85 protein-coding genes and 3 pseudogenes (1 of these 88 cut by a window edge) are annotated in these 115,343 nt (G+C 40.7%); 30 read left to right on the plus strand and 58 right to left on the minus strand.

Annotation, left to right across the window (positions count from 1 at the left end):
- Positions 1-236 precede the first annotated feature (236 nt).
- The gene (locus tag G7074_RS25545; protein ID WP_124559765.1) at positions 237-509 is read left to right on the plus strand and encodes a DUF4242 domain-containing protein; all 273 of its coding nucleotides are present in this window, start codon (positions 237-239) and stop codon (positions 507-509) included.
- A 241-nt stretch (positions 510-750) separates the two neighbouring features.
- Here G7074_RS25545 and G7074_RS25550 read toward each other — a convergent pair whose 3' ends face one another.
- The 4 genes and pseudogenes from G7074_RS25550 to G7074_RS25565 form a co-directional block, all read right to left on the minus strand.
- The gene (locus G7074_RS25550) at positions 751-3,072 is read right to left on the minus strand and encodes an FdhF/YdeP family oxidoreductase (RefSeq protein WP_166212064.1); all 2,322 of its coding nucleotides are present in this window, start codon (positions 3,070-3,072) and stop codon (positions 751-753) included.
- Complete coding sequence (locus G7074_RS25555) at positions 3,069-3,425, minus strand: hypothetical protein (RefSeq protein WP_166212067.1); 357 nt, start codon at positions 3,423-3,425, stop codon at positions 3,069-3,071. Before G7074_RS25555 ends, G7074_RS25550 begins: the two co-directional genes overlap by 4 nt.
- A 7-nt stretch (positions 3,426-3,432) precedes the next feature.
- Positions 3,433-4,307 (minus strand): annotated as a pseudogene (gene fdhD, locus G7074_RS25560) (formate dehydrogenase accessory sulfurtransferase FdhD).
- 261 nt (positions 4,308-4,568) lie between these two features.
- The gene (locus G7074_RS25565; RefSeq protein ID WP_166212069.1) at positions 4,569-4,994 is read right to left on the minus strand and encodes a DUF1801 domain-containing protein; all 426 of its coding nucleotides are present in this window, start codon (positions 4,992-4,994) and stop codon (positions 4,569-4,571) included.
- A gap of 548 nt (positions 4,995-5,542) precedes the next feature.
- Here G7074_RS25565 and G7074_RS25570 point away from each other — a divergent pair.
- The 3 genes from G7074_RS25570 to G7074_RS25580 all read left to right on the plus strand — a co-directional run bounded on the left by G7074_RS25570 (position 5,543) and on the right by G7074_RS25580 (position 9,609).
- Positions 5,543-6,730: an FAD-dependent oxidoreductase gene (locus G7074_RS25570; protein ID WP_124559760.1), complete on the plus strand. Its 1,188-nt coding sequence runs from the start codon at positions 5,543-5,545 to the stop codon at positions 6,728-6,730.
- 12 nt (positions 6,731-6,742) lie between these two features.
- Positions 6,743-8,506 (plus strand): FAD-dependent oxidoreductase, encoded by a 1,764-nt coding sequence (locus tag G7074_RS25575; RefSeq protein WP_124559759.1) that lies wholly within the window; start codon positions 6,743-6,745, stop codon positions 8,504-8,506.
- A gap of 602 nt (positions 8,507-9,108) precedes the next feature.
- On the plus strand, positions 9,109-9,609 hold the full coding sequence (locus G7074_RS25580; RefSeq protein ID WP_124559758.1) for a CinA family protein: 501 nt from the start codon (positions 9,109-9,111) through the stop codon (positions 9,607-9,609).
- A 222-nt stretch (positions 9,610-9,831) separates the two neighbouring features.
- Here the strand turns inward: G7074_RS25580 and G7074_RS25585 are convergent, their stop codons facing one another.
- The 4 genes from G7074_RS25585 to G7074_RS25600 form a co-directional block, all read right to left on the minus strand.
- Positions 9,832-10,818: an arginase gene (locus G7074_RS25585; RefSeq protein WP_166212072.1), complete on the minus strand. Its 987-nt coding sequence runs from the start codon at positions 10,816-10,818 to the stop codon at positions 9,832-9,834.
- 279 nt (positions 10,819-11,097) lie between these two features.
- The gene (locus tag G7074_RS25590; protein ID WP_124559756.1) at positions 11,098-11,601 is read right to left on the minus strand and encodes a GNAT family N-acetyltransferase; all 504 of its coding nucleotides are present in this window, start codon (positions 11,599-11,601) and stop codon (positions 11,098-11,100) included.
- Between the two features lies 1 nt (position 11,602).
- Positions 11,603-12,517, minus strand: a complete 915-nt coding sequence (locus tag G7074_RS25595) for a DMT family transporter (protein ID WP_124559755.1) — start codon at positions 12,515-12,517, stop codon at positions 11,603-11,605.
- A 2-nt stretch (positions 12,518-12,519) separates the two neighbouring features.
- The gene (locus tag G7074_RS25600; protein WP_124559754.1) at positions 12,520-13,038 is read right to left on the minus strand and encodes an N-acetyltransferase; all 519 of its coding nucleotides are present in this window, start codon (positions 13,036-13,038) and stop codon (positions 12,520-12,522) included.
- A gap of 108 nt (positions 13,039-13,146) precedes the next feature.
- Here G7074_RS25600 and G7074_RS25605 point away from each other — a divergent pair, with 108 nt between their 5' ends.
- Positions 13,147-14,034, plus strand: coding sequence for a LysR family transcriptional regulator (locus tag G7074_RS25605; protein WP_124559753.1), 888 nt, complete (start codon positions 13,147-13,149; stop codon positions 14,032-14,034).
- Between the two features lie 513 nt (positions 14,035-14,547).
- Here G7074_RS25605 and G7074_RS25610 read toward each other — a convergent pair.
- The 11 genes from G7074_RS25610 to G7074_RS25660 form a co-directional block, all read right to left on the minus strand.
- Positions 14,548-15,060, minus strand: coding sequence for a hypothetical protein (locus G7074_RS25610; RefSeq protein ID WP_124559752.1), 513 nt, complete (start codon positions 15,058-15,060; stop codon positions 14,548-14,550).
- 57 nt (positions 15,061-15,117) lie between these two features.
- On the minus strand, positions 15,118-16,005 hold the full coding sequence (locus G7074_RS25615; RefSeq protein ID WP_124559751.1) for a PorP/SprF family type IX secretion system membrane protein: 888 nt from the start codon (positions 16,003-16,005) through the stop codon (positions 15,118-15,120).
- Between the two features lie 57 nt (positions 16,006-16,062).
- Positions 16,063-24,189, minus strand: a complete 8,127-nt coding sequence (locus G7074_RS25620; RefSeq protein ID WP_166212075.1) for a YDG domain-containing protein — start codon at positions 24,187-24,189, stop codon at positions 16,063-16,065.
- Positions 24,190-24,554: 365 nt separating this feature from the next.
- Entirely contained in the window at positions 24,555-25,658 is a 1,104-nt protein-coding gene (locus G7074_RS25625; protein ID WP_166212078.1) for a fibronectin type III domain-containing protein, read from the minus strand.
- A gap of 40 nt (positions 25,659-25,698) precedes the next feature.
- Positions 25,699-26,628: a methionyl-tRNA formyltransferase gene (locus tag G7074_RS25630; protein WP_205944124.1), complete on the minus strand. Its 930-nt coding sequence runs from the start codon at positions 26,626-26,628 to the stop codon at positions 25,699-25,701.
- Between the two features lie 136 nt (positions 26,629-26,764).
- The gene (locus G7074_RS25635; RefSeq protein ID WP_205944125.1) at positions 26,765-27,778 is read right to left on the minus strand and encodes an ABC transporter substrate-binding protein; all 1,014 of its coding nucleotides are present in this window, start codon (positions 27,776-27,778) and stop codon (positions 26,765-26,767) included.
- A 58-nt stretch (positions 27,779-27,836) separates the two neighbouring features.
- Positions 27,837-28,394: a phage tail protein gene (locus G7074_RS25640; protein ID WP_124558467.1), complete on the minus strand. Its 558-nt coding sequence runs from the start codon at positions 28,392-28,394 to the stop codon at positions 27,837-27,839.
- A 939-nt stretch (positions 28,395-29,333) separates the two neighbouring features.
- Positions 29,334-30,284, minus strand: a complete 951-nt coding sequence (locus G7074_RS25645; protein WP_166212081.1) for a hypothetical protein — start codon at positions 30,282-30,284, stop codon at positions 29,334-29,336.
- Between the two features lie 392 nt (positions 30,285-30,676).
- A complete protein-coding gene (locus tag G7074_RS25650; RefSeq protein ID WP_166212084.1) occupies positions 30,677-31,627 on the minus strand; it encodes a sulfotransferase in 951 nt (316 codons plus the stop codon).
- Entirely contained in the window at positions 31,624-32,028 is a 405-nt protein-coding gene (locus G7074_RS25655) for an aspartyl/asparaginyl beta-hydroxylase domain-containing protein (protein WP_166212665.1), read from the minus strand. The genes G7074_RS25650 and G7074_RS25655 overlap by 4 nt, the downstream gene beginning before the upstream one ends.
- Positions 32,007-32,312: a hypothetical protein gene (locus tag G7074_RS25660; RefSeq protein ID WP_166212087.1), complete on the minus strand. Its 306-nt coding sequence runs from the start codon at positions 32,310-32,312 to the stop codon at positions 32,007-32,009. Before G7074_RS25660 ends, G7074_RS25655 begins: the two co-directional genes overlap by 22 nt.
- 160 nt (positions 32,313-32,472) lie before the next feature.
- Between G7074_RS25660 and G7074_RS25665 the strand changes: the two genes are divergently transcribed.
- Both G7074_RS25665 and arr read left to right on the plus strand, forming a co-directional pair.
- A complete protein-coding gene (locus tag G7074_RS25665) occupies positions 32,473-33,435 on the plus strand; it encodes a phytanoyl-CoA dioxygenase family protein (RefSeq protein WP_124558471.1) in 963 nt (320 codons plus the stop codon).
- Positions 33,436-33,643: 208 nt separating this feature from the next.
- Entirely contained in the window at positions 33,644-34,087 is a 444-nt protein-coding gene (gene arr, locus G7074_RS25670; protein WP_124558472.1) for an NAD(+)--rifampin ADP-ribosyltransferase, read from the plus strand.
- Positions 34,088-34,474: 387 nt separating this feature from the next.
- Here the strand turns inward: arr and G7074_RS25675 are convergent, their stop codons facing one another.
- From G7074_RS25675 to G7074_RS25725, 11 genes are all read right to left on the minus strand, one after another.
- Positions 34,475-35,611, minus strand: a complete 1,137-nt coding sequence (locus G7074_RS25675; RefSeq protein ID WP_166212090.1) for a thioredoxin family protein — start codon at positions 35,609-35,611, stop codon at positions 34,475-34,477.
- A 3-nt stretch (positions 35,612-35,614) separates the two neighbouring features.
- Positions 35,615-36,793: an aspartyl protease family protein gene (locus G7074_RS25680; RefSeq protein ID WP_166212093.1), complete on the minus strand. Its 1,179-nt coding sequence runs from the start codon at positions 36,791-36,793 to the stop codon at positions 35,615-35,617.
- Between the two features lie 10 nt (positions 36,794-36,803).
- Entirely contained in the window at positions 36,804-37,991 is a 1,188-nt protein-coding gene (locus G7074_RS25685; protein WP_166212096.1) for a TlpA disulfide reductase family protein, read from the minus strand.
- 57 nt (positions 37,992-38,048) lie between these two features.
- Positions 38,049-39,431 carry a TlpA disulfide reductase family protein gene (locus G7074_RS25690; RefSeq protein WP_124558476.1) on the minus strand — a complete coding sequence of 461 codons (1,383 nt, stop codon included), beginning with the start codon at positions 39,429-39,431 and terminating at the stop codon, positions 38,049-38,051.
- Positions 39,432-39,512: 81 nt separating this feature from the next.
- Positions 39,513-41,063, minus strand: a complete 1,551-nt coding sequence (locus G7074_RS25695; protein WP_124558477.1) for a PKD-like family lipoprotein — start codon at positions 41,061-41,063, stop codon at positions 39,513-39,515.
- Positions 41,064-41,080: 17 nt separating this feature from the next.
- Entirely contained in the window at positions 41,081-41,854 is a 774-nt protein-coding gene (locus tag G7074_RS25700; protein WP_124558478.1) for a DUF4843 domain-containing protein, read from the minus strand.
- A 9-nt stretch (positions 41,855-41,863) separates the two neighbouring features.
- Complete coding sequence (locus G7074_RS25705) at positions 41,864-43,321, minus strand: RagB/SusD family nutrient uptake outer membrane protein (protein ID WP_166212099.1); 1,458 nt, start codon at positions 43,319-43,321, stop codon at positions 41,864-41,866.
- A 10-nt stretch (positions 43,322-43,331) separates the two neighbouring features.
- A complete protein-coding gene (locus tag G7074_RS25710) occupies positions 43,332-46,703 on the minus strand; it encodes a SusC/RagA family TonB-linked outer membrane protein (RefSeq protein ID WP_166212102.1) in 3,372 nt (1,123 codons plus the stop codon).
- A 143-nt stretch (positions 46,704-46,846) separates the two neighbouring features.
- Positions 46,847-47,956 carry a FecR family protein gene (locus tag G7074_RS25715; protein WP_124558481.1) on the minus strand — a complete coding sequence of 370 codons (1,110 nt, stop codon included), beginning with the start codon at positions 47,954-47,956 and terminating at the stop codon, positions 46,847-46,849.
- A gap of 71 nt (positions 47,957-48,027) precedes the next feature.
- Positions 48,028-48,594 (minus strand): RNA polymerase sigma-70 factor, encoded by a 567-nt coding sequence (locus G7074_RS25720; protein WP_124558482.1) that lies wholly within the window; start codon positions 48,592-48,594, stop codon positions 48,028-48,030.
- 280 nt (positions 48,595-48,874) lie between these two features.
- Complete coding sequence (locus G7074_RS25725; RefSeq protein WP_124558483.1) at positions 48,875-49,573, minus strand: DUF1826 domain-containing protein; 699 nt, start codon at positions 49,571-49,573, stop codon at positions 48,875-48,877.
- A gap of 220 nt (positions 49,574-49,793) precedes the next feature.
- Between G7074_RS25725 and G7074_RS25730 the strand changes: the two genes are divergently transcribed.
- A complete protein-coding gene (locus tag G7074_RS25730; protein ID WP_124558484.1) occupies positions 49,794-50,534 on the plus strand; it encodes an ankyrin repeat domain-containing protein in 741 nt (246 codons plus the stop codon).
- A 502-nt stretch (positions 50,535-51,036) separates the two neighbouring features.
- Here G7074_RS25730 and G7074_RS25735 read toward each other — a convergent pair.
- Positions 51,037-52,101 carry a serine hydrolase gene (locus tag G7074_RS25735; RefSeq protein WP_124558485.1) on the minus strand — a complete coding sequence of 355 codons (1,065 nt, stop codon included), beginning with the start codon at positions 52,099-52,101 and terminating at the stop codon, positions 51,037-51,039.
- A gap of 489 nt (positions 52,102-52,590) precedes the next feature.
- Here G7074_RS25735 and G7074_RS25740 point away from each other — a divergent pair, with 489 nt between their 5' ends.
- The gene (locus tag G7074_RS25740) at positions 52,591-54,405 is read left to right on the plus strand and encodes a phospholipase D-like domain-containing protein (protein WP_124558486.1); all 1,815 of its coding nucleotides are present in this window, start codon (positions 52,591-52,593) and stop codon (positions 54,403-54,405) included.
- Positions 54,406-55,269: 864 nt separating this feature from the next.
- Here the strand turns inward: G7074_RS25740 and G7074_RS25745 are convergent.
- The 13 genes from G7074_RS25745 to G7074_RS25805 all read right to left on the minus strand — a co-directional run bounded on the left by G7074_RS25745 (position 55,270) and on the right by G7074_RS25805 (position 74,726).
- The gene (locus G7074_RS25745) at positions 55,270-55,602 is read right to left on the minus strand and encodes a DUF5990 family protein (protein ID WP_124558487.1); all 333 of its coding nucleotides are present in this window, start codon (positions 55,600-55,602) and stop codon (positions 55,270-55,272) included.
- Between the two features lie 54 nt (positions 55,603-55,656).
- On the minus strand, positions 55,657-56,433 hold the full coding sequence (locus G7074_RS25750; protein ID WP_166212105.1) for a hypothetical protein: 777 nt from the start codon (positions 56,431-56,433) through the stop codon (positions 55,657-55,659).
- Entirely contained in the window at positions 56,430-57,197 is a 768-nt protein-coding gene (locus G7074_RS25755) for a hypothetical protein (RefSeq protein ID WP_166212108.1), read from the minus strand. The genes G7074_RS25750 and G7074_RS25755 overlap by 4 nt, the downstream gene beginning before the upstream one ends.
- Before the next feature lie 158 nt (positions 57,198-57,355).
- Positions 57,356-57,685, minus strand: coding sequence for a hypothetical protein (locus G7074_RS25760; RefSeq protein WP_166212111.1), 330 nt, complete (start codon positions 57,683-57,685; stop codon positions 57,356-57,358).
- 632 nt (positions 57,686-58,317) lie between these two features.
- Entirely contained in the window at positions 58,318-60,297 is a 1,980-nt protein-coding gene (locus G7074_RS25765) for a TlpA disulfide reductase family protein (RefSeq protein WP_166212114.1), read from the minus strand.
- Positions 60,298-60,778: 481 nt separating this feature from the next.
- A complete protein-coding gene (locus tag G7074_RS25770; RefSeq protein ID WP_124558490.1) occupies positions 60,779-61,321 on the minus strand; it encodes a hypothetical protein in 543 nt (180 codons plus the stop codon).
- 1,535 nt (positions 61,322-62,856) lie between these two features.
- Complete coding sequence (locus G7074_RS25775) at positions 62,857-64,077, minus strand: hypothetical protein (RefSeq protein WP_166212117.1); 1,221 nt, start codon at positions 64,075-64,077, stop codon at positions 62,857-62,859.
- Positions 64,074-64,574, minus strand: a complete 501-nt coding sequence (locus G7074_RS25780) for a hypothetical protein (RefSeq protein ID WP_166212120.1) — start codon at positions 64,572-64,574, stop codon at positions 64,074-64,076. The genes G7074_RS25775 and G7074_RS25780 overlap by 4 nt, the downstream gene beginning before the upstream one ends.
- Positions 64,575-64,579: 5 nt before the next feature.
- Entirely contained in the window at positions 64,580-66,127 is a 1,548-nt protein-coding gene (locus G7074_RS25785) for a trypsin-like peptidase domain-containing protein (protein WP_166212123.1), read from the minus strand.
- Between the two features lie 580 nt (positions 66,128-66,707).
- Entirely contained in the window at positions 66,708-67,589 is an 882-nt protein-coding gene (locus G7074_RS25790) for a hypothetical protein (protein ID WP_166212126.1), read from the minus strand.
- Positions 67,590-67,741: 152 nt separating this feature from the next.
- Positions 67,742-72,505, minus strand: coding sequence for a hypothetical protein (locus tag G7074_RS25795; RefSeq protein WP_166212129.1), 4,764 nt, complete (start codon positions 72,503-72,505; stop codon positions 67,742-67,744).
- A 68-nt stretch (positions 72,506-72,573) separates the two neighbouring features.
- Positions 72,574-73,374 carry a hypothetical protein gene (locus G7074_RS25800; RefSeq protein ID WP_166212132.1) on the minus strand — a complete coding sequence of 267 codons (801 nt, stop codon included), beginning with the start codon at positions 73,372-73,374 and terminating at the stop codon, positions 72,574-72,576.
- 683 nt (positions 73,375-74,057) lie between these two features.
- On the minus strand, positions 74,058-74,726 hold the full coding sequence (locus tag G7074_RS25805) for a hypothetical protein (protein ID WP_166212134.1): 669 nt from the start codon (positions 74,724-74,726) through the stop codon (positions 74,058-74,060).
- Between the two features lie 250 nt (positions 74,727-74,976).
- On the opposite strand from G7074_RS25805, the gene G7074_RS25810 reads away from it, so the two are divergent.
- The 3 genes from G7074_RS25810 (at position 74,977) to G7074_RS25820 (ending at position 79,049) form a co-directional block, all read left to right on the plus strand.
- Positions 74,977-75,609, plus strand: coding sequence for a hypothetical protein (locus tag G7074_RS25810; RefSeq protein ID WP_166212137.1), 633 nt, complete (start codon positions 74,977-74,979; stop codon positions 75,607-75,609).
- Positions 75,610-75,639: 30 nt separating this feature from the next.
- Positions 75,640-76,215: a hypothetical protein gene (locus G7074_RS25815; protein WP_166212140.1), complete on the plus strand. Its 576-nt coding sequence runs from the start codon at positions 75,640-75,642 to the stop codon at positions 76,213-76,215.
- Between the two features lie 272 nt (positions 76,216-76,487).
- Positions 76,488-79,049 (plus strand): SIR2 family protein, encoded by a 2,562-nt coding sequence (locus G7074_RS25820; RefSeq protein ID WP_166212143.1) that lies wholly within the window; start codon positions 76,488-76,490, stop codon positions 79,047-79,049.
- Positions 79,050-79,347: 298 nt separating this feature from the next.
- Here G7074_RS25820 and G7074_RS25825 read toward each other — a convergent pair whose 3' ends face one another.
- The 7 genes from G7074_RS25825 to G7074_RS25855 all read right to left on the minus strand — a co-directional run bounded on the left by G7074_RS25825 (position 79,348) and on the right by G7074_RS25855 (position 88,223).
- On the minus strand, positions 79,348-79,827 hold the full coding sequence (locus G7074_RS25825) for a macro domain-containing protein (protein WP_166212146.1): 480 nt from the start codon (positions 79,825-79,827) through the stop codon (positions 79,348-79,350).
- Position 79,828: 1 nt separating this feature from the next.
- Positions 79,829-84,982, minus strand: coding sequence for a DarT ssDNA thymidine ADP-ribosyltransferase family protein (locus G7074_RS25830; protein WP_166212149.1), 5,154 nt, complete (start codon positions 84,980-84,982; stop codon positions 79,829-79,831).
- Between the two features lie 168 nt (positions 84,983-85,150).
- On the minus strand, positions 85,151-86,176 hold the full coding sequence (locus tag G7074_RS25835; protein WP_166212152.1) for a hypothetical protein: 1,026 nt from the start codon (positions 86,174-86,176) through the stop codon (positions 85,151-85,153).
- 144 nt (positions 86,177-86,320) lie between these two features.
- Positions 86,321-86,497 carry a histone H1 gene (locus tag G7074_RS25840; RefSeq protein WP_166212155.1) on the minus strand — a complete coding sequence of 59 codons (177 nt, stop codon included), beginning with the start codon at positions 86,495-86,497 and terminating at the stop codon, positions 86,321-86,323.
- A 56-nt stretch (positions 86,498-86,553) separates the two neighbouring features.
- Positions 86,554-86,925 (minus strand): recombinase family protein, encoded by a 372-nt coding sequence (locus G7074_RS25845; protein ID WP_166212158.1) that lies wholly within the window; start codon positions 86,923-86,925, stop codon positions 86,554-86,556.
- Positions 86,926-86,981: 56 nt separating this feature from the next.
- Positions 86,982-87,644, minus strand: coding sequence for a hypothetical protein (locus tag G7074_RS25850; protein ID WP_166212161.1), 663 nt, complete (start codon positions 87,642-87,644; stop codon positions 86,982-86,984).
- A 231-nt stretch (positions 87,645-87,875) separates the two neighbouring features.
- Positions 87,876-88,223, minus strand: coding sequence for a hypothetical protein (locus G7074_RS25855; protein WP_166212164.1), 348 nt, complete (start codon positions 88,221-88,223; stop codon positions 87,876-87,878).
- A 178-nt stretch (positions 88,224-88,401) separates the two neighbouring features.
- On the opposite strand from G7074_RS25855, the gene G7074_RS25860 reads away from it, so the two are divergent.
- Entirely contained in the window at positions 88,402-89,538 is a 1,137-nt protein-coding gene (locus G7074_RS25860) for a hypothetical protein (RefSeq protein ID WP_166212167.1), read from the plus strand.
- Positions 89,539-89,564: 26 nt separating this feature from the next.
- Here G7074_RS25860 and G7074_RS25865 read toward each other — a convergent pair whose 3' ends face one another.
- Together G7074_RS25865 and G7074_RS25870 are read right to left on the minus strand one after the other, a co-directional pair.
- Complete coding sequence (locus tag G7074_RS25865; protein ID WP_166212169.1) at positions 89,565-90,386, minus strand: hypothetical protein; 822 nt, start codon at positions 90,384-90,386, stop codon at positions 89,565-89,567.
- 17 nt (positions 90,387-90,403) lie between these two features.
- Positions 90,404-90,811 carry a hypothetical protein gene (locus G7074_RS25870; RefSeq protein WP_166212172.1) on the minus strand — a complete coding sequence of 136 codons (408 nt, stop codon included), beginning with the start codon at positions 90,809-90,811 and terminating at the stop codon, positions 90,404-90,406.
- 418 nt (positions 90,812-91,229) lie between these two features.
- Between G7074_RS25870 and G7074_RS25875 the strand changes: the two genes are divergently transcribed.
- From G7074_RS25875 to G7074_RS25895, 5 genes are all read left to right on the plus strand, one after another.
- The gene (locus G7074_RS25875) at positions 91,230-92,276 is read left to right on the plus strand and encodes a kinase (RefSeq protein WP_166212175.1); all 1,047 of its coding nucleotides are present in this window, start codon (positions 91,230-91,232) and stop codon (positions 92,274-92,276) included.
- A gap of 38 nt (positions 92,277-92,314) precedes the next feature.
- Entirely contained in the window at positions 92,315-93,277 is a 963-nt protein-coding gene (locus G7074_RS25880; RefSeq protein ID WP_166212178.1) for a DUF4238 domain-containing protein, read from the plus strand.
- A gap of 3 nt (positions 93,278-93,280) precedes the next feature.
- The gene (locus G7074_RS25885) at positions 93,281-93,691 is read left to right on the plus strand and encodes a hypothetical protein (RefSeq protein WP_166212181.1); all 411 of its coding nucleotides are present in this window, start codon (positions 93,281-93,283) and stop codon (positions 93,689-93,691) included.
- Positions 93,692-93,920: 229 nt separating this feature from the next.
- On the plus strand, positions 93,921-95,555 hold the full coding sequence (locus tag G7074_RS25890) for an ATP-dependent endonuclease (protein ID WP_166212184.1): 1,635 nt from the start codon (positions 93,921-93,923) through the stop codon (positions 95,553-95,555).
- Positions 95,556-95,793: 238 nt separating this feature from the next.
- Positions 95,794-96,141 carry a helix-turn-helix domain-containing protein gene (locus G7074_RS25895; protein WP_166212187.1) on the plus strand — a complete coding sequence of 116 codons (348 nt, stop codon included), beginning with the start codon at positions 95,794-95,796 and terminating at the stop codon, positions 96,139-96,141.
- A gap of 160 nt (positions 96,142-96,301) precedes the next feature.
- On the opposite strand, the gene G7074_RS25900 is transcribed toward G7074_RS25895, so the two are convergent.
- From G7074_RS25900 to mnmE, 3 genes and pseudogenes are all read right to left on the minus strand, one after another.
- On the minus strand, positions 96,302-97,336 hold the full coding sequence (locus G7074_RS25900) for a site-specific integrase (protein ID WP_166212190.1): 1,035 nt from the start codon (positions 97,334-97,336) through the stop codon (positions 96,302-96,304).
- 5 nt (positions 97,337-97,341) lie between these two features.
- On the minus strand, positions 97,342-97,902 hold the full coding sequence (locus G7074_RS25905) for a helix-turn-helix domain-containing protein (RefSeq protein WP_166212193.1): 561 nt from the start codon (positions 97,900-97,902) through the stop codon (positions 97,342-97,344).
- A 321-nt stretch (positions 97,903-98,223) separates the two neighbouring features.
- Positions 98,224-99,581 (minus strand): annotated as a pseudogene (mnmE, locus tag G7074_RS25910) (tRNA uridine-5-carboxymethylaminomethyl(34) synthesis GTPase MnmE).
- Positions 99,582-99,953: 372 nt separating this feature from the next.
- On the opposite strand from mnmE, the gene G7074_RS25915 reads away from it, so the two are divergent.
- Positions 99,954-101,078 (plus strand): AI-2E family transporter, encoded by a 1,125-nt coding sequence (locus G7074_RS25915; protein WP_166212196.1) that lies wholly within the window; start codon positions 99,954-99,956, stop codon positions 101,076-101,078.
- Positions 101,079-101,231: 153 nt separating this feature from the next.
- Here G7074_RS25915 and argS read toward each other — a convergent pair.
- Positions 101,232-103,003, minus strand: a pseudogene (gene argS, locus G7074_RS25920) (arginine--tRNA ligase).
- Positions 103,004-103,187: 184 nt separating this feature from the next.
- Between argS and G7074_RS25925 the strand changes: the two are divergent.
- The 6 genes from G7074_RS25925 to G7074_RS25950 all read left to right on the plus strand — a co-directional run bounded on the left by G7074_RS25925 (position 103,188) and on the right by G7074_RS25950 (position 109,755).
- Positions 103,188-104,639 carry an arginine deiminase family protein gene (locus tag G7074_RS25925; RefSeq protein ID WP_166212199.1) on the plus strand — a complete coding sequence of 484 codons (1,452 nt, stop codon included), beginning with the start codon at positions 103,188-103,190 and terminating at the stop codon, positions 104,637-104,639.
- Between the two features lie 127 nt (positions 104,640-104,766).
- Positions 104,767-105,678, plus strand: a complete 912-nt coding sequence (gene ctlX / locus G7074_RS25930) for a citrulline utilization hydrolase CtlX (RefSeq protein ID WP_124558496.1) — start codon at positions 104,767-104,769, stop codon at positions 105,676-105,678.
- Between the two features lie 62 nt (positions 105,679-105,740).
- Positions 105,741-106,319 carry a PhnA domain-containing protein gene (locus tag G7074_RS25935; RefSeq protein ID WP_124558497.1) on the plus strand — a complete coding sequence of 193 codons (579 nt, stop codon included), beginning with the start codon at positions 105,741-105,743 and terminating at the stop codon, positions 106,317-106,319.
- A gap of 179 nt (positions 106,320-106,498) precedes the next feature.
- Complete coding sequence (locus G7074_RS25940; protein ID WP_166212202.1) at positions 106,499-107,119, plus strand: hypothetical protein; 621 nt, start codon at positions 106,499-106,501, stop codon at positions 107,117-107,119.
- A gap of 212 nt (positions 107,120-107,331) precedes the next feature.
- Positions 107,332-108,720 (plus strand): arginine decarboxylase, encoded by a 1,389-nt coding sequence (locus tag G7074_RS25945; RefSeq protein WP_090764474.1) that lies wholly within the window; start codon positions 107,332-107,334, stop codon positions 108,718-108,720.
- A 144-nt stretch (positions 108,721-108,864) separates the two neighbouring features.
- Positions 108,865-109,755, plus strand: coding sequence for a DUF72 domain-containing protein (locus G7074_RS25950; protein ID WP_166212205.1), 891 nt, complete (start codon positions 108,865-108,867; stop codon positions 109,753-109,755).
- Between the two features lie 111 nt (positions 109,756-109,866).
- On the opposite strand, the gene G7074_RS25955 is transcribed toward G7074_RS25950, so the two are convergent.
- Positions 109,867-110,364 (minus strand): DUF1579 domain-containing protein, encoded by a 498-nt coding sequence (locus tag G7074_RS25955; RefSeq protein ID WP_124558500.1) that lies wholly within the window; start codon positions 110,362-110,364, stop codon positions 109,867-109,869.
- Positions 110,365-110,442: 78 nt separating this feature from the next.
- On the opposite strand from G7074_RS25955, the gene G7074_RS25960 reads away from it, so the two are divergent.
- From G7074_RS25960 to rnr, 5 genes are all read left to right on the plus strand, one after another.
- The gene (locus G7074_RS25960; RefSeq protein ID WP_124558501.1) at positions 110,443-111,156 is read left to right on the plus strand and encodes a 3'-5' exonuclease; all 714 of its coding nucleotides are present in this window, start codon (positions 110,443-110,445) and stop codon (positions 111,154-111,156) included.
- The gene (locus G7074_RS25965; RefSeq protein ID WP_124558502.1) at positions 111,156-111,416 is read left to right on the plus strand and encodes a hypothetical protein; all 261 of its coding nucleotides are present in this window, start codon (positions 111,156-111,158) and stop codon (positions 111,414-111,416) included. Before G7074_RS25960 ends, G7074_RS25965 begins: the two co-directional genes overlap by 1 nt.
- The gene (locus G7074_RS25970; protein ID WP_166212208.1) at positions 111,416-113,122 is read left to right on the plus strand and encodes an ABC transporter ATP-binding protein; all 1,707 of its coding nucleotides are present in this window, start codon (positions 111,416-111,418) and stop codon (positions 113,120-113,122) included. The genes G7074_RS25965 and G7074_RS25970 overlap by 1 nt, the downstream gene beginning before the upstream one ends.
- Positions 113,123-113,279: 157 nt before the next feature.
- A complete protein-coding gene (locus tag G7074_RS25975; protein WP_205944126.1) occupies positions 113,280-114,155 on the plus strand; it encodes an exo-alpha-sialidase in 876 nt (291 codons plus the stop codon).
- Positions 114,156-114,318: 163 nt separating this feature from the next.
- Positions 114,319-115,343, plus strand: the start of a protein-coding gene (gene rnr, locus G7074_RS25980) for a ribonuclease R (protein ID WP_124558505.1). 1,108 nt of this gene lie beyond the right edge of the window; 1,025 of the gene's 2,133 nt are visible here — the first part of the coding sequence; it begins with the start codon at positions 114,319-114,321; its stop codon lies off the right edge, out of view.

Consider the following 115,343-nt stretch of genomic DNA (forward strand, 5'->3'; position numbering starts at 1 on the left):
GTAAAATGAGCAGTATTGATTGATTGGCAACCAGATATTATTTGTAAATTTAATTAAGCATCAATTGTCAATTCCTCCATTTTCCGCCAATCGGCGAGTTTAAGTGCCAATCAGCACCAGAATACCAGTCAAGATCGTACCACTAAAGCATCTCAAAATTGGAGGCCAGATACCAATAAAAACGGGGCGTTGCCGAAAAGCCAGATGAGTAGGAATAAATTCTAAACTATTTTATTATGCCCAGATATGTAATTGAACGGGAAATTCCCGGCGCAGGAAAATTAACCGCTCAGGAACTGAAAACCATTTCGAAAGCATCGTGCGGCGTGTTAAGCAAAATGGGGCCACAAATCCAGTGGGTAAACAGCTATGTAACCGACGATAAAATTTACTGTGTTTACAATGCACCAAATGAAGAGATGGTACGAGAGCATGCACATTTAGGTGGATTTCCGGCCAATTCGATTAAAAAAGTTGCTGCTGTTATAGATCCGATTACGGCTGAGTAGTTGATATGATTAGCCCAGGCATTAAGACTCCCGCATGCGCGGGAATGACGATCTCCTTAAAAAGAAAACACGGCAGTAATTTACCTCCTTAGACACCTCAGTGCACCTGAGAAAAGGAAAATAAAAGAGAGTTAATTACCTTTAATAGCCAAGCATTAGGATTCCTGCATGCGCGGGAATGACGATTCCTCCGTTAAAAAGAAAACGGATCGTGGGCGCAGCCTTGCCATCCTTCCAATCGCTAAGTCAACTCTGCCTGGTGTAGCCTGATCTGAATGCGAACAAATTTAGAAGCCGGCATATTCGATTCTTTCACCACATTATTGATAGAAATCAGCACATTGGCTTCGGGAAAATAGGTTACAGCATTACCCTGCGGAACGGCATAGGGAACAACCAGAAAAAGCCGGGCTACCCGCTCAATACCATCATCGAAGTTAAAGAGATCAACTTTATCTTCGGCTTTAAATCCCTGCCTGTCCATATCCTGCTGATTCATAAATACTACCCTCCGCTCATTTTTAATGCCCCGGTAACGATCTTCCAGACCGTAAATGGTGGTATTAAACTGATCGTGTGTTCGGGTGGTGGCCATCAGGTATTCATTTTCGGCCAAAATGTTTAATGGAACACCCGAAAGGGTAAATGCGGCCTTATCTCCTGCTATTCCGGTGATAAACTTTCCATCGCGGGCAGCATTGGGTAAATAAAAACCTCCTTTTTGCCTGATGCGTTCGTTATAATTTTCAAAACCGGGTATACACTTTTCAATTACATCGCGAATTTTATCATAATCATCTGCGTAGGCTTTCCAGTCTACCACCGATCTTTCGCCCAACGTTTCCATGGCCATCCTGCAAACAATATGCGTTTCGTTCAATAACTGATCGGAAACAGGCTTTAGTATTCCTTTTGAAGACTGCACAATCCCCATCGAGCTTTCTGTACTGATAAACTGAGCTACCCCGTTAATCATATCAATATCGCTGCGCGAGAGTGTAGGCAGAATCAATGCTTCTTCTCCGTGCACCAAATGACTCCGGTTCAGCTTGGTAGAAACATGTACCGATAGCCTGAGCTTACGCAAAGCCTCGGCTGTAAAAGTGGTGTCGGGCGTAGCCGATAAAAAGTTGCCGCCCATGGCAAAAAGCAATTTAACGTCCTGTTTGTGCATGGCCTTAATGGCACTTACCACATTATAACCGTGGGCTCTGGGTGGTTCGAAACCAAAAACATCCCTGATCCTATCCAGTTGCTGCTGCGTTGGCCTTTCGTTAATGAGCATGGTACGGTTTCCCTGTACGTTGCTGTGTCCCCTTACCGGACATACTCCTGCTCCTGGCTTGCCAATGCTTCCTTTCAGCAGCAGGATGTTTACAATTTCGCGAATCATATCCACACCATTGGGTTGTTGGGTAAGCCCCATGCCCCAGGCAAATATAATCCGTTTTTTATGGGCCAGTATTTCTACTGCTGCTTCAATTTCGGCCACAGATAATCCGGCAGCTGCAGCAAGTTCATCGAGTTGGTAATTTTCAAACTGCGCAAGATAAGCCCCAGCTCCACTGGTTTTCTCATTAATAAATTCATGGTCGAAAACCAGACCGGGTGTAAGCGCTTCTTCGCGTGCCAGCAGCAGGCCTATCGCTTTCAGCAAGGCCATATCGCCATTTATTTTTACAGGCAGGTAAAGATCCGAGTAATGTTCGCCAATGCCCAATATGCCGTTCAGGGCTTGTGGATTACGGAACCCCATCAGCCCGGCCTCTGGCAGCGGGTTAATGGCAATAATTTTTGCACCGTTGTTTTTTCCTTTTTGCAAGGCAGTCATCATACGTGGTGCATTGGTTCCGGGATTATGGCCAATCACCACAATCACCTCTGCCTGATAAAAATCATCGAGTTTTACCGTCCCTTTTCCGATACCAATGGTTGGTAAGAGTGCCGTACCCGAGGTTTCGTGGCACATGTTAGAACAATCGGGCATATTGTTGGTACCAAATTCTTTTGCAAAAAGCTGGTATAGGAATGAGGTTTCATTACTGGTACGTCCGGAGGTGTAAAAAATAGCCTCGTTTGGAGAATCGAGTGCATTTAAATGCGCAGCTATTTTTTTAAAGGCAGCATCCCAGCTAATGGGCTGATAATGTGCGCCTCCTTTTGGTAACAACATGGGCGAAGTAAGCCGTCCCTTTTTCCCTATTTCAAAATCGGTTAACTCTGCCAGGTCTACAACCGAATTTTCGGCAAAGAATGCTTCGGTAACTTTTTTCGAAGTAGCTTCTTCAGCCAGTGCTTTTACGCCGTTTTCGCAATATTCACCAATTGGCGAACGTTCATCATCCGGATCGGGCCATGCACAACTGGGACAATCGAAGCCACCATTCTGGTTCATGCTAAATAAAGCGCGCGTACCGCGAAATGGAATTCCTTCCTCTATCAGGTCGCCGAAAGCAGCCACCACCCCGGGAATTCCCGCAGCCCAGGTTTTGGCCGGCGTATATTTCAGATTCAGTAATTTCTCCGGATTTTCGGGATTGGGCACTACTTTTAGCTTTTTCATTTGTTCTGACTCAAAAGTGGGTTGGGATATTGATCGCGCTGGTCTTCTTCTACATTGTCTAAACAGGTAAAATCTTTCTCGAGCAAAATACTGAGTGCACCTGACGTTCCTTTGTAACCAACCTTATCTGTCGATTTCCATTCGGCGAGCCAGGCTTCCGGAAACCTGAGGTTAATTTCATCACCAATAAAGTTAGCCGAAAGGGCATCATCGGCCGTACAGCTAATGCTATAAATGAGCTTACGGTTACCAAAATCTACGGTTTCAGACAAATTGCTTTGGGCAGAAAGGCCTTCTACTTCGGGGCGCGTTAACCTGTATCTGATAAAATTGCCTTTAATTCGTATTTTCATGTCTGTATTATTTAATGCGCTGGGCGCCTGTATAAATGTTAAAATTTCTGCCCCTAAGGAAACCGATTAGGGTAATATTGCATTCGATGGCCAGCTCAACAGCCAGGCTGGATGGTGCACCAATGGCCGCAATAGTGGCGATGCCTGCCATGGCTGCCTTTTGTACCAATTCAAAGCTTGCCCTGCCGCTAAGCAATAAAATATGCTCCCTAAGCGGTAACAAACCTTCGGTAAAGGCCTTTCCAATCAACTTATCGAGGGCATTATGCCGCCCTACATCTTCTTTTAAATCAAGCAGCTCCCCCGGCTATTAAAAAGGCCGCAGGCATGCAGTCCGCCTGTTGCCGAAAACAAATCTTGCTGACTTTGCATGATAGCGGGCAACTGCAAAAGGATCTCACCATCGATACAGCCCTGGTAAATGGTTGCTGCTGCGAAAGGCTGCCGGGTACGAATGGCTGCAATAGAAGATTTTCCGCAAACACCACAACTGGATGTGGTGTAAAAATTGCGTTCGCTAGCCGATAAATCCGGGATCTCGCCAGATTTTAGTTCCAGTGTTATGATATTCTCACGACCTTCGCCGCATACAAATACTTCCGATTTTTGCAATTCTGCATCGCAGTTTATAATTCCCTCGGTAAACAGGAAACCTTTGGCCAGTTCCTCGTCATTTCCGGGTGTGCGCATGGTTACAGAAATACTGTTTAACACCTGCTGTCCCCCTTTGCTACCTGTAAGCCTGATTTCCAAGGGTTCTTCGATAGCCAGCAGATCGTGATGTTCGTGCCCCACCCCGTCTTGTACCTTTTTAATGGCTACATTTCCGGTATAGGCAGTTTGAGGTGCGCTTTGAAGGGAAACATCAGAAAGTGATTTCATGTTAGCTTAATTTGCGGTAAAAAACTGGCATTAGCTACTGGAAAGCTTTATTTTATGGCTACCATTGCTTTTTACTAAGGTAGATATTCTCCATTGATTTTTCTAAACACCTGGCGGTGTAAGGAGGTTAAAAATAAGGTTTCGTTGTAAATAATTCACCACCTTAGACAGGCTCAGGATGACAACCGTGTTGAGTTGGGAGTGGTGAGTTTGGACTGGCTTAAACTATGGGTTTGGCACTAATGAACCAAAATACTAACCTTAAGCAGGAAATTTTTCCTGTAAACGCGCGATGGTTTCGCTCATCATTTTCTTTAACACTTCGATATCAATATCGGCCAGCTTATTAACGTAAATACAGCCTTTACCCATTTTAAACTTACCTAATTCTTTAAGCAAAGCTTCGTTTACAGGGGTCCCCATGTAAACGTATAGGGAAATGGCTGCTTTCCGTGGCGAAAAACCAACCAGGGGCCAGTCGCCCTCCTGTTTGCTCCGCTCCGATTTGTAATGATAAGTGCCAAAACCAATCATACTGGCGCCCCACATTTTAGCTTCGTAACCTGTATAATCTTCCATAATTTTTAACAGTTCGAAACCATCTTTGCGCCTTTGTTCGGTTTCGGCAAACGTATTGATAAAATCGGTTACACTTGCATCGTTGAGGGTGGTTTTAATAGCAGCCATATACAGTGATTTTTTTTACGAGTATAAACAAAATTATAAGCAATAAGTGGTAATTCAATGACCAATGTTTAATTCCCCCTTTGACTACGCTCAGGGTGACAAGCGCGGTGAGTTGGGAGCGTTGAGTTTGGAGTTGGGACAGGGTTAAACTATGGGTTGGCACTAATGAACAAATGACGAATGAACCAGTGAACCAACTAACAAATTACTTACAATTGAGTATAAAAAATTTGTAGTTTATTATTTAGTTTTGAGATAACCAAACACTTACAGATTTATTTTAGGTCCCCATAAACTAAATTAGCTCAAAATGTCCCACTTCAGTCCCCAACCCTTACTTCCCGTTAGCAGTGCTAGCCGGCACAGTGATCTTGTTCGGATTTCCTGCTCTGCCATAACCAATTTGCCGGCATAAGGAAGCTAACTTTAATTTTTAACGGTTCAATACAAACCAGATCATCCATAGCTGGTTACCGGGATTGAGGCTTAGGCTCTTCATTTTCAATTGCTTTCAAACCTATTCTAAAAAAGAATAAAACATACAACTTATGACTACAGAAAATTACGACGTAATTGTCATCGGTGGTGGGGCTATTGGCCTGGCTACCGCCTACCAGCTAGGTAAACGAAAGGCTAAAACCCTGGTACTCGAGCAGTTTACCTTCGTTAACCAACTTGGAAGCTCAGCAGGCGTATCGCGTCAATTCCGCATTCCCTACCCTGACGAGTACATGGTACAAATGGCTCTAGATGCACAACCCTACTGGGATGAGCTGGAAAGAGAAACGGGCACCTCGCTACTGGATAAGGTAGGCACATTGTGGTTTGGCGACCCGGCAGTACACTCAACCGAAGGTAACATTGCCGAGGCCGAAGAAGCCCTGAAAGCTTTAAACGTTCCGTACACCACTTTAACGGCCAAAGAAATTGAAGAAAAATACTACTTCAAGAACCTGCCCGAAACTTATACAGGACTTTTTCAACCCGATGGCGCGAGCATTAATTTTAAAGCTACTATTGAAACGCTGTTAAGTTTGTGCCAGAAACAGGAAACAGTCGAACTGAAAGAGAACTCTCCTGTACTCAAAATCAATCAGATGGGAAAACTTTTCGAAATTGAAACACCTAACGGCATTTACATTACCGAAAAGCTATCCATTATTCCCGGTCCATACATTAACAGTGTAATTAACCTGCTCGATTTTAAGATCGAAGCTACGTACTGGAATATGTCGTCGGCTTACTTTAAAAAAACCGATCCTACCATACAATACCCTACCTGGTTTGTGTTTCAAAATGCAGATAACCAAAACGGCAACCAGTTTTATGGTTTCCCCTCGGTAGACTGGGATCACCCTGAATATATTCGCGTAGCACCCGATTTCGTAATTACGCCTTTAAATGAACCAAACGAAAGGACTTTAATTCCAAATCAGCAAGAGCTGGGTTATACGGCCGAATGGGTAAAAGATCACATGACAGGCTTAAGCACAGAGCCCGAATATACCTCAACCTGCTTAATTGCGCTGAGTACCATCCCTAACAAAGAACTGTTAATTGATTTTGCACCGAGCTATGTGCCCAATCATAAAAATATTGTGTTATACGCCACAGGTTGGGCCGCAAAGTTTACCCCTTTTCTGGGTAAAATTATGTCTGATCTGGTACTGGACGGATACACCGATTTCGACATTACTCCTTTCCAACTGGGACAAAAATTCTTTAAAGCACTCTAAAACTACCTCATTATGAACAAAAACACACCTTTAAACACGGGCATGCAGCCCGATTTAAAAACTGAAGTCGCCATTATTGGTGCCGGCACATCGGGTTTGTACACAGCTTACCGTTTGGTAACCGATCAAAAATACAATGCCAGCCAGGTTCAGATTTTTGACATGAACGATAAACTGGGCGGCAGACTTGAATCGGTAATTATGCCAGGTATGAATTTCTGGGGCGAGCTTGGTGGTATGCGTTACCTCACTTCGCAGCAAATTGTAACCACTTTAATTGAGGGTTATCCGCTTAGCGAAAAAGATCCGGCCAAACGTACACCTGTACTTAAAGATAAAATGACACCCGTTCCCTTTCCGATGGGCAATCCTTCTGAATTGTTATTCTACCTACGTAAGCAACATTTTAAGCAGGATGCCTGGAATGTGGCGCAACGCTATGGCGAAAAGCTAACTACCCGGTACTACCTCAATGACGATGATTTGGGTTTCAGCTCTGATCAGCTGTTCAATAAAATTATTTACGATGTGCTAATGGCCGATCCATGGGTAGCCAAAACCTATGGCGACAAGATTATTAAAGGTACTGGTATTTATGATTATTCTTTTGAGTTAACAAGTCGCGATTGGGATAACATTAAACCGAAACTGGTGTACAATTTCCCTAACTCACCTTACGATAAACGTTTGGTGAACGATCTGGGTTTCTGGAATTTAATTAAAGATCAGGTTTCGCAAGAGGGTTACGAATTTTTAGCCAATGCAGGCGGTTATTATTCAAATACCATTAACTGGAATTCGGCCGAAGCTTTTCCGTACATGGTTGGAGATTTCTCGGCCGGCACCATTTACAAAACCATCGAAGAGGGTTATGATAGCATTGCATATGCGGTAGCCAATGCCTATACCGATCATGATGGCGCTTGTATATGGGCGAAAAATAAGCTGCTCACTTTTACCAAAACGCATCCGTTCATCCACACGCATAAATACGAGCTTACTTTCTTAAACATCGAAACCAATACCAAATGGAAAGTGTATGCCAACACCCTTGTACTGGCCATGCCCCGGAAATCGCTGGAACTCTTAGATCAGGATAATTTCTTTTTCGATATTAACGAAAATTCGGTACTGAACAACAATATCCGTTCGGTAATTATGGAACCGGCCTTTAAAATATTAATGGGCTTTACTTACCCATGGTGGAAAGACCTTGGCATTGATTCGGGTCACTCGATTACCGATTTACCAATGCGCCAATGCTATTATTTTGGTACCGATCTGCAAACCAATAACTCGATGTTGCTGGGCAGCTATGGCGATATGGAAACGGAAACTTTCTGGAAAGCACTTACCGATGATAAATTGCTTTTCAAAGTAAAACCGGCCAAATCGGCTTCGCTGAAAGAACTGCACCAACTGGATAGTGTGCAGGCTACCAAACTGATGGTTGATGAGTTGATGAGCCAGTTGCGCGAACTGCACGGCGCGCAGGTAACCATTCCCGAGCCTTATGTAACCTATTTCAGAGATTGGACCGACGAGCCTTTTGGCGCAGGCTACCATGCGTGGAAAGCGGGCTACTCGGTTGAAAATGTAATGCCTTATATGCGCAAACCGGTAGCAGATGAGCAGATTCACATTATTGGTGAGGCTTATTCTGATCAGCAAGGCTGGGTTGAGGGTGCTTTCTGTGTAGCCGAGCTGATGTTACAGGATTATTTCGGCCTCAAACGCCCGGTTTGGTTAGATAAGGATTATTATTTGGGTTGGTAATGGAGGGGAATGATCAAGGAGCAATAACCAAGTACCAATAATCAAAAACCAAATACCAATGATCAAAAAACAATAATCAAGTACCAATAATCGAGAAGGTGTTCAGCGTTTGATGTTGAGCGCCTTCTTCTGCTTAACAGCTTTTTTTTTTAATTTCCTTATCCATCTAATTGCTATCCTTTGTCCTACCGATTGATGCGATAACCATCTGATTTGTTTTATAAGTCTGGCAGCCTACAAATAAAAATACAGTAGGCACATAAAATATTTTTTTCTTATTTATATAATTTAATAATGCAAAGCTTATGAAAGCTTTGCATTATTAAATAGGATATGATAAACCTGATGATTAAAAAATATAAAAACCAGGCTTGGTCATGGCTTAAAAATATTTTGTGACAAATTTTCGTGTGCCTAAAAAACTGTCACAAAAATTTTGGGCACAAAAGTGTGTGCAAGATTTAAAAAAAGTAAAAATTGGCCACAATAAAAACGTACACCATGCCGCTTAAAAACTATGGCTTAGTACAAATGAACGAATGACGAATGAACCAACGAGTGAATGAACTAAATAATCAATATCTTAACCAAAATCTAATATTATGATCTCCATACCACGCATTGCCAATTTCAACAACTTATTAAGAGAGAAGGGACTTACCTTAATTTGTGCTGAAAGCATTACCGCAGGCTTATTATCAAGTACTATCGCTTCAGTTTCTGGCGCCTCATCTATATTAAAAGGCAGTATTGTAACTTACGATGCTACGGTAAAAACGAAAGTACTGGGAGTTGATGAACAAATTATAGCAGATCATACAGCCGAATCTGAAGAAACAACTTTTGCCATGTGCGTGGGTTTAAGAAAACTATATCCCGATACCGCTATTGCGGTTGCCGTTACAGGCGTGGCCTCACTACCTACAACCGAATATTTTATAGATAAAGAGGTTGGTCAAATTTATGTTTCTATCTGGTATAAAGCATTTCATCATTTCGAAACGGTAATTAGGGCCAATGAAACTGATGATCAGCGAAATGAAATCCGCGAAAAAGCAGTGGAATTTATTTTAGGAAAAATTGAGGAGATTGTGGGTGTTTAAGGGGCTGGGCAAATTATTCTAACCGCAAAGCACGCAGAGAGGAAGGTGCAGAGGGCGCTAAGTAAGATATAATGAATAATATCAGTACATCTGTGGCTGTTTTAAACCAAATCATAAAGCCAATTCATGATTGATTGATTGATTGATACCATGCTTAATAATCTTAACTTCTCCTATGATAAATAATTAAACCATTAAGCAATTAACTTAAAAGTGATGTGATTAGATAAAGGTATCACTTAAACGACCAGTTACAGCTTCAAGCACTTCGAATGCAGTTTCGGCCATTTTATTGCCTTTGTTATCGAGTAAAGGGTTAACCTCGGCCACTTCTAAACAAGCAACCTTGCCAGAATCGATTATCTGGTTAATAATTTCGATTATCTCGTACTGGTCGAACCCTTTGGCAACGGGTGTACCTGTACCATAAGAAATCAGATCGCAATCCATGCTGTCTACATCAAACGAAATATAAATGAGCTTGCAGGCAGAGAGTTTCGTTAGGGCTTCTTCTACACAGGTAGCCAGGCCACGGTACCGTACTTCTTCTGCCCGGTAATTGCGAATCCCTTCTTGCTGCATTAACCAGTCTTCGGCCTGCTCGGTATCGCGCACTCCGAAATATACCAGATGTTCGGGTTTAAGTTTAGGAGCTGGAGTACCAATGGCTTTCATACGGCCCCAATGAGTTAGGGTTTCGCCGCTTATTTCATTAATGTGCCACGCAGGATTATCGTTAGCCAGGGCAGCAGCAAGTGGCATGCCGTGAATGTTACCCGAAGGCGAAGTGTAGGGCGAATGCAGATCGGCATGTGCATCGATCCATACCACCCCCAGGGTTTGATCGGGGTAAGCAGCTTTTATACCACTTATAGTGCCTAGGGCAGAAGAATGATCGCCTGAAAACACGAGTGGAAAATGGCCATGGGTCAGGGTTTGTGCTACTGTTTCGGCCAGTCGCGTGCATTGCTGCAACACCTGACCAATACGTTTGGCAAAGGCATTACGGTCTTTATCGTAAATAGATTCGTTGTGGGTTTCTACATCAACAAAAGGAAAGCTGTTAAAATAATCGCTACCCTTGTTAATGGCTGCAATTTCGATGGCATCGATCCCCATATCCGAACCGCGTGTGCCGGCACCAATGTCTGACCGGTTTTTAACGAGTTTAATGGTACGTGCTTCGGGGTTAATCAACTTGTTCTCCATTTATGAATATCTGGTTATGGCTGCAAAGTAAGTAAAATGAGTTGGAAAGCGAAGTGAGAATTGGAAGTTAAAATAAGACAGTTGCTTTTTTATTTTAAGTGCAATTTTAACCGTAAAGCACACAGAGAAAAAGCGCCGAGGCACCAAAGCGTATGGTTTATGACAAATCCACTAGTAAAACGATCCGTGTATTCTGAGAATCCGTGGCTATTTTAACTAAGTAAAATATAACTAATAACATCTGTGCATCCGTGGCTATTTGCTAACGAAATTATACTCCTATGCTGTAATTCTTTTGCCCAATATGGTCAGGCTTTTTTCTACGCCATCTAAAACGGCGATATCAGGAAGTTGCCCCCATTGCTCGAAACCAAATTGCTGAAACAGGCGCAGGCTGGGTGTATTGTGCGAGAATATAAAACCAATGAGGGTCTTGATGCCGTAATTGGGCGCCTGGCTTATGCAGTACTCTAAAATCCTTTTACCAAGACCTTTACCCCTGCTTTCAGTATCGATGTAAATGCTGATCTCGACAGTGGCCTGGTAAGCTGGCCTGCCGTAAAAAGATTGAAAGCTTACCCAAGCCAGCGTACAGTTTTGAGTATCTTCTACTACCCATAGCGGCCTGGTGCTATCGTGCTCATTAAACCATTGTTCGCGACTGGCTACCGATACGGGCTCAGTATCTGCAGTTGCCAATCTGGTAGGTACGGTAGTGTTATAAATTTCTACAATTCGGGGCAAATCGTTTCGGGTTGCAGTCCTGAATTTTAATGCGTCCATATTAGTTTTTGTTTAAATGGGTTGTAAGGGTTTTACCTGCCGTCCTAAACATATTTCTAAAAACTTTTAACTTAAGCTCGGAGATGCCCATGCCAGCAAAGATAAACAGTCCGCCAATTAAAAGCTGCCAGGTAATTACTTCGCCAATGAGATAAGCTGCCGCAAGTGCTCCGAATATGGGTTCTAAAAGATAAATTACCGACACCCTTTCGGCACTGATGTATTGCTGTGCCATGTTGGATACGGAATACATGTAAGCAGTTGAAAAAAGCGAACAGAAAATAACGCCAAACCAAAAGGTATTGTCGGCTGGCAACAAGCTTTCTGATGTACTCCAGGCAACCGCCACAAAAGTAAGCAGCGCACAAGTGGCAAACATGGGTACAATGGTAGCCACAATATCTATCCTGGCCGATTCTTCTTCAACCCTGATCAGGTAGTAGGCAAAAGCGATGGCACCGCCAATGGTAAACATATCGCCTGCATTAACTGAAAAACCATTTTTAACAGAAATAATAAACAACCCTACTAACGAAAGGCTTGCAGCAATCCAGATTTTAAGGTTGGGCACCTTTCTATACATGGCCATTTTTAACATGGGTACAATCACCACACAGGTTCCGGCCAAAAATGCAGATTGCGAAGCCGAAGTGAGTTTAATACCCAAAGTTTGCAAGCCAATCCCAAGCATCAGCGGAATGGCCAGTAAGGCTCCTGAAACAATGCTTTTATAATTAAGATGCTTTAACTTTTTGCGAAAAACAATCGACAGGACAAGCGTTGCCCCCACAAAACGATAAAGTAAAAAAAGTTGTGGTGAATGATTGCTAATCGATAATTTAGTTACCGAAAAAGATATACCCCAAAAAGCGGTGCCTATAACGAGTAATACCAGGAAAATATTTTTTTTGCCCATGTCTATAATTGTTTTTTCATCATCAGATCGGTCTGCTCATCGTTGCCTAACCGAAAAACATGTGAGTTAAATACTTCGAAACCCGCTTTGCTGTAAAAACGGAGCGCCCGCTGGTTATTTTCCCACACACCCAGCCAAATGTTTTTACATTGAAGCGCTTCGGCTACCTCGAAGGCTTTATTTAACAGGGCCTGCCCAACCTTTTGACCATGAAAAGCCGACAGCACATATATCCTTTCAATTTCGAGCGCTTCTTCCAGTTCTTGCTCGGTCTGCGCATCACCCGTATTCAGTTTTAAATAACCAACTACATTTCCTTCAGAAAAAGCAAAGTAAAACTGAGAGTTGGGGTGCTCAAGTTCTGCCATCAGTTTATCATACGAAAAACTCGAATCGAGGTAGGCTTTCATATTAGCTTCGCTGGTGGTATCGGCAAAGGCTTCTAAAAAGATTTGCCGGCTAATCGATTGCAATGTTAAAATAGCTGACGGGCCGACCTGTTGTATGGTTAATTGATGCATTTTTATGTTGTTTGCTGGCTTGTAAAGCAGATTGATAATACAAAGATAAGTCGCTTAATAATTCAATAAAATGCTATTTTATCATTTATTAATGCATAAATTGCAATAATGGATCTACAGCAAATCAAATATTTTTTAATCCTAGCCGATGAACTTCATTTCTGGAAAACGGCTGCAAAGATGAACATTACGCAATCGGCATTGAGCCGACAGATACAGGCTTTGGAGCAGGAACTGGATATCCAGCTGTTTATCCGTAATAAGCGCAATGTAAAGCTTACAGCAGCAGGCAAGTTTTTGAAGGAGAAATGGACGAAACAGTTCAACGAGATAAGCCATATCCATAAGTTTGCGAGTCAAATTCAGCTGGGCGAATATGGTACCATCAGGATTGCACACCCCGATTCTATTTCGGGTTCGCTGATCCCACAAATTACTTCGCGGATAAATGAGGAGTTTCCTAAACTGCAGATTGAACTGGTGCAGGTGATGTATGAGAACCAGCATGAATTTTTGGCCAACTATAAGCTCGATGTGGTGATAACCCGTGATAAGAATACAATAGATGGGATTAGCGCAAAAAAAATCTATACCGATCACCTCGCGCTGGTTGTACCGGAAGATCACCCGCTTAAAAGTGTTGATGAGCTGAATCGTGAAATACTGGCTGCTGAAAAATTTATTTTGCCCGTTAAGGATGAGGGTAGCAGCTATAACCACATCATTAAAAATGTGTTTAAATCTTTCGGCATACAGCCCAATGTTTACCTGCACTCTGAATTTGGTTCTACTATTATCGCATTGGTGCGCCGGAAACTGGGTGTAGCTATTTTGCCCGATTCGTATATCCATCATGCCATACCAGGCATCAGGTACATTCAGTTACCCTACCCAACCGATCTTTACCTGAACTGGCGAAGCGATGATGAGAACCCGATTATAGCCAATATTATTAAGCTGTTGTTGGAGATCGAGTTGATGCCGGAGGCGTTTTAACCGCAAGGTATGCGCGTGTTATGCCGTGCATCCGTGGCTGTTTTAACCGCAAAGAACGCTGAGGAAAAGCGCAGAGGGCACTGAGATTACAGTAACCACAAATACAATTGTATCTGAGTTGGGAGTAATAAGTTTGGAGTTAGGACTGGCTAAACCTATGGGTTGGCCTAATGAACCAATACTTAGGGTAAGTGGCATACAGCCCTTCGACTGCGCTAACATTGACAAACCCAATAGAAAATCGTCATTTCGACTGAAGCAGCCGGTTTTTCACCGGTAGCGGAACGGAGAAATCTATAGAGACAGATCTAGCTTCGCTGAGCACTAACGTGGTTCTCGGCTGCGTTGCACTCCGCCCGAATGACAACCCCAGAAGGGCTGTTACTAATATTGATTTTTATGAAATAAATTAATCCTCAGGGTCAAAATCGTGTTTAAGTTGCGCCTAATGAGGTTGAATCGGGAATGGATTAAACTATGGGTTAGCCTAATGACAAATGAACCAGTAAACCTTTAGTTAGGCCTGTTTTCGCATAGCCAGCTTTGCATATAGGGAAAAGGCTGGGTTTGATTTTTTTCGGCTTGTATTTTATCGAAAGTCATGCCGCACCATTGTAATAGCGGTACGCCCATAAAAGAACCTTGTTGAAAATTTTCAATGATATTTCTTCCACCTGATTTATACCCATCGTCATGAAACACCACTATCGGATCGATATTAAGGTGAATACAAGCTGCGTAAGACCAGGCAATAGCCATCATCTCGCCGCCCTGGTGGAGATCTGAAGGTGCTAAATCATCGCTCATCTCCTGCCTGATTGCGGGTGGCATGCAAGCCAGGTGCCCGGCTTCATGCAAAATATCGCCTGGATAAAGCAGTTTATTGGTATCGATAACTAAGGTTCCTTCGCTGAGCTTCAACCCCGGAAGAAAGGTTTGACCGTTAATTTCAGTAAGCTTATAAACCAAACCGATCCTATCTAAAAAAGAAAGGATCGGTGAGATTTCTGATAAAAAGGATTTCATGCTGAAACATTCGACAGATAAGGTTATTTCCCCTACCCTGATTTTGCATTTTAAGTTTTATCTAAAGTTGTATTTCAATCCGAGTTCGAATTCGCCGTTTGCATAATTCTGTATATCCGAAGTGTTGGTGGTATACATGGCCAATATCGATAAGCGGTTTTGGTAAGTAGTACCCACCCCTGTGCTGAAACTATTACTGGTGTGATAAATACCGGTAAACAAAAGTTTATTGCCCCAAAACTGTGCATTTAAACCAAGATCAACAATATCGCGGTAGTTATCAATACCTCTGTAGCTTACTTTTGGCTCGATAACACTCAGCACTTTATCTGGATTAAGAAATTTGTAGCTTACCGATGCAAAATAAGAAGCACGGTCTACCACTGTTCTTTCATCGTCGCGTTTCAAAAAGCGCTTCAGGTTTAATACCGATCCCTGAACGTTGAAATGCTGACTGCGGTAAGCTATACCGAAATCGCCATCAAAATACAGTTTGCGCTGGTTAAAATTAGTTAAAGAAATATCGCTCTGGTTTCCTTTAATCTTTGTCATATCGATCCACTCGTTCATGATGCCTGCTGAGAGACCAAAATCAAGATAATCGGATCCGTTGTTAAGTGGCAGGTGGTAAGCATATGTACCTTTAAAACTGGTACGTTGAATTACACCGATATTCTCATTATAAAATGATGCACCTACACCAACCTTATTGTTATTGGCGCCATAAGCTGCCGTTACCGACTGCATGGCCGGAGCCCCCTCTATTGCTGTCCATTGTGCCTTATAAGCTGCAGCAGCTTCCCAGCCCTTTTCAATACCTGCCATGGCCGGATTGCTAAGGTAAAGGTTTTGGTAATACATACTGCCCATAGGGTTGAGCTGAGCAAAGGCCGGGATGCTGAGACCGAACATCACCAATGTGATAAGCATTTTCCTTGTTTTCATCTTTATACTTTTTTATGCCATAACCAGCGGTTTAAACTGGTTATGGCAGGTTAAATCTTAGTTATTACCTACAATTGTGATGTATCCTTTTCTTACTCCGACACCCGGACCAAAGTCGATGATATAGTAGTAAGCGCCTTCAGGAACCAAAGATCCTTTTAAGGTACCACCCCAACTGTTGTCATACCCTTTCATTTCAAATATCGACTTACCGGCGCGATCGAAAATGCGTACGGTGTTGTTTGGATACATGTCAATATTTTCAACAACCCAGGTATCGTTTTTACCATCACCGTTTGGTGTAAGTACGTTCATGATATTCAACACCTGGTAATCGGCCCTTACCTCGAGGGTAAAGGTTTTGGTGCTGCTACGTCCGTACTGGTTAAAACCGGTAACTGTATAAGTAGTATTTTGAGTAGGCCTAACGGTAAGTAAAGCATTGTTTTGGCCACTAAGGATACCATTGGCATTTGACCACTGATAAGTTAATGCGCCTGTTGCAGTAAGTACGGCAACTTCACCTTTACTAATGCTGTTACCTTTGTTGCTGGTAATGGTAATTACCGGTGGCGGGTTCTCGATTACGGTAAACGACTGCACCACATTGGTTGCTGCCTGGTAATCGGCGTTTCCGGCCTGACTGGCGGTGATGTTAATTACACCTGCTTTCAGGATCTCAACCTGGTTACCATTAATAATCCGCGCTACTGCCGGGTTACTGCTGGTATAAGTTACCGTTAAGCCAGAGCTGGCTGTTGCGGTTAAGGTAAAGGTACCATCGGTATCTAATTTATTGGCTAAAGCTGCAAACGTAATGGTTTGTGCAGTTGGATTAACCGTTAGTGTACCTGCAACATAAGTAATGTTATAGTTTGCTGCTGCTGCACCACTTGCTGTAATAGGATAATTACCTGCTGATGATGTTGTAGTAGCGGTTGTACTTAACACTACCGGACTTGTTAATACCGCTGAAGTTTCGGTACCCACAAAACCACTGTAACTTGCTGTAAGTGCAGGGTTAGCTGCGCCAAAGTTTTTGTTTTTATTATCGGCTGTAATTACCAGCGTTTTTCTGGTGATTTGAAGATTAGCTGGCGTGTAAGTAATACTGTAATTGCTACCTGCGCTAAGTGTATTTTGCGCGATCGCATAAGTACCTACTACTTCACCTGCTGCCCTGCTTAATGCACCTGTAACGTTATCGCCTGTTGCTAATGCACCTGCAGCTAAAGCATAGGTTAATGCAGGGTCTGCTTCGCCATAAACTTTTGTCTTAGCATCGGCAGTAACCGTAATTGGTTTTACATCGATGTTTGCAGTTGTAGTAGCTACACCGGCCAAAGTATAGTTGGCAGCTTTGGTACCCGATAACAGTAAACCTGCACCTGTAACCACTTTTGCTGTACCTACATTTTTATCGGCAAAGGTAGCGCTTCCACCGGTTAAGCTTACATCGGCTACATCTCCGGCCAGTACTCCTGTTAAGGTTCTCGTTAAAATAGTAGCTGTGGTATTACCATCGTAAATCTTGTTGCTGGCAGTAATGCTACCGTTAACGGTTTTCGCAGTAATGGCTGCTGTTGTGGTTGCTACACTGGTTAGGCTATAGTTAGCTGCTTTCGCACCTGTAATTGCCATGCCTGCAGCGGTTACAGTTTTACCATTAGCTACGTTTGCATCGGCAAAACTTGCAGTACCACCTGTTAAGGTTACATCGGCAACATCGGCTGTTAAAACACCTGTTAAGCTTCTGGTTAATACGGTGGCAGTAGTGTTACCATCGTAAACTTTATTACCGGCAGTAAATGATCCGGTGATATTTCTAACTCCAATGTTAGCCGTTGTGGTGGCTACTCCGGTTAGGCTATAGTTAGCAGATTTTGAACCGGCTAAAACCATTCCTGTTGAAGTTACCGTTTTACCTGTACCAATATTGGCATCGGCAAAACTAGCTGTACCACCGGTTAAGGTTACATCGGCCACATCTGCTGTAATTACTCCAGTTAATGTTCTGGTTAAAATGCTAGCCGTGGTGTTACCATCATAAGCTTTATTATCAGCCGTAAATGTACCTGCGATATTTTTTGCTGTAATGTTAGCGCTTGTAGTGCCTACTCCTGTTAAATTGTAGTTGGCAGCTTTGGTTCCAGTTAAAGTTAAACCTGTAGCGGATACCGTTTTGGCTACACCAACATTTGCATTGGCAAAGTTTGCTGTTCCACCGGTTAAAGTAACATCGGCCACATCGCCTGCCAATACACCGGTTAAGGTTCTGGTTAGGATATTTGCAGTAGTATTACCATCGTAGATTTTGCTATCGGCGGTAAAGTTACCGGCAATATCTTTAGTGGTAATATCGGCAGTTGTGGTAGCAACCGAAGCTAAAGTATAGTTAGCAGCTTTGGCACCGGTTATGGTCATGCCTACGGCTGTAACGGTTTTACCTGCACCTTTATTGGCGTCGGCAAAGCTTGCCGTACCACCTGTTAAGGTAACATCAGCGGCATCGGCTACTAATACTCCTGTTAAGGTTCTGGTTAATACTGTGGCGTTGGTATTGCCATCGTACACTTTATTATCCGCAGTAAAGTTACCTGTAATGGTTAAACCAGTAATGTTAGCGGTAGCAGTAGCTACTCCGGTTAGGTTGTAATTACCAGCTTTTGTACCTGATAAATTCATACCCGTTGCGGTTACGGTTTTACCTGTACCAATGTTAGCATTGGCAAAGTTTGCTGTTCCACCGGTTAAAGTAACATCAGCAACATCTCCGGCCAATACTCCCGTTAGGGTTCTGGTTAAGATATTCGCGGTGGTATTGCCATCGTACACTTTGTTACCGGCAGTAAAGTTACCTGCAATGTCTTTTGCAGTAATATCGGCTGTGGTAGTACCTACTGATGCTAAAGTATAGTTAGCTGATTTAGCTCCTGTTAGCGTTAAACCCGTTGCGGTAACCATTTTACCTATGCCTTTGTTGGCATCGGCAAAAGTTGCTATTCCACCTGTTAAGGTTACATCGGCAACATCGGCAGCTAATACGCCTGTTAATGTTCTACCCGAAATAGTAGCAATGTTATTGCCATTGTACACCTTATTATCAGCTGTAATATTACCTGTAATGGCCAGGCCTGTAATATTCGCCGTGGTAGTGGCTACTCCGGTTAGGTTGTAATTACCAGCTCTTGTTCCTGTAATGGTCATGCCTGCAGCAGTAACCGTTTTACCTGTACCTACACTGGCTGTTGCAAAACTTGCGGTGCCACCTGTAAGGTTAACATCAGCAATGTCTGCTACTAATACACCTGTTAATGTTCTGGTTAATACAGTTGCTGTAGTATTACCGTCGTACACTTTGCTGTCGGCTGTAAAATTACCGCTGATATTTTTAGCCGTAATGTTTGCAGTAGTTGCATTTACAGTAGTGATATTGTAATTGCCTCCTTTAGCTCCTGCCAATACTAAACCTGATGCATTTACAGATTTACCAGTACCTACATTTTCGTTATTGAATGTTGCAGTACCTCCGTTAACGGTTACATCTGCTAAATCAGCAGCCAGTACACCTGTTAAGGTTCTGGTTAAAATGTTGGCTGTAGTATTACCATCGTACACTTTACTATCGGCTGTAAAGCTTGCAGTAAGGTCTTTAGTTGTAATATCGGCCGTAGCAGTATTAACTGTACCCAGGGTATAGTTGGCTGCTTTGGTTCCGCCAAGCGTCATTCCGGTTGCGGTAACGGTTTTAGCTGTTCCTTTATCGGCATCGGCAAAAGTTGCTGAGCCACCTGTTAAGGTAACATCGGCTGCATCAGCTGCCAATACACCGGTTAAGGTTCTGGTTAAAATCGTTGCAGTGGTGTTACCATCGTACACTTTATTACCTGCCGTAAAGTTACCCGTTAAGGCCAGGCCGGTAATATTGGCTGTGGTGGTAGCCACTCCGGTTAAATTATAGTTTTCAGCTTTGGTTCCATCAAGGGTCATGCCTGTTGAAGTAACTGTTTTTCCTGCGCCTACAGTTGCTGTAGCGAAGGTAGCTGTACCACCAATTAATGTTACATCAGCAACATCAGCTGGTACTACGCCTATTAAGCTTCTGGTTAAGATACCTGCTGTGGTATTACCATCGTAAGCTTTATTGGCAGCAGTGAAAGTTCCGCTGATATCTTTTGCTGTAATATTCGCTGTAGTAGTATTTACGGCAAATAAAGTATAGTTACCTGCTTTAGCACCTGTTAATACCATGCCGGTTGAGGTAACTGTTTTACCGTTTCCGGTATTGATGCCACCAAAGGTTGCTGTTCCACCTGTTAAGGTTACATCGGCAAGATCGGCTGCTAATACTCCTGTTAAAGATCTGGTAAGGATCGTTGCACTATTGTTACCATCGTACACTTTATTATCGGCTGTAAAACTACCTGTTAAGGCCAAGCCTGTAATGTTAGCAGTAGTTGTTGCAACAGACGATAAGGTATAGTTACCTGCTTTGGTACCACCTAAAGTCATACCCGCTGCAGTAACGGTTTTGCCAGTGCCTACATCGGCTGTACCGAAAGTAGCTGTACCACCTGTTAGGTTAACATCGGCCGCATCGGCTGGTAATACTCCGGTTAAGGTTCTGGTTAATACACTTGCGGTGGTATTGCCATCGTAAGTTTTGTTATCGGCAGTAAATGCACCGGTTAAAGCTAAGCCGGTAATGTTGGCTGTAGTAGTAGCAACACCTGTTAAGTTGTAGTTTGCTGCTTTGGTGCCTGTTAAGGTTAAGCCAGTTGCTGTAACAGTTTTACCTGTACCAGCATTTTCGTTATTGAAAGTAGCAGTTCCGCCTGTAGGCGTTACATCTGCCGCATCGGCCAGTAACACACCTATTAATGTTCTGGTTAAAATGCTTGCGGTATTGTTACCATCATAAGCTTTATTACCCGCAGTAAAATTACCAGTGATATCTTTAACGGTAATGTTAGCTGTTGTGGTATTGATCGTTGATAAAGTATAGTTACCTGCTTTGGTACCACCAAGGGTCATACCTGTTCCGGTAACCGTTTTACCATTGGCAACACTTTCATTGTTAAAAGTTGCTGAACCACCGGTCAATGTAACATCAGCAGCATCTCCTGGAAGTACACCAGTTAAGGTTCTGGTTAATATACTTGCATTGGTAGTACCATCGTAAGTTTTGTTATCGGCAGTAATATTACCGGTAAGTACTAAGCCTGTAATATCGGCAGTGGCCGAGGCTGTGGTATTGCCCAGCGTATAATTGGCTGAAGCGCCACCTGTAATGGCAATGCCAGTTACACTTACCGGTTTGCTAGTACCAACACTTGCAGTTGCAAATGATGCACCTGTATTGCTTAAGGTAAACACATCACCCGCAACACGGTTATCGCTAAGGGTTACTGTAGCCGAAGTATTACCGTCGTAAGCTTTATTGATACCAGCTGCTGTTACCGTTAAGGTTTTGGCAGTAATATCGGCAGTGGCCGAGGCAGTGGTATTGCCCAGCGTATAATTGGCTGAAGCGCCACCTGTAATGGCAATACCAGTTACACTTACCGGTTTGCTAGTACCAACACTCGCAGTTGCAAATGATGCCCCTGTATTGCTTAAAGTAAACACATCACCGGCAACACGGTTATCGCTAAGGGTTACCGTAGCCGAAGTATTACCGTCGTAAGCTTTATTGATACCAGCTGCTGTTACCGTTAAGGTTTTGGCAGTAATATCGGCAGTGGCCGAGGCAGTGGTATTGCCCAGCGTATAATTGGCTGAAGCGCCGCCTGTAATGGCAATGCCAATTACACTTACCGGTTTGCTAGTACCAACACTCGCAGTTGCAAATGATGCACCTGTATTGCTTAAGGTAAACACATCACCGGCAACACGGTTATCGCTAAGGGTTACCGTAGCCGAAGTATTACCGTCGTAAGTTTTATTGATACCAGCTGCTGTTACCGTTAAGGTTTTGGCAGTAATATCGGCAGTGGCCGAGGCTGTGGTATTGCCCAGCGTATAATTGGCTGAAGCGCCACCTGTAATGGCAATGCCAGTTACACTTACCGGTTTGTTGGTACCAACACCTGCACTTGCAAATGATGCACCTGTATTGCTTAAGGTAAACACATCACCGGCAACACGGTTATCGTTAAGGGTTACCGTAGCCGAAGTACTACCATCGTAAGCTTTATTGATACCAGCTGCTGTTACCGTTAAGGTTTTGGCAGTAATATCGGCAGTGGCCGAGGCAGTGGTATTGCCCAGCGTATAATTGGCTGAAGCGCCACCTGTAATGGCAATGCCAGTTACACTTACCGGTTTGCTAGTACCAACACTCGCAGTTGCAAATGATGCACCTGTATTGCTTAAGGTAAACACATCACCGGCAACACGGTTATCGCTAAGGGTTACCGTAGCCGAAGTACTACCATCGTAAGCTTTATTGATACCAGCTGCTGTTACCGTTAAGGTTTTGGCAGTTATATCGGCAGTGGCCGAGGCAGTGGTATTGCCCAGCGTATAATTGGCTGAAGCGCCGCCTGTAATGGCAATGCCAGTTACACTTACCGGTTTGCTAGTACCAACACTCGCAGTTGCAAATGATGCACCTGTATTGCTTAAGGTAAACACATCACCGGCAACACGGTTATCGCTAAGGGTTACCGTAGCCGAAGTATTACCGTCGTAAGCTTTATTGATACCAGCTGCTGTTACCGTTAAGGTTTTGGCAGTAATATCGGCAGTGGCCGAGGCAGTGGTATTGCCCAGCGTATAATTGGCTGAAGCGCCACCTGTAATGGCAATACCAGTTACACTTACCGGTTTGCTAGTACCAACACTCGCAGTTGCAAATGATGCACCTGTATTGCTTAAGGTAAACACATCACCGGCAACACGGTTATCGCTAAGGGTTACCGTAGCCGAAGTACTACCATCGTAAGCTTTATTGATACCAGCTGCTGTTACCGTTAAGGTTTTGGCAGTAATATCGGCAGTGGCCGAGGCAGTGGTATTGCCCAGCGTATAATTGGCTGAAGCGCCGCCTGTAATGGCAATGCCAGTTACACTTACCGGTTTGCTAGTACCAACACTCGCAGTTGCAAATGATGCACCTGTATTGCTTAAGGTAAACACATCACCGGCAACACGGTTATCGCTAAGGGTTACTGTAGCCGAAGTATTACCGTCGTAAGCTTTATTGATACCAGCTGCTGTTACCGTTAAGGTTTTGGCAGTAATATCGGCAGTGGCCGAGGCAGTGGTATTGCCCAGCGTATAATTGGCTGAAGCGCCACCTGTAATGGCAATACCAGTTACACTTACCGGTTTGCTAGTACCAACACTCGCAGTTGCAAATGATGCACCTGTATTGCTTAAGGTAAACACATCACCGGCAACACGGTTATCGCTAAGGGTTACCGTAGCCGAAGTACTACCATCGTAAGCTTTATTGATACCAGCTGCTGTTACCGTTAAGGTTTTGGCAGTAATATCGGCAGTGGCCGAGGCAGTGGTATTGCCCAGCGTATAATTGGCTGAAGCGCCGCCTGTAATGGCAATGCCAGTTACACTTACCGGTTTGCTAGTACCAACACTCGCAGTTGCAAATGATGCACCTGTATTGCTTAAGGTAAACACATCACCGGCAACACGGTTATCGCTAAGGGTTACCGTAGCCGAAGTACTACCATCGTAAGCTTTATTGATACCAGCTGCTGTTACCGTTAAGGTTTTGGCAGTAATTGTTAATGCCGTTGCATTACCTGCTGCCTGTACTAAAGTATAGTTGGCCGCTGTTAAACCTGTACCGTTGATTGCGAACGAACCAACTGAACTACTTGCAGTAGCCGTAGTGGTAAAACTCAGTGTTCCTGTTGTAGCATCGCCAATGGTTTGAGAATTTACAAAACCAGAAACTGTTCCGGTTAATGCCGGAACAACAGCACCATAAATCTTCGATTTTGCATCCGAAGTATATGTTAATACTGCTTTGGCAACAGAACTTGTTGGTATATTAATTACTGGTGTATTGGCACCTGTACTGGTTAAAGTTACGCTACCTGTTATAGCAGCATTTGCAGGAGCCGTAGCTTTTAATCTTACATAAACCGTACCTGATATGTTGCCCGAGGTACCGATGGTCACATTCGGACCGTAAGTAATATCATCGGCACTCACCTCAAAATTAGCTGTTGAAGATGGAGTAGCCGTAATACCTGCCGATAAACCTGTACCCGAAACCGAAATACTGGTTGAAGCCGATGCAACACCATAAGTGGTAGTTAATCCGGCGGGGAATGTACTGCCCGCAGTAATGGTTGATGATGCTGTAGTAAAAGTCTGTTGCGGACCATAATTTGGTCCTCCATCGTTAGTAGCATAGGCCCTTACATAATATAAGGTGGTTGATGCTAATCCACTAACAGTTGCTGAAAAAGTACCCGTACCCGTACCATTAGGAACTTTGGTATTGGCTACAGTTGGATTGGGAGTTAATGAATAAACAATACCACGTTCGGTAACGGCAGAACTACCTGCCGCTGTTACATTCCCCCAAGCACTGCCGAGGTAGTGGTAATACTTGTGGCTGCATCGGTAGTTACTGTTGCTAATGAAAGTGTGGTGAACGAACCTTGTAAACCATTAGTAGTACCCACACCATTTACCCCTTTTGCGCGGTAATAATATGTAGTGCCAGGTGTAAGACTGGTTAAACTTCCTGTAATTGCAGTACTGCCTGTACCTGCAGTAATGGAACTTGGTGTTGCATTTACAGAGGAACCGTAAGCATTGGTTGGTCCCCAATCGAAAGTTGCTGTGGTAGTAGCACTATTATCGTTAATTACACCCGACAAAGCAGCCGAAGTGTATGATGGTGTATTGCCTCCCGTGGTAACCGTTGGCGCTGAGCCAACTGTTTCGAATAAACGGAAGTTATCAACTGCAACTTCCTGAGTAAGGCCACCATTTGTGTGGCAATTCATCCGGATATTCAAAGTTGTCCCAGTTCCTGGAATATCTGCCGAATATTCGGCAAAAGCATAAGTTAAGCTGGCACCATCACCCTGTAAATCGCCGGTGGTTTCCAACTGAAGCGTATTGGCCGATCCGGCATTCGATGGAGCAAGATTTGCATAAAACGCAATTGCCCTTACCCACGGACCACCATCAATCTGGTATTCGAATGCCAAAAAATCCTGTTGTGGCGTTGTTGACCCTGATACAGATTGACTATTCCAGGCAGAACCCTGCCACCCACCCAGATTGTCGGCTGCAAAAAGACCTTTAAATGATAAGCCTGTTTTTCCGGCAATATTGATATTGTTCCAGGTTACCTGCTGGTTTGCAGCAATGGAGTTATTGCTATTGGTTGGACCTTTATCAATATCTTCAGCAGCGAAAATTTTGGTTCCCTGAAACCCACTATATGCGCCATTCTGCAAAGCTAGCTGAGCTGGCGTTGTGCGTATAAAATAAGACGCAAATGGTGAACCATTGGAAAATTCAGGAATAGAGTAAGATCTTACTCCCGTGCTTGGTGCCCCGGCATCCTCAAAGGTGTCGCTCCAAAATTGGGATTGTGCACTTGCCCCAATGCTAAAGAAACAGAGGAGCAGTGCAAAAATTAAAGTAAAGTTTTTTTTCATAATTCCATAGTTTTAATTGAATTACTTTTTTTTAAAAAGGTTAATTTAGAACCCCTGTTTTTTCAGGGTGTAACATGGCATATTGCATAGCAGTCATGATACCGTAATCTGTACTGAGAATTTCAACAGCTAACTGTTGGTCATCTCTACAGGCTATGTATATCCTTTCGCTTAACGATACTATTGTACCGGGCTGATTATCGTGAGACTCGTCCAATATGGAAGCCGTAATTATTTTAACCTGCTCACCTTGTAAGGTAGCATCCGCTCCGCCGTTCCATGGATTGCATGCATTAATCAGTGCAACAATTTCTTCTGCTTCCATCCGGTTCCACTTGATATAAGTATCTGATAGTTCCGGTTTTTCATAATAACAAGACAATGATTCGTCTTGTGGTTGATTTGGAATGCTGCTGGCAAACTGTAACATATTGGCCATGTTAAGTACAACCTGCGCCATCCGGTTACTTAACTTCACGGTAAGTTTGCCGTAGGTATCACCGGTTTTGATAGGTACCGGATCGTTAAAAATGATATTGCCCTCATCAAATTTCGAATTCATAAAATGGGCGCATATTGCGGTTTCCGTTTCCAGATTTTTCAATACCTCAAAAATTGGCATCACTCCCCTGTACTGTGGCAGGGGGCCTGGGTGGAAATTGATAAACTTATCTTTTCCGTACGATAAAACGGCTTCATGAAGCAAGAAAGGAAAGGAAATACAGAAAATATAATCAGGCGCAACAGCATCGATCCATTGCCTCATCTCAGACATACTTCTTTTATCTGCGAAAGATTTAAAGCCGATGTGATTTTCTTCAGCTTCTCTTTCCAGTGCTTCTACAATATTTTCGGCTCCTTTGCCTATACCGATGCCGCAAATAAATTTTTCGAATGCAAGCAACTGCAACGATGGGAAAGCAAACTTTCCGCCACATAGTATCAATATTTTTTTCTGCGTTTCCATCATTAAATACAGGTATAGCTATTGTACCATGCCGACATGGCATTATCCAGTTCGTAAGCAGACATTTCACTAAAATGCTCAGGTACATCATCGGCTATGCGCTCTATATGCACTTCACATTTTCCTTCAGCATTTGCAATTATATTCGCGTGATACAGTGGAGCAATCGAAGTATTGGTTTTAGGATCGAAATAAATCCTCCCCTTGGCCCTTCAAATTCGAATTCGTATAGGCCGTTTACAACTTGTGGGATGCTGTTTTTATATGTCTCAATTAAATCCAGTACTTTTAAAGCAATTGAAGCTCCTTCCCAGCCCAATAATGAGAATAAATTAGGCATTCTACCCGCAGCTGTAATGGTATCCATAAAGGCCTCGTTTTCATCAGACACCAGTTTTTTAGACCATGCAGCAATTCCTTTGATCTTATTACCAGGATATTCGGTGTCAGCCAGCATCATTTCCTCAAAACCAAAAGGAGGCAGATAAACCGGTAGGTTTTGCCCATCGAACGACTTTTTGATTCCTTCGAAATACCATTGCACAAAATCGCCACTGAAAATGCTCAACAAAGCACTATCAGGGTATTGCGCCAAATATTCTTTTAAGGGTTCTACTGTAAATTCTTCGGATCGGAAACCTGTGGCATGATTAAAAGTAATGGCACCACCCTTTTCTTCGAATGCTTTGGAAATACTATAGGTATGGAGGTAGCCACCATCGTAGTATCCGGTTACCATACCGGCCGATTTAAGCCCATCATTAGCAGCCTGTTTAGCGGCCAATGAGGCACCCAAAGCATTATGAAGGGAATGATAAAAGATATTGGGGCAACTGGGCCATTCATTCGGTAAATTAGCGCCTGCATCCAAAACGATCAGCATTTTATTGGCAGCTAAAAAAAGAGGCCTCAGCAGCTGTGCCATGCGGTGCCCGATGTAGGCAATTACCACCGAAACATTTTCTTCGAGCAAAAGCTTTTCTGCGCTACGGTAGCACTGCTGTTTTTCTGCTCCAAAACCGATATTTTCAGTAACTATTCTAACGTCACTTCTCCCCTGGTGTTTTAGGCCAGATCGTAATCCTTCATATAAATCAAAACCAATGGTTTGATAGTATGTTGATCTGGGTAATAAAATCCCTATTGTTTGCATAGTTACACTTATCTAAAAAGAGGGAAGTTTAAAAACTCCCCTCCTCTATGTATTTATATTAGTTTCTGCTTGGGAAAATTCCTTGCGTAGCAATAGAGTAATTGATTACCAGATAAGGGTTCAAAATCGAGAAAGGAAGGCCAGATCCAGCAATATCTGTAGTACCTGAAACCTGTGTACCGCCTGTAAATACGTTAGGTGTTGCACCGTTACCCGAAAATATTGAACTGCTTCCTGTAGCCAGATAGTTTCCATCCGCAGCCGATTCGTCAGCATTTGCAGAAGAAGCTTTTAATTTTACCTGAAGCGCATTAGCCGTGTGCACGTGTGCTGGCATGTTCGATGTTAACAAAGTTACACTTGTTGTACCCGCTGCTTCGCCCATTACGTAGTTAGGTAAGCCTGGCCCTTGCCCCTGACCGATAGGCGCACGCCCCTGTAAGTTAGGCAAAGCAAAAGTAGTTTGTCCGTTACCACCATAAGTAGTACCCAATAATGAAAATAAAGCAGTGTTTTGCGCAATCGACAAAATCTGACCAGCACAGGTCATGTAGCCCCTGGGCGCAAAATAGAATCCCAGGATTTTAATCTCTCCAATGAATGGTTCTGTAGACATAATTTTTATTTATATAGTTTAAAAATTGAATTGGTTAAGGATTTTGTATTATTCTAATTTGGTGCAACAGGGTTAAAATTATTTTCAGAATGGCGAAGTAAGCTGATAACTGTACAATTCCCTGCTTAAGATTTATAGCACAGTTAGTACTATCCGATCTCCTGTTAAATGATTAATTTCAGGTAGTTATTTTATTGAAATTTAGAAATCCTGCGACAGCAAATAATAAAGTAGCGATAGGTCCGTTATTACCCATATGCTGCTTTTGTAAAAAGCTTAAGCTGCCAAATCTTTTTGAGGTGGAATTAAAGCCCCTGTTAATATCGTAGTGATACATGATATTAGCCTGTTTTTGATTTACAGATTGGGGAGAAATAGTACGAATTGCTATAGCAAGCGCTCCTGTTGGGCCTGCCAACAAAAGATTATTGCTTAACAAAACGTTCCTATCCAGAAAAGAGCGTCTGTAGGTGTTCATAAAAAATTCAATATGGGATGATTGTTACTGTAAAGATGGGACAATTTTAGCTATAGTACAAATACTACAAATCTACAATTACTTAAACAAACCCTTTCAGTAGATAAAACATTTAAAATAGTATACAAAATAGCCTTTTTAGTAGTTAACAAGCAATATTATTTATTTATTGACATATGTCAATATTTACAAAAAAACAAATATTTTTTCTCAAACAACCTTAAAAACCAACACTAATGAGTACAATTAATACTACAAAAAACATCATTTTAGCCAATAATTAACATAGTGAATAAGTTGGTTTTTACATTTACTCAGATTAGCTGGGAAAGAATTCACAATTAAGCGAGATTCCAGTCCCTTCTAGAAAGTCATTCATGCTGCCCGTGCGGTAAAATCTAACTTGAATTTCGCTTAGCTCTTACTATGGTAACTTAACCGCTATAAGTGACTCAATTTGATTAAGTATTGTATTTACTATGCTTTGTTTTGATCAGGCTTAAACTTTCGGATACGTGTACAGCTTGACTTGCACCAGGTACGCGTTGTTTCAGATCAACCGAAATTTTTTGTTTAGTACTATCATATACAAAGCTTACTTGTGATACAGATTGTGCAGCATTATAATTCTGTCCTAATAAAACTTCTTCTTTTTCAGCATTTTTGATTGCCAGGAGTAGGCTCCGCCCCATTTTGGTGTTACCCCCAATAACCAAATCTACCTTTGTGCTCGATGCAGCCAGATCATGGTTGTTCTCCTTGCCATTTAAATCAAAACCTAAATGAGATAAGCAAACCACCAAATCACATGCTTCAACTTCTTTTAAATATTTAGCGATATTGTTTAAAGCCTCAACCGGATCAGATACTTTTACACCCGTCATTCTAGTTGTTTCTCCAACCCCGGTAACTCCTACCCTATATTTACCATAAGTAATTACCTGATAACTTTTTACAGCCTTTTGCACCTTTTGATCTTCAAAATGGTAGTTGCAGCTTAATAGATCGAAAGCCATGTGTGGAAGTAAATTGGCAAAAGCATCAATGCCTTGTTTTAAGTCGGCAGCGCTAAGATTAACCGCATGGTAACCTACCTTATTCATCCATTGGATGGTTTCGGTATGGTTATTTCGATTAAAATTTAAAAATCCACCGGCATCCAACAATAAAGTAGAAACCAGTTCGTTATTGATGGTAGTTCTTAAAGACTTTAAGCCACCAAATCCCTGGGAGGTTGAATCAACAGCGCCACAAATATCATTGCTATACATGATATTAACCTGTTTTTGGTTTAAAGATTTGGTATAGATGGTACGGCTTGCTTTAGCGAGTGAATCAATTGGACCAGCCAATAAGAGACTACTGCTCAGCAAGACGTTCCTCTTTAAAAACGAGCGTCTATTGGTATTCATAAAAAGTATAATAAGGATGTTTGTTTCCGTAAAGATGTGACAATTTTACTTATAGTACAATCACTACAGGCTTACATTTATACCAAACCCCACCTTCAGTAGGTAAAACACTCAAAATAGTATATTAAAGTAACTTTTTAGTAGATAAGAGAGAGCATTGACACCTGTCGATATCTATGAAAATTAGAAAAATAAGTCATTTTAAACCACACAAATCAACACAAAAGAGTATTCTTAGTATTACAAAAAGAATGTTTTATAAATAAAGTATGTAATTGGTTTACACTTTTTATTGAGATTAATTGAGTGGTATTTACAATCGAGGGTGGTTTTTATTGTTTTTAGAAAGTATTATTCGGTTCAATTAAACTATAAACTGCTCCTACATTTTTTTAATTCAGCTTTGTTAACTGCTTCGAAAATTTTTCATAGGCCGTAAGGACATCGGAATAACTTACAAGCTTTAGCTTATTATCTCCACTAAACTTTTCGCCCGGGCTTTTACTGTGGTACTTTAACCGCTCAGCCATTTTTTCGTATGCCGATTTATCCCATTGTACTACTTTTAGAAAATGCGACAACAGCAATTCTACTCCCCAACTATAATCAAAAAAGGTATTTTTAGGGTGATTAACCAACATAATATCGGCCAGGGTTTTATAGTAATTTGCAAGCACTTCTGCAGTAAATAAATTAAAGTCCTGATAGTGTTTCTCTTGTACCTCAACCTTTAAAATAGTTGAATTAACCATACCCGGAACAGCATGTAGCCCCCTTCTTTGATGGTGCGATGCAATAACAGCATTAGGTTCTCTTGAAAGGAAAAAGAATGGTGTACTTGGGTACCACTTCCTTAACAAAGGATAAAAATGAATGTGCCAGCTGTCTAGTTTCACGAAGAGTTGTTTATATGCTGGTTTTCTTTTTTGCCCCATTATGGCAATAGTCGATTTAAGCAAAAGCTCCTGCTGTTCTTCTGTTACAGTAGGATCCTGCTCTTTCATTCGCAAAATTTCATCAATTAACCGAGCCTCAGGAAAAACTATGTTTGTTAGAGCGGTGGCCAAAGCCTGCGATAATAAAGTTGACCCGCACCTCGATACATGAAAGATGAAGGCATTTGGTGGTATCGAATCGATTTGTTTTGCCAATTCAACTAAAAAATCTAAACTGCTTGTTGGCAAATATCCTGATCTTTCTTTCATGCGTATCCTGCAAAGCTGAATGGTTTCATCAAAAAAAGGTTCTTGTATATGCCTATCTTCCAGATCCACCCACAAAAGCTGCCAATCATTTTCTTCGTAAACAAGTTGGTAAGGAATCCAGTTTATTAACGTATTCATTCAAGATTTTTTTTCAATTGCGCGACCAAGTCCCCGGCTGCTGGTGTATCCATTCGCTCCAGTTCTTCAATCATTTTTAAGGTTGTATCCCGATCTAAAGCCTGTCCCTGGCTTTCTTCTTCAAATTTATAGCCATAGCTTTCGAATAAACGGTCTGTCCATTCATTCCTTAATGCATCAATAACCAAATGTACCCTAACATTTTCGCCAGCATTAATAATGCTGTGCGTTTGATCAAAATCAATGTACCAGCAGGAGCCTTCTATCAGCCTTAACTGCTCTCCTCCTACTATAAATTTTAGCTGATTATTAGTTTGAATAGGAATGTGTATCCTCAATGCGCCCCCTTCATAATTACAGCCTCGGTCTCTATGCGGTTTTATTTCTGCCCCGGATGTAATGCAAGCAAACGAACCGCTTCTTTAGGGCATTGCCACTCTTCGATGATTGATTTTAAGTAAGGCAATTGATTTAGTAAAGGTGTATCCTGATACTCATCTACCCCGTAGTTGGCTAAAATATCGTTTTCTCGCCCACTGGCTGAACGAAGTGCAATACTTTGCCAATCCCCCTCGTAATCATTCTTGTTGAAATGATCAACCCAATTTTGTTGTAATGCAATGGATAGCTCACTCTTGAGCAACGGAATGTTATATTCCTGGTTAAACTGGATGTATTTTAGCAAGGCCGGGATGTTTTTTTTTGTAATATTAGCTAAGTGTTTCTTATTGAGCAAATATTTAATCTGCTTTTTATCGGTGATGCTTACTTTAGATTAGTTTAAATATTTCTGAAATTGTAATTTTAATCTTAGTATTGGGTGAATTAATTTGCTTCAATCTTTTATGCACGATTCTTCCAGCAGTACTATTGCCTTTCTCGAAATTTACCGGCTGCATCATCACCCCAAACATCCACAGAAACAAATGGATGAATCTTTTATTCAATCAGAGCAGGTTTTCCTGAATACATTTGAACTCGGAATATTTGAAATTTATGATTTCTTATACTCTAAATGCCTGGACACTGATCATTTTAAACAATGGATTATTGACCTTAAAGGAGCAGACTTTTTTAATACAGCTTCGCAGCAATTCTTTAAACTTCAAAGCGGTAATAATAGTCAGCAAAAGGCTGACTTTGCGGACATACTAACTGCCGAACAACATGCTTTCTGGAATACCAATGGTTATCTCAAAATAGAACAAATTATTAACGGGCAAGACTGCGATGCAGTAACTGATCTAATTTGCCAAACCTTAAATATTGATTTAACCAATCCACAAACCTGGTATCCACAACACGAGTTATTACAGGGCTTAATGTTGCAAAAATATCAGGATGAAGCTATTGCCAACATTCGCAACAATATACAAATAAAGGCAGCTTTTAGCAGTTTGTACCAACACAACAACATCTTAGCGAATTGCGAAAAAGTGAGTTATAATCCGCCAGTGAATCGGCATTTTTCTTTTAAGGGAAGTCCGTTGCATTGGGATATCGATTTCCAGAAAGGCCCAAGATACTATATTCAGGGTTTATTGTATCTGAACGATGTTCCTGCCAACAGGGGTGCTTTTACCTTAATTCCGAGCTTTCATCACCAGATTGAGGAGCATCTATCCCGTTTCGATAATCCTGAAATTGCAATTACCGCTTTGCGAAATAAAGGTTTGGAAATTCCGGTTGAGGGTAAAAAAGGCGATTTAATTGTTTGGTTAGAATCGCTTCCTCATGCTGCCAGTCCGAACCATTCTGATTTACCAAGGTTTGTGCAATATGTGAGTTTTAATGAGATAGGTTTTTAACCGCAAAGTACGGAGAGAAAAGGCGCAGAGGCACAAAGCAAAATGTAAATAACCACGAGAGAGTCAGTAAACAATCCGTGTATTCCCAGAATCCGTGGCTACAACCGCAACGGATGCAATTCTATCTTAAAACGAGTTTCCATTATTTTTTTTTAATTTTAAAGGTCTGTCATTACCTCAAACATCTTGAACCAAAAACAACTACACAATGAAAACAACCGATCAGGGACAGGAACAACAATCGCCTATTCAACAAGCTTTTGCCCAAACCTTTTTTCATGGCACCAAAGCCGATTTAAAATCCGGAGATTTTATTGCAACGGGATATCAATCTAATTTTATAGACAAAAAACTGAAACACATTTACCTCTCCGCTACCTTAAATGCAGCAATATGGGGCGCTGAACTGGCTTCGGGCGATGGACCTGAACGTATTTATCTGGTAGAAGCCACAGGACCTCTTGAAGATGATCCAAATGTAACCGACAAGAAATTTCCGGGCAACCCTACTATGTCTTACCGGTCGATACATCCGTTTAAAGTTATTGGAGAGGTTACAGTATGGCAAAGTCATTCGGCCGAGCAGGTTCATGCAATGAAAGAAGGTATTGAAAAGCTTAAACAGCAAGGCATCATGACAATAGAGGAATAAGTATTATTTTATTCTTTTTACCATATAAGGCATTTTAGCACATCTGTTTTTTGTACTTTCTATATGCTCCTAGATGCTTAGAGCTAGTAGATATATGTATTTTTCACCATTTATACGACATTGAGCCTCCCTGTGTATTCCGCGCATCCGTGGCTGTTAAACTTAATCATCCCCCTGCCCCTTCAACAAGGGAGACTAAATCATCTTTAAGGCAATGCTGAACGTAGTTAACTATAAAAATTCTATGGTACTGGGCTCTCTGTGTATTCCGTGCATCCGTGGCTGTTTAAACTTTAATTCATTCTTCTTTTGTCAACAAAAAGCCTATCCATCCGGATAGGCTCTCGATCATTAACTAAACTTATCAATTCCAAACTGATAATATCTTTACCTCGCGGCCATTTCCTGCTCCAGGCTCGTGGTTGGCATCTGGTATTTTTTAGCTCTGGCAATGGCCATCTGCATAAATTTCTTGTAGTTCTGCTCGTTTTTAATGGCTTTATTCAGATTTGCTGCAGTTTTAATTAACTCCAAACTGCTATCCTCATTTATAATGGCATCGGCCCATTTGCCAAACAACTGACCTGTTTCGCCTGTCAATTGTTTTTTCGATAATAACCTGCTGTATAATGCGGAGAAATGATATTGGTACAATACGGGGTGTTGAATAGCGAACTTCAAATAGCCTACTGTATCTTTCTGTATCCCCAAATAGTAACGATCGCTTAGCGTTTGCAGGTTAATTTTCCAGATATTGGCAGGGAACTTGCCTTCGTAGCTTTTTAAAAATTGTGTAAATGCTTCTGCGCCTTTATCGGTTTTTAATTGTTGCTCCATTTTTTGAAGCAAAGCTTTGTCAACCAATGCCTGTACAACTGCCTCGCCATAAAGTGCCTGGTAAGCTTTATAGTCATTTAATATTGCCTCATTCAGTTTGGCTGGACTTATCCTTGAAATTAAAAAGGGCATCAGGGCATTTGTAACCTTCATATCCTTTAAGCTATCCGCATAGGTTGCAATAATCTGCTCGGTTATGCCTTTGCGGGTCTTTGCAAATTCGTGATAAAAGGCTGGGTAATCGCTTTCTTTAAATGTTGCGGAATAGCCTTTTAAACTTTTATTTTGTAGCTGTTTTTGCTTTGCATCAGCTAAGAGTCCGATCAAATCGCCCGGATCTTTGTAACCTGAGTTATTGCTAATCAACTCTCCTTTTGCGTTAAGCACTAAAAAAGTAGGAAACCCATTTAAAATGTGCTGTACTTTTAAAGTATCGCCCAATTTGTCTTTAAAAATATCAACTTTAAGCATTACAAAATCTTTCGCCATTGCCGCTTTCACAGCAGCATTAGGAAACACATCTTCATCCATTTGTGCACAGGGAATACAGCCAGTAAAGTAACAATCTATAAAAATTAGCTTGTTTTCTTCCTTGGCTTGTTTTAGTGCGCTTTGATAAGTTTGTGCCCTGGTACCTAAAGTACAGGCAAACAAACAGGCTAAGAGGTAATATTTTATATTTTTCATGTTTTATTTGGTTAATGTAATATCCTTTTTGGTATCCCCCGCAGTATAGCTAAAAGTTAAGGGGCTGTTGGCCGGCAGTTTTTTCAGCTGTTCCAGTTTCTTAGTATTTTTAAGTAAATCGGCTGTATTGGTTCCGTTAATCTGGGTAATTAAAGTACCTTTTTCGAGCTGTGTTTCATTTGGTGGCAGTTGCCTGATTGAACTGATTATCTCTAACTGTCCGTTTAAGTTAAAACCCAATAAATAACTACCTAATGTAAAACTCTGCGGGTATACGTAGGTGTGATTTGGCATAAAATAGATCTCGTTTTTCTTTCTGTTGATGGTAAAATTATATCTGGAAATAATCCCCATACCTATAGAGCCATCGAAACCCGGACTCCAGTTTTCATTTTGACCGCCGCCAGCCATTAAAGTAACAGGCATTTCTTTTATTACGGGCATATTGGTAAAAGAGAAGCTGCTTGCCTTGCCATTAAAGGTTGGCGAGGCAATGCCCATACTTACAGTACTGGCAGGATATTCTGAGGTAAAGCCACTTACCAATAAACGGTTCTGTTTTACAAAGGGCTTGAAACAAATCAGGTTATACGAAGCTCCGGTATCGAACACAAAGTTACCAGTGCTCGATTTCCCCGCAACAATTTCTACATTGCCAGGTATAATGAATACACCTGAAGGAATAGTAACTGGCACTACAGTCCCTCCTTTTTCGTATTCATATCCTTCAAAATTATAAAGGGAAAGTTCTTTTTTGTTGAAATCGATCTGGGTGATATAACTCCTGGTCATGGTATTGCCAATAATGCCATCTAAATCTTTCCCGGTTTGCGGGAATACAGCAATAGGCTGGTGTTTCAACACAAATCCGTTTTCCATGGTAACATCATTATCACCAGAAATATCAATTTTCATGGAGCCTCCAACTACAGAAGCATTGTTGCTTCGCGTAATTTTAAGCCCAATGCTATCAGCAAGTGTTTTCTCAAGCGCCATGCCATCTGCACCGGTATCGAAAAGGAGTTTAAAAACCCTGTTGTGGTTATTTAGCTTAACTTTTAAAACAATAGAGCCGTGTACCATCTCAAAAGGGATGGTTGTTACGGGTTTATTTTGCTGCGCGTTTACCATCAGGGTAAAACAGCTCATCAGCAAAATAAATAGGGTAAGTTTAAATTTCATTGGAGTTTGCTTAATGTCCGTATATTTTTGCCAAAGCCTGGTCTATATCATCTGTAGCACTTGCCGTAATTCTTAAAAGCACTTTTCCATCTTTGCCAACCAATATCTTGGTCGGGAAAGCCATTACATTATAATCTTTTACCAGGTCTTGCTTTTCAATTCCATCCATATTGAGGATATGAACCCAGTTAATTCCATCCTCGGCTATGGCTTTTGTCCAGGCTGCCTGGGCTTCGGTTAAGCTTTTACCCCTTTCCTGAGCAATGCCTATAATTTCGAATCCATCTTTTTTGTATTGCTCATAAAGCGCTTTCAGGTGTGGGTGACTGGCCCTGCACGGACCGCACCAGCTGCCCCAAAAATCGAGAAGTACGGCTTTCCCTTTATAATCGGCCAGGCGAATCAGTTTTCCTGCTTTATCTTTTCTTTCGAAATTGACAGTTGGTGAGCCAGCCAAAGAGTTACTTACTTTTTTCAGGTAGCTTTTTATTCCTGATGCCATAGGGTGGTCTTTATATTTAGCAGCCAAACCGTTAAAAGCCTGTGTATAACCATCAGCTGTATAAATATTCTGCATTCGGCTCAATAAAAATACAGATGCAAAGGCCTCGGGATGTTGTGCTACAAAGCTTTTCTGCTTGTCTCTGATTTTCTTAAAATTAACACCTGCCTCTTCCTGCAGCATTTCTGTTGTTGCTTCGAGTTTTTCGCCATGGTACTGGGCATTAAACAGATTGTTATAGATCAGGTAAGTTCTACGCTCCTCTGCTCTAACGCTTTGCTTATAACTGTTGAAGATGTTATTTTCCTGATCGCCTTTTACATCGGCAAATTGTACCAACAATGCATCGCCGGTTAAGTTAATATCCTGATTGTAGATAAACAGATCGAGTGGCGGAGCTGGGTTGCCAACACTTTTACCATCAACAATGGCAGAAAGATCTCTTTTTATCCCAACATCCATTCGCGCAACAACAGGAACTTTTTGTTTGGGCACCGTAATGGTAAAAACATCGTTAACGGCAGTAGCTTTAAAAAAAATATTTTGACCGGCATCATCTGCAAAGCTTACCCTTACGCTGTTTTCTTTAAGGCCTTTCAGGCTCCCACTAATGTGGATACTATCCTGTTTTGCATAAAGTGCCTGCGAAACCAAAAGCATGGCAATGCCCGTACACCAATTTTTTAGTGTTTTCATAGTTTAAATGTTTTGATTTAAAGGGTAGCACTGATTAGTCCTACCCTTCGGAACGATTTATTTTGCAGCTTCTGCCAACAAAAGTTCTTTCAATTTAGGATCTGAAGGACGTGCTGAATCGACACTTACAATTTTTCCTTTTTTATCAAACACTAAAAATCTTGGAATGGTATTTACTTTATAATATTTAGAGAATTCGTTATTCTGACCTGCAAACAACTGCATACCTCCTAAATTTTCATCTTTAATCATTTTCAACCATTTCTCTTTGTCTTTATCGGCATCAGTAGAAATGCTTACTACTTGAATAGGCTGTCCCTCGATATCTTTTTCGAGTTGTTTAAGGTGCGGAAATTCAGCTCTACACGGACCACACCAAGTTGCCCAAACATCAACCAATACCACTTTCCCTTTTAAACTTGCAAAAGAAACATCTTTTCCTGTTTTATCAGGATAACTAAACTGTAAAGCATCGGTACCAGGTTTGTAAGAAAGAAGTGGTGTTATTAAAGCATTATTTTTTTCTTTTTGTGCTTTGGTTACAATGTATTTTTCGAAATGATCGGCCACTGCTTTGTACTCGTCGTGGCTTTTATATCTGGCCAGGTTTTCTAACACCAGTTCACCTTTTAAGGTATCGTTTGGCACATAGGTGGTATAAGTTTCTAAACCTTCAATGCCTGGTTTGTATGGCTTTTTATCCTGACGCATATTTACACCAACTAATGCTGATAATACGCGCATGCCATATGGATAGTTGTAAATCTTTTGAGCGCTCTTACCCATTTCATTGGCCTTAAGTGTGCTATAAAAGTCGCTGTATTCTTCTACACCAGGATGTGCAGAACGTGGTGTATTTAAAAAATTAGTAGCGTAGTTGGCCAAATCCAGTTCAATAATATCTTTCATTTGTTTATCGAACTTCGCATTACCGGTAGCTTTTCCGTTTAAAAATGTTTTGGCTTTGGCTACAATGGCTTCCTGCTGAGGAAAATAATCCATAAACGTACTGTTCTTACCCATAAAATTGATGGCTTTCTGATACAACGGATTGGTTAATTCGTTCCATTGTTTCATTACCATATTTTCTTTGGAGTTAAGTTTTCCGTTTAGTGTATAGGTCGTATCCGCAAGTGTAATATCAAGCTGTTCGCCCCCTTTAAAATAGAAAGTATAGTTTTCATTTGGCGACAGTTCATTACCTGTTCCAATTACATAAACTCCTTCATAATCCGGGTAAAAGGTAAAGCCAAACTTTTTACCTTCACTTACGGCAGCATTTGCAATCTCTACAGTTCGGCCATTGGCTACTTTAAAAAGTTTAACATTTGGGCGGTTAGGGCGTTTCAATTCGCCTTTAACCTGAACGGGTTGCTGTGCTAAACCCGCCAACGCAATTGCTACCAGGGCAAGCGTGGTGCTTAAAGTTTTTTTAATCATTTTTTCGATGTTTTGTTTATTTGTGGTTATTTAAATGGCAGTTTAACAGGGTGCCCTGGTTACAGGCACCCATTAAACATTCTACCATTGAATTGTATTTGTAGATTCGGAAACGGATGGCGAGATGTACAATATGTCTTTAGCCGTACCAGTTCCTTCGAGGGTAGCTACCGGATTACCCGAAATACTACCTGAGGCTTTGTTAAACATGCGGATTTTGTAGGTTCCGTTAATTTTAGAACCTAACATAATGTAGTTGTAAGCATACCCGGTTTCTGCTCCTGTTTTGTGGCGGATAAAAGTAATCTGCTCGCCTGCAGGCACAGTATATTCCAGTTTTTCGAAATTGTTACTCAAATTCCGGCTCCATACCTGATTACCACCTACAGAGAAATACATTAAATTCTCCTGACCATACATTAAAGTCATGTTGGCACCGTTGTACAACTGATCGGCAGTAGTTAACGAAGTATTGGTTAACTTCATCGTATAGCCATCGATATCAATATTGGATAAGGTTTTATTTGATGAGTTGCTCTTATCCTGAAATACTGCACACCCGGAAAATACATATCGTAATGCAGGTGATGGCAGATAGGTGCCTGATTTTAGCCCCATATACAATAATTTCTGATTATTATTGCTTGCACTCATCGAAGTACCTGTTACATCGCTAATGCTTGAAAGTGCAGTTCCATAGCCACTGCCAATTCCAAAAAACGTACTTGAAGTTTCGTCGAAAAAGTAGGCATTACTACTCGTGTTAGACATGAAATACTTAGATATGCTGTAAGGCGTATTGCTGGCGTCTTTTAAAAACCTTCCGCCAAACTTGCCAATATTAGCCGAGATATTAACAATGGAGTGTACATTCCCGCCATTGATTAGGTAATAAGCACTACCTCCACCTGGAAAAACCTGGCAAGGCCCTTTAACTGTAGGCGCATCAAAAAGCAAATTATCAAGCGTAAAGATTTTCTTCAGGGTATTTACATTAACCGTGGCCACGTCTTTATCGGTTGATAAAACCAATGTGCGGGTATTACCTAAAGTACCCGTAACCGTTGATTTATAGGCTGAAAGAAAACTAAGCAAATTGGCCTGTCCGGGTAACTTACTACCGTTAATGCTACTGTAAAGATTCTCTCTTTTACCTACGGGCACAATACTGGTTGGGGTTAAAAATAAATCGAGGTCTGATTGTGTACCATCATCTTTGGCCACATACCAACCCCTTGTAAATTCGGTTACCACATTTACCGGCACATTAATGTACTGCGAATAACCGGTAGTTTTATTGGTAACGCGGTAAACCAGGACCCAGCCTTTTGCAGCCTGCTTAATCAGGTAGTTAAGGTCTTTGGTTTTAGCCAGCGTATCCAACACCGGAGCCGATCCCTGAACATTGGTTTCGTATATACCCCATAAATATTCAAATTGTGCATTTGGCTCTGTTGAGCTTACCTCTGGTGTTAAGGTTAAACGATCAAGTTCTGAAATTAAGGTATAACTCGATTCGATGCCTTTAACCGTTATTTTTTCACCCGTTTTATAATCATAATTACTGTGATCTTTTTTGCAGGCAGTCATCATAGCCATTACGACCATAACGTATATCCATAGATTTTTCATCTTTTAATTTTTAATGGTTAAGGAAAAACTACTACTTCGCCAAATTCATCAACCAATGGCGCGCCGGGATGTGCATTGTTATAGTTGATTAATGCGGTTTTCATGGTAATCTGATAATAACTCAGCAAACCGCCTACGGCATAGAGGTTGTTGATAAAATCGTTATCCCATTTCTCGCCTGAGCTATTGATCAGGAAGCTATGTTTTACCACACTGTATTTACCAAAATAATACTGGGTAAAAGATGCTGTCCATTGGGCCGGCTGGCTTAAACGATCGGTAACTTCAATTTTTCGCCAGAGTTTATTTTGTTCACCCAGCTGGAAATCGGCATTGGCCGTAATTTTAAATTTTAACTTGGGTGTGTTTGTTTTTAAACTGGCATCGCGCAAAACAATTACCGGTACACGGGTATGTACCGTACCAGCCTTGATTACATAAAATTTGCTCACCTTCGGATCGTTAAAGGCCACATAATGGGTACCTGCAACCGCGTTTACTGCGTTAGGAATCTGCTCCTGTTCGAGCGTAAAAGCCCTATCGGTTTTGGTGGTTCCACCGATGGCATAAATATCAAAGTAAATGGTATCCTGCAGTACGGTTGCATCTTTGTAATAAAACGTATAAGGCTTTAGTGTATCTACAAGATCGTAAGAGGTGGTATATATCCGGTTCGGCTCAGGCCCAAATTGTACCCTACCTATGTCGTTAAACAAATAATACTGATCTTGTTTGCATGAGCTAACAGCTGCTACAGCTATTAGCAATACCAGGTAAAATAATTTTCTCATGGTGTTATATTAAATAGCTTCAGTTTTTGGGATAGGGATCAAATAATTGACTGTTGCTGCCGAGGGTACAAATAAGAAACTTGCTTTAGGTACATTAAGGCGTTTATAGTTGTAAAAGCCCTGACCTTCTGCATAAAACTCTTTGCGGTACTCTTTAATAATTTCGGTTTGCAATGCCGAAGGGTTAGCAGGCGTAGCCATGGTACCAATGTTGCGGGCAGTTCTGAATGTTTTCAGGTATTCTACCCCTTCTGCATATGGAGCAGCTTCTGCAGCGATTAAATACAATTCACTCAAACGAATCATTGGGATTTGCTTAAAATCTGTTGCAGCTGTTACGGCTGTATTGGCCACTACCTGATATTTTTTGGTGATATAACATTTAGAACCGTTGCCTAAAGTAACCAGTTCCCAAAGGTTACTCTCTCTGATATCGGTACCGGTATTACCGTACAACTGGGTTTTGATGGTTGTTTCTGCAGTACCTTTTTTAAGTATTCCGGCAGCATAGTTGTTGTTATACTTATTAAACATATCGAAATCGTATAAACCGAAAACATGCTCAGCAGTAAGCACAAAGTCCTTATTGGAAAAATCGGTAGCTGCACCCAGTTTAAATTTCGGAGTACCATCGGTATTTTTCACATCAATTACCGCTTTGGCGCACTCGTAAGCTTTTGCTGTTTCATTAAACCACAGGTAAGTTCTGGCTTGCAAAGCTTTCACTGCATAATAATTCATACGCAGGTAACGGTAAGCAAAAAAAGTATCGCTTGGATTAAAACCTGATGTAAGTCCAGGGCTTTTAACCTGGGCAACACTATATTTTGTTAACGGATCGATATCTTTCATTAAGTTTTCTGCATCAGTTAAATCTTTATATAAGGCATTTTGAAATGCGGTATAAGAAATTTTCTCAACCGGGGTGGTCGATACTATTGTAGCATAAGGCATTGATGCTGCACCGGTTGTTGCGGTAGGTATAGGGCCAAACAGGCGAAGCATATCGAAATGCAGATAAGCCCTGATGGCCAAACACTCTCCTTTTACCAATTCGTATAAACCTTGTGTTTTAAACACGTCTTTTCTGGCATCAATTTGCCCCAATATGGCATTAACACTCGCGATGGTTTTGTATTGCTGCCCCCAAATGGCTTCAAAACTAATTTGAACACCTCCATCGGTATAGTTAAACAAGCCTAAACGCTGATCTGTAGCGTTTGAGGTAACATCCCAGCTTGAAACCAGGTTTTCAATCGTTGTTTGGGTTAAAGCCGAACCGTAGGTACTGCTACTTTTCATTTGGATATAAACACCCGTAAGTGCATCCTTAAAGCCACCTTCAGTATCGAAAAGTATATTCTGTGGCATTTGTGTCTTTGGGTTTACCGTAAGGTACTTTTTGCATGATGAGAAAAGTATCCCGGTTAGAAACACAGCGATTAATATGTAATTAATTTTTTTCATTGCTATAAGTTTAGAATGTAGCACTTAGACTCATGGAGAACTGTCTTGAAAAAGGATAATCGGTTCCTCTTTCTCTGCGAATAGTTGACAGGTACATTGGCTCAGAAGCGTTAACGGTTAGGTTTAAGCTTTCCAGTTTCATTTTCTTTAACCACTCTTTGTTGGATAAATTGTACTGAAAATTAATGTTCTGTAATACCAACGTATTTTCATCCTGCACAAACCTAGAAGATTTGTAAGTTGGTGTAGTTACCAGCAAGCCTTTAAAAGCGGCAACATCGCCCGGGTTTTGCCAGCGGCTGTAAAACACCCTGCTATCTACATTATTCTTGTAATTAGTAAGTTCTACCCGGTCAACCAGTGTTCTATTATATTGCTGCCCACCAACGGTATATCTAAACGACGTATTGATTGCAAAATCCTTATAGCGGATCATGGTACTGAAGTTTCCGAAAAATTTAGGATCTCTTGAACCAACCGCAACAATATCAGTAGCTTTCCAGGTATAGGTTGGCTGACCATCTTTACCCAAATACAATTCTTTTCCGGTACTCGGATCGATACCTAAAGAAGGTACAACCCATATGGCATTACTCGAATAACCTTCGATGTAAAGGGTACCTGGGTCGCTGTTACCGTTAAGCGTGGCGGCCTGGGCATCTTTTAACGCCTTTGAAGTTTCTACAATTTTATTTTTATTGTGCAATAATGCTGCAGAAACACTCCAGATAACTGATTTAGGATTGTTTAAGATAAAACCTGTAGCTTTTAGCTCGTAACCATTGTTACGTAAACGGCCAATATTATCTACATAGCTGGTAAATCCGCTCGATGCCGGCAAGTTAACCGATGAAACCAGATCTTTAGTGGTTTCAATATAATAATCACCTGTAAAGCGAAGTCGCCTGTCTAAAAATTCTGCATCAACACCGATGTTATATTTTTCCGTTTGCTGCCATTTTAGCTCGTCATTTCCTAAGCCTATTAAGTAAGATCCCATCCAGTTGTAGTATCTTTCGTTGGTATAATACTGGTAAGTAGATAAAGCCTGGTAAGCGTTAAAGTTTTGCGCGCCGGTAATACCTACCGAACCACGTAATTTTAACCGGTTTACATATCTGTTACCTTTTAAGAAAGCTTCGTTGTGCAAATTCCATCCGGCACCAGCTGACCAAAACGGAGCAAAACGTTTTTTACTTCCAAACTGAGATGACCCATCAACACGCAATGAAGCATCAACAAAATACTTATTATCGTAAATATAGTTTACGTTTCCGGTGAGTCCTATTGAGCGTGTCAGGCTTTCGGTTCCGCTGGGTTTACCATCTTTGGCATATTGTAATGCCATAGATACAAAATCGAAATTGGCATTAGGAAAACCTTCAGCTAAAAAATTGTAGGATGATGATTTAGACTGACGGATGTTATAATCGGCACCAGCACTAATGAGGTGCTTAAGGCCAAGCATCTTCGTGTAAGCTAAATTTAAAGAGCCATCGTAACCAAAACTATTTCTGATTCCATAGTTGTAATCACCTTTTCTAAAGATATTATCAGTAGTATAATTGGCAAATGCAGTATGTTCTGCAGGTCTGAAAGCATCACTTTGTGTAGTACCTTTGGTTAAACCCAATTGCGCTCTTAATACCAAATCTTTAACCAGGTTCCACTCTACCATGGTATTGTTAATCAATTCGTTGGTAGCACTCTTATCAAAAGTTTTTAGTGTAGCGTTATATAAAGGGTTGGTAGGCAGAGTTCCCCAATAATTTACATAATCGGTATTGCCCGGATCGCCGAGAAACTTCAAAACATTTCCATTTGCATCGTAAGGCCTCCAATATGGGTTCATGGCCACATAAGTGCTAAAAGTGCCGTAAGGCGATTCCTGTGAGTTGCTTTGCTGAATTTGAAGATTGTTTCTGAACCTTAAATTTTTATAGATATAAGCCAAAGTAATATTACCGTTAAAGGTACGGCGCGATGAGCCTTTCATTACCCCCTGAATATCATTTAACTGACCTGAGGCTGAATATCTGAATGCGTTATCGCCACCTTCTACTTTAAGGAAATGTCTTTGTCCCAATTCATTTCTTACGGGCAAAGCCATCCAGTCGGTTTCTACGCCACTGTTTACCTCGTTAAGCAAGAAATTGTAATATCTTTTTAAGGGTAGGTCAATTTCTGCCCTTGCATTGTTATAATAGCCGGCAATGCGCTCCAGTTCTAATTTATCAGCAGCCTTTAACAAGCTGTAACCGCTCAAATCAGCCGCTTCAAAATTAACATCTGATCGTAGTGATAAGCGTAGTTTTCCGGGTCGTGGAGCTTTGGTCATGATTACAATCACACCGTTTGAACCTCTCGAACCATACATGGAAGTAGCTGCAGCATCTTTTAAAATGGTGATCGATTCTACCTCGTTTTCATTCATATCGTACAATTTTTGTAAGGTAGATTGAAAACCATCTAAAATGATTAATGGGGTGTTAAGTTCGGCCCTGGCCTGATCTTGTAATTCGCCTACATTTGGAATACTCGAGTTACCACGAATCTGGATTTCGGGCAAACGGTTAGGATTAGATCCAAAGGCATTGCTTTCGATAATATTAAAAGCCGGGTCGATGTTACGCAAAGTAGAAATCAGGTTTCTGTTACCATTATCGGCCAGGTCTTTAGCTGTAATCATAGTTGAGGCTCCGGTAAAGCTCTCAACTGATTTTTTAAATAGCCCTGTGTTAATTACCCTTACTTCTTCCAAATCCTTAGTAGCTGATGAAAGTTTGATAGTGAAAGGCGATTTTTTATTCTTAATCGAAACTTCTTCTACTCTATAGCCAATATAGCTCACCAATAAAGTCTCCGTTTCATCAGGTACCAGGATTGTAAACTGACCGTTCGCATCGGTAGCAACAGGCCTTATGCCATTGGTGCCTTTTACCCTAATTAAAGCCCCGGGAATAGGCTGCCCTTTTTCATCCACTACTTTACCGGTTACCAAAATAGCTGCAACTACCATTTCGCGGTGTGCCTGGATAATAATAGATTTTTCTTCTACCCGGTAAACCAGCGGTTGTCCGGCAAAGCAAGCTTCCAGCGCCTTGTTTATAGAAACATTTTCTAAAGAAACAGTAACTGGTTTAGCTCTTTTAATAGCAGCAGAGTTATAAAAAAAATCGTATCCGGTTTGTTTTCTGATTTTTTGTATAACCTGTTCCAGCGAAGCATTTTCTTCACGCAAGCTTATCTGGGCGAAGCTTGAAGCGCTCACCTGTAAGAATGTAGCGATGATGATAAAGGTTATTAACTTCACTTTGAGTAAAATACGAGCATTTAAACGGGCATATTTTACCCGATAAATGTTATGTAAAATTTCATACATTTGTTTGTTTGGGTTTGGTCTAAGAAATGATAAATGGTTTATTCTATTTTCACAGATCCAAAAAAAATCGACTCCTGCAAGAGTTTAGGGATCAGGGCACTGCAATGCTCTGATCCTTTTTTTTGATCTGAAGCTGGTAAAATTTACTTCATAGCGGTAATCTTCCTCCCTTCTATTTTAAAATGAACTGTGCCCTCCTGATCAATCATGTTTAATGCCTGTTTTAAGCTTTTATCTCTGCTGATATATCCGCCAAATTCGAGGTTCTCTAAATCTTTCGGACATTCGAACTCTACATCATACCACCTGCCTAATTTTTTCAATATTTCGCCTAAACGTTCGCTGGAGAAAGAAAATTCGTTGTTTTTCCAGGCTAAATCGCCTTCGTTATCAATCTGTTTAACTAAAAGTTTCCCGCCCTGTAACACTGCCTGCTCGTTTGGTTTGAGCACCACCACCTGGTCTTGTGCACGAACCTCAACCTTTCCTTCGTAAAGGGTAGTTTTTGCAAAATCATCGTCGGGATAAGCCGATAAATTAAAATGTGTACCCAGTACAGCTATATCCTGCGTTTTTGTAATTACGTGAAAAGGTTTCTGTGCATTGTGCGCAACTTCAAAATAACCTTCACCAACAAGTTCAACTTCTCTCTTGTTATCTTTAAATGCCGTTGGGTATTTTAATGATGAAGCAGAATTTAGCCAAACCTTGGTCCCATCGGGCAGAATAACCTGATAGGTACCGCCAAGTGGCGTGCTGATGCTGTTAAAAGCCAATGCCTCATGATCTGCAGAACCTTGTACCGTATAAATTAATTGTCCGTTTGCGGTTTTGGTAATTTTAAGGCCTTCCTGCTGCAATACTTCACCTGTAGCCAGATTGTTCAGGATAATTTCGCGCCCATCGGCTAATTTTAGGGTAGCATTTTTCCCTCCGGGTTTAATATCGTTACTTGCCGTTAAATCCTGTCCGGCTTTGTTTCGCTGGGAAAACACCACAAAACCAATACTTATTGCGAGCAGTAAAGATGCAGCAATACCTACTGTACGCCATAGTTTTATTGTTTTCTTAGGTTGGTGTAGTGGAAGTTTTTGCCAAACCTCAGCCTTCGCCTTTAATATTTCATCGGCGTTAAATGCAAGAGGTTCTGATTCGGGTAAATTATACCAGCTCTCTAACAGGCTCAGCTCCTCTTCGGTGCATTTGCCTTGCTGGTATTTGTTAAAAAGATCGTTAGCTTGATGTTGTTTCATAGATACAAAAGGATTTTTTATCCTTAATTATAACTACGACGGCTAACTGGAAGAGAGGGAGTAGAAAAAAATTAAAAAATTAAAAAAAAGTTAACACTTAGTTTACTTCTGAGAATTTTAACTGCGTTGGCTACTTGTTTTTTCACAGTTAATTCGGAAATATTCAGTTTATGGGCAATTTCTTTGTGCGATAAACTTTCTCTTCTGCTTAATTCAAAAATAGCGCGCATTTTATCCGGCAATTGTGCAATCTGATCGTCAATTATCCGCGTAAGTTGTCTTTCCCGAACCAGATGATCGGTAACACATTGGTTGCTGATGATAAAATGCTGTAACGAATCGGCATACCTGCTGGCCACCTGTTGATGGGAAATCCGGTCTAATACCTTGTTCCTTATCGATACGTACAAATAGGATTTAAAGTTTGTGGTGATGTTTATTGCGGTTCGGTTATTCCATAAATTGACAAAAATTTCCTGCACCACATCCTTGGCTTCATCTTTATCTTTCAATTTATTGGCGGCATGCACATAAAGCGTATCAAAATAACGATGGTAAATTATCGTGTACGCCATTGAGTCGTCGTTTTTCAAGAGCAAATAGAGATCGTCATCAGGCAGTGCTCCGTAATCGAACATCGTTTCTTTTTTGATTTTTATGTTTGGTAATAAGTTTGTTAAGGGAAGATAATCCAAAAATAGTTTTATCGTAACAAACTCGCAAGTTTTCAAAACAACTCAATTTTTAGTTATTGAAATAAAATTGTTCAGCTTACCATTTTAACCAAAAAATATAATGCGCAAAATTGCAAACGAGCTTATAAAGGGCATCACAGCAAAAAACAATCCCGGTATAAGCAATATATTTTTTTTAATAAAAACAGGATCTAAAACTGTTATTCTTAGCGCAAGCAGCTGTTTAACAAATCAGCAGTAGCCGGTACTCACCTTCATTTTCTACTGGCGCACGGTGAACACAGGGTAAAACTTTTTGTTCGGGATGATCGACTGCCAATTTCCAAAGATGCCCCAGACCTAAATTTACCGGCTTTGCATTGTTTTTCGGCTGATAATGCAGGTCAAAATAATATTCTGCTAAAAAAGTTTCAAATCCTGCTTCCGGTCCTTCATGTAATGCTTTAAGCTTTTCGCGGATTTCTGGTATTAAAACTTTTTGTTCTACCTGATGATTCGGTATTATATCACCTGCAGCACCATAATATGTACATAAAAAAGTGTCAGTTGCAACGGGCGACCGGTCTACATGATAAGAATAAACATCGGTTGAAATGAAATCCAGCTCTTCATCACGCTGGTAACTTTTAATCAGGTTGAGCGAAGGAGATGCACCAAAATCAGTTAATAATTTTAGGTCATTTAGAATAATTCTCCTAGCCATACTCCCCTCTTCAGAAAGTTGCAACGATAAAAGGTTTTCGGGAAGAACCACTGTGATATCCTGCTCCAACTGGAGTTTAGTCACAACTTCTTTAAAATCTCCAGCTAAATTTCTGTGCCAGCACATGGCATTGGTATCTCCCTGAAAATTGGTATTTACCAGTTCAGAAAAGCTGGCAACAATTTCAATTTGATTGTTGTCTGAAAATTTATCGTTCATGTATTTTAGCAATCAGTTTGAATGAGAAGTGCTATTTGGTAAAAATTTTATTTACCAGGGCAAAAATAGCAGCATTATTTGTAAATCATGAGGTAATTCTTTTATTAGGATATGGCGAATAAATATTTAGCAGCCAGTAAAACAGCTCGAACAATGTGCTAACTTTAATAGGCCGATTGCTTGCTGTGGTGGCTGGATTGCTATTGGTTAATTGATGAATATGGATTATTTAGAAAAATTGATCGGTGATATTGAATGTCACTCTGTAAGTGGCATTGAGGAATGTTTTGCAAATGGAGTTAATCCTAATGATTTTTTCAATGGGAAGCCACTAATAGAGGAGTTAACCAGTGAGTATACCAGAACGCCTAGATTTAAAGATTGTGTGAGGGCGTTTATTACTGCCGGATTAAAGCTCGAAAACCAGGCATTATTGGCTGTACTTTCTGATGATGATGAATTGCTGGAAGATGAACTCTGCAAACATCCGGAATTGGTTAAAGCAAGTTATACCTTGCGTTGCGCTTACACGCCTTTGTTTGAAGTTAACTTATTGCATATCTGCGCTGAGTTTAACCACCTGTCTTGTGCAAAAGTTTTGTTTCGATATGGTGCCGATGTAAATACCAAAGCAGGAATCGATGCGTGGGGTTTCGGTGGTCAAACTCCTATTTTTCATACGGTTAATCAAAATGCTAACCAGTCACAAGATATGATGGAGTACTTACTTTCTAAATCTGCTGATCTTCAAACCACCGTTCCGGGCCTAATTTGGGGCAAAGGCTATCCCTGGGAAACACTTATTGCAGCGGTAAATCCACTTAGTTATGCAATGATGGGATTACTTCCACAAATGCATCGGGAGGAAAAAACAATTATGGATGTTGTTTGCAGGTTACTTAAAGCTGCGTATGGTATTAGTTATGTGCCCGGCAATATTCCTAATGCTTATCTCCATTAGTACTATATATTTGGCTTAACCCTAAGAAAAAGGTGGTACAATATAGCAGTTTAATGCTACGCTAATAATACCGGCCACTTTCTAACAGCATTAGCTATACTATCAAAAATAGCCAGATAACCGCATGTTTGTGGCAGGCTAATGCATACCATCTGGCATCCTGATATACTATAGCTCCGAGGTAAGTCCGTAGTAAGTCCGCATTTGAGTATAAAAATGCGGACTATACACGGACTCACTGCGGACTTACCCTTAATTTGGCAGCCAGATGACAGCACTTTAGGATACATTAAGGTATCTTAAAGATTGACCCAAATATATCCAATCACTTTATTTTTCAAACAGCATTCTCAGACATGGTTGCATGGAACAATTTTTCCTTTATCGAAAAAAGGGAGCAGCATCGAACATTAGTAATAACCGCCGAGCGAAAAATAAGATGTTTGTTTTTCACATCACTTTTAATGCTTTAACAACCTGTTTTTGGGCTAATGTTTTACATTTATTTGATTTCCTTTACTACTTTATATATACCGCTGGCCACGCTATAGAGTCCACTGCCGGCCGAGTCGTCTTTTTGGTTTGAAAGAATAACAATTTCAATTTGGGTGAGCGGATAGATGAGGCAGAAACTGCGAAAGCCATCTGTCCCTCCATCCACTCTAAGGTACTGATCCCAGTTCCAGGTCTTCCCGATCTCCCATTGAAAGGCGTGCGCTCCGTTATCTATGTCCCCAACTGTGATCCGGTGGCTTAGCTTGAGTGCGGGATTGTTCTCGGTGTTCTGATACCGAAGGTACTTGAGCATATCGCTTACAGAAGAGTGAAGACTTCCCGCCCCTGGAAGGGTGCAGGGCATATTACCAACCGCTGCTCTATTTGTACCGTATCCACTAAGTTGCTCTTTAGCATACTTTACCCTGTAGGAAAGAGCCGTTCGGGCCATGCCTAAGGGAGAAACGATATGCTGGCTAATGAGCTGATAATAGGTTTTTTGATAAATCTTTTCCAAGATTAATCCAAGCAGTTGATAACCGACATTTGAATAAGCATAATGAAAAGATTTTATGGAATCAAGCTTTACATGATGAAGAGAATCCAGAAAAGCGGATGTTTCTATTGGGTTGCCAAAACTGTTGGGAAACTGGGCAGTATGCGCCAATAGATAGCCGATCTTTACCGGATCGTCGTTTTTATACTGGAGATTTGGAAAATTGCCAGGAAGGAATTTACGGATATCATCGTTAAGAGACATTTTTCCCTCCGTAATCGCATGGGCGATGAGCAGGCCCGTAAAGGTCTTGGTAATTGAGCCGATCTCGTAGATGGAAGTACTGCTGGGAAGTTTTTTAGATCCCGGTGCTGTTTCGCCGTAATTATAGGTATAGGATTTTCCTTTATAATTGACACCAATCGAAATACCTACCCGCTTCCCCTCCTTCATATATGTAGCCATTAGTTTAGCTACCGCAGAATCGACTGGCGATCTCATCGGATTGTCGCTGCTTTGTGCAAAGCTGCAAACACATGTAAATAAGAAATAAATCAGTATGGCTATATTTTTCATAACACACGCTAATATACGAAATATTTCGTACACAAAATAAATGTTACGGTCGCAGTTGTTACAGCGGTGATGTTCTTATCTCAAGAACGGATCTTCTGAAAAGGATTGGCCAAAAAAGATTGGATAATTTCACTCATCGTTTTTCCAATCAAGCTGTTCTTTTTATAAGCTTGCAGCATCTACAGCGTATAACTCGATATTGACGACCATTCGAACTTGTAATCCATCGCTCCAGACAGCCTTAAAGGTTTAATTTTATGCAGCTTAGTAATAGATTATAGGCTCCCTTTTACAGAAATGACCAGGTATCTATTCTCTCAAACCATATAATCAGCTCTTCATTTCCATTAGAATAATGGATTTATATTCCATTTAATACCAAGAATTGAGTATAGGAATTGATGCAGTAAAATGTTTAAATTAGAATATGCTTAAAAGGGGTATTAGCGTATGGGATTAGCTTGATCAAAAACACAAAAATCTAAATAAATGCAAAACGCAATCGCTTTTTCCAACAATGATGTTATCACCATTGCCTGGAGTTTCGGAAAAAAACCTGTTGGCTGTATGGGTTTCGCCATCTACCGGATTGATAACAAAAATGTAGAAACTGCCTTATCGAGTTTTTCTGTCTTTAAGGGCTACAAAATTGAAAAAGGACAGACAACAAGGGACTTCCCTATTCAAAAATTTTACTGGAAAGATGTGGATGCAAGGCGGATTGGGGAGAAAACCGGTAACCGGAAGTTTCGGTATAAGATCGTTCCGCTGAAAGGCAAACCCGGCGAGCTGGTGGAAATGAGCGAGCTGCCGATCATCATCTCCAATGAGGTGGAAATCACGGCGAATGTGGGCAGTAACATGTCGGCTTATTTTAACCGGGGGTTGATCTCTACGCAAAGGATCTCCAAAGCGCTGACCGATGAACCTGAAAAAGGCGGGCTTCTGAAACGGGTTGCGGACTATAAGGGAAAGGATGTGTTAAGGGAAAGCCTGTCGGGCGATATGGTGGAAGCGATTACCGGTTTTTTGGATAAAGCAAAAGATGAAGGAAAAATTTATGCGGCTTTGTATGAATTAGGTGATCCGGAACTGATTGAATTGCTGAAGGCTTTAAAAACCAGCCTGAATATTGTTTTATCTAATTCCAGAGGCAAAATAGACGATACAAGTAAGCCCAAAAAACCGGATAAAAATGGCGTACTAAAATATCCACAAATCACGGTTGACCACAATGATGAGGTTCGCGCTGAATTGAAAACAGTTGGTGCGGAGGTATATGACAGGGTGATGCCGGAAAACCATATCGGGCACAATAAATTTTTGGTGTATACCGATAAAAACGATAAACCAAAATCGGTACTCTTTGGCTCCACCAACTGGACTTCTACAGGTTTATGTACTCAAACTAATAATACAATGATTATTGAGGATCCGGCGCTGGCCGGGCGGTATATGGATTATTGGAAACAGCTGGTGTTGGATAATGATGCAGCATCGGGTATTGCTAAAAACCTGCAGGGAAGCGTTTTGCGCAGCTGGTGTGCTAAGGGAGAAAGTTTATCGATTGGTGAGCATACCCTGCAGAGCTGGTTTTCTCCCAATACACCAAAGGCAAGATCGAACAATGCAAATGAACTCAGGCCGGTGGATATGGAGGCAGTAGTTAAGTGTATCAATGCGGCTAAGCATTCGATTTTATTCCTCGCATTTTATCCTGGTTCGCCTTCAATTGCTAATTGGTCTGCTTTAGCATTAAAGCAAAACAAGCACCTGTTTGTGCGGGGCTGCGTAACCAATAAATCTGCGTCTGAAGGTTTCTATTATGACCTGAAGGGTATGGTTCCACCAAAAAAGGCCGATGGTGATAAAACACCCATTAAGCAGGATTATCGGGTTTTCGGTGCTGAAGCTTTCGATGGCAAAAAAATTCCGGAGGGTTGGATTAAGGAAATGCTCAACGCCGGCTTTGCCATCATCCATGATAAGGTGATGGTGATTGACCCTTTTTCAGAAGATTGTGTGGTCATTACCGGCAGCCATAACCTGGGACACAAGGCATCGTATGATAATGATGAAAACCTGGCGATCATCAAAGGCAATAATAAACTGGCCCTGGCTTATACCACGCATATTTTAGATGTTTATGATCATTTTTCTGCCCGCTATTTCTTTAAAAAGAACAGCAATTACGCCGACTTTTTACTCAAAGACAAGCCTGAATTGTGGATGGACAAGTATTTTGATGCGGAAGGGAATATTAAAAATGCCCAGTTAAACTTCTGGTTACAGGCCAAAATCTAACCGGGCACGTTTGGGAATAATGGTGAAGGTAATCAGATCAGATTCCGGCTGAGTTTAAAAACCAGTTCGGTTTTATCGTTCACCATTACGCTCCGATACAGAAATCACAAATTACTGTAAATAAACAAATTAAACCGAAAAATACGCAAATACTAAACAGCATTTTTCAGGCTGTTTCACTGTATTACAATGGTAAAAAGATTAATTTGCAAAACAATGTTTTAGACCATTGGCCTGTTAAAAAAGCAGATCAATAACACTTCGCAGCGAGTCTATTTATCAATATTAGTTTAGGCGAGGATTATTATTCTTCAATTTTCGGACAGATCTGTGTTGTCCGAAATTTGCTGCAATAATTCAGCACTACATTAAGGTAACCTCCAAAATCATTACTTCAACTCATAGTCAATTTTAGTTACAATTCTTGGCTGGATAAATTCTTTATCCGCTACCGAGGTGAATTTAACAATTGTGGGTAAGGTATAGTTACCCACTCTGCTAAACTCTGCCAGATAGAGTTCATCGTATGCAGTATGTCCTTTGGCAGTATAGCCTTGATAATCAATTTAGCGGTTATGCGTTCTATCTATTTTGTGGTTGGGTTGCGTATTTCAATGAAACTGGTTCTTCCCCACTTTTGGTGGTCAATCCTGTGCTAATACCAGGATCAAAAAAAAACATAGCAACAACACCAAACCAACAAGCCGTACCACAAACCAAACCCTACAAACAATACACCTTTACTACCCCCTAATAACTTTCCTTAACCTCTCACCACCAACCAATCCCCCCAAACCAATCAACTCCCCAGTCCCTCCCTGTACCGGGTACAACTGTAGCCAATACCAGTTTAGCATCAGCCCCTCACTTATCCACCATATCCCAGCTGATAGCTGAAAGGGGTACCTTTAAACGCCTGCTCCATACCGTACCTATTTGCCCCACATAAGTCCCTATACCGATATACACAAATTTCCCACCTGCAGCCCCCTGTACAAAAGGCCCGGAAAGCTTGGGCTCTTGATCCCTCCCCCGCTCCCCTTTTATACCTACCAAAAACAGAAAGCTGATATCACTTGAAGATACATTTTGTTTCTGAATGCTCTGCCAGCTATTGCCTGATCCTTTTTGCAGCGCAAAGTCTACCCCCGGTGTAGGCGAGCGTAAAGTAATCTTGAGTTGTAGTTCCGTATTCATAACAAAAGGATAATCCACTGAACTAAATTAGTGATTGCATTGAGTTGTACCGCATTATTTATCCAGCACAATTTTCCTCACCAGGTTATTGTCCTGATCGGTCACATACAATGCGGTTCCATCCGAATTGAGCGCAAGCCCACTTGGGTGATTAAATCTGGCAGCAAGCGCCACTCCGTCAGCATAGCCCGCTACCCCCGACCCCGCAATGGTGGTAACCATTCCTGTAGGACTGATCTTACGGATCAGATGGTTATCCGAATCGGCTACGAAGATATTGCCTACCCCGTCCATCACAATTCCTTTAGGCCTGTTAAAAGTAGCGACATCTGCAGTCCCGTTTGAATTGCCTGACAGCGAAAAGTTCCCATAGCCCCTTCTTCCAGCCAAAAGCGAAAAATACATTCCCTCATTAACCGACTTGCAGATGGTATGGTTATCAGTATCTGCCACGTAGATATAGCCCTTAGCATCCACAATGATCCCGGAGGGATTGTACCAGAACCAGCCGTTACCAGAGGTACCCCAAGCGTTGGCTAATTCCAAAATTACCCCACCGGGGTTTAGTTTATAGAGATAACTGGAAGAGAGATCATTACAATAGATGTTACCAGTTTTATCAACTGCTACTATACTGGGCCGTTTTAAGTCTCCCGTCACTTTACTGACCACCCCAGAGGAGGAGATCTTTCTTAAGGCCGAATTGTTCTTGTCGGCAACAAAGATCTCACCCTTATCATTGATTGCCAAGCCCATGGGAGCTGCGAACCTCGCATTGCCTCCTGCTCCATCCTGAAAGCCCGCTATAACATGCCCGGCAAGCAGGCTCACCTGCCCGAAGTGCTGATCTTCCTGATCATATTGTTATCCATATCGGACACATAAATATTCCCCTGTTTATCCAGGACAATACCATCCGGACGGGCGAAATACACACCGAGCGCCGGACCATCGACTGGGGTCACATCGCCACAAAACGGCACCACCTCACCGGTAGGAAGCACCTTTCTTATCGTACGCCTCTCCGGTTCGACAACATAAAGTCCCCGTTTATCATCATAACAGAGCACAACAGGGCGGTCAAAGGATGCTGCTGCGGCCTGGCCATTATTATTTCCCTTTATCCCATTCCCGCAATAAGTTGACACAAGCCCTGAGGGACTGATCTTTCTGATAACATGGTTTGACAATTCGGCCACATACAGGTTACCCGCAGCGTCAAATGTCATCCCAAAGGGAGCATTAAAACTGGCTGCTGTACCAAGCCCATTTGTCATCCCGGCAGCGCCTGAACCTGCCACGGTGGAGACTAAACCATTTGCCTCAACTTTTCGTATCCGCTGGTTCACCTGGTCTGATACATATAGTACATCATTTTTATCAAAGGCCAGGTTTAGGCGCCCCTCAAACCGGGCAGCAGTGCCAAGGCCGTCCTTATAACCACGCTGGGTCGAGCCGGCAAAGGTAGTCACGTTACCATTCAGGTCGATCTTTCTGATTTCACTATCGAAATCAACAACGTAAACCTCGCCCCTGGAATTGACTGCTATACTGTATGGAAAGGTAAAAGAAGCATTTTCTGAGGATCCGTCCACTACCGCTAGCTTACCATTTCCTGCAAAACTGGTCACATTGCCATCCATATCGATCTTCCTGATTATACTGTTACCATCGGTTACCAGGAGGTTACCCTGGGGATCAAGCGCTATATCCTGAGGATGGTAGAAACGCGCCTCAAGTCCTTTACCGTTTTTTAGCCCTCGGTTCCCGAGGCACTGCCTGCAAATACACTGACACTTCCTTCGGGCGAAATTTTACGAATACAATGTCTTAAGTAATCAGTAACAAATAGATTCCCGTTACTGCTGACCACCATACCTGATGTCGAGGTTAACAATACATCCCCGGGAATATATTTACCGGCCACTGTACTCACTACAGCAACCTGTGGTTCGGTCTGGTTATTGTCGGGAGCCTGAAGCTTTTCCTTACAGCCAAACAGCGAAGCCGTCAATAATAACAGGGTAGCTGGAAGGGATGATTTTTTAATCAAAAAGAACAAATTGGAGCGTTTAATAAACATATAAAAAAGTTATAATCAGTTGTAATACAAATCAGATCACCAGCTGGTGATCATAGTGGTCAATAATGATAAGCGTGAAGAGCAGGGCCCTGTAACCGCTAGGGACAATATAGAAAAGCAAAAGGCTAAGGGTGCCACACAAATATTTGAAAAACGTTGGTACATAAGATCAAATATAACAATTTAAAAGACCCAGTACCCCATTAGTTCAGTATTTAACCCCTGCCCGAAACAGGAACGGGCCCTGGCCTCTGATCCGGAATCCAGCGCCTGATAGCTGAAATACCGCAGAGTAACCCAGGCTCAATAATTTGATATCCATAGCTCTGTAAAACCCCTGCTGGCCATTGGATTTCCCCGTGCTGATTAATAATATTAAGGCAATTAAAAATTTATTTCCCATAATCATCCTATAAATATAACTGCAGTAGTTTTCATATCCCTATTGATTGATATCCCGTTTTTATCGATGACTTAAAAGGGAGGTTCATTCTACCTCGATTCATGCTATACCCGGTTTTATACTGGTAGCTAATTACATTCAGTGCACTAGCTGCCAGAAGGATCGATTTTCACATCTGAAGTGATTATGGATGTCCTCATTATAAAGAAACATTCCTCTTTTGGCTCATCTAATTAACCAACACATTGATCTCTTTCAAAAGTTCCATTTTTTGACTTGGTAGTTTGGCATTTTCGTCCACGATCTTACCTTGCTTATCTACCAACATATAGCGGGGAATTCCACCAATTTGAAACCTTCCGCTAAGTAGTGTAAATTCATCTTTACTCAACAAATAATGTTCACCAGTGATATTATTTTCTTTGATTGTTTTACTCCAGGATTCTTCAGAACAGTTCACACCAAGATATAGGAATACAACATCCAATCCATCCAATTCTTTCTTCAACTCATGGCTTGATGACATCTGGCCCATGCACGGACCACACCAGGGCGCCCAGAAGTCTACGTATACCACTTTACCTTTGTATTTTTCAACTAACTTCTCCAATAACTGTTCGGTGTTTGCTGCCATAGCAGACAACACATTGGTAGATAAGGGAAAATCCTCACTATTTTTAGATACTTCACTTTGATTATGCCTGACAAGGACAGATACCAATGTAGCCGATCCAATTTCTGCTACTGCTTTGCTTAATTCCCTTGAAGAGAGCCCTCCTTTATCAGTTATTGTAGCAAATACTACCTGCGCTTTAAGAAGCTTACCCACGAAGCTTCTGGCAGTAATACCAAACTCCTGGTTGAACCTGATAATGTTGTCTTCCTTCTGCTTATCAATTGCACTTTTTGCGCCAGCATACAAAGCCCTCACCAGCAGTTCATCTTTTATCCCTTCAATTTCCTGTTGAATAAAAATTGTATCCAGTCCTTTTGCGATAACGACCGCTTTGCGAGCTAATTCCTCTTGCCTTGGCGTTAACTGGTACCCGAGTGCTCTGGCTTTTACTATTACGGTTGCACTTGAAGGAGCAGTGATTTTATAGGACATGAGGTTGATCCCCCTACTTAATTCACGCAGTACGCTTATATAATTGGTCGTTATAACATTTATTTGCTCGTTTATTTTCAGCGTTTTTAGAAAGGCCAAATAATCCTTACTAAGGTATTTGCTTCCGTTAAGCCAACTATACCTCAGTAAATCATCAGCTATTTGGTAAGTGATAAATTGCTTGAAGTATTGCGAAAATTTCTTGCTCGAATGATGTAACTGGCTATACGTTAAAAGACTATTAAGCATTCTTTTTTGTTTCTGCAGCTGATATTTTTTATAGCTGTCCTGATCAAGCGTCCCTTGCTTATCTTTATTTACACCAGGCTCCATTAATTTCATTATCCTGGGATAAAAATTATTCATCTCGCTGTTCAAAAGAGCATCCTGTCCCATAAACAGTAAATCTTGCCTCCTACCGATAAAAGCCAAAAATTCCTCAAATGAGCCTGGTGCTTTTATCCCGGTATTGATAGCAATCATTTGCCGATGCCCCGGTACAGCGTAAAAACCTGCCAGCATATCACCATACTTAAGCATTACCTCCTGGGGATTATCCAACACGAAATTAAGTTCAAACCTCCCTAAACTGTCCACTTTAATAGGATACGACTGTTGCTCTTCATCTAACAAACCATTTATATTAAGTGAGATAAACTGATAACCAGATTTTTGACGGTCATAACCATTAAGCACCCCACTAAGATGGACAGAGCCAGGCTTGATCACTGGCAGTTGAAAACCTCTACGCTCGTAATTACCAAAATCGGGTTGTTCGTTATATTTTTTTGTGTATACTGCTTGAGATTGGAAATTGTTGCCGATCCTGATCGTATTTTGGTCAATCAAAGTGATAAACAGTTCACGTTCCATCTTTTGGTAGCTCAGAACGAGTACAAGCTTATTTTTCTTTTGGCTCTTTAGCCTATAGTTCCAGAATTTACCCTCAGCAATGGCATAATTATCTGTAAAACAGAACTTCCATTCATTAGTTTTTGGAGATAACCAATTCGCAAATAGCTGCGCAGGGAGTATCGTTTTTGAAAACGAAGTAAAACCCTGCAATACTAAAAACAGGCATATAAAAATTTTCTTAATCATAGAGCGTAATTTACACAGGATAAAAGAATAGCAGTGTATCAAATAATCAGATTTAATATATCCGCGAAAGTTATATTTATCTGAATAACCCCTTACCCCTGCTACGTTATACTTTGATCTAAATTTAGCTATTCATCAAATTAAAAACAGGGGACTAAGTCGTAAAATGGAGGTGGTGAAATAGGATATTTTATAGGGCCTATTGACATAAAACTATAATAAGAAAATTTTATAGCGCATCTCTTACATACTCTAAAGACTAAATAAGCAAACTTCCATTTACTGAACCTTGTTTCCTTCTTATAATAATAATATGTACCAACATGGTGTCTTCTACTAATGTAGCTAAACAACCCTTTTTAAGCAAAAAAAATTGTCGGTTAAGAGCTAAAAGTGACCACTTTGCTGAAAAAACAAGTGGCCACCTTTGCTAATTTATAATCTTATGGAAAAATGAATTTTATTCCCGAAGGCTTAAACATTAGTATGCTGAAAGATCTGCAATACGGCTTGTTGTTGTGCCCTCGATGATCTTAACTACACTGCTTCCATCTATGTTGCAGGAATAGAGGCTTTCAACTGAAGCCATTGTTGGATTATAACTTGATGAGGGGCCTGCGGTAAAGAAAATTTTGGTGCCATTAGGAGAAAGTTTAGGTGATGGGTTTTCAGCGAAAACAATACCACTAGGTAGGGAAACATTGATTTTTGTTTGTGCACTACCGTCATAATTGGCTGTCCATATTTCAGCGCCTTTATAAGTCCCGCCAGCATCGTAGGTTATTCTGGAGTAAATTAATTTGTTTAATTGGGTTGTACCTGCATTGGCTGAGAGTGTTCCGTTCTGGCTTACACTTAGGCCGCTTCCGACAATGATTCCACCCATTGTGGATGTTGTTGCTGGTGGCAAAACGTAGTTACCTGAGTTTTGGGCGTTTACTTCTTTTTTACAACTAACTTGAAATAAGAGAATAGATAGCGAGAGCGTTGCTAGGGCGATTGACCCCATAAATATTTTTTTCATTGAAAACGTTTGTTGCCTACTCTTTCAAAATGCAGTTTTCGGCGGTTCCTGATAGATTGATTAATTAAAATCTACGTGCTAAAGATGCAAAATTTTAGCATATTCAGTGATGTAAAACCATGCTTTTAATTTTTTCGATCAACAGTTTTTGCGAAAAGACAGGAATAAGATGCACCCGGCAAGGTGAAGAATTTAAAGGTTTTAACGGAGGCTAAATCCTTCCCATGAACACCACGCCTATACTTTCTGGCCTTTAAAATATTGGAATTTTTCTATTCGAGATCTAGTAATAGGTAATCCAACATTTTATTATATTCGCTATTCCTATCCGTCACCGGGTAGGGAATTTATAATTTAATTTATCTTATAGCGCTTCAATCCTATTTTATGTCACGCCCTTATTCAATAACGATCGTCAACAACTCGACTGCAAATGATAACTTCTGCATCTTTCAGCAGGTGCCGGACAATCAGGATGGTATGACCATGCCGCTGGCCTGGTTTGCTAGGCGGATTTCTACGGGATCGCGTGTAACTTTTCACTGGCAAAACCAATATGAATTCGTTTGGTCTAAGACAGGTGTTAGCCCGGGCGATGTATTTGATGCGGAGCGGACGATCAGTGCAAATCCGCAAAGACACTTAGCACTACTAATTAAGAATACTTAAATTGTGTATCAGTTTTTCTGACATGGGTCAATAAAATCAAATACAGACCAAATTACCTAACCTTAACACAGTGTTAACCACAAGAAAGAGAATTGTTTCTAAAGCGCTTAAGAAAACTGAAGCTTATCCAAAAGCCATTCATCATCCTTTTTTGTCTTCTCCTCACTTCATTGTTTAGCAGCAGTAGTTGGATTATTTGCCGATACAGAAAATAAAAAACATTGAATATCAGTTAATTACAGACTAAAATAACAAATCAGATACAAAAGATAAGATAACGATTAACTCATTGATAATCAATATGTTTATAACTTTTATTTTTTCATCCTTCACAAAAAGATAAAACCAATTGAAAATCAACTCTTTGTAGCCTCAAAAGCTTCAAGACAGAAACAGTCTATTATATGGATCTATTTCAAATAATAAGTAGCATCACTTTCCGATTGATTCATTAAACAAGGGAAGCCCGAGGCTGGCAGTCTGTTTAACCGGTTTGTACTTATTTACCTGCAGTTTAAGATTATCAAAGGTCTTGATTCATATTTCAGTCAAACTGCATGCGAATATGATTGCCGGGCGGTTGCCTAAAATGTTCCTTTCCCTCTGAACAAAAACAGGGCTCGACCACAGATTTCCTTCTTACTGGATGAAACAAAATTCATCCAGTCCAAGTTTACATACGACCTATCTCTTCAGATCAACAATGGATCTTGAAAAAAAGGAAAAGCATTGTTGCTTTTCCTTTTTTTATTGAACTGAGCCACTCATCATTCCACATATCTGGATTCGTGGCTGACAGCTTTCATCGATGGATGAAGCTGCAGATCCCAAATCAATCTGCAAAGGGATAGCTGGCCGCTGGAGAGCTATGGCTTACGCTTGAGCAGTGGGAAGTTATACCCCAGACTGATGAAGACATCTCCTTTGAGCACTTTCTTGGTGGACAGCGCGGTTTCATTATTGTTCACCACCTTAAAGGAATTATCCGTGTTGTAGTAACGGTCACTGAGTTCCTCTATCCTTCCTGCAGTGTACCCTACGGTAAGTGCAAGGCGGTTCACTCGACCAGCAAGAAAGCTAAGCCCACCAAAATAGCGCACCTGCGGCTTATCCATCAGGGTAAGTCCAGCGCCGATACTGGCAGCAATGTTGAAAGCCGTTCCCCATCTCCAGTAAAAGTGTACCATGGTCGAAAAGCCGACCTGTCCGTTGGAGCCCTTTTCCCTAAGGATCGACTTGGACCTGGAAAGCACGGTATCGGCGCCTTTGATGGTCTTGCCCATCACGCTGTCCGAATTAAGGGAATATACAGGCTGACTCAGCTTGGTATAAAAAAGGCCCGGGCTGACGTCTACCTTAAACCCGCCATGTACCGGAAAGGTAAAGCGCTGAAGGGTGTCGAGCTTGAGCCCGGTCAACCGACCAGGACGAGAGCGGATATCGATGAGATAACTGAGCTCATCAAAGTTCTGCACCTGCCCCATGGAAACCCAATGCTCGGGCACCTCGTAGGCTTTTACCATACGGTAATTGGTCACGAGTTTTTTCACATATACGGTATCGGCCGGCTCAAAGACCATGGATACATAATCCTCAATATCCCCGTTGTAGCCGATGTCCGCGGTCTTTAACATGCCGTTTATATTGGTCAGCAGTCTGGCCTTATCTTTCCGGAAGCTTTCAGGCATGATGACATCCAGGGAGCGGTAGTGGTCCAAGAACTTGATCATCGCCGAATTAGCTTCCTGGAGATAGCCCAGTGCCTTGTTCTTTCTATTTTTTATTTTTGGGTTTTCATCATCTTTCTCTGCCGCGCTGCTTAGGGAACGTACCGAGCCCAGCAGTTTGACCGGGTTCAAGAACAGATCTTCGAGCATCGAATCCGGACTGTCGTTATGGTCCTTGTACTCATAAGAAATCTTGACGGTATATTTAAAGGGATTGGGTACGGGAGCAAGCTGAAAATAAAACTGGTCGCCAACGTGGAGATAGGCCTTTTCATCATTTGTCTTCAGAACCCCGGTTGCAGGATCCCAGAGATACCGGACCTCCTTTTGGATTTTTTTTGAAATGTCGCTGCTAGTCAAACCATTACTGGTATTGTAACTGAGATTTTTGAGTACCTGAACTTTGCTGTCATCAACTTTCTCAGGGAAGACTGCATCTGCCTTAGCATTTGCAGCAGGCGCCGGGGGAGCTGCGCCCCCTTGTTGACCTTAAAAGTAAATTTGAGGTCCTTGCCTAGATAAAGCGCGAACTCTTTGGTATCCAATCCCTTTAACACGGCCTTTGGAATACTGATCTTCAGTTGCGCCTTATCAGCAGCATTCACTTCTGGCTTGATCATTTCGCTTTCCAATGTCGGAGTTTTTGCCGTCTTGGTGAGATAAAGGGTTTTTAATGCTTCCGCTGCCTCTTTTTCGTCCTTGAACTGCAGAACGATCAGGTAATCGGTGTCTTCTTTAAACGTATATTCCACCTTATCGAGTTTGAGCTCCGGACTTTTGAGGGTAAGCAATACTTCCTGGGCAGAGACCGAGTAAAAACCTGCCAGCATGAGCAGGGAGAGTATAAAGGTTTTCATAGTTTTTAGAGGGTTATGGTGAGGTTGTTTTTGATGGATTGGAAAGGCACAACATAGGACAGCTCGGTATCGCCGGCGGAGAGAATGCCAACCACCTCTCCCTTTGGAGTGAGCACCGGTGCACCGGAATCACCTGGCTGGCAACCGGCCTCGACGACAATGAGGTCGTTGAACTGATAGGTAAAAGCATAGCCCGGACCGACGATGCGCACTTCGGTGCGCTTTGCAATCTCTTTCACCTTGCCGGTGATGCGGCCACTCACGCACCCAAAGATTTCGACTTCCAAACCTTTTTTTATCTGATCATCGGGAAGTTCTGCGGTAACCTTGCGCTGGCCCAGGCCGTTGTAAAAAAAACTTGAGTTGTCCAGACTGCCCTGTGTGATGACCGACAGCGCAGCATCTACATAACGGGAGAGCCTTCCCTCCACGGCAAATCCGGTCAGTACGGGCGAGGGTGATTTACCCTGTAAACTGCGATATTCTTTGGATGGAATGGTGACCATGGTCTGCAGTTGGTGGAGCGGGGTCTGGAACTGATTATCGGCCAGAACCGGATTCAGGTTCCCAATAGCAATGGGGTAATATACATGGCAGCAGGATAACATAAATTCGTCGTTTCCACGCTTAACCTTTAGTCCGACGCTCCCAAAATCTTTCGCCTGCTGATCCAGGGAGACATTGGTGCCGATCAGGCTGATGGCATAGTTGTCGCCGGGATGCTGGATCTGCATAGTCCTGGGCTGGTTGATCTGGATCACGTCAGTGGGAATGGAAAGGCCTTTATAGCTGATCTCTGGTGGGATGGATTTGCTGCCTGCAAGTTGGACAGCTGTTTTTTTGTCGCTGACCTTAAATATGATGGCTTTTTGCGGTTGTGGACTTCCATCAGTGACTTTTAGTCCCGAGCTGCAGCCAACAATGTTGGGGTATTGGGCCTTCCAGTTGTCGTAGTTTTCCTCAATGGCGTTGTCGATGAGCGAATCTTGCTGAGTGGTTTCCAGGCCTGAAAACTGCTTTTCTATTTTTTGGATGCCCTCGGTAGTGAGCATGCTTTTGTAGTTTTTGATCTGCAGCACCAGATCGATCAGGTCGTGCCAGAACTTGGAGCCGAAACTCAGAAAGATCCCGGTGAGCAAACAGCCTGCCAGGGTATATAAGGCGACAAGAATGCCTGTAAGGTCGCGCTCACCCAGAAATTCACGGACTTCGGCGGTATCTTCTTTGTACTTGATCCAGCCCAGGTGACTGACCGGGTCATTGGAGATGTAGCGGAACAGGCAGAATAGATCCGCTCGGAAGCTCAGCGCAATGAGAAAACCGATGAAGAGGTTGATTTTAAGGATACGGTATTCCCGCTCTTTTTCCCTCGCGGCATCGAATGTCCTGACCTTGGTATTGTTGAAGGTGAAGGGCTTGAGCAGAAAGCCCAGCTTGGTACCCTGCAGGACAAGCCGGCTATCGGAAAGCTTTAGCTTTAGAAAATTGGCGACCCGTTCTGAGACCTGGCTCAGGATGAAAAGGATGATGAGTAATCCATAGATTTTTTCCATAAAGATGCGCATTAGATGGTGGATACCTGAAGCGGGAATAACAGGGATGGTGCGGTATTGACGAAAGGTTTGAGATCGCTATTCTTCAGGCACTAAATATGATCTAAGATACTAATATTTTGACACTTAGATATTCTTTATAAGAATACTCCATTTTTTATTGTTGATAAATGTCTTGATTTCGGCACATTTTCATGCGATCTCCAATCTATTTGGGAAGTAAAATTTGTTATGCGGATAAAAAACATTTTCAATTTATGTGAGCATCGCGATGATGAGACGATTTGGAAAGGAATGGAGATGATAAAACAAAATCGACAAAAGTTCACCAATGCTCCGGAATTAAAGCAAAATTACTCGTGTTTTGAAGATAAACCCCTCAGCTAGGGAGGCGCTACGCCGGCTGAAAATCCAGGCCGAGCAATTTGGAAACGATCGCCGAGAGCCCGCTGATCTTTCCTTTTCTGATGCTTGCCCTTGCGTCAATAAATCCGGAATATATCAATGGATTGTTCCTGCCATCTTGCAGCTGGTGTTGTTGGCAAGAACCGTATACTGGGGCTTCAGAGCGCGACTTGTTTTAATCGTTCATTTTTGAAATCTGATCCCTGTAAAGACTTGAAAAGTATTCATTATTTTCAACAATAATGATTTTTAATGCCGCATCTAGGAAATGTAAAACCTGAAAAATGCACTTTCTATACATTGCTAAATCAAGATCTATGCTCGTCAGGATAAATTCATGCGTTTTGGGACTGTAGTGCTGGTATTGGCTAAAATACTTGAAAAGTTCTTCTAATGCCAAACCAACAGGACCATGTCCAAATTGTTCTAAATGTTTAATTTTTCGGGATTCACTCATAAATGGCCCCTTGACATCCTGGAGCGCATTCCGAAAATCTTCATGAGAGGAACTTCGTATCTCCAGCGATGTTTTTACTTTTCCGTTAGAATAAATCTCGGGGTTAGCCGACATCAATTCTTCGAGGAACTCTTCTTCTGCCGGTGGTTCCATTCCGAGCATTTCGTGTATAAACTTATCATGTCCGATCTGAGCGTCTATACCCTTTATGGCACTCAATAAAAACTCTTTGTGGAGAATGATCAATTCATTCCCGAGAGAAACCTGATCTGCATCATTGTTCAACAGAAAAGTAGCCAGGTAGAAAAAATTGAGTACATCATCTACAACACTTCTATAAATCAAATTTACACCGGTTTTGAAGCGATAGTCTCCATATAATTTGGGCAGAAGATCGTTAACAGCTTCCAAATTCAATCTTATTTTTGTAGCCAACTGTATAAAACAATCTGCGTTCGTCCTTTGTATCTGACCATTGGTAGCCAAAAGATACTCTTTTAAAAAATCTAGTATTAAATTCTGATCTTTGATCAAACCTGTTATTTCACCACTAAAATATGTTATACTATCTTTTTCAAAGTGTTCTAAATTATATCCCATAACATTCAATCGTTATTTATTTTATAGTTTCTAATCTTTCTTTTTCACCATCAACATCTTTTGTTTCAACCCGTTTTATCTGTTGGCTGAAAGCAAAAATAAATTTAACTTAGTGCAAACCCTCATTCCTCGGCCCACTTGCAGGTCTAGGTCTACACCAATTCCTCTAGTATCTCTTCAGTCTTTCCCCTACGCTTATAATCCATTAATGCCATATCAAAAGATTGGAGCAGTATTTTCCGCGTTTCTTTGCTTTTTCTATCATTTCCCCGGATAGAGTTGAAAGCACCCACAATGAACTTGGTGGTATCATCATCCTCCCTGAATACACCCCTATCTGGATCTACATCGGTCCTTTTTGCCATGGCCTTATGGAACAGTTCTACACAGATAAATGGCTCCCTGCCACACTGTGCGGTCAGGTACTTGATCAGATATGTACCCAACCTAAATTCGGCCGAAGAAATGTAAGCCATTAGAAAATCAGAAACATCTTCGACTTTTAAGTGTTCCGCATGAACAAAACTGAGGTCCGAAACTAACGGCGACATGGGTTGTCCAATGCTGAAAAAAGCTTCCAATAAACTGAGTGATTTCCGCTTTGAACCATCATCATGATAAACATGCTTGATGATCAGGTTTAATAGCCAGTTACCTGCATACTGATTTTTTTCTAGTGTGGTCAAAAGTAATTCCCCTGCCCCGACCCGATCATAAAGATGGGAAAAATACAGTATTGAAACCAGAAACTGGCTATCATCCCGCCCAAGATTCTTTGCATTTGCCAACTTTTCAAATATGGGATAAAGTCCCTTAAAATCGTGATTGCCCATATACTGTAGTGACCAGAGGGATGATGCAAGCAAAAAAACATCATCCTCATCCACAAGTGTCTTTAGAAAAAGTTTATAGGAACGTTCCTGATCCAGATGATTTAGGCAGGCATATCGATAAAGAACGGCAGCTTTGGATTCTTTGGGGCCTTCTTTAAAAATCAGATTGAGAGCATTAAAAACCTGGTCGGCAAACCTTTTGTCCTTCACTTCGACAAGGCTTCTGGCCGCTCTTCCATGGATCGTATTAATACCTCTGGTAACCAAGCCGCCAATATCAGTTTCAGCTTCGTTAGCTTCAAATTCTTTTTCTTTAACATCAAAAGCAGCTTCAACAAGAAGATCAATGAGTTCCTGATCTTCTTCCTCTCCCCCGACCAAATTACCCGCTATATCGGCGCATGCCCAAAACCATCCATCGTAATTGCTTTCTGCGATAACCTTTTTAAGCAAATAAATACAGCGTTGACGATCCGTTTCCTGTTCACTAAGTCCTAAAAGTCCCGAAATAGCGTACTGAACTGGAATAGAAGTATCCGATATTACCGTTTCTATGATATCGAAAATCATTTCGGAAGAACAAGACTTCACTGCATCCCTAAATCCCCAGGTATGCTCTTCTAAACCACCTTTCAAATAGTCGCCTGAAAACGGATCGCGCTCACTTGCGTATTTCCTGAACGATTTAATCCATTCTTTTTTAGTCATATTCTGGTAGGCCTTAGCTGGAAGGGGGCGTGTGACCATGCCCGCCATCACACTTCCCAGATTAGAAGTGTCCTTATAGCCTACAAATTTTCGTTCTAACTCCAGAAATGACCTTTTTAGTAAAGTATCGGCAAAAACCCTTTCCCGCGGCAGGCGGCAGAGATAAACATATTTACTTAGTCCAAATTTCCCCCTGCGCACCGGCTTGTCCCAACCTTTGTCAATCCAAATCTCATCTCCAACCTTCAGATTAAGTATTGCATTGCAAATATAATCCTGCATTTCAACACCTAGCAAAGGAAATGCAGACTCTAGTAATTCCCGATATTCTACACCAAAATCATCTCTTAGTTTTATATGACCACATTCCTGCAGATAAAGGAACAGGTTGTAAACCACTGATTGAAATTCCCCTTCATTGGATTTCAAAGCAAATATGATCAGTCTCAGCACAGCTTTTTGCTTCGATCTACCATGCTTTTTCACAAAAGCTAAGAATTCCGGATCATTTTTCGCAGCAGCTCTCCGCAGACAGATTGCCAGGAGCCTATAAAGAAACTCTCGGCTATCAAGATGTTCCTCCTCCCTTAAATCGATTCGGTCAAATGTATAGTCACTGATCAATGTATCATTGAGTATATTTCTTTTATTGAACTTTGCCGAAACGGTTACAAATAATAAATCAATTAGCTTTTCCGGCGCTATTCCCGCTAATTTTTTGAGTACAGATTCACGTTCCCTCTGCTCGCCGTTCTCGACCGTCTTTCTGGTGCTAATCAGAAACTGCATTTTGTCGATAACCACCTGGGGATGGGTTTTAGCCATTTTTTCCAGCACAGAATAAAAACCGAACTGATCTTTGTTTATAAAATCCTCACACCTCCCCAACAGTTGCAATGCCCCTGGATGTTCCCAAAGATTTAGTCCAAAAGCTAAATTTCTTAAAAGGGCCTGATCAGTAACCCTTTCTGCAAAATCCCAAGCCAGTGGATTGCTGTTGTTCATATGGGCTATCAACAGGCGCGTGGCAGCCCAATGGGCAAAGCCAAACTGAGCCTCCCATTCCAGGGGATCCTCATCCAGATCTTCAAAAAGATGCGCTTTTTTCTCAAGAGGTGTAGTTAGTAGGTCAAGCGATCCCCGCACCAACAGTTCATCAAACCAGACTACAGATCTCACCTGCTGAAAAAAAAGGCCACTGAGTAAAAACGATTTCGACAGGCATCCCTCTATCAAATCAACCTCGCTTTTTTCCGGTGATTCGAGTGAAGCGAGCGTTAAAAGCGACATATGCCGGAAATGGAAGAAGATTTCCTTATCGTTTAAAAGTTTGGAAAGAATACTAATATAACTTTCGAAATCAAAATCCCTGAGATAGCCCATGATCATTTTTACTGCCGAACGAACAAATATGCTCTGCTCCTGCAACTTGATGTAACTGATCAAATCATCACCCTTCTCTACAAACCGTTTGGCAAATACAAAATCATAGAAAGTCTGATGAAAGAACTGGATCTGCTGTCCCTCCCGTTTTAAAAGGCGCTGGCTTTCCAGAAAACTGATTTCCCTACTATCTTCTTCAAACAGATGTACGTTCAATGAAATACGCTGCGCCTTGAACATTTCTTTGGCTATCTTGTAGAGCAGTTTCTTTACCCTTTTGATTTCCAGCCCTGAATTGGCAGGAATGGAAAGTACTTTTTGTCGCCATAGCTCCGTATACAGCCCTTGTATCGAAATGATACTCTCATCAGTTGGCAACGCATCCGCAATCCTGGAGAAAACATTAAGGTGGTTGGGAGTACACAGGAGCTCCATTAACTTTACAGAGACCCGTTCACGGAAAACTCCGATTTTCTTCAGCTGTTCCAATACCTGCTCTTTGGCGAGTGGCTTTACAGAAATCGTCTTGATATTTTTATACTGCCTTAGTGATGGGTCATAGTAAAGGTCAAAAAAGCGTACCGAAAAAACTATCCTTACACTGGCATCGTGAGCATAATTATCGATCAGAGATTTATAAACCGTTAAAAAGTTACGGTCAGAGGACATGGTTTGTGAGAGTGCGTCGATCTGATCGATAATGATTACAGTATTCACAAAACGCTGTTTACACTGTTCAATGAAGTCAAACAGAGGGAGTGAAATCCCAATCAGTCCCTGAAGCTGGGGAAGACTTGCCGCGTATAATCGGTCTGCTTTTAAACCCAGTACCGCAATACCCTCTACCTTGAGCTGCTCATAAAGGTCTTTTAAAATCACGGTCTTTCCCATTCCGGCATTTCCTGCCAATACACACAAATTAAGCTCATTCCCGAACTTGTCCTTTTCCGGCACAGTTTTAATCCATTGTAATAATTCCGCTGTTTCCGATCTTGGGATATGCGAATCAGGAATATCATCGAATTCATTGCGTTGATGGGAAAGCGCAGAAGAGCCGCGACTAAGTTCCTCCCTAATCCCTGATTCGTTCAGTTCCCGATTAAAATAGCCTGAAAAATCCGATCTCAAAGCTTCAATCTCAGCATTATCAGTAACGGTTCGAACCTCAAAAAAGAGTGAGATCAAATGCCTGCACTCCTGCTCCATCAGGTAAGCATCTAAATCCTGGGAATGGATTTTAAGGACTTTTATCTGTTTCAATATATCTTTGACCTTACCATCAACATCCGCAATTTTCAAATCGCTGAGCGTCGGATTTAGTAAAAGCTTTTGCATCCAGTTGTTCAGGTCCGGCTCCTGACAGATTCTGATATTGAATTCATCAATCAAATCGCTACAGTCCCTGACAAAACCACCAGTAGCTGCTATGTAGTATGTAAAATCTCTGGCATCTGGAATTAACTGGGGTTCTAGCAGGCTATAGAGTACGTATTTAACTATTTCTTCTCCGAAATCTGTTTTACTGATACTCTTCTGATATTTCTTGCACTGTATCATGCCCTTTAGGATGCCATGCTGAAACAGCGCACAGTCCCTTCCCATATCTCTGACTCCTGACATCAGGCTTACTTTATCAAAACCAGATAAAGTTCCTTTAGTTATTTTGGCTTCAAAAATACTATAAACAAGCTCCTCCAGCCTTCTTGGATCTGCAATATCACGGTAAGGAAAACCTTTATTGGCAATAGCGGCTGGATTATCGATTCCTTTTGAAATGAGTGGCGAAATAAATTCTATTATTGGCATATTTTTGGTCCCTTGATACCACTCCAAGCCTAAACAGAGAGCGTTTGCTAAGTTAAAGATTGTCGACTTAAAAGTAAAAAGCCCAAACCGGTTTGCGATCCAAAAATCTGATGCGAATGGACAACGTTTTAAAATCACACAGCAGCTTTGTGGTAAACGAAGTGAAGCGGAAGCTGAATTATCCACTACGTTAAAACGCCCTTAGGATAATCAAAAGATTACCCTAAGGGCGTTTTTGAACTTGAATGAAGCTATTACTTAAGTGCAGCCGCAGCCTGCTCGTCAGCCTGGACTGCAAGCCCAATAACATAATTGACCAAGAAGGCATCAACCAAAGAAAGCGCGTAATCACGACCGATTGGCAACATATCTGGTGTCAAAAGCTCTTCATCAATATATTTTTCCGCATTCCATAATTTACGGGTCAATTGAGGATTTTCTGCTTCTATCCTATCTAAAACATCCTCAAATTTCGCGTTTGCTACTTCAATAAATTCGTTACGATCCGCCCCAACCAATGGCAAGGCAGAAATTTGTACAGTAGTTTTCATTTTCTCTTCTATTTTTTTTGGTTTTATAATTTGATTTTCATTTGATGGTTTTTCCATCCTGACCAAACGATAATCAAAAACATAAGTGTCATGACCATCTACATCGGCAAAAACCTGCTTGAAAATATCAAGTTTATACTCATCATCTAATATTACATTGTTTTCATTTTCTATATCCGTGAAATAATCAACCCACTCTTCATAGCTGATTTTGTGTTGGTTATCAAATAGCAGCCTGGCTAATTCCAATGCAGGCATGGAAGCCTTTAGCATTTCCGTCCATTTTTTGAATCCAACCAATTTCGCAATAATGTGCTGTGCATTCATCAGGGTAAAACTACCTTCATCAATATCGAAGTCGGTAACCAGTGCATCTACATCGAAAAATTTTGGCGTATACTCAAATAAATGATTGCCTAACGATGGATCAAAATAAGGTTTTTGGGTTTTGAAATCTTTGTATAGATTTTTTGCCTGGAGTTTGAAGTACTCAATAGTTTTCATAATACAATCCTTTTGTACCAGCTTAATTATCCTTTTTTTTGCGTTCGTAATCTTGTGTGGATAATAAGCAAGTAGGTTTGCATTATTAAACTATTGGCTGATGAAATCTTTGCACGAACGGGCATGCTTGCCAACAAGCATACACAATTATAGAGATAAAAATTCTCAATTCCAATACCTGAAGCAAATTTATAAAATCGCTTTACAAAAGAATATAATCCTCCCTTTGGCCCTCGGTCATTTCAACCCTTATGATGAAATCAGCAAATTTTATCTATTGGGTAGCGGATGTAGAGTTTTACGTCCTTCAATACGCGCAAAAGGCTACGTTCAAATCGGTGGTAATTCGGCAATAGTCCGGCTATTCTTGTATCTGGTACAGACCTAACTTAGCGCTTATTATTTAATTACATAATATAAATAATATGGATGCAATACTGCGCCTTAACTCCGGGAACATGATTGAAACACTTTTTTTGAACTTAGAACATATTTATTTGAGCATAATCTTTCTCTGTATAGCCTTACTACTAATAATGGGTTTCGCCGCTTATCTATATAAAGGAAGCATAAAACCAAATGAAAAGAAATCGATGGTATTCAAGTTTTGGCTATTCAGCTTTACAATCAGCCATAAAAAAAATAAGGACTTGGATGATGAAACTACAGAAGACTAACTCATTTTATAACTCTATAAACCTTTCAATTTCCTCAGAAAGGGCAATCTTCAAGTGACAGCTTAAAACGAAAAATATTTTTTTTATCTTCTCAGAAGCTGGTGTTTTTTTGATCAATGGGAATCCTCTTTCCCTAAGATCATCGGCCTTGAGGAAATCCTTGGTGTTATTATTGAATTTAAGCGACCAAAATTGTTCAAAATAAGGGATCAACTGAAAATTATAAAATGAAGTTATCGTGTTTTTGAAAGTAGCATCTAAAGTTACCAGATTAGCAAGTTGGAGATCTGCCGCTTTTGACGAGTCTGAAAAAGTGCTTAATAAAAAACAAGCAATAACATAGATGAAATCTTTATTGGCACTTTCTTGCTTATTATGCATCTCTATAAATTCAGGATAATCCAAGCCATCAAGCATAATTTTTTCAAAAATCGATTTAGCGTAATTGAACTCATTAAGGTCTACCACATTGTATTTTCCGGGGTCAAATAAGCTATCAATGCTAGTCTGATAGTATTCTTTTTTTAGATCACCGCTCAAAATTCTTAACGAAAAGTCTAGCGACACAGGAAAAAGGATATATAAGTACACTGCAAGATCATCATTGAGCGATCTTGATGACCGGGCTTGCTTAATAAATTCTGCCTGTTCTTTACCGGCATCGCCCTCCTTCACTTTCTTTTCAGCTCCCAGATAAAATTGTTGAACCTCGGCGAGCATGTTGTACCCCTGCAAATACCTCCTATCGCTTATCGGGTAAAAAACAAACTTTTGGATTAAAGCCAAAAATTTTGGTTCATCCCTTGCCCATCTCCAAAAACTCTTTCCGGATGAACACGTACTTTTTTACAAAGCACTGCTTATTCAATCGGCTAGACTGCCCGAATTGGTCTGGAATAATCCCCAAGAAAGACATCTACGCCACATGGGCTATGGCATCCCAAGTTTGGATCGTGCAATTGACAATAACCCTCACCGTATTACCTTCACCGAAACCGGAAAAATTGCTCCTAAAAAAGCCAAAATATTTTCAGTTAAAGTACCTGATGAAATGCGTGGGCAGGGTGACGCTTTTGATATCTTAATAGAAGTATCCCTGTGTTACACTGCCGAACCCAGAAGAACCAGAAAGGCAATTAGATCATACCTTTCGACATGGCTCACCTGGGAATCCAGTAAATTGGGCCAAAGTTCACAGGCATTCCATACCGACGTATTAAAAGAAATGGAGGAAAACGACTGGGATCAGGACCTTGATGAGCCGATTGATCCCCATTCGATCAAATGGTCAATCTGGAGCAATAGTCAATGGGGAAAAATCAAAGGAGCTAGAAGACAAGCTAGTGCCAACCAGAAAGATTGGGTTGTATTAAAATCATTCGATTTGCCACCAGAGCTTTCATTTGCCGTAATCGGCCATAAGGGATGGGAAAACGATCTTGAGCAGGAAGTTCCCTACGCCTTTGTAGTTAGCTTTGAGATTCTGAATGCCGAAATTGAAATTTACGAAATCATGCAGCGCGTGAATATTGAGATTCCGATTCAGGCAACCGTATAGAATTTGTAGAACTTATGAATATCTGAATTTATGGAAAATGACACTTGGAATATTTCGGCCGAAAACACCGCAAATATCGATAAAGATATTGCCACCTACATTATAGAACAAGCGGAGAAGTCACTAAAGTATTCCATCGAGGTTGCAGACAAGACCACTGCAAAATCAATAACGCTACTTTTGATCTTATTACCCGCAACCTCCACAATCGTAGGTTTTCTCGTAAACGCACTTAAACAGAACAAGGGCCTGCTTACAGCCGAAACCTTACTTTTGATGTATTTCCTTCTGGTCTGTATCATATCGATCATTTTTGTTGTAAAACTGATGCTGCCCCGTAATACAATGGCCCCTGGACGGGATCCCAAGCAATTAATTATCGATGAACTTCTGCAACGAGTGGAATATACAAGCGAGCAGAAGTTACTAGCTTATAAAATTAATGAGATCAAGAATTTCCAGCATAAAATAACATACAACCGTAAACAAAACAATGCGCGGATACTCCGTTTTAAATACATATTAATCTACACAGGACTCACCGCAATTATGGGGCTACTGACCTATATATCTATCGTATATCTTTTGGCTGTTCACCTGTTGTAGGCTGTGGGGAATCTACCGGTATCTCCGAATAATCAATTGGATCTATCATGTTTATATCTTTATTTGAAAGTAAAGATATAAACTCCAGTTTATTTTCTGTTACCTGCGATCATTTTTTTCTGAATCGACTTTGCGATCTGGTCACAATCAACTTCCTCGTCCCGAATTGGTATATCATGCGATATTCGCCTCCAATACAGGCTTATTCCAAATGGCAACAATATTAAATTATATCCCTAATTTAGCATCTTTAACCTCTCATTTTAACAACAGTGGATTACCAAAAAAAAATAAAAGAACAATTAAGTAATGGCCTCATTATTCCAGTAGTTGGCGCTGGTGTCTCATATGCTACTTCAGGAATACCAGGTTGGAAAGGATTAATAGAAAATGGCCTGGCCTATGCGGCCAACAGTCTCGGAGTTTCACCGGATAAAATCCTCGAAGCAAATGACTTGTTAAAGGAAAATAAGCTAACAGCAGCAGCAGACATTGTAAAGAACCTCTTGAATGCTCCGGGACATCCGTTCACAAATTGGCTGAATTATAATTTCGAAAGGCCTGAGATTAAATCCACAGATTTGATTCAAAGCATACAGAACCTTTGTCAACCAATTATCGCCACTACAAATTATGACGATTTGCTCAGGACTGTCGGTTCGGCACAGACTGATATGGCATTGGATTGGTCGCAACATGAAGAAATACAATCCTGTTTAAGTCAGCATAGGCGGTTTATCCTTCATTTACATGGTCTCTATACCAGACCCACTACTCCAATTTTCGGAGCAGGTGACTACGAAAACCTTAGAAATCAGCTTGGTTATAAGACAATACTGAACCAACTATGGATGCATAGACACTTTCTTTTTATAGGGTGCAGCCGTGATGGAGTAATGGATGAGGACTTTATGAGTGTTCTGAAACTTATGCAAGAGTGGTTTCCCGGCCAGCAGAAAGAACACTATATCTTGATGTCGGATAAAGAAATTGGATCTCAGCAGCATTTGGAGTTACTGCAGAAATGTAATGTACACTTGGTTCCTTTTGGAAAAGATTACAATGAACTTCCGCATTTTATTAACCACATAAATCCAAACGCGAAAGAAATCGTCCAGCGTTACAATCAACAAAAAGAACGTGCATTTGAGGGAATCCGATCGATACTGGAAGCGCAGCAAAATATTGATGTTGACCAGACAGTTAAGGAATTTATTAAGGAAAATCTTGGCTTACCCTACTATTGGTTATCGAATGATAAGATAAAGATTTTCATGGATGCTCTTGAAAATTATAATTCTGGGATACAAAAGAAAAGGGAAAAATTTGTGAACCTTCAGGTTATGATGCGGGCAATAATAAATATATCGGATCTGAAAAGCAAGATCGCCCTTTGGGCTAAGAACTCCCATGAGACAAATCATCTTAACAATATCGATTTTATAAATATGGGGATTTTAGCATGGGAATTACTCATCAGTATACCAGAAGAGATTCTCGAAGAGATTAAAATCAGGGACTTAAGGGTTGTACACCATGCCTATTTTGCAGGTACCCTTAGCAGCTTTTATCATGAAGCCAAAAGCTGGAAAGATTCAGGTAAACCGGAAGATCTAGATGGCGATAGGTATTTTTTCGAAAATCTTGTTCGTATTATGAACTCTTTGCTTGGAATTCTTGAATTGAATGTTAATGATCTCTATAATGAAAAACCGGTAGCCAAAATTGCCGTTGAATTACCAAAGGAATTTGTTTTGGCCGTGTGTCCAAAAAGCATCTCTATTACAAAGTCAGAAGACATCAGTGAGGTCGTAGCTGAATTACCTTGGGATGAAAGCCTTGAATTTTCTTTCGCGACAGTAATTACAGTTGGTCACACCAAGATCGTGATTGGATTCAATTCACAATACTGTTTCAAATGGAACCCGACCGAAGAACTTACCGCCACGAATTTTTTCGAAATAAACAAAGATGAAGTGATTGTAGAATTAGAGGTATTGAACCAGGGCCAGCATATTGTCTTAGAGATCTATACTTCCAAACGCAAAATTTTGATGGTGAATTTTTCTGACACCAATGAAACGAAACTTGAAAAAGGTTTTGTAAATTACGTAAAGTTATTGCTTAATGGGAAAACCTATTGTAAAGGAAGAATAGAAAAGAGCTTCCGAGGCGCAAGTGTCTTTGAACTCTCCTCACTCGGTGAATATCATCCAAAGATAACATCTGTTTCTTTGTGGGAACAATTATTAGAAATACCGGAAATTAATGCCGAGTATCATGATTATTTAAAACAGGAAAATTTTGACTCGAGAAGAAATGACATACTGTATCCTTATGTAGCAGACATTTCTTTAAGTAAAGTCGGATGGATTGACAAGGAACTGTTAGCCCTAAAGATCAGATTTGGCTTTACCGGTCCTGACTCGACTGCTATATTTATTATAGATCCCTCTATTGGCTATGAAAAGCCTATTTTTAAAATCTATTTCCCACACAAAATCTGTTTTTGTTTTGACACGTTCTCTTATGGCGAAAATGTAGACCTAATTGTTGGTTATCTAGATTTCAACGATGTAGGAAATCTTGTACAACACTTCGAAAAAATCCAACAAGCTGCACAAATGACAGCCTATAATCAACCAGGATTATTTCCTCAGGAAATCTTAAGCAGAACGCAAATTAGGGATATGTTTTATACCACACTTGTATCCCCTAATCGAGCACTTCTAATTGAAGAGGGTAAAATTCTGCATGATGTAAATTTGCGAACACAGCAAAATGTGACCATAGAATTTGAAGATCGCATACGATCAGTACGTTACTTTCAATAGCACTTAAATACATAATTTTATCCCTGGAAAACAGATCCAAGGCTTCACTATTGGCACTTTAGTTCTGCCGGGGATAAAAAACCATCCCATCAAAACTATAAAACACTCCCTTAACCAACTATTGGAATAATCTAGCATAAGATTTTTATTTATCGGTTAATTTCGAATGAAATACTTAAATCACAAAATCGGATCTATTTCCTGATAAAAGTCAAATATTAAACGACTAATCACTACGATTCAAAACATTTAAGCGTTCAACACTCCCAATAGCAAGAATACACGCTTTTAATCGAAGTTAAATACCTGTTTCCTGTTCGAATAAACCTGGAACCTCTTTGTTATAACTAAGGTAGATCGAAACTGGAATATTGCATTCATCAAGATATTTTCTCATAATTTCCAGTGATCGATTTGGGTCGATCTTTCCATTGCTGGCACCCAGCAATGGAAAAGCAACTGAAGTAATACCCCTAAGTTGGTAAGTTTGCATAAATTTTTGAAGTCCTTCCTCGAGATATTCTTCTTTACTCGGCTGTCTCCAGTCGTATTTTGTTGGAAAATTAAGTACCCATTTATGTTCAGTCTTGTAAAGCCACAACTTCCCAATATCAAACAATTGTTTATGACATAAATCCTCATAAACTCTGAACATGTGCGGATAACGTCGTTTAAATTGTAATGCCAGCCCCTTTCCCATCACTCCGACACAGTTCACAGTGTTGACCAATGTCTGCGCTTCGCTCTCAAAAATGTTACCAGACTCAATAATCTGCATATTAACTTGAAATTTTAATCCATTCTTCTAAGTCATCGAACTTTTTTTCATAGCCGTTTTCAAAAAGAAGCCGCTTTCCCTGATCAGTTAATTTCATTTCATTAGATCCTTCCTTCAGAAAAAGTTTATCTCTCAAAGACTTATAACCGGCAGCATCGCACTGATAGTAAACGACTAGAACATCCCAGAATGCCAATACATCCATACTTATTTTGGATGCCATTGCAGTTACAGATCTAAACACCTCCATCAGATCAATGCTGAATCGACTATCAAGATGCTTTCCAATTGGGTCACCATCGATTAACGCCTGCAATTTAAGAAAACCATCGTCACTAAATGGTAATAGGGACTTAATTTTATCTAGGATTGCAAGGGTGTGCCTGTGCTGCAAACCTTTATCTCCAGCCAAAACTGCCGAAGGCTTGCCTATGTCGTGCAATGCCAAACACAAAATGTATTCTTTGTATGAATCAAAAAAATCCTGTTTATTAAAATACTTTTGAAAATTTGAAATAACTTCCAACGTGTGGCTTTCCAGGGTAAGACCGTCTGGCCCCGGAAGATGGCTCGCATACCAATAAGCAAGTTCAGGATGCTGTTTTAATGCATTAATAATCCCTGCACCTGATTCATCTTCAGAATCAAACCATTCCTTTACCGCATCTCTTATAAAAGAATAATCCAACCTGTAATTAACTGTATTGGCATACAGTAACCAATTCTGACCTTTATAATGATAGAAAAGCTTCAAAGCTGCCTCAGATAGATTTCCTTCAATAAACACACTCTGTCCCATTTTACTGGTCATCCAATTTTCTGCGTTATATTGATTCAAGATATTCCCCTTGATATGTTGCCATTCCTGATCAGTACCATGCTGCAGAATAAAATTGCCGTCATGCGGTTTCGAAACTGAGACATCTAAGCTAATTGGTGAAGAGATAATCTCCGCTTTAATATTCGAATTATGAAACAGCCCAGAATCCACAATAATACGGTTTTTCCATTGAGCATCATCAAGAAGTGCAAGTAGCGTTTCTTTAGCAGCAATGTTTTGCACTCCAAGATGAAATGGTACTAAACTAATGTCGAGGCTGTCCTTAACCAAAAACTCCTGATGTGCAGAAACGGTAAATCTATCATTTGAGATTTCTCCGAACTGCCTGTAAACCCCGTCAAAATCGAAGCGCGATATAATTTCAGCGGTATTTCCGTATTCAACTTGGGCAGCAGAAAGCGAGCCGATGCTAACTTTCCAATCAGCTTGATCCATAACTTGATCCAAAGGCAAAATAAAGAAGACAGGAACCGGGCAAATCGGATCACTACCGATTCTGTTGACCGAATCTTGCCCTCTTCCAAGATTTTCAACATAGTATTGCGTGGGTGTTTTTGGCCTAAAATAAAACCTCGCATAAGCTTTTCGCTCATGCAGAGTCTGTGCAATGATCCCTGATCCTGCAGAATCCTTAAAACTGGCCGAATTTCTGCTCTTGATTGTGCCCTGCTTAATGATAGAAATTGCATTTTCAATATGGGTAAAATGGTAAATATTAAGCGGTTTACCATCTAGAAAAGCGCTTAGTCCGTCCAGTAGCATTTTTTTTGCATCATCCCCGCAGCGTGCTATCAACTGCTGATTCCGGACAAGATTTGCATCCCATAGTTCCTGATAACTTGCCTTTGGCATTAAGAAATTAAGCGCAGTTGACTGGGCTAATGAAGAATAGCCATCTTTTTGACTATCTTCATTTTCCTCGTCTCCATCTGAGTCCTCTTTTTCATCTTCACCTTGTGGAAAATCATCAGCGGGTGGCAGTCCAATTTTTTCTTCCTCGAAATAAGCTTTGATCTCCTCAGGTTCACTTCGCAACAGGAATTCAAGTTCTCGGTCGTGCTTTCGGTAGCCGAAAATCCTGCAGAGTAAATTTGGCAACAGATACATCACCTTTTGTTGGGTCCAAGGTGAAAGCGTATATAATTTATTTTCAACAAAATGTACAGCTACTTTTTTATTCCATGCATCCCCATAAAAAACCTCTAGCTCATCAGCCTGGAAAAACGCAAGTTTTTTAAATTTCTCCTGGAGATCAAAAAGTACCTCAGGATATCCACTGGCGGCCTCGTTTTCCATCCACTTCGCCCAAAAAGGTATGATCTGGGCTATCCGACGTGAAAGCGCTCTGGCTGGCGCTTCATCAGGTGTATTCAGTCCAAATTCACTTTGCCGGATGATATTTACATTCATAAGTTCCAGCAAGTGTTCAAGTGCGCTATGCCGTTGATTCTCTTTATTCAACTGGATAAACCTAAATACTCCTCCGAACACTTTATGGTCTCCATCAATAAAATGATTGAGCATGTCCGCAGCCAAAAATTCCCCTCGAGTATCCAGAAAGTTGGCAGTCAAAGCCCAGGTTTCAATGCTCTGCAACTGCTGGGAATTAAAAACATTCAACTGATCTAATAAATAGGTATAAATATGCTGAATCTTGGATTTATTGTCTTGGATATTGGCAGCGTCAGTAGAAATTTCCCCCAATAAGACCAGATAATCTGAAAGTTCAAGGCTTGTTCTAAACCCAAAGAAAGACCGCCAGTCTGCATCCAGATCCGGACCAGCGAAAACCGGCAGATAGTTCTGGGCAAAGCGATTTTCTTCGGAGTTCAGAAAAATCTTTCCTGAAGCCAGGCACTCTTTTGTTGTGGTTGGCAAACAGTTTCGATGCTGAACATACCACTTAAGGTAAGCGGTCACCTTATCTCCCGAATCCCTTCCTGGGAAACCAGGATTACCCCAAAATGCGGTAGGATACTCAAGCAACCTTAACACCGGAATTCCCAGCACCACATCCTGCCAGAAAAGTTGGGCAAAACCAAAATTATCACCCGTATACTTTAAGAGACTCAGAGAGCGAATTTCCTTAAAAGAATCCGAAGGGAATTTCGTAAGATAAGGTTTGAAAGTGAAGCCAGTGAGATAATTAACATCAAACCCTTTATTTATCAACTCATAATTAGACAAAACTTCATTATACTCCACAATTCCGATGCGCTCTTTCACCCCCAGATAATAAAAGAAATTCTTCCAGTCTGCAGATGGAGCCCCCACAGGTAAATATTGCGAAGTCACATAGATATCCTCATCGAGCACTGCTTCAAGCTGAATATGTGGGTGATATTCATTAGCATAAAAGCTCTTGTGTGCAGGGATCAGATTTCCCCGTTTGCTTAAAAGTTTCAATTCTCCCAAACTGGCAAGTATCTCCGGCCCAACCTGTCCTTTTGAAAAGAGGTTAAAGATATCGCGTACAGTTCTAATTGCATTCTTAGTGGTCACAAAGGTTGAAACATTAGGTAGAATAACTTTCATAAGAAAGGTCAGATCAGATTTAATCTGTACGCCGAGACCTTGCAACCATAATTTAACTTCAAGATTTTCGCCTGCCCAATTATCCAAATCTGCATGGATAAACGAGATTTCGGTGTCATCAGCATAAGTTTCTCCTGGAGCCGGGAAAAACACCTCTTTTGGCGATTTCAACTCATTTCTTTGATTCAAAATAAACGGCCAGCTCTGTAAACTATCAAGTGTAATTGCACTCACGTAGCTGTTATCATGCAGATTTTTAATATGCATGATTAATGCTCTATTTTTTAAAGGATCATGCTCTGCCTCAAATTCTATTGTCGCGAGCATCTTCTGAAAGTCTTTCCAATCGAAAACAGCCACACCTGCTGCTTTAAGTTTTCCTTCTACAGAATTTTTAGAAACAAAAGGTGCTTGATCCAGCTCAGCCAGTCCATCACGAACCATCTTATACCCACGGATAAGGTTGCCTCCTACAAATTCTACATCAGAAAGAAAGGTGTAATCCATCAGAGATTGGTTTACCCTAAGCAAATTCCCTCCTTTATTGAGCACAAAAGCCACTTGTTTAACTGCTAAGTTGAAGCTGGCATTGTAGGCCAAAGCGAGCTTATCTGATGGATTAATCGCACTCGGCAGCAGATTGTAAGCGGTAAAACCATAATCGCCTGTTACCAGCTCGGCGATCCACTTGAGAAGTTCCAAAGGGATACAACCAAACAGCCACTCATTCCAAGCCGCATCCTTATGCAAATCCTCACGGTTGGCGGCAGTATAAAAAGCCGCATTAACAAGAACCGGGATTCCATACCCTCTTTCTTCAGTGGGTAGATAAGCATAGAGGAGCCTTTCCGAATCCTTTAACCCTTCAAGCCCCTCGTCTCCAATTTTTGCAGCCAGGGTAATCTCGACCTTTTTAGCGTTCCGCAGTTTTTCTGGCATATCGGATTCCTCTTTCAAGAGCATTTGAGTAGCCTGGGGAATATCAATTACCAGTGTTTTTTTGAACCAACTAGAATGCTCTTCACCGTTAACTTGAATAGAAGTCCTCTGGTCCTGGGCGACATCGACCGTAATTCGAGTTGGTTTAGTACTTAAAAACTCAATGGATGAAATATGCTTCAAAAACAAAAACATATTCGCTTTATTGGAAAGCTCAGCAATTGCAGATGCTATAGCCTCAGGTTTCTTTAGTGCCACAATTGTAGCAACCTTCCAACCACCATCACTCAAAAACCTGTGGATATCGGGTTCGACCTCCTGATTTTTTGTGTAGATAGGGATAATCTGCCACGGTACTTCAAAGCTACGTTTTTCCTGAAGCTCCCAAGCCGCTTGTGATTCGCCCCATATCGGGTTCCATTCATGCCTAAAGTCTGAATCAAAGCGAAAATATTCTCCATCTGTAAAAACTGTTACATGATCGGAGACACCAAAAACTGCCTTAAAACCAATTCCTTTAAAACCTGTTTTATCGGGATCATTTTTCTTGGAGCCATTGTCTACACCACATACACCCTTTACATCCCCGTCGTCAAAAGGTTTGCCGCTGTGCGCTATCACCAGCAGGCTACCGAAGAGCTTAACAGCAACCCTTACTTTTTCTCCACCCCCACCGGCATCATCAGCATTTTGAAGCAGCTCATAAACGAAACGTTTTGAATCACTGTAAAGGTCGGTAGAAAGATACCGCAAAGATGCTGCTTGATCTACCATCTGTTCGGCTTCTGCGTAATTTGTTTTTTTTCTAAATATTTTTTCGACGGTTTCTAATATAGACATGATTGCGTAATATAAATGGCGGGTCGAAACCCTCAATGGTTTGCTAATAGTATTTAGATCGTTATTGCTTTTACTACCTGTATAGGGAATAATCAGATGGCCCTTTTAAATGACAGGATTGATAAACCCTTCTGAACAATGGATGTAGTTACCTGAAAAGGACTAGAACTATCGAATGAGTTTCTCCTTTACATGAAAAATGTAGGCAACCTCTTTTCCCGGAAGTTTTGCTTCTTCCTGCAAAAGGTTAGCATTTTTGATATTAAACTGAAAAAGATCTTTTACAGAACTGACATAGTTTCCCGAAGCGATATTTGCGATGAAATTAACTGTTGAATTCACAATAACTTCTAGAACCGAATTATTATATTTCATCTTGTGAAGTTTGAATTGCTTAAGATAATCGGAATAGAGATAATCATATTCATCTCTTATTTCGGAAAGTTTCTGAGTGGAAGTTGACACTTTATTTATCCAACTGGTTAAGGCAAGGTATTTGTTCTTAATGTCCGCATCAGTTCGGAATTCTATGATATGGTCCCAATGCGTATCGAATGCTGGCTCGGGAATGTCATTGAGGATAAATTGAATAACTTCACTTTTCTTTTCTTTTGAATTCAGCGTATCATATGTTCTGAGTAAAGGATAATATTCCGCGGATTCATCGCGTTTTCGCAAATGCAATGCATCCAACCTATTAGAGAGATCATGGGTAAGAAAAAAATGATTGAAGTACTCCTTCTTCATTTCAGCAAGTTGATCCTGAGTTGGATTTTTTGGGAAGTTCCTCTCATTACCAGCCTGAAGAAATAAGTCATTTAACTGCGCTTTTAACTTACTAACCTCTTGCTCTTCACCCTCGAATTTTTCATTGAAATAAGGATAAGTCCGTACGACATCATTATCCCGGAGAAAATCCCATACCGCTTTTTCATAAAAAAGGGACTGGTTCTCATCATTCATTTCCACCCTTGAAAGATCGGAAACGATACTAAACCTTCCTTCTCCGATATATATATTATCATAGAAAAGAGATAGTTTTTTAATAAGAGGTTCTTCAAAAAACTTATTGAAGGTAACATAGGGAAAAACAATATTTTTAGGCATTATCTTCGAATAAAAGCGTTGGATAAATATGATAAAAAAAACTGTTCCTGATAAACTTTTTCGCAAATAAGTATTGATTTTCATCATCTAGCGATCATTAAGTTGCCCTGACAGTATTGATTTATTCTATTATGAAAATGAGAAATGATTACCGTGGTCAACCAGATCTGTAAAAAAAATGCCTGACCATAACAGTCAGGCATCCAAACAAACCACAAAACTAAGCTCAAACTACTTCTTTTTCTTCTTTTCGCTCACTTCCACCCGTATCTGCTGTCCCAGCAATTTAACCTGCTGCATGGCAATTCGAAGCCTCCTACCAGCCGCGCCATTCCCTTTAGCAAAAAACTTCAGCGCATCTTCTTCCGCGCCCAATACAACCGCCTTTAACGAATCAAAATTTTTCATAACAATCGTTTTACAAGTTAAAAATCAATGAATTAATAAAAAAGAGTTCAATTAATCTATCCCATAGTCATCCCACCATCTTTATCAATACTTAACTGGCTACCCTTTACAGAGACAATCTCCGCCCCATACTTAGTTTCGAACTCTGCCTGTTTCAACAGCAACCAGCCCACATCGCGGGAAAGAATATCCATTTCCGCGACCACCACCACATTAACGCGGCCATGTTGTTGACAAACAATCCCCTCCAGAAGCCGCCAGGACATGCTCCTTTCCCCTTGCTCAGAAAGCACCACCCTCAGTTCAATCCCATTCTCCTGACAGTAATCATAGATCCGTTCCGCCTGCCAGTCAAGTTCCCGCAGGTCCCCGTAGCGTTCAATCCTGGCATAACCGACCGCAACCAATAGCTTATTCTCCTCTTCCATAGCCATATAATCAAACAACTGGAACTAAAGCGAAAACCAACACGAAAATGAAGGCCTTAGCCCCCCAAACCAATGCCCGCTTCCTGCTCACTATCCTTGTTCTTTCCTTTCTCCTTCCCAGCATCAAGTACATTGACCAAAGCCTCTTTGGTCAAAAACTGCTCACGTTTTTCAAGACTACCGTCTGGTGTATAAAAATTAACTTTACCATACCTTGGCACAGCTTCCAGCATAAGCTTCACCGCCTTGCCATCTTTCTCTACGCTCACCAATGGCGTTAATCCATTACGCAGGTCTGCTTCCAGTTTTTCTCTTTTTTCAGGAACCGCAAGCTCAGCAATCTTATAATTATCCAATACCTTGGGCAGGTCAAATCCATACTGCGGATCATGGTACTGCTGCAGATTAAAATTACCGTTTGCCCCAACACCTTTGTCCATATCAAACTTTACCCAGGCTGCGTAAGGTTCTCCTGAAAGAAAATTCACCAGATCATTTCTATATACTGCATAACCCTGGATCATCTGCGCAGATTGCTGAACAGTAAAGCCTTTACCCCGATCCGGCCACATGGTCTGCGATGCCGGTTTTCCGTAAAAGGCTCCCCTGAACTCTTTGGTTACGAAATTGACTTTACCATTTTCCATAGTAGCAAGGCTGATCTTTTGCAGTTTCTCGTCTGTAACTTTTGTATATTTTATCGCATTTAGGTTTTCCATTACGTGTTGCCTGTTAATGCGAATTCTTTCGAGATATCCCTTATTGGCCCCTGCTATCCTTTCAGTCCACCAAAGAATTCCTGGAGAATTCTCAAGATGCCCTTGTAGCTATCTACAAAGGCATAAAGTGAGGCCCAGCCCAACTTCCGCTTGCTCCTTTTCTTTTTAGGAGAAAAGGACTTACGGCGAGAAATTCGAGCCGATGCCTTTAAACAGTCAAATGCTCCTTTATCATTGTTGTTTTTTCATGACCATATTAGTCAGCCTCGGCTTACCCAGCGCATTCGCCTCAACTGTTAGCTCGAGCAAAGTTCCAAAAGGCAAATAACGCACCTCTATCTCGCCAGCCAGATACCTGCCTTGATTAGCAGCTTTCCGATAAACAGATAAGCTGATTTTCCTATGTGAATCTTCGAGGGTAAAAAAACAGTTAATCGTTAGACCGCTTTTTGACCATAACATAAAATCGAGCTTTGCGGTATAAGTTCCAAGCGGAACATCCTCTTTTCCATAAGGATAATTTTTAGGTTCGAGCTCCACCTCTAAATCGGGAGTGAGTTCAAATACAGTTGTTTTCATAATGTTTCGGATTTGATATCCAAAATTGGTAAGTAACCAACATAGGGAATCCAATATTGGATAGGTTGGATGTTAAGCTTGCATTCATCCGGTCGTCAGATTTTTTTGTTAACTTAGCAGCAGATTTTTAGAACAATCGAGGTATCTAAAAACAGAAATCCCGCAACGCTCCTAATAAATGACTTTTTCAGATTTTCTTATCAAATATATCTTCAGACAACCTGGAGAGGAAGCTGTTTTCCTAGGCAGCCAAAAACAATACAGATCAATGGTCGCAATTGTAGAAACTACATCCTTCTGGGAGAAACTATCCTGGGCAGATAAGTTGATTGCAATCTTTAAGTTTAATTGGCGTGTTACAGATCAACAATTGGAAGAAAAGGCCGCAGAGGTATTTCAAGAAATTTTCGGAAAACAGGCTGACTATGGCGAACAACTCTTCAACCTTATGCAATGGCACCATTCTAGATTATGGAACCTAAAAGAAATCACCGAAATCGATAAGGAGAAGACTAGTGGACTCGATTCATTATCTATTATCACCAGAAATCTTATCCGGAAGGTAGAAACCGGCCACCTAAATCTGAAAATAGCTGATCGCGCTCCACAAATGTGCACAATGCTGCATGGGATGGTTATCAAAATACCTGTAATATCGATCCAATACTGTCTGGACATCGATAGTCTTTTTGCATTCAACAGTATTAGAAAATCAAAACATCCACTCGCAGAATCCATCGTGTCTTATCTGTATGAAATCCAGTTTATTCAATACAAAATTGTTGACAGTTTACTTTCCTTCTTAAAATTAACCCAGCAGATCAAAGACGGAAAAGGAAATTCTTCGCTAACGCACAAAGAATTCTCAGCTATTAAGGATGCAGATCTTGTATTCACCTATCTAAAATCTACGGTAGAAAAAGCCGTTATACTTCTCGGCGCTATCTATGAAATCAAAGATCTCGAGAATAAAAAGACACATAAATCGAAATTAGATGCACTTTCAAAAGGAATCCCAGTAAACATCCAAAATATTGGTTATTTCTTGTTTGTTTGGGAATTCATCAAATCAGAAAATTTAGACGAACTCAATAAATACAGAACCGGACTCCTTCACAAAAAAGGAATCTCTGATCTGCAACCACACATGTATACCGATAAAACCGCTGATAGGCTACCACTTATAAAAGTTTATAATGTGCTTCATGAGCAGCATGCAAAAAACACTGCGGTTCTTATCGGTGTATTGGCATTACTCACTGATAAACTGGTCATTTTAGATCCACCGGAAATTGCCCCTTGGGATATACCGTAAAAATGTTTTTTCTAATTGTCTTACGATTATTCGTAAAGCACCTTATGATCACTTTCAAAACGAAAATAAGCACCCTGCTGGATAAGGGAGCGGGCCCTAAGGTAGTGATGTGCCTTGATTTTCTCCCGCAGTTCAGCCTTGGAATACTGGCTTTTGTTTTTAGAAATAGCCTTATATTTCTTCTCAACTCTTTTTCTAATAGCCAGTTTTACACTGCGGACATTTTCTTTAGCATTCAATTTTTCACAGATCAAATTGTAAAGAGCGTTGGAAGTTAATGATATGCATGGGAAGGGTGCATTAGGATTGGCAGCGTTCAGTGCTAAAAGGGCCTCATCAAGATCTAATTTTTCGAGTAGCGCAGAAAAATATTCTGAGAAGGCGTATTCTATCTCACCACTAGGAATCTTTTGGACATTACCTACAAAACCGAAGAAAGGAGAACGATTGAACGGACTTATTGCATTAAACAGGTAGGCACCATAACAGGTTGCGAGTGATAGAAACAATTGATTTTGCAATTTTTCGTTTATGCGTACCAGAAGGGAATACAACTCATCCCAGGTAATTAGCTCGCCGTTGTTAATTCCCAATCCAGCTCGATTCCCATGTATTTCTAAATGTAGATACGGGCGGTGTGAAAGTGGGCCCGTCCTCTCGCAGATTTCATTCAGTGCAGCTATAAACTCGACCTTATTTGCAACAGGCAATAGTTGGGTACCGAACCCTTCATGGAGCTTTACTTTGTAACGTAATACATCGTTATAGATGTTTGTCCCTGTTTTTACTTCACCGGCACCTAGTGATTCGATCACATAAATAAAATTAAAATATATTGTCTGTTTCATCTGCAGTTATCAGAAAGCTATCTATACTTAAATCTTGTCTGGAAATACGCCATTGATTTATTGAAACTTAATATTTGCTGCGATAACGAGTCAGACATTGCCACAATCATATCTTTGTTCAGATCCGTGCCATTGATCTTATCATACATATTATCCGAGAGTTCAGCACGCTCCATATCCTCCAAATACCTTATATACCCACCGATTGTTAAACCGTCGCTAAATAACTCACTTTCTCCATGTCCTTCGACATAAATTTTCAGCTCAGCAATCAAGTTCTTGATTAGCTGCTGCGAAGTTCCAAATTTCGTAGCTAATGCCAGCTTGGCTTCATGGTTTTCTTTCCTGGGTAAGAAATTGAACTGGTAAACCAAATAACAAATACCAACAACTGCACATATTCCTGAAATCGTTTCCCAGTTCATCTAATTATTTTTGAGAGATATTTCAAAACGGTTACCGGTATAGTATAGCTATCTTTAAAACATATATATCGTAAAGCTGTCATTATTCATCTGTTTGGTAATCTTTACAACTTTGCTAGCAAAACTACAAATATTGATATCGCCAGCTTGAACTTCCTTAATTAACCCTCTGAGACTAGCAGCTAGTAGAAAATATAGGCGCTACCTAAATCCAAAAAATAAGGACTTAGCCAAGGTAGCAATAAATTATATATCGAAAATGATAAAAATCCTGATTATGCCAGTTAGTCAGCTTATAACTGAGTAAAAACATTTGCCCTTTTACATCTTATCTTGATTCGATTTCTAAATCAACTAAAAGCTTTTGCATTGTACAAATGGCAACATTTATTTACATTGCAGCTAAAACCTCTCAACAATGGCCAATAACCTATTATACTTTCCCTATATCAATTTGCCAAAAAATTCCTGGACCATGCGTGCATTGATCTACTACGATACTGTTAGCTCGATTGTCCCGGATGAATATTTTTACAATCCTGATTTGTATGATCCCTTTATGAAAGATCTTGTGCAACACAATCTGGTGATCCCCAGGAATCCGGTAACTTCGCTTGATCATCCCTTTTCACTTGTAGATCCGTTTATCCAATATGTCACCCGGCCACACTATAAGATTGAAGAAAAGCAGAGACGGTTCCTGAACTTAACCGAAACTGTCGCGATCAACAAAAACAAATTTCCGCCTGCCAATATCAACGGTCAAAAGTTTGATTCCGGCCTCCTCTACCAGCTGGAGCACTTAGGCCTTGCAAGAAAATCAGTTGATAACTGGTATTACGTTGAAAATACTACGGCAGGCTATCTCATGTCGTACCTGTCCAATATCCTGGCAAAAAAGCTAGACTTGCTTCCTGCAACAGACACAGCGTTAAATGTATCAACGAGATTTTATCAAAAAGAACTTGAAGCTGCCGAGCAGCAGCAGCGAAGAAACAAGGCACTTAAAGGCATCCTGCCATTTCCGCAAGAACTTGATCTAAGTAAACTCGCAAGATTAAAAGAAAAATACCAAAGGGAGATCTTTCTTTTCCGCTCTGTTGTAGAACAAATCGCCATGGATCCTAAATATGATAGTGAGAGGTTGCTACAGGAGAAAATCAATGAACTAAATGCTCAAAAAGACGAACTCTCTGCCAGGATGAACGAAAGCAGGCTTGGTCCGATAATCCTTGGAACAGCCATGGGGCTTGCTGGTGCAGTAATCGGATACGCCTCCACCAACACTTTGGGTGGGGCAATATGTGGACTTCCCAGTTTTACCAATGCCATCTACTCAGCGCTAAAAATCGAGGATCCTGCCAAAATATATGATCCATCTGGCATGAAGTATTTAGCTATAATTGAAAATAAAGGTATCAGGAAATACAACAGCGCTGGAATCCCAAGGTTAATAAATAACTGACCCTTCAAAAGCTTTGGCGTTCATAATATATATTCCTAATGAAACAACACTATATCCCACAGTGCTATTTACGCGAATTTTTAAACAGTGATAGAAAACTTCACACGCTCGACACTGCGCTCAAAAAACATGGCAAAAAAGTATTTGACGAACCAAGATTTCCTACCGAAGTATGCAGGTCAAAAGATTTCTACACCATTCAAACAACCTTTAGTAAAAACTATAAGCACCTCTCAACATTAAAACCTTTTGCATTGGAGGAAAGCTTCCATCAATATGAAAGAGACTACCCCAAACTGGTTATAAAACTTAAAGCCAAACAAAAAGCATTAATTAAAAAAGATGCCTCCAGTCTTATTTATTCTCTGGTGGATATGAAACTGAGGAATAAGTATTTCAGGGATACAATTGTGCCCAGCGCACATGAAAAAGTAATTAACGAAACATTAAGCGAACTTCGAGAAAACGTTTCAAGCATAGATCTTTCACAATTCCCTCAGATTACACCCCAAGCAATCTCAAACACCATCTTAAAAATACAGCAACAATTTACTCCGTCTGACGAAATTCACAAACAGGGCCATATTTCCTCGCTGATGCTTCGTAAACAACAAGGAAACGAAATTCATGAAAAAATAATACAGCAACTTTTCAAATTACAATGGAAGGTCATGATCGCGAAGAACAACTCGTTTATTACCAATGATAATCCAGGGGTTTGCTATCAAAGCAACGGTTACATCCAAAACACCAAATTTGATCAGGATTTCACCTACATTGTACCTATTTCACCACAATTATGCCTATGGATTTCCGATGCCGAACCAGATACTAAGTGGATTAAAAATAATGCGCAGAAAGCCATTGAATATATAGAGCTCAACAAAGATTCAGTTAGCAAAATAAATCAACTTTCACTTAAACACTACAATCGTTTTATTTTTTCTAATAACAAATCCGTGATAGATCAGATAGCAGAGGTGGTGAACAGGGTACAATGAACTATGACAAAATTAGAAATTATAAAAGAAGCAGTAAACCGCTATCTGATGGAACAATTCGGTTATAAAAAAAACATCGCCGAATATTGCAGATATTCAACCAATCTTCAGGCATTAACAAAAAAAATAGATCTCTACCTACGTTTTATCGATGATACCCAAATCCTAAAGAATCCAACGATCATTATTGCGAGGATAGAATTTAAGGAGCAGCAGAAAGGGCATGGAAAACGTCTTCTTGCATTTCTTTGCACCCTGGCTGACGAACATGGTTTCAGTTTTATTGAAATGGAAGGATGTACAAAAAATGGTGCCGCATTTTCTGAAGCATTCGGATTCTACCCCACAGGTAGCCAAAGGTTACATTGGCGCACCAGTGTCGATGATCTAAAGACAGCGCTTGCTAAGCACTAATCACAATCATTGTACTGCATATATCACACTAAGGAGCTTAAGTAAACCCAAGATAAACAATGTATAAAACGTTCAAGTCTTCCCCAGAGACAATATCTAGTTGACATTTCTGAACCCATAAAAAAACTTGACTCGACAGAAGTTTTCCATGATCCAGTAACAAAAATTGCTTTCAATCTCAGCAAAAATCCATGATTAAAAATTATATTTAACCAGAAACACTCTCCAAATGTATATAAGTTCTATCAAGCTTACCAATATCCGCTCATATAATAACCTTGAGCTCAACCTTTCTAAGTCTATCAATCTTTTGGTTGGAAATAATAACTCGGGAAAGTCAACGATCATCAAATCAATATTTCAGTTGCAAAATACTTCTGCCATCGGAATAGAGGACATCAGAAAATCAGTAAGTGCTGGGAGGATATACCTAGATCTAGAAGACATTTCTCAAACAGATGTCAGTGCATTTCTTCTGGCAAAAAAAGATGAAATAATTCATTTTCCATCTACAAACAGAGTAAAAGTTCAATTTGGAATGTATAATAGCCTTATAGAAAAACAAAGAAACACCGAAGCGCATTTTTTTGATCTCAACCTCCCACATTCCTTCGATGAAAGCGGCAGATTGCAAATTGACAAAAGCATAAAAATAGAGGATGAGCTTAGAGATTTTCATAGCTTGCCAAATCTAGAAAGTCATCAAAATTTTATCTTCCCTTTTTTTTCAAAACGCAAAACGAACAACTATGCGAGTCAACAAGGCCCATCTGAAAGCGATATAGTAAATGAAGATTTCAGGAACATTACAGCTAAAGTTCAAAAGCTATCGAACCCTTCCCACCCAAAGTATAAACGCTTTGTAAAATACATCAACGATATTCTGGGTTTTAGTATCGGTGTAATACCAGATAGAAGCAACAATTACAATAATACGGGTATATATGTGAGCGACAACACCTATATTCCCATTTCCAGCATGGGGGAAGGAGTGGTCAACATATTGGGACTGATCGTCATGCTTCTGACTGAGAACGGCAAACTATACCTGATCGAAGAACTTGAAAACGATATTCATCCAAGGGCACTTAAAAAATTACTTGAGCTGATTATAGAAAAATCTTCAGATAATCAATTTGTTATCTCAACACATTCCAATATAGTGTTAAAATACCTGGGAATACAAGGCTCAAAAATTTTTCACTTGCGATGGAAGCCATATGAAAAGACAGAAGAAGATAGGTTACCTACAACTTCTATCAAACTGCTTGGCGATGATCCTAAAGAAAAATTGGAACTTCTGGAGGAACTTGGATACGACCTCTTTGATTTCGATCTGCATAAATCCTACCTCATTTTCGAGGAATCATCAGCAGAAACCCTATTTAAAAAATTCCTCATTCCAACTTTCTTTCCAAGGCTAGAAGGTAAAATCAAAACCGTGGCAGCAACTGGAGCTCACGACCTAAAAGCAAGGTTTCATGATTTTCTAAGGCTGTTTGTTTTTATCCATACCACTCCCGCCTACACTGCCCGAGCATGGGTTGTAGCTGATGGTGACGATGCCGGAAAAACTAATATAGAATCCTTGCGTAGATCCTTTGCTAGCTGGGATCCCAGCCATTTTATATCCCTTCCAAAGTTCAATATTGAAGAATTCTTTCCAGAGCGCTTCCAGCAGGAATTTGCCGAAATCCTGCAGATTTCAGACAAAGGAAAAAAACGCGATGCTAAAATAAAATTCAATAAAAAGGTGATGGATTGGACAAACGTAGATCGGGAAACAGCTAAAACAGAGTTTGCCAATTCTTCTACCGAACTAATCGGATTGCTCCAAAAGATTCAAGACAAACTACTTTTATAGCCTGAGCCACTTAAATCGGCGATTCTCCGTTAAGACTTAAATCGGCAAGATTGGAATAAGAAACTATTAATCAGCTGAAACAAGATAACCTACTCTCCAAGAGTGAAAATCAAGAGCAGTTTTAAAGGAGGCCCAATCGAAGGATACATGCAACTAGAAATGATAAAGCTATTTATCCAACATTGGATAAACCCGCTTAAACGACGCCCAAATTTGTAGCTCAATAAATTTTAGGCACATGGAATCCTTTGGCTTTGAAAAACTTCCTGAGATTATCCGTCAGCTATTCGAAAAAGTAGAACATATCGAAGAACTTGTTTCGCAGATCAACCCTGCCAGTGACGGTTCAAATGATTTGCTCACTGTACGTGAAGCAGCAGATTATCTAAAAATATCTGTTCAGTCCTTATATTGCAAGGTGAGCAGAATGGAAATCCCTGTAAGTAAACCAGGAAGGCGTCTATACTTCAGCCAGTCTGAACTCAAAAAATGGGTCAGCGATTCCAGACGAAAAACAGCGGCTGAAATTTTTCAGGAATCCCAGAAAAAGAACAGTCGGTTAGATAAAAAGGATATTTTCATTTAGCTTACGCCGAGTTTTGCTTCATTTCGATGCAGGATAAATATATCCGTCCTTTTCTCATGACCATCTCCATGATCCTCTTCGACAGCACTTTTAAGTATCACCTTACCTGCGGCTTGCCGCTTAGTCTTATCAACTATCTTGGCATATATTTCTGTATTTTTCAGTGACCTATGCCCAAGAGTTTCGAAACAGTATAAATATCGGTTCCCAACTCCAGCTGCAAAGTCGCAAAAGTGTGCCTAAAACTGTGAAAGGTAATATTCTTATTAATATCCGCAGCTGCTAACCATCCAGTAAAGAAAGACTTTAGCTGATAATACTTCAAGCCTGGAAACAAAAGTTCTTCGGCTCCTTGCCTTTTCCCTAAACGTTCTACCGCCTGATCGGATATCGGCATAACTTCGGCCTTGTCAGTCTTGCCTTGGGAAAATTGGATTTCGTAGCTCCCCTTTTTACCCCTCAGTTCAGACCAGCTTAAAGTACTCACGTCCGACCACCGCAGCCCAGTGAGTCCTGAAAAGATTGCCGCATTTTTCATCAGCTCAGAACCGGCAGGCGTATCCGCCAGGTGTTGAAATTCTTCGAGCGTCAGTCTTTCCCTATTGGTTTCCTTTGGTGGTATAGGATCTACAATGGCATGTAAATCTAAGGGAATAAGTTTTCGCCTATAAGCAATACGCAATACCGCTCTGAATTTAGCATAGTAAGTCACCGCAGTATTTCTTTTAATTGGGCGGCCATATCGCGCTATACCAGGCCCGCTCAAAAGATAATACTTATAATCCTCGCAGAGAAAATCAGAAAGCTCCGGCAGACGCAGGTCAGGACCACTAAAGGCAATAAAATAACGAAGCCCCATCTCCCAGTGGTCATTGAGCGATTTCCGGCGGCTTTTGGCAACTTGCCTAAAAAGCTCAGTGAAACTAGCATTACGCTCATGTTCTGAAATAATACCAAAGCGCCTGTTCTGCAATTCAATCTGCCGCTGGGCACAGACAGTCTGTGCAGTAAGCAAAGTTTCCTTATTGTGAATCTTTTGCAACTCATTTTCAGGCTTTGTGTAGAGGTATAATTTAAGTGTAACAAAACGCAGTACTTTTCCACTCTTGCTGCAAGGTAAGGGTGGGTAATAATCCAGATATAGACTTTGCCTTCCTGTGTTCAGGGTTTTCCTTCTTAGTGTTACCGTTCCCATAATGATTAACTTTTATAAAATATTTGGTTTAATACCGATCTAAGCACATAGCTGTACTTGCCGCTGCGAAATACTTCCAGATCATTCCTTTTGACCAATTTAAAAAGTGCCTTCTCAGAGATTCCATAATGGCGCTGAGCCTCCCCCATACTGATACAATAGACCAGTGCCGGATTCTTTTTGCGCTCTGTTTTTGGAATAGGTCTGAACTCATCTTGTTTGAACGCCTTATCCAAATGCTTCCTTTTGATCAGTGTTTTACGCTCGCTTAGGCGTATCGCCTTGATTCTCCCGGATTGAATCTGGTCATAAAGCAGCCTTTCACTACAATGCAGTAAACGGGCAGCTTGTCTGACGGTAAGAAATTCTACAGGCTGTTCAGAAACAGATTGGGTCTTTACCTTCAGCGTCTCTTCATTGCTTTTGGAAATCTTAGCATTACGCTTTTTCTGCTTATAGTGACGCCGATTACAATTCAAGCTGCAATACTTGGTAACTGTAGTTCTTGCAATAAAGGTCTTACCGCAAAGCTCGCAAATCCGCTCAACTGTGATATTTGTACTCATTTCTCCTTTCTTTTCCCCATTTGTAGCAGTAAGAGACCGTTCTTATAGGCACTGACAACATCAGTGGTAATTTCCCCTAGAATAGTGGGAAATTAGCGTGATTTAGCATGTTTAAGTGTCATTAAGTATCAATAGGCGCGGTAATTTCACCCATGATTTTTTTGGGTGGAAATTTGCCCTATCGAGCTACAAATGAGCAACAAAAATGCGAAAAATAGGGCGAACCCTCCAAAAGAGTGAAAGAAAATTATCAACACAAATAACTAACAATCAGAATGTTAGTTCTCAAAAGTTATCAGGAATTCTCGGGAATTAAGGGGATTATTTGCCGATACAAAACTTCGTAAAAATATTCTCCAATAAATCATCCGTTGTCACTGTTCCGGTAATCTCGCCTAAATAATGGAGAGCTTGTTTAATATCCATAGCCAAAAAATCGGAAGTTACCGGATTATCTACATTATCGAGTACCCGTTGTAACGCATGCTCGGTTTGTTTCAATGCTTCTACATGGCGGATATTAGTTACCAATGTTTCGCTGGTATTGATGTGGTGGAGGTTTACCTGTTCTAACAAAGTGGTTTTTAATGCCTCAATGCCCTGTTTCTCTTTAGCCGAAATAAACACCACATTCAAATCAGTAAAAGCCTTGCGCTGTAGCTCGGTAATTAAATCGGCTTTATTTACCAGAATTAAATATGGGATAGCCAATTGCTCCAGTCCGCGTAACTGTTCTTCAATTTCGGCAACGCTTTGGGCTGCATCGGCCATATAAATAATCAGTTTGGCCTGCTTCATTTTTTCGAGCGTACGCTCTACGCCCAGCGCTTCGATAATGTCCGCTGTATCGCGTATGCCCGCAGTATCGATAAAACGAAAAACGACTCCACCAATAGTTAGTTCGTCTTCAATGGTATCGCGGGTAGTACCGGCAATGTCAGAAACAATGGCACGTTCCTCATTTAACAAAGCATTTAACAAGGTCGATTTACCCACGTTGGGCTTCCCTGCTATTACGATAGGAACTCCGTTTTTAATTACATTACCATTTCGAAAGAAGAAATGAGGCGCTGCAGTACATAATTAATTTTTTTGACCAGGTTTTTCAACTGCTCGCGGTTGGCAAATTCGACATCTTCTTCGGCAAAATCGAGTTCGAGTTCAATCATTGAAGCAAAATGAATCAGTTGCTCGCGCAGGCCTTTAAGCTCAGTAGCAAAACCACCACGCATTTGCTGCATGGCTACATCGTGCGAAGCCTTTGAATTTGAAGCTATTAAATCGGCTACTGCTTCTGCCTGACTCAGGTCGAAAGCACCGTTTAAAAAAGCACGGAGGGTAAACTCGCCCGGTTTAGCTGCCCTTGCCCCTTTGCTAATCAATAGGTTAATAATCTGCTGAATAATATAATTCGAACCATGGCACGAAATTTCGACCACATTTTCTTTAGTGTAGGATTTTGGTGCTACATACAAACCGGCTACCACTTCATCTACAATATGATCACCATCTTTAACCAGGCCGAAATGCAAGGTATGCGAAACCTGTTTTTCGAGATCTTTACCCGCAAAAACTGCATTGGTAAGTGAAATGGCTTCGGGCCCAGATAAACGGATAACGCCAATGGCACCCGATCCTGGCGGGGTAGATAATGCGATAATGGTATCCTGATTGTTCATGATCAAATTGTAAAGGCCGCAAAAATAAGCCTAATCTGCGGGTATATGGTGTTTGGGAAGTAATTTTTTTACTATTCGTTCAGTTGGTTATTGGTTCAATAGTTCATTCGTCACCGGTTCTTTAGTATCAACCCATAGTTTAACAGTATCAACCCATAGTTTAACCCAGTCTCAGCTTAAATGAGATTGCCACCCTGAGCGTAGTCGAAGGACTATACGCCAAACTTATTCTTTAACTATTTCGGTTAACTTGTAAATCGCTTGTTTAAAATTGATTCACAACCAATCCCCTATGCGAAACTTAACTAACTTTGCCTTACCAAAACATTTTCTACCTAACGCTGTTTAAACCTCAATCAGAATAAGCTATATATGACTAACAATTTACCCCTGACCGTAAAACGATCGATTGAGCTACTGGGCCTGATGGCTATTGTAGCGGTGATGGTTATTGGACGCGACATTATTATGCCCATGCTCATGGCCTTTTTCATCAGCATTATGCTCCTACCGGTTTACCGCTTTTTAAAAAGAAAAAAAATCCCCGAATCACTCGCTATTATCTTGCCCATTCTACTGGTAGCCCTCTTTGTAGGATTGATTGTATGGTTTTTCTCTAACCAGATCGGTATTCTGGTTAAAGATTTTCCGCAAATTAAAGCCAACGTTAGCCAGCACATTAATTCGTTAAGCGATTGGATTAGCCGTATTACTCATTACGATGACAAACAACAAAAAGCCTTTATACAAGCCAAAAGCGACGACCTGATGAACATGGGCACATCGCTTGCCGGTGGGGCTGCCGTAACCCTGAGTGGTGTTTTTGTATTTATTGGTCTATTGCCCATTTACATTTACTTAATGCTGTTTTACAAAGATATTTTACTTCGTTTTATTTTTATGTGGTTTAAAACCGATGATCACCCTAAAGTAAAAGAAGCTATTTTCGAAACCGAATCAATCATCAAAAGCTACCTAATCGGCCTCTTGATCCAGATTAGCTATATGACCATTTTATTGGGTGGTATATTAATGCTAATTGGCATTAAGCATGCCTTATTAATCGGGGTTATTTTCGCCATCCTAAATCTTATACCCTATGTTGGGGCTTTAATTGGCAATATCATTGGCGTATTGCTAACACTTACTTCCTCGCAAGAACTCTGGCCTGTAGTTACTGTACTGGGCGTAATTGCATTTGTTCAATTTTTAGATAATAACATCCTGATGCCGCGCATTGTGGGTTCTAAAGTAAAAATTAATGCCCTGTTTGCTATTTTGGGTGTATTTATTGGTGGCAGTATTGCGGGTGTTTCGGGTATGTTTTTAGCTTTACCAATTGTGGCCGTGTTGAAAATCATCTTCGATCGTACCGAATCGTTTAAACAATGGGGTGTTTTATTGGGTGATGAACGACCAGCCAAAAGCCCTATGACTTTCCCTGCATTTAGAAAAAAGAAAACTGTGGCTGTAAAATCTGGAACGGAGAAGAAGTAGCTCATAGCTCATAGCTCATAGCTCATAGCATGGAAAAGAAAAAGCATCGAAGGTTTAACCAACGATGCTTTTTCTCTTTTCTGTTATTTATAATATGGCTAAATTCAGATCTCCTGCCCAACATGTTCCATCTTCCCTCTTACATTTTCCATATTACATCCTTTCCGGAGAGGTAATTCCCAGAATAAGCATCCCGGAATAAATAATGTCTGCGGTTTTCTTGCTCAGATTTAAACGGAACTGTTTCGTGTCGCCCTCTTCTGTTTTTACAATTGGTGGCACCTCGTGGTAAAATTTATTGAATAGTTTAGCCAGTTCATATAAATAATTGGCCAAACTCGCCGGACTATAAGCTTTGGCTGCAATGGCAATTTCTGAAGGGTATTTAGCCAGTTGTAAAATCATTTCAAGCTCAACTTCCGATATTCCCGAAAACTGATCGCTACCAGTGCTAAACTGATAATTAGATTTACTTAAAAGCGATTTAATCCTGGCGTGTGTATATTGAATAAACGGACCAGTGTTACCCTGAAAATCGATACTTTCTGCAGGATTAAACAATAAACGTTTTTTAGGTTCTACTTTCAGTAAGAAATATTTTAAAGCACCCAAACCAATATTTTTGTACAATTCGGCTTTATCCTGTTCGCTAAAATCATTGGTTTTACCCAATTCTTCAGTTTTTTCGCGGGCAGTAGTCACCATGCTTTCAATCAGTTCATCGGCATCTACAACAGTTCCTTCACGGCTTTTCATCTTTCCATTCGGTAAATCTACCATGCCGTACGAGAGGTGATACAAACCTTTAGCCCAGCTTTTACCCAGTTTCTCTAAAATCAGGAACAACACTTTAAAGTGATAATCCTGCTCATTGCCTACCACGTAAATCGACTCATCCATATTGAAATCGTCGTGTTTCATCTCAGCAGTGCCCAAATCTTGAGTAATGTAAACCGAAGTACCATCGGCACGTAGCACCAGTTTCTGGTCTAAGCCATCAGCCGTTAAATCAATCCATACCGAACCATCTTCTTTTTTAAAGAAAACACCTTTGGCCAAACCTTCATCAACCGTACCTTTTCCTAAAAGATAGGTGTTGCTTTCATAGTAAAACTTATCAAAGTCTACCCCAGGTTTTTATAGGTAATATTGAAACCGGCGTACACCCACTCGTTCATGGTTTTCCAAAGCGAAACCACTTCTTCATCGCCCTGCTCCCATTTCAAAAGCATTTGTTGCGCTTCTTTAATCAGTGGTGCATTTTTCTTGGCCTCTTCTTCGGTTTGTCCCTTGGCTTTTAAGGCATCTATCTCTTTTTTATATTCCTTGTCAAAAATTACATAATACCTTCCAACCAAATGATCGCCTTTTTCACCTGTACTTTCGGGAGTTTCGCCATTGCCCCATTTCTGCCAGGCCAGCATCGATTTACAGATGTGAATACCACGGTCGTTAACCAGGTTTACCTTTACTACATCGTAACCATAAGCCTTAAGCAATTCAGACACCGAATAACCCAATAAGTTATTACGCACATGCCCAAGGTGAAGCGGTTTGTTGGTATTAGGCGACGAATATTCGACCATTACCTTTTTCCCGTTTGAGGGATACACACCAAAATCTGGCGCTAAAATTTCTTCATTAAACTGCTTTAAGAAATAACTTTCGGCGATACTCAGGTTTAAAAAACCTTTAACCACGTTAAATTTGGTTACATTTTCAACATGGGTAACTAAATATTCGCCAATTTCGGTAGCAGTTTGCTCTGGCGATTTTTTAGAAATTTTGGTAATTGGAAAAACCACAATTGTAGCCTGTCCTTCAAATTCTTTACGCGTTTCTTGTATATTGATTACACTTTCAGCTACTTCTTCTTTATAAAGCTCCAAAATAGCTTTCTGTGTCTCGGTAATAATAAAATTCATGGCGTAAAAATAGAGAAAAAAGTCCGGAGTCGGAAAGTCCGGAGTTAGAAGTATGGAGCAATATTATTTATCCAACTGAAGCCTTCCGCAGGGTTTTGTTTTATGGTTGTCAAAACTTCCGACCGCCGACACCGGACTTCCGGACTATAAAAAAAATGATAGCTTTGTAGCAACTAATTTATTTATGAGCGAGCAGAATCTAAATTTTAAAGTGAATGTAAACACCGAAATCGGCAGGTTGCGTAAATTATTAATTCATAGTCCGGATAGCGGTTTAGGCAAGGTTGTGCCATCAAAAGCGCAAGACTGGCTTTTCGAAGATATTGTACATTTAGATACCATCCGCAAGGGCGAATACGATTATTACATCAAACTGCTGATGTATTTTTTAGATCCTGAAAAAATTAAAGGTAAACTGGCCGAAATTGATTCGGAAGCTGCCAACCGAAATTTTTACAAACCCAATCATCCCGACTTTCACAATTCGACTGCAGTAATCGAAATCCAGAATTTATTGAGCGAAATGCTCGAGGATGAATCTATCAGAAAGAAACTGGTAGCCGCAGTTTGTGCCATTGAAGGCTGTACCTATAAAGTGCAGATTGCGCTCACCAACACCCCAGCCAAAGAACTGGCAGAGATTTTTATTTCGGGTACTTTAGCCAACGATACCATGATCTTTGCGCCAATACCTAATCTGATTTTTACCCGCGATGTGGGGACCACCATTAATAACCACATCCTGTTAAATAAGCCGGCAAAAAAAGCCCGCGTGCGCGAAACCCTTTTAATGCGCTATATTTTCTTTAATCACCCTTTGTTTGAAGCTTACCGCACCAACATCCTCGAAATTCCGGATGTAACCATGCACTTTTTACGCCCGGGCGATGAACCTGCCTTCAGCACCACTTTAGAAGGTGGCGATGTAATGATGGTAAGCCCCAACCACGTATTAATTGGCTGCAGCGAACGAACTTCAGAACATGGAGCAAATGAAGCCATTAAACTATTGTTTGAGCAGAATGTGGTAGAAAAGGTTACTGTCGTAAAAATACCGAGTAAACGCGATTACATGCACCTCGACACCGTTTTCACCCAGGTTAAACGCAATACCTGGGTTATTTTAAATTCGATTGCACACTCACCAAAATACAACCCCTACGAGCCGATCAACTTCTTAAAGGAGCCCGAAAAACTCGAAGCAACTACTGCCATTCAGTTTACCAAAGCCAATCCGCAGGAGCCTAAACATTTCGAACATGTAGAAGCTTTGCTGAACGACATTAGCCAGAACGACCTAAAAAGCACCGAGCCAACTAAGATCATCTATAGTGGAAACAATACATTCCCCTACGACTCAAGAGAACAATGGACAGATTCGTGCAACCTTTTAGCCATTAAAGAAGGTGTGGTTTTAGGTTACGACAGGAACGATAAAACGGTTGAAGCCTTTAAAGCAGCCGGATTTGATGTGATAGACGTAAAAGATTTAATCCAGGATCTGGAAAGTGGCAAGGTAAATGCAGAAACCATAACCGATACTTTAATTTTAATGCCGTCGGCAGAACTTTCGCGTGCCCGCGGTGGTTTCCATTGTATGAGTTTACCAATTTTAAGAGATAATTTGGTTCATTAGTCATTAGTTCATTTGTTATAGTACTGAAAACAAAAGCTATCAACCATTAATTATTAAACATTTGAATTAATCACATCTTATAACCCGCTACTTTATTCTTGCTACTTTAAATACTCAATACTGAAAAATGCAAACTACCAACCATATCCTCATGATCCGCCCTGTCGACTTTAAATTTAATGAGCAAACGGCAGGGAATAACAAATTTCAGGTGGCATCCGAAGCACAGGACGTACAGACACAGGCCTTAAAAGAGTTTGATGGTTTTGTTGAACTGTTAAGGCGAAACGATGTTGATGTAACCGTTGTAGACGATACCCTACAACCCGAAACACCCGATTCTATTTTTCCGAACAACTGGGTTTCCTTTCACGAAGACGGATCGGTTTACCTCTACCCCATGTTTTCTGAAAACCGCCGGTTAGAACGCAGAAAAGAAATATTGGATGGGCTGAACAACCGTTTTGAATTGAACCATGTAAGCGATCTGAGCTTTTACGAAATGCAATATGCGTTTTTAGAAGGAACAGGCAGTATGGTACTCGATCGCACCAATAAAATTGCCTACGCCTGCTTAAGTGTGCGTACCGATGAGGAAGTTCTGAATAACTTTTGCATGCTCACGGGATATGAACCTGTTGTTTTTCAAGCTGTTGATAGTGACAACTTCCCCATTTACCACACCAATGTGATGATGTGCATTGGCGATCGTTTTGCGGTAGTCTGCCTCGATTCGATCCGCAATCCAGAAGAGCGGTTGCAGGTTAGTATCAGTTTAAAAGGAAGCGGCAAAGAAATTATCGAGATTAGCTTAGGGCAAATGAACCAGTTTGCGGGCAATATGTTACAACTTTCGAATGCAGAAGGCGAAAGCTTACTGGTAATGTCAGAGCAGGCTTATTTATCGTTAACCCCTGAACAGATCACGGCTCTGGAACAATACAGCCGCATCATTTATGCGCCACTTTATACCATCGAAAAAAATGGTGGTGGTAGTGCAAGGTGCATGCTGGCCGAAATCCACTTGCCCGAAAAGTAACAGCAAGTTAAACTCGATTATTCCGGCAAGTTTTAGTACTTTCGCCGAAAATTTTCAATCAGATGTCTTTAGTACAACAACTACAAACCCGATCAGGCAATAAATGCGAATTATGTACATCCGAAACCAATTTGTCGGTTTACGAAGTGCCGCCTACCAGCAATGCCAATGCCGACAATAGCATATTAGTTTGTAAAACCTGCTTAGACCAGATTGAAAAGAACGAACAGCTTGATGCCAGTCATTGGAGAATTTTAACAGAAACCATGTGGTCGGAATTTGCTCCGGTTCAGGTTGTGGCCTGGCGCATGTTAAGCCGCTTAAGAAATGAAGGCTGGGCAGCTGATAGCCTGGATATATTATACCTTGATGAGGACACTTTAGAATGGGCTAAAAAAACCGGAGACCATGAACAGGAAGGCACTGTAGAGTTTCATCAGGATAGCAACGGTGCACGTTTATTTGAAGGCGATACCGTAGTTTTGGTTAAAACGCTTGATGTTAAAGGATCAACACTCAGTGCCAAACTGGGTACAGTGGTTAAAAACATCCGTTTAGTGCACAATAATACCAAACAAATTGAGGGTAAAGTAGAAGGACAAACCATTGTGATTTTAACAAAATATTTAAGAAAAGGTTAAGCCCCTTTATCTCGCTGGCGCGCGCTTCCAATTCGTGCTTAAAAAGAATATAGAAAAGCTTCTAGCTAAATAATAATTATGAAATTCGACAATAACCTCATTACTTGTTTTTCTTCTAAACAAAGGCCTTTAAAAATATAACTATCCGGTTCCAAAATTAAACTAATACTCCATAATAAGTGAAACCTTTTTATTTATTACTATCTGTGATAGTGTTTGCTAGCTGTTCAAGCCTAGTAAGTCCCGATGCTTTATTTCAAAGAGGCTGGTACTACGATTTAAAATCTATTAAGCATGTCGGTTTGATTTATTGTTACGAACCAGATGGCACTTTATACTATCGTACAGGCCCAAATGGAGCAAAAATTCGATTAAAATTAGAATCGGTAAAATCAGTTGTAAGACAGGCTGGCAAAGATAGTCTCGTTGTACTGACATATAAAGGGTCAGATGACAAAAAATTTCTGGGGAAATGGTTAGCCACAACCCCTCAGCGAAAGTTTTATTTAAGATATGGATCAATAATGGGGTATTCTGGCCAAAATATATCTAATCAAACTAGCCTTAGATCTAATGTATATGTAAGCCAAGGAGAAGTGCTATTATTTGAAGAAAAAGGTAGTACTTATCCGCTAGATTTCTCCAATTATAAACAACTTGTATCCTCAGCACTATCAGATGAACCTCTACTCTCATCAGAAGTTATGAATTCAAACTTTAAATTTAAAGCCTTAAAAGAATTACTTATAAGATATCAGACAAAAAAAGACAATTTAGCATCAGCTGCTTCAAAGCCATAATTAACTTTTTTTATTTATTTTCATCCTATTTTCCTTGCTGGCGCGCGTTTCCAACGCGTGCCCAAATAGCCTAACGATTGTATCGTTACAACAACATCTTTTCAACAACTGCTACTATAAGCTACAATCCGTTTCTCTACAGTAAAAATATTATCAATACTGTTTAATTCTCGATTTAAAATTACATTTTTGCAAAAATTATTTAAAAGTAAATGCAGAGTTACTCAGAATTTCTCGATCTAAGCGTTGGCTTTCCACAGGAAGGCTTTGATGTTATAGATGATGAATTATATTTTCAGGATTTAAACCTGATGGAAATGATCGAAACTTACGGCACTCCCCTACGTTTCACGTATTTACCCATGGTGAGTAAGAAAATTCAACAGGCGAAGATTCTTTTCCAAACTGCCATTTTAAAAAACAACTATCGTGGCGATTACAAATATTGCTATTGTACTAAAAGTTCGCACTTCAGACACATTGTAGAAGAAGCACTTAAGAACAATATTCACCTGGAAACTTCTTCTGCTTTTGATATGCCAATGGTTGATGCCCTGGAGAAAAAAGGTGCTTTGACCAAAGATACTACCATTATCTGCAACGGTTTTAAAACTTACCAGTACAAACAGTATATCATCGATATGCTGCACGATGGTTACACCAACATTATTCCTGTTTTAGATAACAAAGAGGAATTTAACCTTTTTGATGATGAGGTAGATATCGATACCCCTTGTAACCTGGGAATCCGTATCGCTGCTGAGGAGCAACCCGATTCGCAATTCTACACGTCACGCTTAGGTGTACGTATGGAAGATGTAATTGAGTTCTACAACAATAAAATCGTTCACAACCCTAATTTCAGGGTAAAACTATTGCACTTCTTTATCAATTCGGGTATTACCGATTCGCCATACTACTGGAACGAGCTGGAGAAATATGTAACCCTTTATTGCAAATTCAAAAAAATCAACCCTGATTTAGATACTCTCGATATTGGTGGCGGTATGCCATTTAAAGATTCGCTGGTTTTTGATTTCGATTACGAGTACATGGTAAACGAAATTGTGAAAAGGATTAAAGAAATCTGCGCCATTCACGAAGTAATGGAACCTGATATTATTACCGAATTTGGTAAATACACCGTAGCAGAAGCTTCGGGTATTTTATATAAAGTTTTAGGCCGTAAACAACAAAACGACCGCGAACGCTGGTTAATGTTGGATGGTTCTTTCATCACCAACTTACCTGATGTTTGGGCGCTGAACCAAAAATATATTTTACTACCTATCAACAATTGGGACGCTGAATACGAACGGGTTAACTTAGGTGGTATTACCTGCGATGGACAGGATTATTACAATCAGGAAGCACATATGAACAGTGTGTTTATGCCTAAAACGCGTAAAGTTCAGTATTTAGGTTTCTTCCATACTGGTGCATATCAAGAGGTACTGAGTGGATATGGTGGTATACACCACTGCTTATTGCCTAGTCCAAAACATGTTCTGATTCGCAGAAACCGCGACGAAAGTTTCAACTTCGAAGTTTTTGGAGAAGAGCAAAACAGTAAGCAGGTATTGAAGATACTGGGTTACTAGTCTTAACCGCAAAGGACACAAAAGTTTTTCGCAAAGAGCGCTAAGTATTTACTTGGCGCTTTTTTTATGCGCGCAAAATATTTTCTTTGTGTTTCTTTGCTAACTTAGCCGTTAAAACTTAAAGAAAATCTTAAACATTTTACTATGAAATTCGGCCAAGTAGAAGACCCCTCAATAATAGATTTTAAACTCCCTGTAGATGCACCAGAAACTGCAGCTATTTTAGCAGCCAATAAACCCAAACAGGCTTTTACAGCTCATGTAGGTTGCGCAAAGTGGAATAAGGCCGATTTAAAAGGCTTTTACCCAAAAGGTACTAAAGATGAGTTAACTTACTATGCAACACAGTTCAATTCAATCGAACTTAATGCAACCTTTTATGGCATGCCTTCGAGCGAGCAGGTAATCACCTGGACACAAAAAACACCGGCTGATTTTAAATTCTTTCCGAAATTAACCAATACGATTAGCCATTTTAAAAGACTAATTAACGTAAAGGAACCAGTTGAGCAATATTGCGATGCCATTAGTAATTTTGAAGACAAACTCGGTATGGCTTTCTTACAGCTGCACGATAATTTTAAGCCGAAAGATTTTGAAAGGCTTAAAACCGTAGTAAGCGAATTTCCAAAAGTAATTCCACTGGGTGTAGAAGTGCGTAATGAAGAATGGTTTTCGAATCCGGCTATTGCAGACGAGTTTGCTCAGTTATTTCAGGAAAACGGCGTAGCCAATATTATTGTAGATACAGCAGGTAGACGCGATATGCTGCATATGCGCCTCACTAGCCCAACCGCCTTTATACGTTATGTAGGTGCAAATCACGAAAGCGATTATACGCGTTTAGATGAATGGGTAGAAAGAATTGTACAATGGAAGGCACAAGGACTCGAAAACCTCTATTTCTTTGTACACCAAAACGTAGAGTTAGCTTCGCCCCTATTATCTGCCTATTTTATTGAAAAATTAAACAAAGCAATCGAAACGGATTTAAAAATTCCGGTATTGGCTACCACTACTCCCACACTGTTTTAAACTTACTGTTATTCGAGATTTGTAATCTCGGATAAATGAGTTGTGGATTTTTAACCCACCTTACAAATTTAAACTTATGTCGGGATTTGCAAATCCCGACTAACAACTTCTTTAAATCCTCCTATAAACTGTTTCCGTCGCTTTGGCTTCTTCTCCTTCCGGCGAAACATTATAGGCCGTAAGCACAATTTCATCGGCACTGTTTATTGCTAAAACCGTGCGCCATCCCCAAAGCTGTTCGCCATATTCCGGACTCCCGTATTCACCAAACACAGAAAACCCATTGGCGGTAGCCTCACCACTCGAGAGCATAATCTGCGTGCCCATGTGGAAGCTATCTACCCAGCTTACCGTAAACCGTTGATAAGGAATATCGAAACCAATAATCATTTTACCCTCAAAAGGTTTTCCCTCTAAACTTCCACTATAATCGAACGAAATGAACCGTGCCCCTAAAATAGAAGTAATCGCACCTGCTGACGGCGATTCGTCTGCCAGGATATCTTTTTCAAACCAGGTTTTGGTATTGCCCTTCCAGTTGCCAACCAAACCTTGAAGTTGTTGATGAGCGCCATCTGCTAAAGATTGCTCGAATTTACTTTTCGCCATATCCAAACTTATAAAATAAAGTTCGTCTGCTATAATTATGAAATGAAAACTGTAAATTGATAACTGAAAACTGTACGTATGTTAAAAACGCTAGATCTAAACCAGGTAATGGTGCTCGATATTGAAACCGTTCCACAATACCCGTCATTTCAGGATGTACCTCCTCATTTTCAGGAGCTTTGGGAGCATAAAACACATTACCAGCGCAACCATGACCAAAGTGCAGAAGAATTTTACGAGCGCGCAGGTATAATGGCCGAATTTGGTAAAATCATCTGTATAAGTCTGGGTATTTTCTATACAGAAGAAAAAACAAACAAACTGCGAATCAAGTCTTTTTCTGGTCATGATGAAGGGGAAATACTCTTGCAATTTTCGGCATTACTCAATAAACAAACGCCAAACTTAATGTTCTGCGCCCACAACGGAAAAGAGTTTGATTTTCCCTACCTGTGCCGCAGGCTCTTAATTAACCGCATCGAAATTCCCCTCCAATTGCAATTAGCGGGTAAAAAGCCATGGGAAGTAAACCACATCGATACCATGGAGCTCTGGAAATTTGGCGACCACAAACATTTCACTTCGCTCAACCTGCTTGCAGCCATTTTGGATATTCCCACCCCAAAAGACGATATCAACGGCAGTCAGGTGAAACAGGTATACTACGAAGAAAAGAACCTGCCGCGGATTGTTACCTATTGCCAGAAAGATGTAATTACTACGGCACAGGTATTGTTAAAATTTAAAGGAATGGACATAATTCCGGCAGAAAACATTACCATTGTAGCCTGATGAGAGAGCTAAAACTAAACATCCCGCAATACTCCAGAGAAAGCGGTGCTGTCTGCAACTGGGAGGATGGTTTTATCATTAGAACTGATGTAGTGAATGATCAGATAGTGATTAGTGCAAACCAGGCAGGATTAATCTCATTAGCAAAACACCTGCTTTTTCTGGCACAAAACGAAACTCCGTTAGATTGCCACTATCATTTAGATGAATACAATAGTCTGGAAAATGGATCGAAAGAAATCATAATCTCTAAAATTTAATGCTAAACGTTGAGAACTTAAATATCGATTTCTATAACCAAGAAGATAAAAACTGGTTTAGCGTCGTTAAAAAAATCAGCTTTAATGTAAAAAAGGGCACTGTTTTAGGCATTGTGGGCGAATCGGGCTCTGGTAAATCAGTTACCTCATTTTCAATTATGCGTTTACATGATGAACGCCTTACAAAAATTACCGGCGGCATTGATTTTGAAGACATTAGCCTGCTTAATTTAAATACTAACGAAATTAGGCAGATTAGAGGGAATCAGATTTCGATGATTTTCCAGGAACCCATGACTTCCCTAAATCCGGTTTTTACCTGTGGTGACCAGGTGGCAGAAGCCATTATCCTGCACCAGAAAGTAGGTAAAACCGAAGCAAAAAAACAAACTATTGCCTTATTTAACGAAGTTCAGCTTCCCCGGCCCGAAAAAATATTCGACAGTTACCCGCACCAGATTTCGGGCGGACAAAAACAGCGGGTAATGATTGCCATGGCATTGAGTTGCAATCCAAAATTGCTTATTGCCGACGAACCTACAACTGCCCTGGATGTTACCGTACAAAAAACCATCCTGCAATTGCTGCTTAAACTCAAAACAGAGCGCAATATGGCCATGATCTTTATTTCGCATGATTTAGGTGTGGTAAACGAAATCGCCGATGAAGTTGCCGTGATGTATAAGGGCGAAATTGTAGAGCAGGGACCAGCAAAATCAGTATTCGAAAATCCACAACATCCCTATACCAAAGGTTTACTGGCCTGCAGACCTTCACCACACCTGCAATTAAAAAAATTACCTGTTATAGCCGACTTTTTAAACAACGAAACCGGTGATATGCCTGCTTATTTACAGCTATCGAACCAGTTAACTGCAACTGAAATTGCGCAACGACGGCAGATACTTTACCAGCAAAAACCATTGTTGCAAGTTAAAGGTTTATGCTCCTGGTACCCTATCCGCAACGGATTGTTCGGTAAAACTACTGATTATGTTAAAGCTGTTGACCAGATTAATTTTGAAGTTTTCCCAGGAGAAACCTTAGGCCTTGTAGGCGAATCGGGTTGCGGCAAAACAACCTTAGGCCGTACCATTTTAAGACTTATACAACCAACATCAGGCAGCATTGTATTTAACGAACAAGACATTACACACCTGGGCAAAGGCGAACTGAGAAAGCTTAGAAAAGACATACAGATTATTTTTCAGGATCCCTATGCTTCGTTAAATCCGAAGCTAAGCATTGGTCAAGCCATTCTTGAACCTTTACAGGTACACCAACTTTATCAAAACGATGCCGAACGAAAAGAAAAGGTATTGGAATTACTGGATAAGGTTGGCTTAAAAGCAGAACATTACAACCGCTATCCGCACGAATTTAGTGGCGGCCAGCGGCAACGGGTGGTAATTGCCCGGGCTTTGGCGCTGCAACCTAAATTCATCATTTGCGATGAATCAGTATCAGCGCTCGATGTTTCCGTTCAGGCACAGGTTCTTAACCTGATTAAATCTTTACAGGCAGAATTTGGCCTGACTTATATTTTCATTTCCCACGATCTGGCTGTGGTAAAACACATTTCAGACCGTATTTTAGTCATGAACAAAGGAAAAATTGAAGAAGAAGGCTTTCCCGAGCAGTTATTCAGCTCGCCTAAAGCCATTTATACCCAAAAACTTATAGCAGCCATTCCCGGGCACCAATAAATATGTTTAGATTTTTCAGCGTAGTTACCCTTTTGTTTTTCACCTTCAACGGTTATGCACAAAAAGTAGAAATTGTGCAGTCAAGCCCTGTTTTTAACCAGGTTCCTTTCGAAGCCTGTCATGCCTCAACCCTGGTTAACCTCGGAACGGAAAAATTATGGCGGCCTGGTTTGGCGGTAAACACGAAGGCAGTAAAGATGTGGTCATCTGGTCGGCTGTAAAAAATGGCAAAACCTGGAGTCAGCCTGTTGAAATTGCCAATGGGATACAAAATGATACCAGTCGTTTGGCCTGCTGGAATCCGGTATTATTTAAAGCAGAAAACGGGGTCTTATTTTTACATTACAAAGTAGGGCAAAATCCGCGTACCTGGTGGGCCGAATACAAAACATCGGCCAACAATGGCAAAACGTGGTCGAAAGCTAAAAAACTGCCTAAAGATTTTTTAGGTCCCATTAAAAATAAACCCATACAGTTAGCAAACGGAAATATCCTCTACCCATCGAGTACAGAAAGCCTGGATGAAAAAACATGGAATATCCATATTGAAAAATCAGATGCAAAAGGCAAAAACTGGAAAAAAATCAATATCAATTGCGATACTTTTGGCGTTATTCAGCCATCTATTCTTAGCTATCCCAATGGCAAATTACAGCTGCTGTGCAGAAGCCGGCAAAATGTAATTGTAGAAAGCTGGTCTGCTGATAATGGTGAAACCTGGTCGAAACTTAAGCCTACACAATTGCCTAACCCGAATTCGGACAGCGATGCCGTAACCCTACAAGACGGCCGCCAATTGCTCATTTACAATCCACAAACGGCTGGTAAAAACTGGTGGGAAGGCCGGACTGTATTAAAGCTGGCCATATCTACCGATGGCGAAAACTGGAAAGATATTTATACTCTCGAAAATCATTTAAAAGGCGAATTCAGCTACCCGGCCATTATTCAGGATAAAAAAGGGAATATCCACCTCAGTTACACGGCGGAGCGCAAAAATATTACCTATGTAGAGCTTAAATTAACAGAATAGTAACTAGAGGTTTCTTGCTACCTTCCATTATACATATTCCATTTTACCTCTTCCATCATCCATCTTCCCTCATACATATTACATCATCCCTCTTCCATTTTTACGTCCTAAAACCCACCATTTCCCTATCTTTTCTGTATCTTCGGTAAATTCAGTTTAGCGTATGGCAAAGAAAAAATCGGCAAATATAAAATTGGTTCTGAATCAATTGGTTAGTGACGTTTTTGAAAAAAACAATAATCAACTGCTCAATTACAAACAGGTTTCAGCCAAACTAAACCTAAACGATCATGAATCAAGAGAAACGATTTTAGAGATATTAAAAGAAGGCAAAAACAATGGCATTTTCTTAGAACCCGAAAAAGGGAAATTTAAACTTAAGGAACTGCAGAACTTCATTATTGGTACCGTTGATATGACTGCCGATGGTTCAGCTTATATTGTACCCGAAGATGAGTTTGAAAAAGACATTTTTGTTGCGCCCCGAAAGCTTAAAAATGCCTTGCATGGCGATACCGTAAAAGCTTATGTATTTGCCAAAAAGAGCGGCCGCAAAAATGATGGCGAAGTAATCGAAATCATTAAAAGGGCCAAATCTGATTTTACCGGAGTCATTAAAATTTCGGACCGCTTTGCCTTTGTAATTGCCGATGATAAAAAAATGATGCACGATATTTTTGTGCCGTTGGCCGATACACATGGTGCAAAAAGTGGCCAAAGGGTTTTGGTCACCCTATCGGACTGGCCTGAGAGTGCTAAAAACCCAATTGGCATAGTTAAACACGTACTGGGCAACCAGGGTGAGAACAATACCGAAATGAATGCCATATTAGCGCAATATGGTTTTCCTTTAGAATTTCCGCCACAGGTAGAAAGAGAAGCCAATGCCATTCCCGAAGAAATTCCGGCTGCCGAAATTGCCAAACGCAAGGATTTTAGGAATGTTTTAACTTTTACCATTGATCCGGCTGATGCCAAAGATTTTGATGATGCTATTTCATACCAGAAATTACCAAACGGAAACCATGAAATCGGCATCCACATTGCCGATGTTTCGCATTACGTAATTCAGGGAAGCGAGCTTGATAAAGAAGCTTATAGCCGCGCTACATCCGTTTACCTGGTTGATCGTGTAATCCCGATGCTACCTGAGCGTTTAAGTAACGGGGTATGCTCGCTTCGCCCACA

Source organism: Pedobacter sp. HDW13 (assembly GCF_011303555.1).
Classification (GTDB): Bacteria; Bacteroidota; Bacteroidia; order Sphingobacteriales; family Sphingobacteriaceae; genus Pedobacter.

Excerpts from the sequence above, each read along its gene's own strand:
- G7074_RS25800 (WP_166212132.1), bottom strand. The coding sequence starts at position 73,374 with ATGAAAACTATTGAGTACTTCAAACTCCAGGCAAAAAATCTATACAAA.
- G7074_RS25890 (WP_166212184.1), top strand. The coding sequence starts at position 93,921 with ATGTATATAAGTTCTATCAAGCTTACCAATATCCGCTCATATAATAAC.
- G7074_RS25615 (WP_124559751.1), bottom strand. The coding sequence starts at position 16,005 with ATGAAAACAAGGAAAATGCTTATCACATTGGTGATGTTCGGTCTCAGC.
- G7074_RS25815 (WP_166212140.1), top strand. The coding sequence starts at position 75,640 with ATGGAAAATGACACTTGGAATATTTCGGCCGAAAACACCGCAAATATC.
- G7074_RS25550 (WP_166212064.1), bottom strand. The coding sequence starts at position 3,072 with ATGAAAAAGCTAAAAGTAGTGCCCAATCCCGAAAATCCGGAGAAATTA.
- G7074_RS25845 (WP_166212158.1), bottom strand. The coding sequence starts at position 86,925 with ATGGAAGAGGAGAATAAGCTATTGGTTGCGGTCGGTTATGCCAGGATT.
- G7074_RS25975 (WP_205944126.1), top strand. The coding sequence starts at position 113,280 with ATGGCGGCCTGGTTTGGCGGTAAACACGAAGGCAGTAAAGATGTGGTC.
- G7074_RS25580 (WP_124559758.1), top strand. The coding sequence starts at position 9,109 with ATGATCTCCATACCACGCATTGCCAATTTCAACAACTTATTAAGAGAG.
- G7074_RS25780 (WP_166212120.1), bottom strand. The coding sequence starts at position 64,574 with ATGAAAACCTTTATACTCTCCCTGCTCATGCTGGCAGGTTTTTACTCG.
- G7074_RS25690 (WP_124558476.1), bottom strand. The coding sequence starts at position 39,431 with ATGATTAAAAAAACTTTAAGCACCACGCTTGCCCTGGTAGCAATTGCG.
- G7074_RS25840 (WP_166212155.1), bottom strand. The coding sequence starts at position 86,497 with ATGAAAAATTTTGATTCGTTAAAGGCGGTTGTATTGGGCGCGGAAGAA.
- G7074_RS25565 (WP_166212069.1), bottom strand. The coding sequence starts at position 4,994 with ATGGCTGCTATTAAAACCACCCTCAACGATGCAAGTGTAACCGATTTT.
- G7074_RS25735 (WP_124558485.1), bottom strand. The coding sequence starts at position 52,101 with ATGAAAAATATAGCCATACTGATTTATTTCTTATTTACATGTGTTTGC.
- G7074_RS25970 (WP_166212208.1), top strand. The coding sequence starts at position 111,416 with ATGCTAAACGTTGAGAACTTAAATATCGATTTCTATAACCAAGAAGAT.
- G7074_RS25860 (WP_166212167.1), top strand. The coding sequence starts at position 88,402 with ATGACTTTTTCAGATTTTCTTATCAAATATATCTTCAGACAACCTGGA.
- G7074_RS25730 (WP_124558484.1), top strand. The coding sequence starts at position 49,794 with ATGGATTATTTAGAAAAATTGATCGGTGATATTGAATGTCACTCTGTA.
- G7074_RS25675 (WP_166212090.1), bottom strand. The coding sequence starts at position 35,611 with ATGAAAAATATAAAATATTACCTCTTAGCCTGTTTGTTTGCCTGTACT.
- G7074_RS25605 (WP_124559753.1), top strand. The coding sequence starts at position 13,147 with ATGGATCTACAGCAAATCAAATATTTTTTAATCCTAGCCGATGAACTT.
- G7074_RS25625 (WP_166212078.1), bottom strand. The coding sequence starts at position 25,658 with ATGAAAAAAAACTTTACTTTAATTTTTGCACTGCTCCTCTGTTTCTTT.
- G7074_RS25640 (WP_124558467.1), bottom strand. The coding sequence starts at position 28,394 with ATGTCTACAGAACCATTCATTGGAGAGATTAAAATCCTGGGATTCTAT.
- G7074_RS25740 (WP_124558486.1), top strand. The coding sequence starts at position 52,591 with ATGCAAAACGCAATCGCTTTTTCCAACAATGATGTTATCACCATTGCC.
- G7074_RS25865 (WP_166212169.1), bottom strand. The coding sequence starts at position 90,386 with ATGAAACAGACAATATATTTTAATTTTATTTATGTGATCGAATCACTA.
- G7074_RS25575 (WP_124559759.1), top strand. The coding sequence starts at position 6,743 with ATGAACAAAAACACACCTTTAAACACGGGCATGCAGCCCGATTTAAAA.
- G7074_RS25720 (WP_124558482.1), bottom strand. The coding sequence starts at position 48,594 with ATGTTCGATTACGGAGCACTGCCTGATGACGATCTCTATTTGCTCTTG.
- G7074_RS25885 (WP_166212181.1), top strand. The coding sequence starts at position 93,281 with ATGACAAAATTAGAAATTATAAAAGAAGCAGTAAACCGCTATCTGATG.
- G7074_RS25825 (WP_166212146.1), bottom strand. The coding sequence starts at position 79,827 with ATGCAGATTATTGAGTCTGGTAACATTTTTGAGAGCGAAGCGCAGACA.
- ctlX (WP_124558496.1), top strand. The coding sequence starts at position 104,767 with ATGCAAACTACCAACCATATCCTCATGATCCGCCCTGTCGACTTTAAA.
- G7074_RS25635 (WP_205944125.1), bottom strand. The coding sequence starts at position 27,778 with ATGCAAACAATAGGGATTTTATTACCCAGATCAACATACTATCAAACC.
- G7074_RS25760 (WP_166212111.1), bottom strand. The coding sequence starts at position 57,685 with ATGTTTATTAAACGCTCCAATTTGTTCTTTTTGATTAAAAAATCATCC.
- G7074_RS25935 (WP_124558497.1), top strand. The coding sequence starts at position 105,741 with ATGTCTTTAGTACAACAACTACAAACCCGATCAGGCAATAAATGCGAA.
- G7074_RS25950 (WP_166212205.1), top strand. The coding sequence starts at position 108,865 with ATGAAATTCGGCCAAGTAGAAGACCCCTCAATAATAGATTTTAAACTC.
- G7074_RS25810 (WP_166212137.1), top strand. The coding sequence starts at position 74,977 with ATGGGCTATGGCATCCCAAGTTTGGATCGTGCAATTGACAATAACCCT.
- arr (WP_124558472.1), top strand. The coding sequence starts at position 33,644 with ATGAAAACAACCGATCAGGGACAGGAACAACAATCGCCTATTCAACAA.
- G7074_RS25915 (WP_166212196.1), top strand. The coding sequence starts at position 99,954 with ATGACTAACAATTTACCCCTGACCGTAAAACGATCGATTGAGCTACTG.
- G7074_RS25710 (WP_166212102.1), bottom strand. The coding sequence starts at position 46,703 with ATGTATGAAATTTTACATAACATTTATCGGGTAAAATATGCCCGTTTA.
- G7074_RS25725 (WP_124558483.1), bottom strand. The coding sequence starts at position 49,573 with ATGAACGATAAATTTTCAGACAACAATCAAATTGAAATTGTTGCCAGC.
- G7074_RS25945 (WP_090764474.1), top strand. The coding sequence starts at position 107,332 with ATGCAGAGTTACTCAGAATTTCTCGATCTAAGCGTTGGCTTTCCACAG.
- G7074_RS25830 (WP_166212149.1), bottom strand. The coding sequence starts at position 84,982 with ATGTCTATATTAGAAACCGTCGAAAAAATATTTAGAAAAAAAACAAAT.
- G7074_RS25595 (WP_124559755.1), bottom strand. The coding sequence starts at position 12,517 with ATGGGCAAAAAAAATATTTTCCTGGTATTACTCGTTATAGGCACCGCT.
- G7074_RS25650 (WP_166212084.1), bottom strand. The coding sequence starts at position 31,627 with ATGAATACGTTAATAAACTGGATTCCTTACCAACTTGTTTACGAAGAA.
- G7074_RS25700 (WP_124558478.1), bottom strand. The coding sequence starts at position 41,854 with ATGAGAAAATTATTTTACCTGGTATTGCTAATAGCTGTAGCAGCTGTT.
- G7074_RS25955 (WP_124558500.1), bottom strand. The coding sequence starts at position 110,364 with ATGGCGAAAAGTAAATTCGAGCAATCTTTAGCAGATGGCGCTCATCAA.
- G7074_RS25870 (WP_166212172.1), bottom strand. The coding sequence starts at position 90,811 with ATGAACTGGGAAACGATTTCAGGAATATGTGCAGTTGTTGGTATTTGT.
- G7074_RS25765 (WP_166212114.1), bottom strand. The coding sequence starts at position 60,297 with ATGATTAAGAAAATTTTTATATGCCTGTTTTTAGTATTGCAGGGTTTT.
- G7074_RS25590 (WP_124559756.1), bottom strand. The coding sequence starts at position 11,601 with ATGGACGCATTAAAATTCAGGACTGCAACCCGAAACGATTTGCCCCGA.
- G7074_RS25665 (WP_124558471.1), top strand. The coding sequence starts at position 32,473 with ATGCACGATTCTTCCAGCAGTACTATTGCCTTTCTCGAAATTTACCGG.
- G7074_RS25850 (WP_166212161.1), bottom strand. The coding sequence starts at position 87,644 with ATGGAAAACCTAAATGCGATAAAATATACAAAAGTTACAGACGAGAAA.
- G7074_RS25705 (WP_166212099.1), bottom strand. The coding sequence starts at position 43,321 with ATGAAAAAAATTAATTACATATTAATCGCTGTGTTTCTAACCGGGATA.
- G7074_RS25855 (WP_166212164.1), bottom strand. The coding sequence starts at position 88,223 with ATGAAAACAACTGTATTTGAACTCACTCCCGATTTAGAGGTGGAGCTC.
- G7074_RS25835 (WP_166212152.1), bottom strand. The coding sequence starts at position 86,176 with ATGATGAAAATCAATACTTATTTGCGAAAAAGTTTATCAGGAACAGTT.
- G7074_RS25785 (WP_166212123.1), bottom strand. The coding sequence starts at position 66,127 with ATGGAAAAAATCTATGGATTACTCATCATCCTTTTCATCCTGAGCCAG.
- G7074_RS25680 (WP_166212093.1), bottom strand. The coding sequence starts at position 36,793 with ATGAAATTTAAACTTACCCTATTTATTTTGCTGATGAGCTGTTTTACC.
- G7074_RS25585 (WP_166212072.1), bottom strand. The coding sequence starts at position 10,818 with ATGGAGAACAAGTTGATTAACCCCGAAGCACGTACCATTAAACTCGTT.
- G7074_RS25965 (WP_124558502.1), top strand. The coding sequence starts at position 111,156 with ATGAGAGAGCTAAAACTAAACATCCCGCAATACTCCAGAGAAAGCGGT.
- G7074_RS25610 (WP_124559752.1), bottom strand. The coding sequence starts at position 15,060 with ATGAAATCCTTTTTATCAGAAATCTCACCGATCCTTTCTTTTTTAGAT.
- G7074_RS25770 (WP_124558490.1), bottom strand. The coding sequence starts at position 61,321 with ATGAAAAAAATATTTATGGGGTCAATCGCCCTAGCAACGCTCTCGCTA.
- G7074_RS25880 (WP_166212178.1), top strand. The coding sequence starts at position 92,315 with ATGAAACAACACTATATCCCACAGTGCTATTTACGCGAATTTTTAAAC.
- G7074_RS25745 (WP_124558487.1), bottom strand. The coding sequence starts at position 55,602 with ATGAATACGGAACTACAACTCAAGATTACTTTACGCTCGCCTACACCG.
- G7074_RS25905 (WP_166212193.1), bottom strand. The coding sequence starts at position 97,902 with ATGAGTACAAATATCACAGTTGAGCGGATTTGCGAGCTTTGCGGTAAG.
- G7074_RS25790 (WP_166212126.1), bottom strand. The coding sequence starts at position 67,589 with ATGGGATATAATTTAGAACACTTTGAAAAAGATAGTATAACATATTTT.
- G7074_RS25895 (WP_166212187.1), top strand. The coding sequence starts at position 95,794 with ATGGAATCCTTTGGCTTTGAAAAACTTCCTGAGATTATCCGTCAGCTA.
- G7074_RS25545 (WP_124559765.1), top strand. The coding sequence starts at position 237 with ATGCCCAGATATGTAATTGAACGGGAAATTCCCGGCGCAGGAAAATTA.
- G7074_RS25900 (WP_166212190.1), bottom strand. The coding sequence starts at position 97,336 with ATGGGAACGGTAACACTAAGAAGGAAAACCCTGAACACAGGAAGGCAA.
- G7074_RS25645 (WP_166212081.1), bottom strand. The coding sequence starts at position 30,284 with ATGAATACCAATAGACGCTCGTTTTTAAAGAGGAACGTCTTGCTGAGC.
- G7074_RS25555 (WP_166212067.1), bottom strand. The coding sequence starts at position 3,425 with ATGAAAATACGAATTAAAGGCAATTTTATCAGATACAGGTTAACGCGC.
- G7074_RS25685 (WP_166212096.1), bottom strand. The coding sequence starts at position 37,991 with ATGAAAACACTAAAAAATTGGTGTACGGGCATTGCCATGCTTTTGGTT.
- G7074_RS25695 (WP_124558477.1), bottom strand. The coding sequence starts at position 41,063 with ATGAAAAATCTATGGATATACGTTATGGTCGTAATGGCTATGATGACT.
- G7074_RS25875 (WP_166212175.1), top strand. The coding sequence starts at position 91,230 with ATGGCCAATAACCTATTATACTTTCCCTATATCAATTTGCCAAAAAAT.
- G7074_RS25570 (WP_124559760.1), top strand. The coding sequence starts at position 5,543 with ATGACTACAGAAAATTACGACGTAATTGTCATCGGTGGTGGGGCTATT.
- G7074_RS25630 (WP_205944124.1), bottom strand. The coding sequence starts at position 26,628 with ATGATGGAAACGCAGAAAAAAATATTGATACTATGTGGCGGAAAGTTT.
- G7074_RS25960 (WP_124558501.1), top strand. The coding sequence starts at position 110,443 with ATGTTAAAAACGCTAGATCTAAACCAGGTAATGGTGCTCGATATTGAA.
- G7074_RS25925 (WP_166212199.1), top strand. The coding sequence starts at position 103,188 with ATGAGCGAGCAGAATCTAAATTTTAAAGTGAATGTAAACACCGAAATC.
- G7074_RS25600 (WP_124559754.1), bottom strand. The coding sequence starts at position 13,038 with ATGCATCAATTAACCATACAACAGGTCGGCCCGTCAGCTATTTTAACA.
- G7074_RS25715 (WP_124558481.1), bottom strand. The coding sequence starts at position 47,956 with ATGAAACAACATCAAGCTAACGATCTTTTTAACAAATACCAGCAAGGC.